The sequence below is a fragment of the Patescibacteria group bacterium genome (assembly GCA_020148045.1).
GTDB lineage: Bacteria > Patescibacteriota > Minisyncoccia > Minisyncoccales > GWA2-38-27 > JAHCRG01.
In genome coordinates this window covers 1-113,935 of record JAHCRG010000004.1, presented here as the reverse complement: position 1 = coordinate 113,935, position 113,935 = coordinate 1, and the positions used below count along the sequence as shown (strand labels likewise).

General features: G+C 34.2%; 121 protein-coding genes, 5 tRNA genes, 1 other RNA gene and 1 pseudogene (1 of these 128 cut by a window edge). 16 read left to right on the top strand and 112 right to left on the bottom strand.

All coding sequences use genetic code 11. The features are described from left to right. Both uppS and KJA13_01200 read right to left on the bottom strand, forming a co-directional pair. Window positions 1-498 carry the 5' portion of a di-trans,poly-cis-decaprenylcistransferase gene (uppS, locus tag KJA13_01205; protein ID MBZ9577640.1) on the bottom strand. Its footprint begins 204 nt before the window's first position, so only the first 498 of its 702 coding nucleotides appear in the window; the start codon lies at window positions 496-498; the stop codon falls past the left edge of the window. Between the two features lie 211 nt (window positions 499-709). Next, window positions 710-1,636, bottom strand: coding sequence for an NAD(P)-binding protein (locus KJA13_01200; GenBank protein ID MBZ9577639.1), 927 nt, complete (start codon window positions 1,634-1,636; stop codon window positions 710-712). Window positions 1,637-1,781: 145 nt separating this feature from the next. Here KJA13_01200 and rpmA point away from each other — a divergent pair, with 145 nt between their 5' ends. Beyond that, a complete protein-coding gene (rpmA, locus tag KJA13_01195; GenBank protein MBZ9577638.1) occupies window positions 1,782-2,066 on the top strand; it encodes a 50S ribosomal protein L27 in 285 nt (94 codons plus the stop codon). Here the strand turns inward: rpmA and KJA13_01190 are convergent. The 15 genes from KJA13_01190 to KJA13_01120 all read right to left on the bottom strand — a co-directional run bounded on the left by KJA13_01190 (window position 2,063) and on the right by KJA13_01120 (window position 14,658). Next, on the bottom strand, window positions 2,063-3,691 hold the full coding sequence (locus KJA13_01190; GenBank protein MBZ9577637.1) for a CTP synthase: 1,629 nt from the start codon (window positions 3,689-3,691) through the stop codon (window positions 2,063-2,065). The genes rpmA and KJA13_01190 overlap by 4 nt on opposite strands. Beyond that, window positions 3,691-4,140 (bottom strand): 50S ribosomal protein L9, encoded by a 450-nt coding sequence (gene rplI, locus KJA13_01185; GenBank protein MBZ9577636.1) that lies wholly within the window; start codon window positions 4,138-4,140, stop codon window positions 3,691-3,693. The genes KJA13_01190 and rplI overlap by 1 nt, the downstream gene beginning before the upstream one ends. A gap of 11 nt (window positions 4,141-4,151) precedes the next feature. Beyond that, window positions 4,152-5,351, bottom strand: a complete 1,200-nt coding sequence (locus tag KJA13_01180; GenBank protein ID MBZ9577635.1) for a S41 family peptidase — start codon at window positions 5,349-5,351, stop codon at window positions 4,152-4,154. 179 nt (window positions 5,352-5,530) lie between these two features. Continuing rightward, window positions 5,531-6,802 carry a hypothetical protein gene (locus tag KJA13_01175; protein ID MBZ9577634.1) on the bottom strand — a complete coding sequence of 424 codons (1,272 nt, stop codon included), beginning with the start codon at window positions 6,800-6,802 and terminating at the stop codon, window positions 5,531-5,533. Window positions 6,803-7,055: 253 nt separating this feature from the next. After that, a tRNA-Ala gene (locus KJA13_01170) sits at window positions 7,056-7,128 on the bottom strand. Between the two features lie 37 nt (window positions 7,129-7,165). Continuing rightward, the gene (locus KJA13_01165) at window positions 7,166-7,918 is read right to left on the bottom strand and encodes a 1-acyl-sn-glycerol-3-phosphate acyltransferase (GenBank protein MBZ9577633.1); all 753 of its coding nucleotides are present in this window, start codon (window positions 7,916-7,918) and stop codon (window positions 7,166-7,168) included. A gap of 140 nt (window positions 7,919-8,058) precedes the next feature. Further along, window positions 8,059-8,493 (bottom strand): NUDIX domain-containing protein, encoded by a 435-nt coding sequence (locus tag KJA13_01160; protein MBZ9577632.1) that lies wholly within the window; start codon window positions 8,491-8,493, stop codon window positions 8,059-8,061. A gap of 28 nt (window positions 8,494-8,521) precedes the next feature. Beyond that, entirely contained in the window at window positions 8,522-8,950 is a 429-nt protein-coding gene (locus KJA13_01155) for an HIT family protein (GenBank protein ID MBZ9577631.1), read from the bottom strand. A gap of 122 nt (window positions 8,951-9,072) precedes the next feature. Then, on the bottom strand, window positions 9,073-9,711 hold the full coding sequence (locus tag KJA13_01150) for a hypothetical protein (protein MBZ9577630.1): 639 nt from the start codon (window positions 9,709-9,711) through the stop codon (window positions 9,073-9,075). 38 nt (window positions 9,712-9,749) lie between these two features. Next, window positions 9,750-10,322, bottom strand: a complete 573-nt coding sequence (gene cyaB, locus KJA13_01145; protein MBZ9577629.1) for a class IV adenylate cyclase — start codon at window positions 10,320-10,322, stop codon at window positions 9,750-9,752. Window positions 10,323-10,340: 18 nt separating this feature from the next. Continuing rightward, a complete protein-coding gene (locus KJA13_01140; GenBank protein ID MBZ9577628.1) occupies window positions 10,341-11,102 on the bottom strand; it encodes an alpha/beta fold hydrolase in 762 nt (253 codons plus the stop codon). A gap of 47 nt (window positions 11,103-11,149) precedes the next feature. Then, a tRNA-Lys gene (locus KJA13_01135) sits at window positions 11,150-11,220 on the bottom strand. Window positions 11,221-11,225: 5 nt separating this feature from the next. Next, complete coding sequence (gene dnaJ, locus KJA13_01130; protein ID MBZ9577627.1) at window positions 11,226-12,314, bottom strand: molecular chaperone DnaJ; 1,089 nt, start codon at window positions 12,312-12,314, stop codon at window positions 11,226-11,228. Window positions 12,315-12,317: 3 nt separating this feature from the next. After that, window positions 12,318-14,210: a molecular chaperone DnaK gene (gene dnaK, locus KJA13_01125; GenBank protein ID MBZ9577626.1), complete on the bottom strand. Its 1,893-nt coding sequence runs from the start codon at window positions 14,208-14,210 to the stop codon at window positions 12,318-12,320. Between the two features lies 1 nt (window position 14,211). Then, the gene (locus KJA13_01120; protein ID MBZ9577625.1) at window positions 14,212-14,658 is read right to left on the bottom strand and encodes a nucleotide exchange factor GrpE; all 447 of its coding nucleotides are present in this window, start codon (window positions 14,656-14,658) and stop codon (window positions 14,212-14,214) included. Window positions 14,659-14,739: 81 nt separating this feature from the next. On the opposite strand from KJA13_01120, the gene KJA13_01115 reads away from it, so the two are divergent. Further along, a complete protein-coding gene (locus tag KJA13_01115; protein MBZ9577624.1) occupies window positions 14,740-16,218 on the top strand; it encodes a glycosyltransferase family 39 protein in 1,479 nt (492 codons plus the stop codon). Window positions 16,219-16,246: 28 nt separating this feature from the next. Here the strand turns inward: KJA13_01115 and KJA13_01110 are convergent, their stop codons facing one another. The 13 genes from KJA13_01110 to KJA13_01050 form a co-directional block, all read right to left on the bottom strand. Beyond that, window positions 16,247-17,098 (bottom strand): FtsQ-type POTRA domain-containing protein, encoded by an 852-nt coding sequence (locus KJA13_01110; protein MBZ9577623.1) that lies wholly within the window; start codon window positions 17,096-17,098, stop codon window positions 16,247-16,249. A 295-nt stretch (window positions 17,099-17,393) separates the two neighbouring features. Continuing rightward, window positions 17,394-18,446, bottom strand: a complete 1,053-nt coding sequence (locus KJA13_01105; GenBank protein ID MBZ9577622.1) for a peptidoglycan bridge formation glycyltransferase FemA/FemB family protein — start codon at window positions 18,444-18,446, stop codon at window positions 17,394-17,396. Window positions 18,447-18,448: 2 nt separating this feature from the next. After that, entirely contained in the window at window positions 18,449-19,654 is a 1,206-nt protein-coding gene (locus tag KJA13_01100) for a hypothetical protein (protein ID MBZ9577621.1), read from the bottom strand. A 75-nt stretch (window positions 19,655-19,729) separates the two neighbouring features. Further along, window positions 19,730-20,770, bottom strand: coding sequence for a hypothetical protein (locus KJA13_01095; protein MBZ9577620.1), 1,041 nt, complete (start codon window positions 20,768-20,770; stop codon window positions 19,730-19,732). 10 nt (window positions 20,771-20,780) lie between these two features. Further along, on the bottom strand, window positions 20,781-21,083 hold the full coding sequence (locus tag KJA13_01090; protein MBZ9577619.1) for a hypothetical protein: 303 nt from the start codon (window positions 21,081-21,083) through the stop codon (window positions 20,781-20,783). A gap of 183 nt (window positions 21,084-21,266) precedes the next feature. Continuing rightward, a complete protein-coding gene (locus KJA13_01085; protein ID MBZ9577618.1) occupies window positions 21,267-22,544 on the bottom strand; it encodes an aminotransferase class I/II-fold pyridoxal phosphate-dependent enzyme in 1,278 nt (425 codons plus the stop codon). Window positions 22,545-22,668: 124 nt separating this feature from the next. After that, window positions 22,669-24,216, bottom strand: a complete 1,548-nt coding sequence (locus KJA13_01080) for a hypothetical protein (protein ID MBZ9577617.1) — start codon at window positions 24,214-24,216, stop codon at window positions 22,669-22,671. Beyond that, complete coding sequence (locus tag KJA13_01075; protein ID MBZ9577616.1) at window positions 24,213-24,944, bottom strand: alpha/beta hydrolase; 732 nt, start codon at window positions 24,942-24,944, stop codon at window positions 24,213-24,215. The genes KJA13_01080 and KJA13_01075 overlap by 4 nt, the downstream gene beginning before the upstream one ends. Further along, entirely contained in the window at window positions 24,945-26,207 is a 1,263-nt protein-coding gene (serS, locus tag KJA13_01070) for a serine--tRNA ligase (protein ID MBZ9577615.1), read from the bottom strand. A 16-nt stretch (window positions 26,208-26,223) separates the two neighbouring features. After that, window positions 26,224-27,681 carry a lysine--tRNA ligase gene (gene lysS, locus KJA13_01065; GenBank protein MBZ9577614.1) on the bottom strand — a complete coding sequence of 486 codons (1,458 nt, stop codon included), beginning with the start codon at window positions 27,679-27,681 and terminating at the stop codon, window positions 26,224-26,226. Window positions 27,682-27,830: 149 nt separating this feature from the next. After that, on the bottom strand, window positions 27,831-28,946 hold the full coding sequence (gene murG / locus KJA13_01060) for an undecaprenyldiphospho-muramoylpentapeptide beta-N-acetylglucosaminyltransferase (GenBank protein MBZ9577613.1): 1,116 nt from the start codon (window positions 28,944-28,946) through the stop codon (window positions 27,831-27,833). A gap of 15 nt (window positions 28,947-28,961) precedes the next feature. Beyond that, window positions 28,962-30,083, bottom strand: coding sequence for an FtsW/RodA/SpoVE family cell cycle protein (locus KJA13_01055; protein MBZ9577612.1), 1,122 nt, complete (start codon window positions 30,081-30,083; stop codon window positions 28,962-28,964). Beyond that, the gene (locus tag KJA13_01050; GenBank protein ID MBZ9577611.1) at window positions 30,080-31,348 is read right to left on the bottom strand and encodes a UDP-N-acetylmuramoyl-L-alanine--D-glutamate ligase; all 1,269 of its coding nucleotides are present in this window, start codon (window positions 31,346-31,348) and stop codon (window positions 30,080-30,082) included. The genes KJA13_01055 and KJA13_01050 overlap by 4 nt, the downstream gene beginning before the upstream one ends. A 180-nt stretch (window positions 31,349-31,528) precedes the next feature. On the opposite strand from KJA13_01050, the gene KJA13_01045 reads away from it, so the two are divergent. Further along, window positions 31,529-32,173, top strand: coding sequence for a hypothetical protein (locus KJA13_01045; GenBank protein MBZ9577610.1), 645 nt, complete (start codon window positions 31,529-31,531; stop codon window positions 32,171-32,173). A gap of 35 nt (window positions 32,174-32,208) precedes the next feature. Here KJA13_01045 and KJA13_01040 read toward each other — a convergent pair whose 3' ends face one another. The 4 genes from KJA13_01040 to aspS form a co-directional block, all read right to left on the bottom strand. Continuing rightward, window positions 32,209-32,934, bottom strand: a complete 726-nt coding sequence (locus tag KJA13_01040) for a hypothetical protein (protein MBZ9577609.1) — start codon at window positions 32,932-32,934, stop codon at window positions 32,209-32,211. A 257-nt stretch (window positions 32,935-33,191) separates the two neighbouring features. Next, complete coding sequence (locus tag KJA13_01035; protein ID MBZ9577608.1) at window positions 33,192-34,250, bottom strand: hypothetical protein; 1,059 nt, start codon at window positions 34,248-34,250, stop codon at window positions 33,192-33,194. Continuing rightward, a complete protein-coding gene (locus tag KJA13_01030; GenBank protein ID MBZ9577607.1) occupies window positions 34,250-35,227 on the bottom strand; it encodes a D-alanyl-D-alanine carboxypeptidase in 978 nt (325 codons plus the stop codon). Before KJA13_01030 ends, KJA13_01035 begins: the two co-directional genes overlap by 1 nt. Next, window positions 35,224-36,624: an aspartate--tRNA ligase gene (aspS, locus tag KJA13_01025; GenBank protein ID MBZ9577606.1), complete on the bottom strand. Its 1,401-nt coding sequence runs from the start codon at window positions 36,622-36,624 to the stop codon at window positions 35,224-35,226. Before aspS ends, KJA13_01030 begins: the two co-directional genes overlap by 4 nt. 317 nt (window positions 36,625-36,941) lie before the next feature. On the opposite strand from aspS, the gene KJA13_01020 reads away from it, so the two are divergent. The 4 genes from KJA13_01020 (at window position 36,942) to csrA (ending at window position 39,271) form a co-directional block, all read left to right on the top strand. Next, the gene (locus tag KJA13_01020) at window positions 36,942-37,925 is read left to right on the top strand and encodes a hypothetical protein (protein ID MBZ9577605.1); all 984 of its coding nucleotides are present in this window, start codon (window positions 36,942-36,944) and stop codon (window positions 37,923-37,925) included. A gap of 218 nt (window positions 37,926-38,143) precedes the next feature. Continuing rightward, the gene (locus KJA13_01015) at window positions 38,144-38,425 is read left to right on the top strand and encodes a hypothetical protein (GenBank protein MBZ9577604.1); all 282 of its coding nucleotides are present in this window, start codon (window positions 38,144-38,146) and stop codon (window positions 38,423-38,425) included. 107 nt (window positions 38,426-38,532) lie between these two features. Continuing rightward, the gene (locus tag KJA13_01010; protein ID MBZ9577603.1) at window positions 38,533-38,913 is read left to right on the top strand and encodes a hypothetical protein; all 381 of its coding nucleotides are present in this window, start codon (window positions 38,533-38,535) and stop codon (window positions 38,911-38,913) included. Between the two features lie 160 nt (window positions 38,914-39,073). Next, a complete protein-coding gene (gene csrA / locus KJA13_01005) occupies window positions 39,074-39,271 on the top strand; it encodes a carbon storage regulator CsrA (protein ID MBZ9577602.1) in 198 nt (65 codons plus the stop codon). A 60-nt stretch (window positions 39,272-39,331) separates the two neighbouring features. On the opposite strand, the gene KJA13_01000 is transcribed toward csrA, so the two are convergent. The 3 genes from KJA13_01000 to thpR all read right to left on the bottom strand — a co-directional run bounded on the left by KJA13_01000 (window position 39,332) and on the right by thpR (window position 41,370). Beyond that, window positions 39,332-39,472, bottom strand: a complete 141-nt coding sequence (locus KJA13_01000; protein ID MBZ9577601.1) for a hypothetical protein — start codon at window positions 39,470-39,472, stop codon at window positions 39,332-39,334. A 66-nt stretch (window positions 39,473-39,538) separates the two neighbouring features. Next, the gene (locus KJA13_00995) at window positions 39,539-40,819 is read right to left on the bottom strand and encodes a UDP-N-acetylmuramate--L-alanine ligase (protein MBZ9577600.1); all 1,281 of its coding nucleotides are present in this window, start codon (window positions 40,817-40,819) and stop codon (window positions 39,539-39,541) included. Beyond that, entirely contained in the window at window positions 40,816-41,370 is a 555-nt protein-coding gene (thpR, locus tag KJA13_00990) for an RNA 2',3'-cyclic phosphodiesterase (protein ID MBZ9577599.1), read from the bottom strand. Before thpR ends, KJA13_00995 begins: the two co-directional genes overlap by 4 nt. Before the next feature lie 43 nt (window positions 41,371-41,413). Here thpR and KJA13_00985 point away from each other — a divergent pair, with 43 nt between their 5' ends. Genes KJA13_00985 through fmt form a run of 3 tightly spaced genes read left to right on the top strand, consistent with a single transcriptional unit; the run spans window position 41,414 to window position 43,267 of the window. Further along, the gene (locus KJA13_00985) at window positions 41,414-41,692 is read left to right on the top strand and encodes a hypothetical protein (GenBank protein ID MBZ9577598.1); all 279 of its coding nucleotides are present in this window, start codon (window positions 41,414-41,416) and stop codon (window positions 41,690-41,692) included. Next, window positions 41,689-42,357, top strand: a complete 669-nt coding sequence (locus KJA13_00980; GenBank protein ID MBZ9577597.1) for a hypothetical protein — start codon at window positions 41,689-41,691, stop codon at window positions 42,355-42,357. Before KJA13_00985 ends, KJA13_00980 begins: the two co-directional genes overlap by 4 nt. A gap of 7 nt (window positions 42,358-42,364) precedes the next feature. Beyond that, window positions 42,365-43,267 (top strand): methionyl-tRNA formyltransferase, encoded by a 903-nt coding sequence (gene fmt, locus KJA13_00975; protein MBZ9577596.1) that lies wholly within the window; start codon window positions 42,365-42,367, stop codon window positions 43,265-43,267. Between the two features lie 30 nt (window positions 43,268-43,297). On the opposite strand, the gene KJA13_00970 is transcribed toward fmt, so the two are convergent. After that, complete coding sequence (locus KJA13_00970; GenBank protein MBZ9577595.1) at window positions 43,298-44,134, bottom strand: UDP-3-O-acyl-N-acetylglucosamine deacetylase; 837 nt, start codon at window positions 44,132-44,134, stop codon at window positions 43,298-43,300. A gap of 182 nt (window positions 44,135-44,316) precedes the next feature. On the opposite strand from KJA13_00970, the gene KJA13_00965 reads away from it, so the two are divergent. Next, on the top strand, window positions 44,317-44,601 hold the full coding sequence (locus KJA13_00965) for a hypothetical protein (protein ID MBZ9577594.1): 285 nt from the start codon (window positions 44,317-44,319) through the stop codon (window positions 44,599-44,601). Here the strand turns inward: KJA13_00965 and KJA13_00960 are convergent. From KJA13_00960 to KJA13_00940, 5 genes are all read right to left on the bottom strand, one after another. Then, complete coding sequence (locus KJA13_00960; GenBank protein ID MBZ9577593.1) at window positions 44,584-45,060, bottom strand: hypothetical protein; 477 nt, start codon at window positions 45,058-45,060, stop codon at window positions 44,584-44,586. The two genes, KJA13_00965 and KJA13_00960, sit on opposite strands and share 18 nt — an antisense overlap. Before the next feature lie 56 nt (window positions 45,061-45,116). Then, window positions 45,117-45,434: a YbjQ family protein gene (locus KJA13_00955; GenBank protein ID MBZ9577592.1), complete on the bottom strand. Its 318-nt coding sequence runs from the start codon at window positions 45,432-45,434 to the stop codon at window positions 45,117-45,119. Continuing rightward, entirely contained in the window at window positions 45,431-45,628 is a 198-nt protein-coding gene (locus KJA13_00950; protein ID MBZ9577591.1) for a hypothetical protein, read from the bottom strand. The genes KJA13_00955 and KJA13_00950 overlap by 4 nt, the downstream gene beginning before the upstream one ends. A 115-nt stretch (window positions 45,629-45,743) precedes the next feature. Next, a complete protein-coding gene (locus tag KJA13_00945) occupies window positions 45,744-46,049 on the bottom strand; it encodes a nucleoside triphosphate pyrophosphohydrolase (GenBank protein ID MBZ9577590.1) in 306 nt (101 codons plus the stop codon). A 195-nt stretch (window positions 46,050-46,244) separates the two neighbouring features. Beyond that, window positions 46,245-46,403: a hypothetical protein gene (locus tag KJA13_00940; GenBank protein ID MBZ9577589.1), complete on the bottom strand. Its 159-nt coding sequence runs from the start codon at window positions 46,401-46,403 to the stop codon at window positions 46,245-46,247. Window positions 46,404-46,638: 235 nt separating this feature from the next. Here KJA13_00940 and KJA13_00935 point away from each other — a divergent pair, with 235 nt between their 5' ends. The 3 genes from KJA13_00935 (at window position 46,639) to KJA13_00925 (ending at window position 49,556) form a co-directional block, all read left to right on the top strand. Then, complete coding sequence (locus tag KJA13_00935; GenBank protein ID MBZ9577588.1) at window positions 46,639-47,364, top strand: histidine phosphatase family protein; 726 nt, start codon at window positions 46,639-46,641, stop codon at window positions 47,362-47,364. A gap of 96 nt (window positions 47,365-47,460) precedes the next feature. Beyond that, a complete protein-coding gene (locus KJA13_00930; protein ID MBZ9577587.1) occupies window positions 47,461-48,456 on the top strand; it encodes a phosphotransferase in 996 nt (331 codons plus the stop codon). A 26-nt stretch (window positions 48,457-48,482) separates the two neighbouring features. Then, window positions 48,483-49,556, top strand: coding sequence for a phosphotransferase (locus KJA13_00925; GenBank protein MBZ9577586.1), 1,074 nt, complete (start codon window positions 48,483-48,485; stop codon window positions 49,554-49,556). Between the two features lie 69 nt (window positions 49,557-49,625). Here the strand turns inward: KJA13_00925 and KJA13_00920 are convergent, their stop codons facing one another. From KJA13_00920 to KJA13_00870, 11 genes and pseudogenes are all read right to left on the bottom strand, one after another. Further along, window positions 49,626-50,219: a hypothetical protein gene (locus tag KJA13_00920; protein MBZ9577585.1), complete on the bottom strand. Its 594-nt coding sequence runs from the start codon at window positions 50,217-50,219 to the stop codon at window positions 49,626-49,628. A gap of 7 nt (window positions 50,220-50,226) precedes the next feature. Then, a tRNA-Gln gene (locus KJA13_00915) sits at window positions 50,227-50,297 on the bottom strand. Between the two features lie 3 nt (window positions 50,298-50,300). Beyond that, the gene (locus KJA13_00910; protein MBZ9577584.1) at window positions 50,301-51,209 is read right to left on the bottom strand and encodes an ABC transporter permease; all 909 of its coding nucleotides are present in this window, start codon (window positions 51,207-51,209) and stop codon (window positions 50,301-50,303) included. Between the two features lie 4 nt (window positions 51,210-51,213). After that, window positions 51,214-51,909, bottom strand: coding sequence for an ATP-binding cassette domain-containing protein (locus KJA13_00905; protein ID MBZ9577583.1), 696 nt, complete (start codon window positions 51,907-51,909; stop codon window positions 51,214-51,216). Beyond that, window positions 51,909-52,965: pseudogene (prfB, locus tag KJA13_00900) on the bottom strand (peptide chain release factor 2). Before prfB ends, KJA13_00905 begins: the two are co-directional and overlap by 1 nt. 104 nt (window positions 52,966-53,069) lie before the next feature. Further along, window positions 53,070-53,234: a hypothetical protein gene (locus KJA13_00895; GenBank protein ID MBZ9577582.1), complete on the bottom strand. Its 165-nt coding sequence runs from the start codon at window positions 53,232-53,234 to the stop codon at window positions 53,070-53,072. A gap of 306 nt (window positions 53,235-53,540) precedes the next feature. After that, window positions 53,541-53,612 (bottom strand) — tRNA-Thr (locus KJA13_00890). 7 nt (window positions 53,613-53,619) lie between these two features. Then, window positions 53,620-53,690, bottom strand: a tRNA-Gly gene (locus KJA13_00885). Then, window positions 53,681-54,076 (bottom strand): hypothetical protein, encoded by a 396-nt coding sequence (locus KJA13_00880; protein ID MBZ9577581.1) that lies wholly within the window; start codon window positions 54,074-54,076, stop codon window positions 53,681-53,683. The genes KJA13_00885 and KJA13_00880 overlap by 10 nt, the downstream gene beginning before the upstream one ends. Before the next feature lie 210 nt (window positions 54,077-54,286). Further along, window positions 54,287-55,921 carry a murein biosynthesis integral membrane protein MurJ gene (gene murJ, locus KJA13_00875; protein ID MBZ9577580.1) on the bottom strand — a complete coding sequence of 545 codons (1,635 nt, stop codon included), beginning with the start codon at window positions 55,919-55,921 and terminating at the stop codon, window positions 54,287-54,289. Beyond that, a complete protein-coding gene (locus tag KJA13_00870) occupies window positions 55,914-56,561 on the bottom strand; it encodes a coenzyme F420-0:L-glutamate ligase (GenBank protein MBZ9577579.1) in 648 nt (215 codons plus the stop codon). The genes murJ and KJA13_00870 overlap by 8 nt, the downstream gene beginning before the upstream one ends. 91 nt (window positions 56,562-56,652) lie before the next feature. On the opposite strand from KJA13_00870, the gene rnpB reads away from it, so the two are divergent. Both rnpB and KJA13_00860 read left to right on the top strand, forming a co-directional pair. After that, window positions 56,653-56,936: RNase P RNA component class A (gene rnpB / locus KJA13_00865), an RNA gene on the top strand. A gap of 150 nt (window positions 56,937-57,086) precedes the next feature. Beyond that, the gene (locus KJA13_00860) at window positions 57,087-57,578 is read left to right on the top strand and encodes a hypothetical protein (protein ID MBZ9577578.1); all 492 of its coding nucleotides are present in this window, start codon (window positions 57,087-57,089) and stop codon (window positions 57,576-57,578) included. A gap of 122 nt (window positions 57,579-57,700) precedes the next feature. Here KJA13_00860 and KJA13_00855 read toward each other — a convergent pair whose 3' ends face one another. The 58 genes from KJA13_00855 to KJA13_00570 all read right to left on the bottom strand — a co-directional run. Then, window positions 57,701-58,144, bottom strand: a complete 444-nt coding sequence (locus KJA13_00855) for a ribonuclease HI family protein (GenBank protein ID MBZ9577577.1) — start codon at window positions 58,142-58,144, stop codon at window positions 57,701-57,703. A gap of 2 nt (window positions 58,145-58,146) precedes the next feature. After that, on the bottom strand, window positions 58,147-59,334 hold the full coding sequence (locus KJA13_00850) for a DHH family phosphoesterase (protein MBZ9577576.1): 1,188 nt from the start codon (window positions 59,332-59,334) through the stop codon (window positions 58,147-58,149). Next, the gene (locus KJA13_00845; GenBank protein MBZ9577575.1) at window positions 59,331-60,497 is read right to left on the bottom strand and encodes a phosphoglycerate kinase; all 1,167 of its coding nucleotides are present in this window, start codon (window positions 60,495-60,497) and stop codon (window positions 59,331-59,333) included. The genes KJA13_00850 and KJA13_00845 overlap by 4 nt, the downstream gene beginning before the upstream one ends. Next, window positions 60,475-62,094, bottom strand: coding sequence for a type IV secretion system DNA-binding domain-containing protein (locus tag KJA13_00840; GenBank protein MBZ9577574.1), 1,620 nt, complete (start codon window positions 62,092-62,094; stop codon window positions 60,475-60,477). Before KJA13_00840 ends, KJA13_00845 begins: the two co-directional genes overlap by 23 nt. Window positions 62,095-62,102: 8 nt before the next feature. After that, the gene (locus tag KJA13_00835; GenBank protein MBZ9577573.1) at window positions 62,103-63,419 is read right to left on the bottom strand and encodes a hypothetical protein; all 1,317 of its coding nucleotides are present in this window, start codon (window positions 63,417-63,419) and stop codon (window positions 62,103-62,105) included. Window positions 63,420-63,438: 19 nt separating this feature from the next. Continuing rightward, window positions 63,439-64,437: a hypothetical protein gene (locus KJA13_00830; GenBank protein ID MBZ9577572.1), complete on the bottom strand. Its 999-nt coding sequence runs from the start codon at window positions 64,435-64,437 to the stop codon at window positions 63,439-63,441. A 168-nt stretch (window positions 64,438-64,605) separates the two neighbouring features. Then, window positions 64,606-65,676 (bottom strand): hypothetical protein, encoded by a 1,071-nt coding sequence (locus KJA13_00825; protein ID MBZ9577571.1) that lies wholly within the window; start codon window positions 65,674-65,676, stop codon window positions 64,606-64,608. A 131-nt stretch (window positions 65,677-65,807) separates the two neighbouring features. Continuing rightward, window positions 65,808-66,719: a protein translocase subunit SecF gene (gene secF, locus KJA13_00820; protein MBZ9577570.1), complete on the bottom strand. Its 912-nt coding sequence runs from the start codon at window positions 66,717-66,719 to the stop codon at window positions 65,808-65,810. A gap of 1 nt (window position 66,720) precedes the next feature. Then, complete coding sequence (gene secD, locus KJA13_00815) at window positions 66,721-68,115, bottom strand: protein translocase subunit SecD (GenBank protein ID MBZ9577569.1); 1,395 nt, start codon at window positions 68,113-68,115, stop codon at window positions 66,721-66,723. 105 nt (window positions 68,116-68,220) lie between these two features. Further along, on the bottom strand, window positions 68,221-68,727 hold the full coding sequence (locus KJA13_00810; GenBank protein ID MBZ9577568.1) for a hypothetical protein: 507 nt from the start codon (window positions 68,725-68,727) through the stop codon (window positions 68,221-68,223). Window positions 68,728-68,819: 92 nt separating this feature from the next. Further along, entirely contained in the window at window positions 68,820-69,413 is a 594-nt protein-coding gene (locus KJA13_00805) for a DUF1614 domain-containing protein (protein ID MBZ9577567.1), read from the bottom strand. 55 nt (window positions 69,414-69,468) lie between these two features. Then, entirely contained in the window at window positions 69,469-71,919 is a 2,451-nt protein-coding gene (locus KJA13_00800; protein ID MBZ9577566.1) for a preprotein translocase subunit SecA, read from the bottom strand. Window positions 71,920-72,022: 103 nt separating this feature from the next. Beyond that, a complete protein-coding gene (gene raiA, locus KJA13_00795) occupies window positions 72,023-72,475 on the bottom strand; it encodes a ribosome-associated translation inhibitor RaiA (GenBank protein ID MBZ9577565.1) in 453 nt (150 codons plus the stop codon). A 224-nt stretch (window positions 72,476-72,699) separates the two neighbouring features. Beyond that, window positions 72,700-73,566 carry a UDP-N-acetylmuramate dehydrogenase gene (gene murB, locus KJA13_00790; protein MBZ9577564.1) on the bottom strand — a complete coding sequence of 289 codons (867 nt, stop codon included), beginning with the start codon at window positions 73,564-73,566 and terminating at the stop codon, window positions 72,700-72,702. A 247-nt stretch (window positions 73,567-73,813) separates the two neighbouring features. Beyond that, window positions 73,814-74,758 carry a flippase-like domain-containing protein gene (locus KJA13_00785; protein ID MBZ9577563.1) on the bottom strand — a complete coding sequence of 315 codons (945 nt, stop codon included), beginning with the start codon at window positions 74,756-74,758 and terminating at the stop codon, window positions 73,814-73,816. A 54-nt stretch (window positions 74,759-74,812) separates the two neighbouring features. Then, window positions 74,813-75,787 carry a glycosyltransferase family 2 protein gene (locus KJA13_00780; protein MBZ9577562.1) on the bottom strand — a complete coding sequence of 325 codons (975 nt, stop codon included), beginning with the start codon at window positions 75,785-75,787 and terminating at the stop codon, window positions 74,813-74,815. A gap of 36 nt (window positions 75,788-75,823) precedes the next feature. Then, window positions 75,824-77,098 (bottom strand): glycosyltransferase family 39 protein, encoded by a 1,275-nt coding sequence (locus KJA13_00775; protein MBZ9577561.1) that lies wholly within the window; start codon window positions 77,096-77,098, stop codon window positions 75,824-75,826. Window positions 77,099-77,116: 18 nt separating this feature from the next. Further along, on the bottom strand, window positions 77,117-77,944 hold the full coding sequence (locus KJA13_00770; protein ID MBZ9577560.1) for a UDP-glucose/GDP-mannose dehydrogenase family protein: 828 nt from the start codon (window positions 77,942-77,944) through the stop codon (window positions 77,117-77,119). Continuing rightward, window positions 77,941-78,846, bottom strand: coding sequence for an SDR family oxidoreductase (locus KJA13_00765; protein ID MBZ9577559.1), 906 nt, complete (start codon window positions 78,844-78,846; stop codon window positions 77,941-77,943). The genes KJA13_00770 and KJA13_00765 overlap by 4 nt, the downstream gene beginning before the upstream one ends. A gap of 80 nt (window positions 78,847-78,926) precedes the next feature. Further along, complete coding sequence (locus KJA13_00760) at window positions 78,927-79,601, bottom strand: hypothetical protein (GenBank protein MBZ9577558.1); 675 nt, start codon at window positions 79,599-79,601, stop codon at window positions 78,927-78,929. 32 nt (window positions 79,602-79,633) lie between these two features. Next, window positions 79,634-81,502: a polysaccharide biosynthesis protein gene (locus KJA13_00755; GenBank protein ID MBZ9577557.1), complete on the bottom strand. Its 1,869-nt coding sequence runs from the start codon at window positions 81,500-81,502 to the stop codon at window positions 79,634-79,636. A gap of 4 nt (window positions 81,503-81,506) precedes the next feature. Then, a complete protein-coding gene (locus KJA13_00750) occupies window positions 81,507-82,616 on the bottom strand; it encodes a DegT/DnrJ/EryC1/StrS family aminotransferase (protein MBZ9577556.1) in 1,110 nt (369 codons plus the stop codon). A 16-nt stretch (window positions 82,617-82,632) separates the two neighbouring features. After that, on the bottom strand, window positions 82,633-83,118 hold the full coding sequence (locus tag KJA13_00745) for a hypothetical protein (GenBank protein MBZ9577555.1): 486 nt from the start codon (window positions 83,116-83,118) through the stop codon (window positions 82,633-82,635). Further along, a complete protein-coding gene (locus tag KJA13_00740; GenBank protein ID MBZ9577554.1) occupies window positions 83,090-83,857 on the bottom strand; it encodes a transketolase in 768 nt (255 codons plus the stop codon). Before KJA13_00740 ends, KJA13_00745 begins: the two co-directional genes overlap by 29 nt. Continuing rightward, window positions 83,854-84,447, bottom strand: coding sequence for a sugar transferase (locus KJA13_00735; protein MBZ9577553.1), 594 nt, complete (start codon window positions 84,445-84,447; stop codon window positions 83,854-83,856). Before KJA13_00735 ends, KJA13_00740 begins: the two co-directional genes overlap by 4 nt. Window positions 84,448-84,528: 81 nt before the next feature. Then, a complete protein-coding gene (locus KJA13_00730; GenBank protein MBZ9577552.1) occupies window positions 84,529-85,314 on the bottom strand; it encodes a class I SAM-dependent methyltransferase in 786 nt (261 codons plus the stop codon). Next, window positions 85,315-86,310, bottom strand: a complete 996-nt coding sequence (locus KJA13_00725) for a glycosyltransferase family 2 protein (protein MBZ9577551.1) — start codon at window positions 86,308-86,310, stop codon at window positions 85,315-85,317. Then, a complete protein-coding gene (locus KJA13_00720) occupies window positions 86,303-87,604 on the bottom strand; it encodes a hypothetical protein (GenBank protein ID MBZ9577550.1) in 1,302 nt (433 codons plus the stop codon). Before KJA13_00720 ends, KJA13_00725 begins: the two co-directional genes overlap by 8 nt. Beyond that, window positions 87,601-88,596: a glycosyltransferase family 4 protein gene (locus tag KJA13_00715; GenBank protein ID MBZ9577549.1), complete on the bottom strand. Its 996-nt coding sequence runs from the start codon at window positions 88,594-88,596 to the stop codon at window positions 87,601-87,603. The genes KJA13_00720 and KJA13_00715 overlap by 4 nt, the downstream gene beginning before the upstream one ends. Before the next feature lie 13 nt (window positions 88,597-88,609). Further along, a complete protein-coding gene (locus KJA13_00710; protein ID MBZ9577548.1) occupies window positions 88,610-89,389 on the bottom strand; it encodes a class I SAM-dependent methyltransferase in 780 nt (259 codons plus the stop codon). Window positions 89,390-89,399: 10 nt separating this feature from the next. After that, window positions 89,400-90,539 (bottom strand): glycosyltransferase, encoded by a 1,140-nt coding sequence (locus KJA13_00705; GenBank protein ID MBZ9577547.1) that lies wholly within the window; start codon window positions 90,537-90,539, stop codon window positions 89,400-89,402. 5 nt (window positions 90,540-90,544) lie between these two features. Further along, window positions 90,545-91,495, bottom strand: a complete 951-nt coding sequence (locus KJA13_00700; protein ID MBZ9577546.1) for a class I SAM-dependent methyltransferase — start codon at window positions 91,493-91,495, stop codon at window positions 90,545-90,547. Window position 91,496: 1 nt separating this feature from the next. Next, window positions 91,497-92,876 carry a hypothetical protein gene (locus KJA13_00695; GenBank protein MBZ9577545.1) on the bottom strand — a complete coding sequence of 460 codons (1,380 nt, stop codon included), beginning with the start codon at window positions 92,874-92,876 and terminating at the stop codon, window positions 91,497-91,499. A 12-nt stretch (window positions 92,877-92,888) separates the two neighbouring features. Beyond that, window positions 92,889-94,124 (bottom strand): hypothetical protein, encoded by a 1,236-nt coding sequence (locus KJA13_00690; protein ID MBZ9577544.1) that lies wholly within the window; start codon window positions 94,122-94,124, stop codon window positions 92,889-92,891. A 7-nt stretch (window positions 94,125-94,131) separates the two neighbouring features. Next, a complete protein-coding gene (locus tag KJA13_00685; GenBank protein MBZ9577543.1) occupies window positions 94,132-94,725 on the bottom strand; it encodes a hypothetical protein in 594 nt (197 codons plus the stop codon). A 3-nt stretch (window positions 94,726-94,728) separates the two neighbouring features. Next, window positions 94,729-95,595, bottom strand: coding sequence for a glycosyltransferase family 2 protein (locus KJA13_00680; protein ID MBZ9577542.1), 867 nt, complete (start codon window positions 95,593-95,595; stop codon window positions 94,729-94,731). Next, window positions 95,592-96,611 (bottom strand): radical SAM protein, encoded by a 1,020-nt coding sequence (locus KJA13_00675; GenBank protein ID MBZ9577541.1) that lies wholly within the window; start codon window positions 96,609-96,611, stop codon window positions 95,592-95,594. The genes KJA13_00680 and KJA13_00675 overlap by 4 nt, the downstream gene beginning before the upstream one ends. Before the next feature lie 22 nt (window positions 96,612-96,633). Continuing rightward, entirely contained in the window at window positions 96,634-97,092 is a 459-nt protein-coding gene (locus KJA13_00670) for a YhcH/YjgK/YiaL family protein (protein ID MBZ9577540.1), read from the bottom strand. A gap of 7 nt (window positions 97,093-97,099) precedes the next feature. Continuing rightward, window positions 97,100-97,840, bottom strand: coding sequence for a 2,4-dihydroxyhept-2-ene-1,7-dioic acid aldolase (locus KJA13_00665; protein ID MBZ9577539.1), 741 nt, complete (start codon window positions 97,838-97,840; stop codon window positions 97,100-97,102). Then, on the bottom strand, window positions 97,830-98,531 hold the full coding sequence (locus KJA13_00660; GenBank protein ID MBZ9577538.1) for an acylneuraminate cytidylyltransferase family protein: 702 nt from the start codon (window positions 98,529-98,531) through the stop codon (window positions 97,830-97,832). Before KJA13_00660 ends, KJA13_00665 begins: the two co-directional genes overlap by 11 nt. Then, window positions 98,524-99,591, bottom strand: a complete 1,068-nt coding sequence (locus KJA13_00655) for an iron-containing alcohol dehydrogenase (GenBank protein MBZ9577537.1) — start codon at window positions 99,589-99,591, stop codon at window positions 98,524-98,526. Before KJA13_00655 ends, KJA13_00660 begins: the two co-directional genes overlap by 8 nt. Continuing rightward, window positions 99,588-100,328: an SDR family oxidoreductase gene (locus KJA13_00650; GenBank protein MBZ9577536.1), complete on the bottom strand. Its 741-nt coding sequence runs from the start codon at window positions 100,326-100,328 to the stop codon at window positions 99,588-99,590. Before KJA13_00650 ends, KJA13_00655 begins: the two co-directional genes overlap by 4 nt. Next, window positions 100,321-101,136 carry a hydroxyacid dehydrogenase gene (locus tag KJA13_00645; protein ID MBZ9577535.1) on the bottom strand — a complete coding sequence of 272 codons (816 nt, stop codon included), beginning with the start codon at window positions 101,134-101,136 and terminating at the stop codon, window positions 100,321-100,323. Before KJA13_00645 ends, KJA13_00650 begins: the two co-directional genes overlap by 8 nt. Further along, window positions 101,133-101,717: an SIS domain-containing protein gene (locus KJA13_00640; protein ID MBZ9577534.1), complete on the bottom strand. Its 585-nt coding sequence runs from the start codon at window positions 101,715-101,717 to the stop codon at window positions 101,133-101,135. The genes KJA13_00645 and KJA13_00640 overlap by 4 nt, the downstream gene beginning before the upstream one ends. Before the next feature lie 84 nt (window positions 101,718-101,801). Continuing rightward, complete coding sequence (locus tag KJA13_00635) at window positions 101,802-102,806, bottom strand: hypothetical protein (protein MBZ9577533.1); 1,005 nt, start codon at window positions 102,804-102,806, stop codon at window positions 101,802-101,804. Then, window positions 102,803-104,080, bottom strand: a complete 1,278-nt coding sequence (locus tag KJA13_00630; protein ID MBZ9577532.1) for a hypothetical protein — start codon at window positions 104,078-104,080, stop codon at window positions 102,803-102,805. Before KJA13_00630 ends, KJA13_00635 begins: the two co-directional genes overlap by 4 nt. A 32-nt stretch (window positions 104,081-104,112) precedes the next feature. Next, a complete protein-coding gene (locus KJA13_00625; GenBank protein MBZ9577531.1) occupies window positions 104,113-105,360 on the bottom strand; it encodes an ABC transporter ATP-binding protein in 1,248 nt (415 codons plus the stop codon). A gap of 53 nt (window positions 105,361-105,413) precedes the next feature. Beyond that, on the bottom strand, window positions 105,414-106,232 hold the full coding sequence (locus tag KJA13_00620) for an ABC transporter permease (protein MBZ9577530.1): 819 nt from the start codon (window positions 106,230-106,232) through the stop codon (window positions 105,414-105,416). A gap of 13 nt (window positions 106,233-106,245) precedes the next feature. Continuing rightward, entirely contained in the window at window positions 106,246-106,656 is a 411-nt protein-coding gene (locus tag KJA13_00615) for a glycosyltransferase (protein MBZ9577529.1), read from the bottom strand. Further along, the gene (locus KJA13_00610) at window positions 106,653-106,910 is read right to left on the bottom strand and encodes a glycosyltransferase (GenBank protein MBZ9577528.1); all 258 of its coding nucleotides are present in this window, start codon (window positions 106,908-106,910) and stop codon (window positions 106,653-106,655) included. The genes KJA13_00615 and KJA13_00610 overlap by 4 nt, the downstream gene beginning before the upstream one ends. Beyond that, window positions 106,897-107,979, bottom strand: a complete 1,083-nt coding sequence (locus KJA13_00605) for an N-acetylneuraminate synthase family protein (protein MBZ9577527.1) — start codon at window positions 107,977-107,979, stop codon at window positions 106,897-106,899. The genes KJA13_00610 and KJA13_00605 overlap by 14 nt, the downstream gene beginning before the upstream one ends. A gap of 8 nt (window positions 107,980-107,987) precedes the next feature. Continuing rightward, window positions 107,988-108,851 carry an SDR family oxidoreductase gene (locus KJA13_00600; protein MBZ9577526.1) on the bottom strand — a complete coding sequence of 288 codons (864 nt, stop codon included), beginning with the start codon at window positions 108,849-108,851 and terminating at the stop codon, window positions 107,988-107,990. A 10-nt stretch (window positions 108,852-108,861) separates the two neighbouring features. After that, on the bottom strand, window positions 108,862-109,614 hold the full coding sequence (locus KJA13_00595; protein MBZ9577525.1) for a glycosyltransferase family protein: 753 nt from the start codon (window positions 109,612-109,614) through the stop codon (window positions 108,862-108,864). Next, window positions 109,611-110,588, bottom strand: a complete 978-nt coding sequence (pseB, locus tag KJA13_00590; protein ID MBZ9577524.1) for a UDP-N-acetylglucosamine 4,6-dehydratase (inverting) — start codon at window positions 110,586-110,588, stop codon at window positions 109,611-109,613. The genes KJA13_00595 and pseB overlap by 4 nt, the downstream gene beginning before the upstream one ends. 24 nt (window positions 110,589-110,612) lie before the next feature. Next, window positions 110,613-110,861 carry a helix-turn-helix domain-containing protein gene (locus KJA13_00585; GenBank protein ID MBZ9577523.1) on the bottom strand — a complete coding sequence of 83 codons (249 nt, stop codon included), beginning with the start codon at window positions 110,859-110,861 and terminating at the stop codon, window positions 110,613-110,615. A gap of 63 nt (window positions 110,862-110,924) precedes the next feature. After that, complete coding sequence (locus KJA13_00580) at window positions 110,925-111,662, bottom strand: nucleotidyltransferase family protein (GenBank protein MBZ9577522.1); 738 nt, start codon at window positions 111,660-111,662, stop codon at window positions 110,925-110,927. A gap of 301 nt (window positions 111,663-111,963) precedes the next feature. After that, window positions 111,964-113,688 carry a peptidoglycan-binding protein gene (locus KJA13_00575; GenBank protein MBZ9577521.1) on the bottom strand — a complete coding sequence of 575 codons (1,725 nt, stop codon included), beginning with the start codon at window positions 113,686-113,688 and terminating at the stop codon, window positions 111,964-111,966. Between the two features lie 53 nt (window positions 113,689-113,741). Continuing rightward, a partial coding sequence (locus KJA13_00570) for a tetratricopeptide repeat protein (protein MBZ9577520.1) occupies window positions 113,742-113,935 on the bottom strand: 194 nt, incomplete at its 5' end.

The following is a 113,935-nucleotide window of genomic DNA, read 5'->3' as shown; positions in this document are numbered from 1 at the left end:
ATCGATTAAATCTTCGGTAATTTTACTGGCAAGAACTTTCTTTTCTATAATGTTTTTAACAGCTTGAACAATTTCTGGTCTCCCCCCATAAGAAATAGCTAAATTCAAAATCCCCTCTTTGTTGTTTTGAGTTAATCCTTCTGCTTTTTTTATTCTCTGTTGAAGGAATCGAGGCAACCTTTCTTTCTGGCCAATTACTTGTAATTTTATCTTTTTTTGATGCAACTCTTTTACATTCTTTCTATTCAAAGCTTCGCCGAGAAGTTTCATTAAATAACTTATTTCTTTTTTAGACCTATTCCAATTTTCAGTAGAAAAAGTATAAAGAGTTAAAATTTTTACCCCTCGCTTTCTGCACCACTCCCCTATCTTATTGACCCTATCTAATCCTCTGCGGTGACCTTCAAAAGAAGGTAGGCCTCTTTTTTTGGCCCACCTCCGGTTTCCGTCAATAATGATTCCTAAATGAGTAGGTATTTTAAATATTTGTTTTTTCATTAATAAATATTGACATTGTTTATTATTTTTTATTATTATAAAATAGAACTAGATCGTTTTCAAGCTAAAACTTCGTAAATGTCTTCACACTACGCATTTACGCGTAGAAAGGAAGGGAATTCTACTAGAAGTCCTCTCGCCATTTCCTCCAAAAACTTCTCCTGCAAAGAGCGAAAACTTCTACCCTTCCTTTTTTTATGCATACGAATATTTACAATAGAAAGTCAGATTCCATTCTGGCTTTTTTTGGAAGAAGCCAAGGAGTTCTGTATCCCAAAAAATAAACTAATTTAACTGCTGTTTTAGAAAAAATGATTTTGGGGATAAAGAATCTTCTCATTGCTCTTTTGTATTTTAGAAAATCAGGAAAAGTTTTTAAAAGAATTTCAGCTCCAGTCAGCCCCCAAATCACTCCCCCACCTGACCAAGGTTTAGTTAAACCAGTAGCGTCTCCACAAAGAGTTATTAAAAGACTTGATGGCATTATAAGACCCTGAGGAACTATTTTTGATTTCGCTCTTTCAAGAATAATATTTTTTTTCTTCAAAAATTCATCAAAAATTAGCTTAGCTTCTTTTGGTTTGGCAAGAATTCCGTATTCTATCTCTTTACCTCTGGGAATTTTCCAAATAAAACCATTTTTGCAAGGCCAGGTTTCTACATAATTTATAGAATAAGGTCTTCTTATAAACCCCAATATTCCTAATCGATATGTAGGCTCCGGAAGATTCAAACTTTTCCTCATAAAGGAATTAGCTCCATCGCAGCCAATTATTTTATCAAATCCTTCAGGCAAGGAAGAAACATTATGATCTAAAATAATTTTAGCTCCTGATTTTTGAGCTAAATCAGCTACTAATTTATCTAATTCAAAATGGCTTATTACAAAAAAATTTTTAGAAAATTCTACTTTTACCGTTTTTTTAGAAAAATGCAGAATAACATGACTTATTCTGTTTTGTATCAGCTTATGACTCTCAGGTATAAATTCTAAAATTCTTTTAGAAAAAAGGCCTGAACAAACTTCATTTCCAACCTTTCCTTTTTTCTCAAAAACAGTAACATCATGCCCTTTTCCAGAAAGTTTCCAAGCTAAATAGAGACCCGAAATCCCTGCTCCAATAATTGCTACTTGCATATTTTAGAAATTAGAAATTAGAAATTTTTTATTATATATCCTGCGGCAAAAGATAGTAAAGAAACTAAAATAACAGTAATAAATAATATAATATCTGCCTGATAATGCTTGATAAGTTTGAGAAATTTTGCTAACATAAACAAATATGGCTAAGACAAAAGCAAAAGGAGCAACAAAATTAGGAAGAGATTCCAGACCAAAGTATCTTGGGGTTAAACTTTTTGAAGGACAAAAAGCTAAGGCGGGAATGATAATTGTTCGTCAACGGGGAACAAAGTTTTGCCCTGGAAAAAATGTCAGAAAAGGGGCTGATGACACCCTTTATGCGAAAAAAGCAGGAGTTGTTAAGTTTAAAACAAAACGAATCAGACGTTTTGATAGTTCTCAACGAACAGCCAAAGTTGTAAACGTGGAACAAAAAGAAACTTAACTCCTTTTTATGCTCGCTCTGACAAATTCTCTAAAAAGCGGATGAGGCCTTAAGGGTCTTGATTTAAATTCCGGGTGAAACTGACTGGCTACAAAAAAAGGATGATTTTTAACTTCAATAATCTCTACTAAATCTTTTTCAGGATTGATTCCTGCCATTATTAATCCATTTTCTTCCAAAACCTTTCTATAATCATTGTTTAGCTCATAGCGATGGCGATGACGTTCAGATATCATTTGGGTCTTGTAGGCCTTAAAGCTAATGGTATCTGGCGTTATTTTACAGTTATAAGCTCCTAATCTCATTGTTCCTCCATATTTTTTTTCTTTCAAAAGAGCTTTTTGTTCAGGCATAACGTCAATTACACTATCAACGCCCGTCCTCGTTGCGAATTCGGTTGAATTTGCTTTTTTTAAACCACAAACATTTCGAGCAAATTCAATTACTGATAATTGCATTCCTAAACAAAGTCCCAAAAAAGGGATTTTATTTTTTCTGCAGAATTCAATTGCTTTTATCTTGCCTTCTATTCCCCTATCTCCAAATCCACCGGGAACAATTATGCCATCGTATTTCTTTAATTCTTTCAGTTGGTTAGGATTTTTCTCGTATTCTCCTGCTGACAACCAGAAGATTTTGGGCCTTCTTTTAAAAAAATAAGCAGCATGCTTTACTGCTTCAATTACTGAGATATAAGAATCCATCAAAGTGAACCTACCCGTCTCAAAATATTTCCCAACTATACCAATCTTAACTGTTTTTGAGGCATTCTTTATTGTTTTGACCAACGCCTCCCAATCTTTCAGGTCTTTTTTTCTTCTCGGCGCCAATCCCAATTTTTTTAAAATTTGATTGCCTAAATTTTCTTTTTCAAAATTAAGAGGGACTTCATAGATTGTTTCAATGTCTGGAGCAGAGATAACATCTTGAGGAGCAACGTTACAGAAAATTGATATTTTTCTTTTTCTGATTTCATCCAAGGGAACTGTCGAACGGGCCAGAATTATATTTGGTTGAATACCGGCTGAATTTAAGGTTCTAACAGCATACTGGGTTGGTTTAGTTTTCATTTCGCCGATTTTCTCGGGAATGGGTAAATAACTAACCAAAATAAAAAGCACATCTTTAGAATGGCTTAGTTTGAGCATTCTGGCTGCTTCTAAAAAAAGCATGTTTTGATATTCCCCTACTGTCCCCCCGATTTCAATTAATATAAAATTAGCTTTAGTTTTTTCCCCCACTCGTTTAATTCTTGAAATTACTTCATTAGGAATATCAGGAACTACTTCTACGCATCTGCCGCCATACCCTAAATTCCTTTCCCGATTTATTACTGCCTGATAAACCCTGCCCGTAGTCATATAATTATCTGTATAGATGTCTTCGTCCAAAAATCTTTCGTAATTTCCTACATCTTGGTCGCACTCAATCCCATCATCGGTTACAAAAACCTCTCCATGCTCAATGGGATTCATAGTTCCGGCATCAACATTAATATAAGGGTCAATTTTAATCGCCGTTACTTTAAATCCTTTGCTTTTTAAAATTCTTCCAATTGAAGATACTGCTATCCCCTTTCCAATGCCAGACATTACGCCACCGGCAACAAAGATAAACTTAGCCATTATCGTTTTTCTTCTGTAATAATTACTCTTATCTCCGACTCTAAATTGTGTTCAAATTTAACTTTTATTGGAAATTCACCAAGCTCTCCAAGAGGTTCAGCCAAATCAATTTGGCTTTTTTTAACTTCAAATCCTAATTCTTTTAACTTTTCAGAAATTTTTTGGGTGGGTATTCTCTCAAATAATTGTCCGTCTTCACCAACTTTAATCGGGATTATTACCTCTACTCCATCAATCTCCGAAGCTAATTTTTGAATTTCCCTTAACTCTTCTCCAGCCCTCTTTTCCTCAATTTCTTTTTGTTCTTCTAACCATTTTAAAGCTTCTTTTGTTGCCATTTTAGCTAAACCCTTGGGAATTAAAAAATTCCTGGCATAGCCATCTTTAATGTCCTTGATTTCATATTTCTTTCCTATGTTTTCTACATCTTGAAGAAGAATTATTCGCATATTACTTTATTCTACTCTATTTCTCCAATTATCTCAAGAGCTTTCCCAAGTTGAGGATCCCGCTCCTCTTGATAGTCCTCTTCTGTCATCTCTACTTTAATATCTGGTTCTAAGCCTTTATTGGTAATAAGATTGCCCTTAGGTGTTAACCAGTTTGCTACTGTAATTTTTAAACTAGAGCCATCTCTTAGTTCTTCTAATTTCTGGACCGAACCTTTTCCAAAAGAGGCTTCCCCGATTATTTTTATACCCCGATTATCCCGAAGAGCCGAAGCTAAAATCTCAGAGGCAGAAGCAGATCCCTGATTGATTAAAATCACCACTGGATAATCTGAAAACTTGGAATTGCCCTTAGCCTTGTAAACCTCTTGCTCTTTTTCGGTGCCAAAATCTTCAATAACCACAACTTGGCCCTTTTCTAAAAACCAGCCAGCAATATCTTGAGCTCTTTCCAAATAACCTCCGGGATTACTTCTCAAATCTAAAATTATCTTTTCAGCTGGGCTTTTTAAGATTTCAGCTGCCATTTCTCTAAAATCACGGTCAGATTTTCCAGAGAAATGATAGAGTTTAATATAGGCAATCTCTTCTTCCTCCCCGTCAGCTTCGCCTGCTGAGGCGAGTAACTCCCATTTCAAAGAAGGAACTTTAATAACTGCTCTTTTGATGATAATTTCCTCTGAGGTTTCCCATTCATCCCGAAAGATAGTTAAGGTTACCTCTGTTCCTTTTGGCCCCCGAATTAGAGTTACTGCTTCCTCAATAGTAATATCCATAGTTAAAGTATCATCTATTTTTATAATTCTATCACCTGGCCGAAGGCCGGCCTTTTGAGCTGGCGTTCCTTCCAAAGGAGCAATAACCTGAAGTTGCCCTTCTCTTATACCGATTTCCATGCCCACTCCCTCAAAACTGCCGCTTACATCCTCTAAAAATGTTTTAGTATCTTCAGGATTAAAAAAGACAGTATAAGGGTCTCCTAAAGATTTTACCATTCCAGAGATCGCTCCATAAATTAACTCTTGAATATTAATATCTTCCGGGTTAACATATTCTTCCTGAATTTTATGCCAGGCCTCCCAGAAAAGAGAAAAATCAAGGTCTTCTGGAGGGCAGATTGGACAAATAACTGTGTTCTTTCCAACCAAAAATCCGGCACCAAAAACAGCAAAAACAATTACAACCAAAAGAATTTTCTTAAATAATGACATATTATCTTTTTATATTTTTATATATGTAAGACCCTTAGGTCTTTTATAGCAAAAATTTGTTCCAAGCGCAACAAAAAAAAAGAGATTGGGGGAACCAATCTCTTTTTTTGTGGACTTCGTGAGATTCAGTTGGAACCAAATTATCCAAGAATTAAAGATGTTTCAAGGGTTAAAAGTAGCTATTTTACTTTCCTAATTATTCCATTATTAGCATCTACTTCCACTAAATCTCCGTCTTTAAAAGCTTTTGTAGCATTCTTTACACCTACTATACAGGGTATATGTAGTTCTCTAGAAACAATAGCGGCATGTGAAGTAATACCACCCTGTTCTGTTACTATTGCAGCTGATTTCTTCATGGCCACAATCATTTGCGGATTAGTAGAAAAAGAAACTAAAACATCTCCTTTTTTCACTTTGTGTAAATGTCCTTCTCCCATCACTATTCTAACGGTTCCTTTAGCTTTCCCAAGAAAAGCTGCATTACCCTTTAACTCTTTAATTCCTTCTAATCTTTTTTCTTCTCTTTCTAGTTTACTAATCTTCTCTTTTGCTTCATCACCAGTAAGGACAAACTCTTTATCTTTGTCTAAATAATAAACACAAAGATCTTTTCTTTGACTATATAGCTTTTCTACTTCCTCTTTCTTATACTCATATGGCAATATATATCTAAAGGCTATAAGAGGAACCTTCCATCTTTTTGCTAGTTCTTTTTGGATTAATTCACAAGCATAAAAGCCGTGAAAAAGAACTTCTTTGCGGTACTCTTTATAATATGTCTGATCTCTTACTATAAAGAATCTTTTTCTTATTAATTTATTTAACTTTAGTTCTTCTTCTACTTTTTCCTGATCTTTTTTTATCACATTTAACTCGTTCTTCTTTTTTTGATATATATCTTCTAGGTTCTTTTTTATTATCAATTCTTTTAGTTCTTTTCTAAAGTCTTCAGAAATTAAAGCAGGGCCAACATAACCAAAATTAATCCAACAGAAATTCCTTGTATGTTGATTAATTTCTTTTTTTATTTCAGGAGAATTTAGGCTTAAATTATTCTTTAATATCTTTACAGCTATTCTTAAAAAGTCTAAGCTTTCTTTTCTGAAATAAGAAGATCTAATAGGGTTTGATAATAATCTAGAAACTTGAACAGATGTTTGATCTATTTTCTTTTTCTTAACTTTCTTCTCAATTTCTTTCATTAATCCCTCCGTAGTATAATTATTAGACCCGTATTCTGTTAAGCTTAAAAGTTGACCCCACTTATCTATATAAAGCATTTCTTTATTAATTCTTTTAAAATATTTTATAAGTTGCTTTTCACTAATTTTTGAAAGGTTCTGTCTTTCAATTAATTCAGCTGTTTTAGTTATTTTCCTTCCATATTCATCTACTTTCCTAGTCATGTTGTTATAAAACTTATCTCTCAGAAATAAAATATAAGCCATCTTACCAAGTTTATGAAAAGCTTCTTGATTAACAAAATATTCTATTCCTTTTTCAGAAAAGATTAGTAATATAGGTTTCAAATTCTTACCAAAAATAGGCCTTATCAACGTACCCCAAGGCTTAGCAAATACATAGAAAGGAAATAAATTAGCCTGTCTTTCTTTATAAATAAATTCCCACTTCATATATTTATTCTACAAAAAAATTTGCCCTTATGGCAATAATGTATAACCTGTCTAGTATACTAACCTGTGGACCCAGCGAGATTCGAACTCGCGACCTCCTCGATGCCATCGAGGCGCGCTACCAACTGCGCCATGGGCCCGAAGGATGAAGAGTAGTATTTTTTTTCAATACAAATACTACTCTTCTTCATCTGCTAATTTCAAAAGATGAGCTGCAACTTGTTGAGTAATTTCTTCTTTACTTACTTTTTCAAACCTTACAATCTGTCCTATTTTTATAGTTATCTTTTTCCAAAATCTTGGAAATGGGAATTTATTTCTCTTTCCTTCAATCCAGATTGTATTTGGGAAAAATTCATCGCTCCCTTCTACCCAAATAAAAAGAACTGGAGCATCTGTTTTTCTAATCAATAAACCAATTCCTTCCTGCAGAATTGCAATTTGTTTATTGCCTGTTCTGCTATATAATTTTTCTCTTTTGAATGTCCTTCCTCCTTCTGGAAAAATAACAACAAGTCCTCCCGAATTAACAGTATTTTTTACCTTAATAAAAGTTTGCTTGGCTTTTTCTGAATTTTTTCTATCAACCCAAATTATTCGAGTGCTTGCCCATTGCCAATACCATTTTTTGTAATTTCTTACCTCAGCAATATTCCAAGGAGAAAGCTTAAACGGATGAGTTATATATTGGCCAAAAAATAAAGCTGAGACTAATAACGGTTCTAACAAAGAAGGATGATTAGAAACTACAATTAGTCCATGTTTAAATAATTCTAGGTTTCGGTGATATTTTGGAAAACGATCCCAGTTCAAAACTCTAATTACTCTAATTATTCTTAAAAAAAGTACCAATACTCCAAGAAGAGTACCTATTGTATATACTGCTAATACAATAAGAATTTTGTCTTTTCTGCTGTCTATCTTTTTCATTTCTATTCCTTTCAAAATTTCTTCAAAATTTCAAAGAGCAAAACTAACTATCTATTATATTACCCCATTTCCCAAAATTTTTCAATAGAAAAAATCCCGAGCAAAGCTCGGGATTTTTGGACGTCAAAGGTTTAGAAATGTTAAAACTTGTTTTCTTTATTAATAAAATTTTTTATCATCTTCTCACTTGGGAAAAACATAGGACGTGGTAAATTATCTAATTCAAACCATTGCCATTCAGTGATATCTGGCTCCATAACCCTAGCTTCCCCCTCAAAATCATCACAAACAAAACCAATCGTAACAAAGTGAGCATCTTCTACCACATCATTTGTTACGCTTATTAATTTCAGCTTCCCCTTATTTATTTTTATGCCTGTTTCCTCATATGTTTCTCTCCACGCACAATTCAGTATATCTTCTCTGAAATCAAGCTTTCCTCCTGGCAATGTCCAGGTTCCCTCTCCATGAAGCAAACTATCAGCCTTTTCAGGATCCTCGTTTCTCTTCCCAAGCAAAACCTTATTGTCTTTAAGAATTATCACGCCAGTCCCGGCTGTTGGCTTTTTATTTATATTATTCATATTTTATTCTTAACAGTGATTATATATTATTTTTAATTTCTTCTTTAATCTGATTAAGAGTTTCCTGAGAAACATGTTCGCGTTTTTGAATTAAAGGATCTGGATGAAAATTATCTATCCATTCTATACCAGCAAAGTTTCGAGGTTTTCTATAACGAGGGATAATGTGAAAATGAGTATGTTTATCAAAAAACATTATCAGAAGATGATGTATAACATCATATTGGAAACTTTTCTTCAAAGCTTTCTCAATATCGCGAACCACTTTGGCATATTCTTTCATTTCTTCATCCGTAATCTCAGAAAAAGATGCCATATGACGTTTAGTAATAGCAACGCAACTACCCAATTTAAGCTGTTCTTTTCTTACCAAAAGCTTCCAATGTTTATATTCCTTAATTAGATTATTCTTTTCATCAAATTTTTCCCATATACTACAACAAGCCATAATAGAAATAAAATTTATAATATAAACTCCTCAAACGCCTCTCCCACACCTAAAAATATGAGTTTCATATACTCCATTCTACCCTTACTACCAAAAGTTTCAACTTTAAAAAAACAAAAGTATCAAACTTTTGGATTACTTCTTAATTTTCCAAATACAATCAAGACGTCATCATCTATTGCCCTAACTGTATAGGCTTTATTAAATAACTCCCCTGAATGTCTTATATTAGGTCCATCATTTGGGTCGTGAATCCAAACATTGTTCTTATCTATATTGATAATTGTAACAAAATGACCCTCAAACGGTCCTTTTTTATTATGAAGAATATTCCAATCCACACAAGGAACAATAATGTAACCTTTCTTAAGATATTCTTTAAAATCCTTCATCGAACTTTTCCGAACTTCAAAAGCTCTTTGTTTTTTTGCTCTTTTGCGGAAATGCTCTACTGTATCAAGATCAATGTTTTTAATTACTGTATTATAATCTTTGCCAAAAGCTCTTTTAAAACAAGTTATTATCTCCTCTCGCTTTATAGGAATATCTTTACTAGAATAAGCTTTGGCCTTCAATCCAAAATTTTTTAAAACTACTACAGCTTGAGCCGGGAAAGCCCATTTTCCTCTTTTGCGACGCATCTTTTTATTAATCTGGGCAAAGCTGAATTTCTTATCAGGAAAAAAATAACGTAAAGCCATTAACATATTGGCTTGCATACATTGACCATTTGGATTTTTAACAAAAGGGATTTTAAGCATATTTTAATTCTATCAAAAAATCGCCCCTTTGGCGATTTTTATTGTTCCTCGTATTTTACTTCTTCTGGAAATAGTAATTGAAATGGATAACCCATATAGCTTTTTATCTTCCCACATCCCATGTCTTTAAGGAAAGCTACCATTTCTTCGGTGATTTTCTTAGGGTCAACTTTCTCCTCTTTACCAATGTATTCAATTTCCACAAAATCTCCGAGTCCCTTTACCGAATCCATAGCAATTTCATAATTTTTATATATCCAAGTTTTCCTTAACTTATCAACTTTTACAATAGATTTAAAGTTAAGAGCTTCTAATATTTTTTTAATTTGAGCTAAATCTTCCGTTTTTGTTTCGTGTTCATCACAATAGTGCCCTTTACCATCTTCAACAAAATACCAATTCTTATAGTTTATGAAATACTGACCGTCCGAATCTCTTAACCTTAGCCATTCTTTTACTGGGCGAACCCCGATGAAATTACGATGAGCCGGAGAAAAATACTCATCTATTTGATGTTTTTCTGACCGAAAATCAGCATTCTTTTCTAAGAACTCTATTAGTGGTTTGCTATTTTCAATTTTTACTTGAATTTCAATCTCTATGTTATTCATAAATTTAAAAATTATCACCTATTCCGAGTTTTTAATAACAAAACTAGAAATTAAATTTAACATCTTTTCGAAATCCTCGGAATTAGAATATCTATGGTCTGCTCCCTCAATAATTTCTAACTTACAATCCTGAATTAAATTTGCCGTCTTTCTACTTTGTTCAATCGGAACAGATTCGTCTTTATCTCCATGCACGATTAAAGTTGGTATTTTGATTTTTCTGGCAGCTTCATATCCATTATTACTTTCAAAATCCTCAAAGAAAGTATAATTCAATTTAAGTTTTCTACCATCTCCACTTATATAGTAGGTATATCCTTTTTCTCTCCATTCTTTCAGTTGTTTTTCTGCTTTAGTTGCCATTTCTTTTTCTTTATAATTTGAAACGGGAGATTTCAGGGCGAGAACGAACAAATCCTTCGTTTTTGACGCTGCCATTATACTACTTATGCCGCCAAAACTGGAACCAATAAGTCCAATTTTTGAATAACCTTGTTTTTTCAAAAAAGAGATCGCATTCAGAACGTCGTCAACAGCTTCTGAAATTGTTATGTCTTCAAATTTTCCTTCACTTTCTCCGTGACCAAAAAAGTCAAAGCGAAAAGTTGATATTTGATGATTATTCAACATCTCCTCTAGCTTCTTATATGTTCGGCTATCTTTGCTGGTGCTAAATCCATGACAAAGGATTATAATTGGTTTTTCTTTATCTAATGTCGGGTTTGATAATATCCCGCAAAGATTATTTCCTTTCGAATTTTTAAAATATACTTTTCCCATATATCCTACTATAGCAAAAAATCGCCCTTTTGGCGATTTTTTATATGTACCCCCAGAAGGAATCGAACCCTCGTCAGCGGCTTAAAAGGCCGTTGCTTTACCACTAAGCTATGGGGGCGTAAATTACAAACCTTGTTCTTTTAGTTTCTTTAATAATTCTTTTTGGGTTTTTGTCAAGCGTTTTGGTGTTTTGACAATCAATTGAACATACAAGTTTCCTCTGCCGTATCCTGAAAAGCGAGGAATGCCTTTTCCAGAAATCCGCAGGATCTTGCCCGACTCTGAACCTGAAGGAATTTTAAGCAAAATTTTAGTTCCTTCTAAGGTTGCTACTTCAATTTCATCACCTAAAGTTGCTTGAGAAAAAGAAATTGGCTGGGAAATAAGTAAATCATCTCCCTTTCTTCGAAAAACCGGGTGTTCTTTTACTAAAATTCTCAGATATAAATCTCCTGGTTTTCCTCCTTTTTTTCCGGCCTCTCCTTTTCCGGCAACTTTAATTATTTGATTTGAATCAACTCCAGCCGGAATAAAAATCTTAATATCTTCCTCTCCTTTAATCCTCCCTTCTCCTTTACAAACATTACAAGGTTTTTCTGGTCTCTGGCCTTCGCCACCGCATTCAGGACAAACAGTCCAACGAGTAAATGAACCTAAAAAAGTTCTTTTTACTTGCTGAACCTCTCCTGTTCCCCGACAAAAAAAACATTCATTCAAAGAGGTGCCGGGTTCAGCTCCTTTGCCCTGACAACGAGAACACAAAATCTGCTTGTATAAAGTAATCTCTTTGGTTGAACCTTTTAAAGTTTCTTCTAAAGGAATCTCAATGTCAATTTTAATGTCTTTGCCTTTTTTGTAGTCCTTTCTTTGTGCTCGCCGGCCTCCGAAACCAAAAAAATCCTCAAACATCTCGCCTAAATCTTCAAAATCAAATTCTAAATCAGGGCCTTGTCCCGGAGATTTTCCCCAAGCCCAGGTAAAATTAAACCCTGGGCCTGGCCCTCCGCCTTCAAAAACTTGACCAAATCTATCATACTGCGATTTCTTTTCCTTATTAGACAAAATCTGATATGCTTCGTTTATCTCTTTAAATTTTTTCTCATCTCCGCCTTTATGAGGGTGATGTTTATGAGCTAATTTATGAAAAGCTCTTTTAATTTCTTCCGACGAAGCATCACGTGAAATGCCTAAGATTTTGTAGTAATCCTTCATAGTTTATTTTTTTTCTTTAAATTCTCCTTCTTCAGCGTCTTTTCCTTTGTCTCCTTCCTTTGGCTTTTCTTTCTTTTGCGCTTCTTGAGCTACTTTATAAACCTCGGCTCCTGCCTTCTGAATTGTCTGAGAAAGTTCTGTGGTTTTATTTTTTATCTCCTCTATATTATCACTATCTTTGACTTTTTTCAACGCCTCTACCTTCTCTTCTATTTCCTTTTTCAAGCCCTTGTCTATCTTATCTCCAGCATCTCTAACTGTTTTCTCCCAAGTATAAATTAAACTATCGGCAAGATTCCGGGCTTCAATTAGTTCTTTCTTTTTCTTATCTTCCTCTGTATGAAGCTCTGCTTCTTTTTTCATCTTTTCAATTTCTTCTTTTGACATTCCTATTGAACCCTCAATCCTAATTGACTGCTCCTTATTAGTTGCCTTATCTTTAGCTGAAACATTTAAAATTCCATTACTATCAATATCAAAGCTAACTTCAATTTGGGGAACTCCTCTTGGAGATGGAGGAATCCCATCTAACATAAATCTTCCCAGGGTTTTGTTATCTTGCGCCATTGGTCTTTCTCCTTGTAAAACATGAACTTCCACAGAAGTTTGACTGTCAGCTGCTGTTGAGAAAATCTGGGTTTTAGCAGTCGGGTAAATAGTATTTTTAGGAATTAAAATAGTATTAACTCCTCCCAAGGTTTCAATTCCCAAAGAAAGAGGAGTAGCGTCTAACAAAAGAATTTCTTTTGTCTCTTTTCCCAAATCTGCCCCTTCAATAGCAGCTCCAACTGCTACTACTTCATCAGGATTAATTGATTTATTAGCTTCTTTACCAAAAAGTTTTTTAATTGCTTCTTGAATAGCTGGCATTCTTGTCTGGCCGCCAACCAAAACTATCTCTTCAATATCTTTTGGCTCAAGCTTGGCTCCCTTCAAAGTTTCTTTAACCAAATCAATTGATTTGTTAACATATTCCTTTACCAAATTCTCAAGCTGGGCCCGAGAAAGTTTTAAATAAAGATGCTTTGGACCCGAAGAATCTGAAGTAACAAAGGGAAGATTAATTTCCGTTTCTAAAGTTGTTGATAATTCAATTTTTGCTTTTTCGGCTACTTCTTTAATCCTCTGCAAAGCCAATTGGTCTTTTGATAAGTCAATTCCCTGGTCTTTTTTAAACTCATCAATTATCCAATTCATTACTTTCTGGTCAAAATCATCTCCGCCCAAATGAGTATCTCCTCCTACGCCAATTACTTCAACAGTATCAGGGTCTTTGCGAACGTCTAAAGTTGAAACGTCAAAAGTTCCTCCGCCAAAGTCATAAACTAAAATTTGCTGTCCTTTTGTTTTAGTTAGGCCATAAGATAAGGCAGCAGCTGTTGGCTCGTTAATTACTAATTTAACATTCAAGCCAGCAATCTCTCCAGCAACCTTTGTTGCTTTTCTCTGAGAATCATCAAAATAAGCAGGACAAGTGATTACAGCATCAGTAATCTTTTCCCCTATCTTTTCCTCAACATCCTGCTTTAACTTCTGTAAAATCATTGCTGAAATTTCAGCTGGCTTGTGCCATTTATCTCCCATCTTTACTTCCACTCCCCCATCATTTGATTCTCTAATTTCATACGGCAAAAGCTTCTTGTCTTTTTGAACTTCTGAGTCAGAAAATCTCCGACCAACTAATCTTTTAATGGAAAAGACAGTATTTTTTGGGTTGGTAATTTGCTGACGCCTGGCTGTAATCCCAATTAATCTTTCTCCGTTTTTAGTCAAAGCAACAACCGAGGGAGTAGTTCTTCCCCCTTCTTTATTCTCAATAATCTTTGGCTCACCGCTTTCCATTATAGCGGTAGCTGAAAAAGTTGTACCTAAATCAATACCTAAAATTTTTGGCATATTATTTTGCTATTTTTACTTTGGCGGGGCGGAGGACCCGGCCGTGAAGAGTATAACCTTTTTTGATTTCTTCAATAACAATTCCTGGTTCTGAGCCCGGTTTTTTAATCTCTCCAACTGCCTCTTGGAAACTTGGGTCAAATTTCTCTCCCAAACATTTTATTTCTTCAACTCTTTCTTTCTTTAAAAAATCCAAAATCTGAGTTTTTGTCTTTAAAAAACCTTGAACCCAGAGATTTCCTTTAAGTTCTCGGGGGAGTTTTTTCTCAGCAATATATATATTATCTAAAATTGGCAAAATTTTCAATATCAATTCCTGATTAGCAAATTTCACAAACTCACCCACTCTTTCTGCTTCCTCTTTCTTATAATTCAAAAAAGCTGCCCTTTCCCTTTTCCAATTTTCTAAACATTCTTCTAATTGTTTTTTTAACTTCTCTCCCTTCATTTTATAAGATTATTATAGAAAATTAGACCCAAAAGTCAAGAACCAATTCCTCACTTTTTTAAAATATGGTAAAATGGTTTAATGTGGATAAAAGAGAGGAAAACTATAATAATTTTGTTGGGTATTTTAGTAATTGCTGGGTTTTTTAGGTTGTGGCAGTTGGACTCAATTCCACCAGGGCTTTATCCTGATGAAGCAATAAATGGGAATGAAGCCTTGGATATTCTCCAACAAGGAAAATTCAAAATATTCTATCCTGAAAACAATGGCCGAGAAGGCCTTTTTATTTGGTTAATATCCCTTTCTTTCTTAATCTTTGGACCAAGCATCTGGGCAATAAAAATTGTCCCAGCAACCTTTGGAATCCTAACTGTATTAGGAATATACTTGTTAGCTAAAGAAATGTTCTCTCGTAATATTGCTTTGCTATCTTCTTTCTTCTCAGCTATTTCTTTTTGGCATATTAATTTCTCAAGAATTGGTTTTAGAGCAATCTTAGTTCCTTTTGTTTTGGTCTTTGGCTTTTATTTTCTATTTAGGGGATTCCGGCAAAAAAAGATTTTATTCTTTGTAATTTCTGGTATCTTTTTCGGTCTCGGTTTCTACACCTATATTTCCTATAGATTTGTTGTCTTGCTACTAGCCCTAATTTTAATCTTCAGGTGGCTTCCAGAAAAATCAAAGGTCAAAAGCAGAAAACCCTTTCTACTTTCTGCTTTCTACTTTCTACTCTCCATCTTTGTCGTTGCCCTTCCAATAGGCATCTATTTTCTTCTAAATCCTGGTGATTTCTTTGGTCGGGCAGCTGGAGTATCAATTCTTACTGCAGAAAGACCTTTTTATGAATTAGGAAAATCAATAATTCTTCATCTTCAAATGTTTATTTTTTACGGAGATGTGAATTGGCGTCATAACTTTGCCGGTTCTCCTCAACTTCTCTGGCCTATTGGCATATTTTTCCTAATTGGCCTTATTTATTCTCTTTATAGTTGGATTAAGGATTCTAAGTTTTTCCCTTTTTGCTTCTTAATCTCTTGGGGAGCTATAATGCTTTTGCCAGGATTTCTATCTTCAGAAAGTATTCCCCATGCTCTTCGGGTTATTGGAGTAATCCCAGTAGCATATATCTTCGCAGCCCTGGGAGCTCTCTGGTTATTCAAGAAAACAAAGAAGTTTTTCAAAACAAAAAATCAACTTATTGCCCTTTATCTATGCATATTTATTCTTTTCTTAAGTATTGCTTATGCCCAGTTTGATAAATATTTTTGCCAATGGGCTGAAAAAACTGAAGTAGAAGCTGCCTTTTCCAAGAACTATGTTGAAATTGGAAATTATCTAAACTCTCTACCAGATGATGTTCAAAAGTATGTAATTGTAAATCAATCAGGAGTGCCTGTCCCCTATCCAGACGGTATTCCAATGCCCAGCCAGACCTCAATGTTTATTGAAAGAACAAAGTTTGGCAAAATTAGGGCTACCTATATATTGCCAGAAGAAATAAATAAGATTAAAATAGATGAAAAGACAGTAATTATCCCACTTCATAATGTCCAACCGTAAAACCAATATCATTGCTGTTTTTCTTTTACTACTGCAAATAAGTTTCAGGATAAATATAAATTTTTTCAAACCTTAGATCAATGTATTCAATATTTCTCCTTTTTTCAGGAGGAATTCTTTCTTTTAAAAGAATACTAAGTTCAGTCAATTGCCATTCTAAATCTCTTTCCGGGTTAAAATAAATCTCCCAGCCCTCTGAAGTTTTAGCATTTATTCTCTTTTTAGATATCGTTAAAATCCCTTCAATTGGAATCTTTAAATCATCTTTTAATTTAGAATTAATTTTTAAAATCTGGTCTAATTGCTCCTTTCCAATAATTTCTTTCCCTAACTTTAAATCTACAACTAATGTGGATTTTTTTATTTTTAGTATTTGTGGGTCTATCACAGAAACCTTTTCAAAAATTATTCCCTCTTTGTCAATGAAAAAGTAATCTTCTTGCCCGCCCAAATTTTGTTCCTCAAAACTTGGGTGGGTAAAACAAAAAACAGCCACTGGTTTCCTTTCTTCAATCTGAGCTAATAAACTACTTGGAAATTCTCTATCTAAATCTACTTTCGCAATCTGAGGAAATTTTTCTAAAAGCATTTTATTTATCTCCTTCAAATTGGCCAGAAAAATACTTTTTGTATTAAAAAAAATTATCCTTTTATCAACTTGCCCAGCGATATTGTTTCTAAGCTCTTCAAATGATACTTTTATATTTCCTGAAATTTTAATTTCTTTTATCTGAAAAACAGAAGAAAAGATAAAAAGATAGGTTAAACCTGATAAGATAATAAAAAATAAGAGACCTAGCCAAAAAAACTTATTCTTAAAGACATTAAAAACAGACCTTTTCTTTCTAGTCCGATATGATTTTTTGTATTTATATTTCATGGATCTTCAAAAATATTGACAAATTTAAATTAATATGCTACATTAAAAATAGTGTGAATCCGCAGTTAGGATTTAGGACTTCTTAGATCATTTTAATAACTTTATTAAGGAGAGTTATTATGAGCCGTACGCCGATAGGAAACTATTATCCAGTTATTGGCATATTAGCCATTTTGGCCTTAGCCGCAGCATTTATACTTATGCTAAAAGGCTACTAAGAAGAAAAGGCCAAACACACTGGAAAAGAATTAAAGCCTTGGTTAGTTGTTAAGCTAAGGCTTTTTTATTTAAAGAACTATAGCCTGCGCTTGATTTTCCTTATTTTTTCAAATGGACGCGTTATTAAAGCATACACCTTTGAAAGAGGCAAATCCTGAGTTTGAACATAATCCTTTCTATAGCCTCCGAAACCCTTCTTAAACAGGCTTAAACCGGCCCAGGGATGGTTTTTATTATCATCAGGGGCAATACCCCAGAAATTATATCTCTGGCATTCTCGTTTTTTAGCTTCTTTTATCGCCTCCCATTGCAAAAGATATGAAACTGGAATTTTATTGTACTTTGATAAAGAAGCTCCATGATGATAAAACCCGATATTTTGCCAAAAAAGAATAATAGCTGAAGAAACAACTTCATTCTTGTATTTTCCTAAAAAGATCAAAATCTGATCATCTGGCAAAAAAGAGGAAAATTGATTCTGAATATATTTTAAAGAAAAAGGCACAAACTTATGGCGTATTGCTGTGGAGTAATAAATTTCATTAAACTTTTTCAAGTCCTCAATATTTTGCGTCTTTACTATTTCAATGTCTGCATTTTTTTGAGCCTGACGAATTAAATAACGAGCGGTCTTCCTCATATTCATCAAAAGTTCTTGTTCTGACGGCTTAATATCTAATTCCCATGTTGCTTCGGGATGAATATGAATAGGAGCTGGCATAAATCCTAAGTGTTCAAAAAAATCACTATTTTGTTTGCTTTTTTCCCAAATCGAAGCAATTCTAATAAAATGCGCTTTTTCCTGTTTAGCAATTTCTTTCAATTTATTAGTTAAAGTTTCTAAAATTCCTAATTTTTGAATTTCAATTTTTGGTTCTGTGACTGGCCCGTGAGGGACAAACAAAAACGTTCCTCTTTTAGCTTTTACTTTTATAACCAAAGCAACACCAATTAATTGTTCGCTGTTCATTGTTCGCTGTTCATTATCATATATTCCCAATCGCCAAATCTTATTACCTTCTCTCTTCTGAAATTCTCCCCAATTCCAAGAATCTAAAAAAGTTTTCTCTTTACATCTTAATAAAAAACTTTCCCAATTTTCTTTATTATTTATTTCTTTTAAATTCATAATTATTCGGGTTCCAAGGCCCCTTTTGTATAATAATTCCAGGAATTCCACAACATAAAGCCTTTAAAATCTTCTCCTAATGCATCATAAACAGCTTTAATCTGAGCCTTTACCATTTCAGCGTCATAAGTAGCTCCTAAATCAAAATCCTGGAGCCAAGGACGCAATTGAACATTTGTTTCTTGTGATTGTTTGTAAAACATCAACTTCCTCAAAGCACCTTCCATAGAATATTTTACCACTTCATAAGGATATTCAGCTGGATTTTGATAGCCTATAAAGCCATCTGCATAATGAGAGGGATAAACCATTGGACAGACATAATCAGAATATTCAAATGCATCTTCAATTATTTGCCCTATGCCTAAATCATTATAGCTAACAGTAGAAAGACCAAAAAGGTCAATTGAGATTTTTGCATCAGGAAGTTCTTGACGAAGATGTTTAAAAAATTCTCTAATAATTAGACGTTTTGGAAGCTTCCCGTCCCAAAATGGAAAACTCATATCTTTTAAATCACCATCTGAGGGGAAACGGACATAATCAAAATTTAATTCATCAAAGCCATGATTAACAGCATCTTTTGCAATAGCAATATTATAATCCCAAGATTCTTTCGCAGCAGGATCAATCCAAGCCAATCTCATATCATCGAGCCACAAAGAAGCAAGAGATAAAATAGATGAATCTGGGGAAGACAATTTTGCTTTACTATGAACTGCTAAATCTGGTCTTGCCCTTGCCAAGACAGGGTCTTGAAAAACAGTAATCCTGGCAATTACATAAATTTCTTCTTTATGTAGCTCCTGAATCAACGACTCAATATTCTTAATCCTTATTTGTTCAGCCCCATATTTCTCCACTTCTGCTACATCTGTATCATAACCTACATAGCCGGAAAAATCTTTAATATCAATTACCACAGCATTAATTTCCGTGGTTTTTGCAATATCAATTAGATAATCAATCATTTTCTTTTTACTGGCTGACCAACTAGTTAAATAGATAGCTTTTATTATCTCAATATCAATCCCAGAATCTGTCTCGGGCTCTGAAGAAATCCCTGGGTTTTGAGAAACAACTTCTTCTTCAACAATCTCTGTCTCAAAACCTGAAGGATTAAAAACAGAAGAAAAAATCAAAACCATCCCAGCTGTTAGGATCACAAAAACCAAAAAAAATGCAATATAAAATTCAGTAACTCTCATATTTTATTTCATTCTACCAAAAAATCGCCCAGATGGCGATTTTTTCTTTCAATTAAAATCTATTTATGATTTGAATTATTCTGGTGGCATCCCTGGCGGAGGGGTCATATACTTATCAAAGCAAGTTTTAATCTGGTCTCCGATTAGAGGAGTTGGCATAAAATTCCCCGAACGAATTTTATCCACAACCTCTGGCCCAACACTTGAGTTTAAACATTCCAGAAGTTCAGGGGTAGCCATCTCTAACCCTTTTCTTATCTCACCCGCCCCCTCTCTTATTTTTTGAATTTCTTCTTGAGGCATCAAATCATATTGAAGAGCAAAGTCAAGACAAGTTTCCTGATTAGCAGAATTATTACAAAAGGCGTCACACTCTATTTTTGATTTGCAGTCACCCGGACCTGTGCCCCCGGTCCTTCGCAATATTTTTGCTTCTTCCTCGGTTATCAGCCCTGCTTTCAGAATAAATGAAACGCATTCTTCTGTGTGGCTCTCATCAGCACAATAGGTTTCGCACTCTTCTTTTGATTTGCAGTCGCCAGGACTCTCTCCTTTTGCCATCAAGGGCATTACTTTTTCTGCTTGAGCTGCTTCCTCCGCAGAAATTAAACCCGCCCTTCTTGTAAACTGAATGCATTCTTTTGTATGGGCTGGCTTTGAGCAATAAGCATCACAATTTTTTTTAGTTCCGCAGTTTCCCGGCAATGGAATTCCAGCCAGCAAAGCCTTTCTCACCAGCCTCGCTTCTTCCGCCTCGGATGGAGGTATAATTCCGGCTTTCTCGGCAAAAGTTATACACTCTTCTATTAGACTCGGCTCTTCGCAATAGGCCTTGCATTGAGTCGGGCTTGAACATCCGCCGGGCGGCACCGCCCCTTCAGCCAAGGCCTTTATTATTTTTTTAGCTTCGGCTAATTCTTCTGGTGACAACAAGTTGTGGGCTTCAGCAAAAGATACACACTCTTCAATGTTTTCCCATTTGTCACAATAGGTCTTGCATTCAGCTTCATTCTGGCAATTCCCCAATTCCTTAATCGGATAAGTAATTTGAGCAAAAACAAAAACCCCTACTAACAATCCGAGAATAAAGATAATTAATAAAAATATTTTTCGCATAAATTAATATTTACTCAAAAGGATTTATTTTTAATCCTTCAAAAGGATTGGTTTTGGCCTTAAAGGGATTGGTTTGGGGAATTTTTCCTGCCGGGTTTTGAATCATTTCATAAATTTTTTCACCAAAAGTTTTTGCCTCTTCTTTTTCCTCTTCTTTTTTCTCTTCCTTTTCCTCTTCCTTTTCCTCTTCTTTTGCCAAAGGCTCAATGGTAATTTCAGGATATTTCAGTTTTTGAAAAAAATAAAAAGCACCCACAGCCAATAAGGCCAGAATCACAATAATTAATAATATCTTTTTATTACCTGCCATCATATTTATTATATCACCTTATTTTAGTATATCAAATTAAGTTTTCCACAACACAATCCTCTTTTATTTTACCAAATATTTCCCGAAAGTTCTAATCCTACTCTGGGTTAAACAAAAATCCCGCTTAAAAATAGCGGAATTTTTCGGAGGCTACATGGGACAGGGCTCGAACTCCTAATAAGTTGTTTAGTATCTCTTCAAAAAATCTGTTATTTTCTGGGCGTGTTTCTGAGAAATGTTAATGTGGGTGGGTAGATTTAAGGTTTGCTTGGCTAATTTTTCTGCTTTAGGACAACTACCTATTTTATACTTTACCTTATTTAACTTTGTATCGGCAGGAGCAATTGGAGTTGTGTACCAATCCCCTATTAAAATGTTTCTCTGCCAGGCCTTTTCAATTATTTTATGAGCTGCCGGATGTTTTATGGTAAAACGCAAAAAACTATGTTTTCTTCCTCCAAAATCTAAGGATTTTGAAGACAAGGTCTTTGGCACTTCAAAAGAACTAATTTTTAATTCATTATAATAAAAAGCAGCCAGCTTCCGACGATGATCGTGAAATTTCTCTAATTTTTTAAATTGATTTAAGGCAAGCAAAGCCAAAGCATTGGGCATTCTTTTTGGAAAATAAGAAGGTTTTTTGCCTCGTTTTTCTTTCCAATGGACAGCTTTTGATAAAATACGAAACCACTGGCATAAAATTAAAATAATCTTCCCCAATAAAATTTTATAAGTCGGTAAAATTAAAAAATTCATTAAAATTGGGTGTAAGAGTTGTTGGAAAATCCAAAAACGGGAAGGATAACCAGTTTCCTCTTGAAATTCTTTAATTCCTTTAGCTAAATTATCATCATTGGTTACTACCATACCGCCATAAACAGAAGAAATTACCTTATCCCGGGAAAAGCTGAAAAAGGCAGCTTTGCCAAAAGTTCCAATTTTTTGGTTATAATGCTCAGCTCCTAAAGAATGAGCGCAATCTTCAATTAAGATTAAATTATTTTGTTTTGCGAGCTCTAAAATCTTAACCATTTCAGCTGGCAGACCAAAAGTATGTTGAACCATCAGCACTTTACTCTTTGGAGTGATTTTTCTTTTTAAATCTTCTATATCAATATTAAAATTATCTTCGTCACAATCAACATAAACTGGTTCTAATCCTGACCAAATAACTGGATTTACAGCAGCATTGCAAGTAAATGCTTGAAGCAAAACTTCACTTCTCGGCTCCAAATCAAGCACTTTCAAAATAGCCATTAAAGAAGTTCTTCCACTATTAAAAGCAAAAGCATATTTCACGCCTAAGTATTGTTTAAATTGATTCTCCAGCTCTTCAATCGCTTTACCTTTTTTCCACTTCCAGCATTGAAAAACCAATTTCAAAGCCAACCAAATATCATCTTTTTCAGTATTCGGCGACAAAGATATGGAAATTGGCTTAAAGTATTGACAAATTTTAAACATTATGATATAATCTAATTATAGAAAACGGAGGATCCCTTCCTAATATCACCATGGCCCCCACACCTTACTCTCGCTTCTATGGGGCCGCAGGCGTCAGATTTTAAAGAAATTTGACGCTTTTTTATTACAATAAATCAACGACTTCCTTTGGCACCCTGCCCTCTAAAAGAATTACATCCCCATCTTTGCAAAATTCCTTTAATTTAACAACAATATTTTTTGGATTTTCAATTAATAAGATGTTTTTATTTTCTTGTTTTATTTCTTTAAACCTCTCTTTAGTTGTAATTATTGCCAAATCGCAAACTTCACCAATTTTTCTGCCAATTCTTTTATGGGCTTGTTTTGATGCTTTTCCTAATTCAATCAAACAGGGCATAACAATTACTTTTTTGCCAGGATAAATTTTCAAATAATTTAAATCACCAATTACGCCAACTGGATTCGCAGAATAAGAAGCATCAAGAACGACCAAGCCATTTTTTTTCAAAAACTTCATTGCTCCTTGTCCTGGTTTAATTTTTAGGCAAGCTCTTGAAATCTCTTCTAAAGTCATTCCTAGTTCTTTGGCGCAACAAGCAGCTAATAAAATATTTCCTATATTTTGTCTCCCTAATAAATTTACTCTGAAATTAGCAAAATCACCATCCTTGGAGCGAGCTCTAAATAAAATAAATTCTCTTTCAACCTGAATATCCTCTGCCCAAATATCATAGTTTGTTATTTTCTTTAAAGAAATATTAGTTTTCCCGTAAAGTTCTGAGCAATATTTATTATTGCCATTAAAAATTGCCATTCCATTTGAAGGCAAATTCTCAATCAATTCATATTTTGTTTTAATAATATTTTCTTGAGAACCAAAAAGGGCTAAATGCTGTTCATTTATACCGGTTAAAATGCCAATTTTTGGTTTGGCAATATCGCACAATAACTTAATCCCTCCTCTGCCATAAGCTCCCATTTCTACAATAAAAACTTTGTGTTCAGGTTTCAGTTCATTTAAAATACATCTAGAAATCCCGATTTCTGAATTCTGATGTTCCTTGGTTTTTAGAACATTAAACCTTTTAGAAAGGACCGTTGCTAAAAATTCTTTAGTTGATGTTTTCCCATAACTTCCAGTAATACCAATAACTAAAAGATTGCTGAATTGCTCTCTTTTTTTCTTAGCTTTTTCAATAATCCGGTTCCTCAACAAAACAGTAAGGGGTTGAAAAGTAAGAACAAGTAAAGAAAAAATTAAAGGGGTTAATATATCAAAAATCAAAATCCCGAAAGAAAACCAAAAAATAGTTTCAGTATTTAGAAATATAAAAAGAAGAAAAATAAGCTCCAAAAAAACAGCAGAAGAAATCAAGACAACTGTTTTTTTAGTTAAAACAGGTCTCTTTAATCTCTTTTGGAAAATATCTAAAAGGGCTTTCAGAGATTCCAATAAGTATAGAATAAAAAGCAAATAAAAAAATAATACACCACTAAAAGGAAAAATAATGATTAGAAAAAGTTTTGCAAAGTTTAATTTACTAAAAACAAGCTTTCTCCCTTTTGCTGTTTGGAAATGGTCTAAAAAACGCCTAACACGGTACTCTTTTATTTGCCAAAGGTAAATATAAAATAAGGCAATCTTGCTTTTGCTGACAAACCAAGAAATAAGAAAAAGATAAAAAATCATAGATTTTTAATTATTGTTTTGGATAATTCTTCTGGGTTTTTTAAATTAAGATCGTGATTAACATTGGAAATGATTTCTAATTTTGAATCTTTAATTTTTTTATTAATTAAATGAGCATCTTTTATTGGTGTAATATTATCTTTTTCTCCCCAAATGATTGTTGTTGAAACTTGAACTTGAGACAGAATATCTGAAAGATCTTGCTTTATTATTTTCAAATAGATTTCTTTCATTAAACCATTAACAGACGGGTAATCGCTTTTAACAATGAATCTATAAAAAGCTCGCCTTAATAAAGAAGAAGACAAAAAACAAGATGGGAAAATTTTAGAAAGGATATAGAGAAATCTTTTTTTAGGCGTCTTTCTTCTAAAACAGGCAGCGTTTACTAAAAACAATTTTTCTATTTTTTCTGGAAATTTCAAACTATATTTTACTGCCAAAGCACCTCCAAAAGAATGACCTAAAAGGTAAAATCTTTCTAAATTTAAAAACTCTACCAGTTCTTGCAGAAACTCACAATACTCATCCAAGCCCCAAGCTATTGAAGGTTTCTGGCTTCTTCCAAAACCAGGCAAATCAGGAATAATGACTTTTATTCCTTTTTGAGCTAATAACTCCCCTACTCTTTGCCAGTTATCACTTCTTGAACCCCAGCCATGTAAAATTAAGAGAGGTTTTCCCTCTCCTAAAGTTTTGTAATTAATTTTTAACCCCTTTATTGTCATTTATTTTATGACCTTAAATCCTACATATTTTTGAAGAACCTCAGGCACTCTTATACTTCCATCTTTTTGCTGGTAATTCTCAATAATAGCAATTAATGTTCTTCCTATTGCAAAAGCAGTGCCATTTAAAGTATGAACAAACTTCAATTTATTATTTTTATCCCGATATCTAATATTTAATCTCCTGGCCTGAAAGTCAGTGCAACTTGAGGTGGAGTGTGTTTCTCGATAACGATTTTGGGAGGGAATCCAAACTTCAATATCATAAGTAGCGGCTGATGGTCTTGCCAAGTCTCCTGTGCAAATTTGTAGGACTCGGTAAGGAATTTTTAAAAGCTGTATTAGTTTTTCTTCTATTTCTAAAAGAAATTTATATTCTTTTATTGAATTCTCAGGTTTACAAAAACTGAACATCTCCATTTTATCAAATTGATGAACTCTCAATATTCCCTTGGTATCTTTTCCATAGGAACCAGCTTCTCTGCGAAAACAAGAAGAAAAAGCAAGATATCTTTTTGGAAGATTTTTTTCTTCAAAAATTTCATCTGCATGCATCGTCCCAATTGGTTGTTCAGCAGTACCTGCTAAAAATAAATCGTCTTTGGGAAGATAATATGCTTCTTCTATATCAGCTTGCTCTAAATATCCCATTCCTCTTATCTTCTCTGATTTCATCATTACTGGAGGAACAACTGGAATAAAACCTTTTTTTATTAAGTTTTCAAAAGTAAAATTTATCAAAGCAAATTCAAGTAAAGCTGCTTCATTTTTTAAATAACCAAAGCGAGTTCCAGATACTTTTGCTGCCCTTTTTACATCAATCAGATCATACTTTTCAGCAATTTCTAAATAATCTTTGGGCTTAAAATTGAATTTTGTTTTCTTCCCCACTTTCCGTATCACAACATTATCCTTTTCGTCTTTACCAACTGGCACATCATCTAAAGGTATATTTGGAACTTGATACATCAATATCTCAAACTCTTTATCAATCTTTTTCAAACTCTCTTTTAATTTATCGCCCTTTTTATCTATTTTCTGCATTTCTGAAATAATCTTTTGCTTTTCTTTTTTATCTTTTGCTTTACTAATTTCTTTGCTGGCTTTGTTTTTTTGGGCAAAGATTTTTTCTAACTCTGTTTGGATTCCTCTTTTTTCTTTGTCAATCTTTAAAAGCCGGCCAACATCAATCTTAACCTGTTTATTTTTACAGGCCTCTTTAACTTTTTCTGGATTTTCTCTGATAAACTTAATATCTAGCATATATTTTGGAGCTGAATTATTTTGGACGCATCGTAGGAAACAAAATTACTTCTCTAAGGGCATGGGAATCTGTTAGCAAAGCTGTAAGACGGTCAATTCCCATCCCAAAACCAGCAGCTGGAGGCATACCATACTCTAATGCCTCAATAAAGTCCTCATCCATTCTCTGGGCTTCTTCAAAACCAGCTTTAAAAATCTTTTCCTGCTCTTCAAATCTTTTCTTTTGTTCTGTAGAATCATTAAGCTCAGAAAAAGCATTAATCAATTCAATATCAGCTATTACTAATTGAAAATTTGCAGTTTTTGTAGGATTTTTATGAAGCGACTTTGCCAAAGGAAAAGCGCCTGCAGGATGGTGAATTACAAAACAGGGCTGCCAGATTTTAGAACGACAGATTTTTTTATAAATATCATCAGCAATCTCGGCCTTCCCTCCTTTTGGTTCAATTCCTAATTTTTTAGCTTCTTTTTTAAGAGCTTGAAGATGAATCTCATCCAAATTAATTTTAGTATACTTTTTGATAAGCTGGTCAAACTCAACTCTGGGCCAAGGCGGTTTAAAATCTATTTCCTTTCCTTCATATTTAATCTTTAAGCTGCCAAACAAATTCTTAATCAAAGTAGAAAACATTTTCTCGGTAAATTTCATCAATTCCTTGTAATCAGTATATGCCCAGTAAAACTCCAGCATTGTGAAGTCGGGATTATGGGCTTTATCTATTCCCTCGTTTCTAAAACATTTTCCGATTTCATAGACCTTTTCAAATCCACCGATTAAAAGCCGTTTTAAATAAAGTTCAGGAGAAATTCTTAGATATAAATCAAGATCTAAAGCATTTAGATAAGTTTTAAATGGTCTGGCTTTTGCTCCCCCATAAATTGGTTGTAAAATCGGAGTTTCCACCTGCAGAAATCCTTGTTTTTCTAAAAATTCCCTTATCTCTTTAATAATCTTTGAACGAAGTTTAAATTTCTCTTTAACTTTTTTATTAAAAACTAAGTCCAAATATCTTTTACGATATCTTTCTTCAACATCTTTTAAACCATGCCATTTTTCTGGCAGAGGCAAAAGGGATTTAGCTAAAATCTTATAATCAGCTGCCTCAAGCGTCTTTTCGCCTTTTTTTGTTTTAAATAAAGTTCCTCTGACTTCAATAAAATCTCCGATATCAAAATTATTCAAGAAAAACTCATAATTTTTTTCTCCTAATCTATCTTTTTTAAATAATATTTGAATCTTGCCAGAGCCATCTTCAATATGACAAAAAACAAGACCGCCGTGCTCCCTTAAAGAAATAATCCTGCCTGCTAAAACTATTTCTTTTTTCGCTCGGGAAAGCTTACCAAATTCCTCAAGCGCCTGCTCGCAAGTATGGCTCTTTTTGGTCTTCCCGGGATAAGCCAAAACCCCAGCACTTTCAATCGCCTTAAGTTTTTTTATCCTATTTTTCCGAATCTCATCAATCGTCGCCATTACTTTATTTTACCCAATATTATTTTTCAAGTCAAAAGAAAACTACCAAGAACCGCTCTCGGTAGTTATTCTCTATTTTCTTAATTCAAGATTTTATGTTTATACAATAACGAATCAAGGTTCTGACGAAGTCAGGTTCTTATTATTGCTTACTGACTTAAATAGGTTACGATATACTCGGCGATTATTCTGGTCGCTTCTGGTCGGGAAAATTCTTTTGCTCTTTCTGCCATTTCTTTTAATTTTTGAGGTTGAGAAAATAAATATTTTATTCTTTCTAAAACAAAATGCGGTGTGAAATTTGCCTCTTCTATTATCAAGGTAGCACCATTTTCGGCAAAAGTATAAGCATTTTTTACTTGGTGATTTTGAGCTGACTCTGGTAAGGGAACTAAAATGCTTGGCCTTTCCACAGCGGCAATCTCAAAAATAGTTCCCGCTCCTGCCCTGCTAATAATTAAATCAGCTGCCTGATAGGCGTGAGACAGTTCCTCTTCATTCAAAAAGGGAAAAGGATGATAATATTTTTTTAACTCCTTAGTTATCACAATTTCTGCTTCCTTTCTTACCTGCTCAAAGTTTCTCCTGCCTGTTTGATGAATTATTTCATAATCTTTTAAAACATTAGGCAAGATTGACAATATTTTATTATTTATTCTTTGAGCACCCTGAGAACCACCCAAAATTAGAATTACTGGTTTTTCTCCCGTTAATTTCAATAATTTTTTAGCTTCTTTTTTAGAACCATCTAAAATCTCTTTTCTTACAGGATTGCCAACTGAAAGCATTTTCTTGGCTGGAAAGTATTCTGTCTTCTGGATAGGAAAAGAGATAAAAATCTCTAAAGCAAACTTGCTTACTATTCTGTTAGCCAAACCGGGTGAAATATCTGATTCATGTAAAAAGATTGGAACCATCAAAATCCGACCAGAAATAGAAGTAGCTATTGATCCATACCCTCCTTTACTGAAAATAACATCTGGGGAAATGACAAAAATGTGATAAAAAGCCTGAAGAAATCCAATCGGAAATTTAAAGATATCAATAATATTCTTGAAAGAAAAATATCTTCTAATTTTTCCAGCTAAAATTCTCTTTACTTCAATTTCTTCTTTGGAAAGAAGATTGGCCGCAAATTTATCTTTTGGACCAACATAATAAAATTCAAAACCTCCGTGAGGATATTTTTCTCTTATTTCCCTGACAATAGCAATTATTGGAAAAATATGACCAGCAGTTCCTCCGCCGGTAAATAAAATTTTCATATTTATATTATTCTATCATTTTCTTCTCGCTTTTGAAATATTAAGCAGTATCCCTATACCTATCAATTCAGCAACCAGATGGGAACCGCCGTAACTAATAAAAGGCAAAGGGATACCGGTTAATGGCAAAATGCCAATCATCGCCCCTATATTAATAAAGGCCTGAATGCAAATCCAAGAACTTATGCCTATAGCAAAAAGTTGAGAAAATTTATCCGGAGATCTTTTGGAAATCCTAAATCCTCGCCAAAACAAAACTAAAAAAAGAAAAATCAAAATTAAAGAGCCGATAAAACCTGTTTCTTCGGCAAATATGGCAAAGATTGAATCTGACATTGTTTGGGGAATGAATCCAAATTGTTGACTAGACATCCCCAGACCCAATCCTAAAATTCCTCCTGAGCCAATAGCAATCAAAGCTTGTTTTATTTGATAGCCCATTCCCATTGGGTCTTTTACTAATCCTAAAAGAACCCGGAATCTCATCATCCTGTAAGGAGCAATTTTTACCAAAGCTAAAAAGCCCCCTAAGCTGATTAAAATTATCAAAATACTATGCCATAAAGGAGTGCTTGCTGAAAAATACATTAAGGCGGCAACTAAAATGATTATCCCTAAGGTGCTAATATCCGATTGCTTGGTTAAAAGAATAGTAATAATTCCTACAATTATAAGAAAAGGAATTAGAGTAAATTTCAGCTCTTTTTTAGTTTTTTTAAATGATTTCTTTTTAGTTCGACTGGCCAGCCAAGCAGAAAGATAAAAAATAAAAGTAAGCTTTAAAAACTCAGAAGGCTGAAAAGAAACAAAGCCCAAATTCATCCAGCGAGGCGCTCCACCAGCAACAATACCCAATCCCGGGATAAAAACCAAAACCATAAAGATTAGATTTATTAGAATAAAGAGCCAGGCCCATTTCTTTAAAATTGATAATTTTATCTTAAAAGCAATAAATCCTAATACAATTCCAAGAGCTAATCCATAAATCATTTGATGAAAAAGATAATAAGTTGTGCGACCAAATTTTTCCTGAGAAAAAGTAGCGGAAACACTAGCCAAAACTAAAATCCCCAAAATTACTAAAATGGCCACCACAATGGCTAAGATATAATCAAAATGATGTTTTTTTATTTTCATTTGTCATTGGAAATTAGGATTTTGACATTCTTTTTATATTGTTCTCCTCTGTCAAATTCATTTTTGAACAAATTAAAACTCGCTGCTCCCGGAGAAAGCAAAACAATATCACCTTTTTGAGCTAAACTTACCGCTTTTTTTACTGCTCCTCTCATTGATTTAACAAGGTAAATTTTATCAAATTTTTCCAATCCTTTTTTAATTTTCTTAGAAGCTGTACCTGGTAATAAAATTAAAGCATTTACGTTCCTTTTAATTTCCTTTGCTAAATTTTTATAATTCAAATTTTTATCCAAACCACCAGCAATAAGAATAATTCCTGAATTAGGAAATCTCTGTTTAAAAGTTCTAATTGCTAATATTACCGATTGAGGGGTGGTGGCGGTGGTATCGTTAATATATTTCACTCCTTTTTTTGTAGCAATTAGTTCTTGCCTGTTAGGAACACCTTTAAAGTTAGAAAGAACTTTTTTAATATCTTTTTTAGGAATTTTGAATAGTTTAGCAACAGCAATAGCAGCTGAAATATTGGAATTCCTGAAAAATAAAACTTTAGAATGAGCTTCTTTAGATAATTTCCTCGTCTCAGGATTATTATAATTTAAAACCAAAATATCATTTTTCTTTTGATATTTAAAAATTGACTTTTTAGCTGCAACATACTTCCTAAAATTCTTATACCTATTCAAATGGTCTGGGAAAATAGTAGTAATAACAGCAACTTTTGGGCTCTTTTTCAAATCCTCAAGCCCAAAACTGGAAAGCTCTAAAACAACTTTGCTCTTTTTGGTTATCTTTGACAAAATCTCCAGGGGTGAAACTCCGATATTGCCTGCTAAAATTGTATTCGGATATTTTTTCTTTAGAAGCAGATATATAAGGGTAGCAACAGTTGATTTCCCCTTGGTACCAGTAACTCCAATAATTGGAGCCGGACATAAATCAAAAAATATACTGACATCATTCTTTATAGGGATTTTATGTTTTTTGGCAATTTTAAGATAAAAGGAATCTCTTAGTACGCCAGGATTTTTAATAACCAAATTAGTATTAATAAAATCCTCTTGTCTATGTTTACCAAGAATATATTTTATGGGCAATCCTTTAAGTTTCTGAATAGATTCTTTTAATTCTTTTTTTGTCTTTAAATCTGTCACTAAAACCTCTGTTCCTTGCTGACAAAAAAATTTAGCTACTCCTACTCCTCCACCAAGCAATCCCAATCCCATCACAGTCACCTTTTTATTTTTAAATATTTTTTTCATAAAAATTAAAACAGGGCATCCACTCTATCCCAGCCACGGAATCGAAAGGACCTATCATTAATCAATGATATCAAAATTTTTAAGCTAAATCAAAAAATATTTGACAAATTTTAAAATAAGTTTTAAGGTTTTAGTAGTAATTAGCTCTTTAAAACTTACAATACTGTTAGGAGATATAGAATGAAAAATCTTAAAAAATTAAAGATGATTAAAGGCTTTAGAGCCTGGATAAGATTAAAAGGTATGAAAAGACACAAAAAGAGGTTGGAATCACTTTGGGAGCAATTAATCGATAATATAAGAGAATTTCTGAAGAGAGATGACCTTAACTTCAATGATTTTTATGAAATACTTGATTCTATTGGAACCCTGTTTAAGGAAATAGAAGCAGAACCAATAGAAGATGAGTTTTGGCAAAGGTGTTTTGGGCTGGCTACCATAGATGACCTGGTAGATGTAATTAAATACCAAGGAGAATACAGCATAGAGAAAGCCTGGCAAGTAATTGAAAAAATAATCCAGGAAGGGCATATTAGAAAAGACGAAGCCGAAGAAGCCCTAATGAGAATTATGAGGGAAAAAGTAAACGAATCATCAAGAATAAAAGCCTTGCAACTCTTTAAAGCAATGGAACCCTCTTCGGAAAAAATAGATGAGCTTCGTAAACTACCGTTCATTTATTCCTCACCTCCCCTACAGAGAGAAATAGAAGAAATGTTTAAAAAAACAAAAAAGGGAGAAAAGGGAAAATCTCGGAAAAAAATTATCCAAGCAATCCTGAAAACAATTAAAGAAATCAACAAATTAAAAAAGGGGCAAAAGTAAAATAAAATTTGTCCCTTTTTGTTTTGCTCAATCTCCTATAGACCAAAGGTATATTTTAAGCTAATTCCTGCAAGCCAAACCTCACTGCCGTTTCTTTCATAATATCCGCCTATGCTCCATCCTCCTTTATCTTCTGTTTCATAAAAAAGGTAGGATACATCAAAGCGTTGACCCCAACCACTGTCAATATCTCTTTTTCCAATGGCCTTGGCATAATTTTTTCCTCCCACAACATCAACACCTTTAAAATCTTCTGTGAAAAGCTTGTACTCCTGGAAAGCACATTGAAATTTCCAATGGTCCTTTCGAACCGAGATACCAATAGCCGGACTTGTTTTTCTAAGATTTACTTCAAATACAGGAACGTTATCCCACCAATCTAATGTGGTCTCAGCAACTACTTTGTCTATGGTGAAATCATCGCCACTCCCAAGGCAGGTAAAGCTATAAAAGACTGGCAACCCAAACTCCCAATCACTGGCAGTTGTCAATTTTGGTTCAAGACCGAATCCTAAGTCCCAAAAATAGCCATCATTATCCCTATCAGTCCTCATGCTACCACCTGGCGGCTGATATCCTAGTTCCCAGTTTTCGGGGAGAGCCTGTGACACTTTTGAGTAAGAACGATTAAAGTCATTGATAATATTCAGGTTTAATCCAGGTCTTAAGTTCTCACTTGTAGTGAAATTCTCCAGAGAGGTGCAGGACTGAAGTCCAAAAAGTGAAAGAACTGCCAAAATACTAATGCTAATGCGTCTCATTATTCTATCTCCTTTCTAAAAAAATTCTTCATTCATTCGAACATTTCCTATATACATTTATACATTAACTCAAACTCAACTCCTTTCTCTTTGTTCTCTCCTTATTTAGTTGGAGAAGGGCTTTCTCTTTATTAAGCTATAAAAAGAGCTATCGAAAATCAGATCTTTGCCTAAAATTAGACAAACCTCCTATCTGATTCTGATAAGTAAATATAATAAATATCAAAAAGTTTGTCAAGATCTTGTTAACAACATAGTTAACCTAATAATCTTATTGCAACACCAATTATTGCCATTACAACGCCTATTACCCAGAAACGCATTGTGATTTTGTAATGAGGCCAGCCCTTTGCTTCAAAATGATGATGAATAGGAGCTGCCAGAAAAACTTTTTTCTGACAAAACTTCTTGGAAAGAAGCTGAAGAATTACAGAACCAGATTCAATAACTAACAAAAAGCCAATTACTGGCAGAACCAAAACAGAGTCAGTTAAAAAAGCAACTACTGTTAAAGTACAGCAAAGGCCTAACATTCCGGTCTCTCCCATATAGAATCTGGCAGGCGGAATATTAAACCATAAAAAAGCTAAAATTGCTCCGGCAACCACGGCACAAAAAGCAGCTAAATCAATCTGACCATTAAATAAAGCAATTCCTCCAAAGGCAGCGAAAATTACAGCAAAAGCTCCTCCAGCCAAACCGTCTAAACCATCAATTACTCCCCCGCTGTAAGTTGCCAGCATCACTAAAACAAAAAGAGGAATATACCATATTCCTATAAAAAAGTCACCGTTCCCAGGAATATGGATAGTACTATATCCCAATTTATAATAAAACCAGTAAGCACCAATTAAGCCAATCAGAACAACTAAAATTAATCGGTATTTCAACCTTAAGCCGCCTCCAATATACTTACCTTTCTTTAACACTTGAAGAACATCATCTGTAAGTCCTACAAAAGAAGCTGCAATCAAAGCAAAAAGAGGCAGCCAGGTTTGGGACCTACTTAAGAAATTCAGCTTTTTAAACCACCAGATATCTGTTTTGGCCAGCAAGAAAAAAAGAACAGCTAAAACTAAAACACTTATCCAGATAAGCAGTCCTCCAAATCTTGGAACATGAACTTCTTTTTCAGAATGAAATTTCTTAAAGAAAAAAAGCTCTTTATTGTCTATTGATTTTCTTCTAATTTCTTTCCTCCAAAGTTTGTGTTTATATAAAAAATGAGTAAGAATCGGGGTTAACCAAAAAGCTAAAATAAAAGCAGCTGCTCCCAAAGTAAAAATTTTAATAACATTGATGGTAATTTCAGGCATTATTGCATTATTGGATTAATTAATTTCCGCATTTCGGCAAAACGGTCTTTGGCGCCTAAAACAATATTAATATAATATTTATTACTATTAGGATTATCTAAAACTAAAAGTAGACAGCCGCCGGCTTCAACGCCCCAGCCGGTTTTTCCTCCGATTATCTCTGGAATTTCTCCTAAAAGCTCATTAGTATTTTGAGGAATAAAATGATGAACAGAACCATCTGGTTTCAGAACCTCATAAGACTGTCTAAGCGTAATCCCAAAAATCTGAGGATAATTTTCTAATATAAACTTTGAGAATTTAACAAGGTCTCTGGCAGTAGAAAGATTCATTGGCTCTCCCAAATCATCCGGCTCAAGACCAGTTGGATTAACAAAATAAGTTTTTTCAAGCCCTAAATTTTCAGCATAAAGATTCATTAAATCAACAAACCCCTCTTGTCCAATTAGCTGGGATAAGGCAAAAGCAGCATCATTGCTTGACTCAATCAACATAATATAAAGCAGAGCTTCAACTGATAAATTCTCCCCTACTTCTAAATCACCATATTTAGAGCTGCCTTCTTGCTCAACTGCCTCTTTGGTTATCGTGATAATTTGGGAAGGACTGTAGGTTTCATCAAGGTCAAAAACTATTAAAGCTGTCATTAGTTTAGTTAGAGAAGCGACAGCTAGGGGTTTTTGAGAGTTTTTTTCAAATAAAATTTTTTCCTTGTCATTACTGCCAACTTCAACTGAAATCACAGCTCTCGCTTCAATTTCTAAATTTTCTAAACGTTCTTCCTGCAGCTTTTCCAATTCCAATCTCTTTATTTTCTTTTCCAGAATTTTTTGATTTATCGCTGCAGTCAATATTTCTGGATTTTTAACTATTTCTTGCTGAAACCAAAAATCTTCTAAATTTTCTGCCAAAATATTTATCCCCCACCAAAAAGGCAAACTCACTAATAATGAAATTAAAAAAATCTTTTTTCTCATTTCCTTTTTTTTATTATCTTAATTCCTAATTCTTTTAATTGCTCTTCAGTCACTTCTGAAGGGGCGTCCATCATTAAATCACGACTATCGCCGGTTTTGGGAAAAGCAATAACTTCTCTGATATTTGGCTCTCCAAACAAAACAGCTAAAAATCTATCAAGTCCCGGAGCAATCCCTCCATGAGGCGGGACTCCATATTCAAAAGCTCTTAACATATGACCAAATTTCTCTTTGATTTCCTTTTTCTTGTAGCCAATTATCTCAAATACTGCTTCAAGCGCCTCGGGCTTATGATTCCTTATACTACCGCCTCCTAATTCCCAACCATTGGCTACAATATCATATTGAGTAGTTAAAATATTCTTTATATTTCTTTTATTGAGCAAGTCCTCCATAAATTCCGGTTTTGGAGCTGAAAAAGGATTGTGGGTAAAAGTCCAGCCACCTTTTTTATCTTTCTCAAAAAATGGAAAATCAATTATCCAGCAAAAAGCTAAAAGGTCAGGATTATTTTTATCTTTCCGTAAATCCGGCCGATCGGTGCCATGCTTTTCTATTGCTTTTTGATAAGTAATTTTTGGAAAAGGAATTTTTTGGATTTTCTTTTCAGGATATAATTTTTTAATAAGCTCAATAAACAATCTCTCTGTCAAACTCATTACATCTTCCCGTTCTATAAAAGACATTTCTATATCTAATTGAGTATGCTCAGCTTGACGGTCAGCTCGAGGGTCTTCGTCGCGGAGGCAACGGGCAATCTGAAAATATTTTTCAATGCCCGCGACTTGCAACAGCTGTTTATACTGTTGGGGCGCTTGAGGCAAGGCATAAAACCTTCCTGGTTGCAGCCGGGAAGGAACTATAAAGTCCCTGGCACCTTCAGGAGTTGACTTGGTTAAAATCGGAGTTTCCACTTCAATAAAGCCTTCTTTCTGAAGAAAATCTCGCATAAACTGAATAACTTTTTGGCGCTCCTTTAAATTCTTTTTCATCCTTTCCCTTCTCAAATCCAAATAACGGTATTTCATTCTTTTTTCCTCATTTATTTCATAGCCATTTCCCTCAATAGAAAAAGGCAAAGTTTTTGCCTTAGATAAAATCTCCAAATTATCTACTAAAACTTCTATCTTCCCGGTCTCAATTTTGGGATTTACCATTTTTGGAGGTCTTTTTGAAACCTTTCCCATCACCTCTATCACCCATTCCGGCCGAACCTCCTTTACTAATTTATAGATCTTTTCGTTTTGGGGCGTAAAGACCAATTGCAAAATCCCACTTCTATCCCGAAGGTCAATAAAAATAATCTTCCCATGCGACCTTATGGAATCCACCCATCCAGAAACCTTAACGCTCTTGCTAAGATATTTAGTTGTCTCTGTATTAAGAACTCTGTCCATTAAATCCATTATATACAACTTTTCCATATTTGAAAACACCTTAAATAGAAAATAAAAAAACCAGCAAGAGCTCTTGACAAGTTTCTATAAAGTTGGTAAAATATTACATCGTAAATATATGGTCTTTGATAACTAAATATCAAACCGGTCGCTTCGAGAAAGGAGATGCTGATGGAAAAATGTTGTAGTTAATCAAACGGACTGATTCTGACCCAACGGATTGGAAAAACTATTTAAGTATTGTTAGCTGCGGGCGGTCCGCGGTGAAAATGAGGTATGAGAACAGAAAGTTAACCAATTTAACAGGAGAAACAAAAATGAAACGTTTACTAACAATTTGTGCAGTAGTGGGAATAATTTTGGTAGCCAGTGGCGTAACACAGGCTGTAACTTGGAATGTCCCGGGCGACTTTAACACGATTCAGGATGCTATCGATTCGCCCAACGTTTTAGATGGTCATACCATTCTCGTTGGTCCCGGCAACCACGCTGGAGCAACAGTTACAAAAGCCGTTGAAATCAAGGGTGAAGGCGGTGCTGTGATAAACAGCGGGCCTACGTATTCCCGCTTTATAACTGGGTTCTTATTCTGGGGCGGTGCCGGCAATGGTGCGACAATCAGCCACTTGTCATTTGTGACAGTGGGTCTACCTATTTACAGCCGGGGTACCGATGATGTTACTGTCGACCATTGTACTATGTCAAGCGCCGTGCAGGCCATAACCAACTGGAACGGCAGTAGATGGGATATCAGTCACAACGTCATCAACGGATTGCGAACCTCAAGCGGTGGAGGGCTCGGAATTTTTATCGGCACTCGGGACTTTGAGGGAGCAACAGCAAATAACAATCTCGTGGCCCACAACAAGGTTACAGGGCAGGTTGTAGTTCCCCCGGACGAAATTTACAGATACAGCCAGCTACCGCCGTATCCGGAGGCCGGCTACACCGTGGCGGGCATCTGCTTGATGTCTGACCGTCGCTCCGGCCGCCCCGCCGGACCAATCATTGGAAACAGCATCCTGAAGAACAAGGTTGCCATATCCAGCAACAATCCTCGTAACCACCCTGCTGAAGGCATTGCGCTGTCGGACCTTGGACTCGATCAAGATCCACCCGTGGCTGACATCACAAATAACAAGGTTGGATTCAACGACGTCCGCGGCGTGATAGGGACAGCAATCTCTTTGTACCCGGACGACAGAGTGGTGGAGGAGGGCAACAATACAATCTCTCGAAATCTGGGCGATGATGCGAATAACCGCGGCCACGGAGTCCATCCGAAAGTGCTCTTTGAATAATGCTGGCCACCGGCAAACCCGACTTAGATGAGCTCACAGGAGTTTGTTCCAAAAGGGTGGAAATAATTTCCACCCTTCTTTTATCTCCTAAAAAGGCAGAAATAATTATTAATATTCTGCCTTTTTTATTTGGGGTTGACACGAAGTTTTAATTTTACTAAAATGGGGAAATTGTTGCTCTTTAACAAAATATTAATATCAATTTTGGAGGAATCACTATGGCTAGTTCAAAATTTAATAGTAATGGAGGAGAAAAGTTTTTTGGAGCAGTAACTAAAAATTGCAAAGTTGTTGTAGGAAGCAGCAAAAAAGCCGTAAGAGAAGAAATCGCTCAGCGAGGAGTAGCAAAAAATAATATTGCTATGTTTGAATGCCAGCCTAATGAAAGAAAAATAAAGAAAAAATTACTTCATAAGCCAAGATTTAAGTTAATGGCACGCCACCATGTAGCTTTGGAGAATGCCTGTCTTATTTTTTTGGGGGATAGAATGGGAACTTGACAAAAATTTATAGATATGATAGAACCTAATATAGTAATTTTTTAACAATGAAATAAGGGTTAAAACGAAAGGAACTGGAAATGAAAGGAAAAATGTTTATTGGTGTAATGGTTGTTTTGATTAGCGGGATGCTGGTCTTCGGAGGATGTGAGAGCGGCGGACAGACCGGGGCTCTACTTGGTTCTCTTGCTGGAGCTGGTATTGGCCAAATAGCCGGTGGTGATACCAAATCGACGTTGATCGGTGCTGCTGTTGGTGGTACCACTGGTTACATAATTGGCACTGAGCAAGATAAGCGACAAGCTCGGGCCGAAGTGGGAAGGCTCCGTCAGGAAATGAGCATCGTTCCGGTCAACATTAGAAACAGCAATGATTCTATTTCGCAGGTGCTGATGAAAAAAGACGGTATTGGTTATAGAGGCCCGAACGGTGAGTTTTACGACCATCTGCCAACCGAGGCGGAACTCAAGCCAATTTACGGCTTCTAACCCTCCCTTCAAAAACAACCGAAAAGCAAGGCGCGAAAGACAAACATCCTTCGCGCTATTTTTTTTGAAAAAGCTTGACAAATATTTATAACCTTGCTATATTTAAAGCAGTGTTTAGTATTAACAATTAAATTGGAGTAATCTGAAAAGGAGTCAAAAAATGTTGGTGTTATCGAGACAAAGGGATGAATCAATTATGATTGGCGAAGGCGATGACGTTGTTGAGGTTATGATAGTTGATGTTCGGGGCGATAAGGTTCGTTTAGGAATCACTGCCCCAAAGAAGATTCCTGTGCATCGAAGAGAAATATACGACGCCATTCAACGGGAAAAAGAGCCAAGCCCAAAAAAAACGTGAAGAAGCAAAGCAAGAAAAGTGCGATAGTTTAACTACCGCACTCTTTTTTTATATCAAACTTTACATTGTTGGTCCTCCCGGCGCTGCTGGTGGTGGAGTAGGACCTCCCCCTTCTTTCTTCTTAAAAATCTTATCTTTTAGAAGATAAATTATTATTCCTACCACCACAATTGCTATAATTATCCAAATAAGTGTACTCATAATTCTTATTAACTTAATTAATATTTTTTATACTCGACCTTACCTTCTATCTCTATTTTCTCTTTTTCATTTTACTATGTCAAGCTGGCCTGTGGAAAACCCCTCTGCGAACTTGTAGATATCTCCTGCGCCCATAATTATTACTACTTCTCTACCTCTTAAATTCCTTCTCAAATAGTTTTTAATTCTTTCTTTTGGTAAATATATTGCTTGGGCTTTTTTAATTTCCTTAATTAACTTTCTTGAGTTTATTTTTTTCTTTATTTTCTTCCTTTCCCTTCCAGCTACATCATAAATATCAGTAATTATTAGTTTGTCTATTGACGCCTCAGAAAACACTCTAATAAAATCATTAAATAAATAAAAAGTTCTTTGATATTGATGGGGCTGGAAAATACACCAAATTTTTTTACTCGGAAATTTCTCCCGGGCTGCCTCCAAAGTAGCTTTAATTTCAGTTGGATGGTGAGCATAATCACTAATAATTGTGAACTTTTTATTGCCAATTTCTCCTCTTTTTATCTCAAAACGCCGCCAAGCACCTTTATACCCTGATAATGCTTTAAATGAAATTTTATCTGGAATTTTCAAAGCCCGAGCCACTGCCAAAGCGGCTAAAGCATTATAAATATTATGCTCACCAGGAACTTTTAAAATCTTGCTTATTTTTTTTGCTTCTTTTTGTTTTATGCTATAATTTCGAGCCTTAAATTGTAATTTTAAGATGTTTCTATCGTCTCTGTTGGCAATTAAAATTCCATCTTTTGGTAAATGCTCAATATATTCTCTGTAGGTGTGCAAAATATGCCCCAAGCCCTTGTAATAATCTAAATGCTCTCTCTCAATATTATTTAAAACAATAATTTTGGGCCAATAATTCAAAAAAGAAGCTTGCCATTCATCTGCCTCAATAACTAGATATTTATCCTTGCCCATTCTAAAATTACTTCCATTAAATTCTCTTAATTTAGTGCCAACAATTACTGTTGGATCAAATCCTGCTTTCATTAAAATCAAAGCAATCATTGCACAGGTTGTGCTTTTGCCGTGAGTGCCAGAAACAGCAATGGTAAAATACTTTTTTGTTAATTCGCCCAAGGCCTCAGGATAGCTTTTGTATTTTTTGGTTTTCTTTTTTAGTTTTATTGCTGGACTATAAATTACTAAATCTACATCTTTTGGTACCTGCCTGCCAGCAGGCAGGAGCTTAACTCCTTTTTGCTCCAAAAATTCTGTAATTTCTGAAGAAACTAAATCAGAGCCAGAAACTTTATGACCCTTTGCCAAATAATACTGGGCAAGAGCACTTACTCCGATGCCGCCAATACCGATAAAATGCACTTTCATGTTTTACCTAAATTATGTGATTCTAAAACCGTATACTCTGCTCCTGTTCTTTTTAATACGCTTTCCATTACCTCAATTGAACCCACTGGAAAACTCAAATTTATTTCTTCTTCAACCACTGGTCTTTCTTCAGGTTCAATTCTCTGCCATTCCCATTTTCTAATTCTTCCTAAAGTAATGTGAGGAGAAAATTCTCTATTCTCTGAAGTTGCTAAGGATTTGTCTAAATCATTTTTTAAAGAAATAAATTCCTCTGACTTCTCCCCTACTGCCCAAATCATCCGAGGCGGCTTCTTATCAGTGGGACCATAGCAAACTTTGGTTAAATTAATATTAAAAGAAGTATGCCTTGATGCCACTTCTTTTGTTATTCTACAAATTTCCAAAAGCTCCTCATCTGTTAGATAACCCAAGAAAACTAAAGTAATATGGATATCTTTGGGCTTTATCCATCTAATCGGTAGTTCCGGCCATTTCGTTTGATATTCTGCCAGTTTTTTTCTTACCTCTTCTGGCAAGTTTATAGCAATGAAAATTCTCCGCCTTTTCATATTTTCAATTGAATTTTATCATAAAAAACGCTAAAATTAAAGTATGAAATTTGCTATTAAAAATACCGGAGAAAATACAATAAACTTAATGAGAAAGATTGGTTATCTTTTTCAGAAAGAAAATCAATTTGTTAGACCTTTGGGAAGAAGCGGCTATCCAAGATTTCATTTGTATATTGAAGAAAATAATGACGAACTAATTCTTAATTTGCATCTTGATCAGAAAAAACCTGTATATAAGGGAAGTCCAGCCCATGCTGGAGAATATGAAGGAAAAGTAGTAGAAACAGAAGCTCAAAGAATAAAACAAATATTAAGATGACTAATAAAAAAATCGCTAAAATATTTTATGAAATAGAAAAACTTTTAGATATAAAAGGGGTTGCTTTTAAACCACGTGCTTATCATAAAGCAGCCCGAGCTTTAGAAAATTTAAAACAGGATATTTCTGGAATCTATAAAGAAAAAGGAAGAAAAGGACTTGAAGAAATTCAAGGCATAGGCAAGAGCATTGCCAAAAAGATTGAAGAATATATTAAAAAAGGGCAAATCAAATATTATAAAGAGCTGACAGAAGAAACAGCTATTCGCCAGATTGTTACTTTTTACTTTCAGACTAAAGGATTAACCTTGGGTGAAATTAAAAAAGATGCTAAAAAGAAAAAAATAATTTATTCCAGATTTACCAAGCCAGCAAAACAGCTCTTAGAATTAGCCGGTTCGGTAAAAAGCGCCAAAGAGGCAATTAACAAGGTTGCAAAATGGGCAAAATCAAGAGATTTGGACTATGCCATAGAGACCGTATTTAAAAAATGGCTGGAGTTAGATAGATTAAAGCCGAAAGAGGTTGTAAAAAAGCCATTTTTTCAAGGGGAGCCAATGGTCTGGAGCCAGACAAAAAGAAAATGGTATGTGATTGATGAATATGGCGAATGGTTAGAATTCGCCGGAAAAGAATCTGATATTGAATGGCGAACGATAAAGTAAGTGAACAATGAACAAAGAACAAAGAACAACAAAACCTAAAATTGTTTTCTTGGGAACACCGGGATTCGGAGCAATTATTTTAGAAGGACTTGTGAAAAATAATTACAAGCCCTGTTTGATTATTACAGCTCCAGATAAACCAGTTGGCAGAAAGCAAACTCTTACTCCAACCCCTGTGAAAAAAATTGCTAAAAAATATAATATCCCTGTAGTTCACCAACCTGAAGAAGTAAAAAAAATAAAGCCAGATTTAATCATTGTAGCAGCCTATGGCCAGATTCTACCAAAAGAAACTTTAGAAATGCCAAAATATGGTTGTCTAAATGTTCATCCCTCTTTGCTGCCAAAATATAGAGGAGCTTCCCCAATACAGACAACCATTCTAAACGGTGATAAAGAAACGGGGGTAACAATAATTTTAATGGATGAAAAAATGGACCACGGCCCAATAATAGCTCAAACTAAATACAAAATACCAGATGATATAAATCATAAAGAGCTAGATAGCACACTTGCAAAACAAGGAGCTAAGTTCCTTGTAAAAACTCTGCCCAAATGGATAAATGGCGAGATTGAAGCAAAAGCTCAAGACGAACCTAAAGCAACTTATACCAAAGTTCTAAAAAAAGAGGATGGAAAAATTGACTGGTCAAAATCAGCCGGCGAAATTGAGAAACAGATTAGGGCCTTTTATCCCTGGCCAGGAAGCTTTACATTTTGGAAAAAGGATAACAAGATTCTTAGGGCGAAAATTTTAGAAGCTGATGTTTCAGAATCAGAAGATCCTAAAAAACTTTGCCTCAAATGCGGGAAAGATTATTTAGTAATTAAAAAACTTCAGCCAGAGGGTAAAAAACCAATGAGCGCTGAAGAATTCAAAAGAGGTTATCATTACTTTAATCCTATATAAAAAAGAGGGTGTCTGAAAAACACCCTTTTATTATTCAAGCTGATAAAGCAATTCATTTGCTTGAAGCACTGCCTCAATATCAGCCTTGTGGCCGGAGCAAACCGAAGTAACATTAGCAGATAACAGACCATCATTTCGGCAAAGCAAACTCAATGTTCCAAGCAAATCAGCTGCCCGATGTTTTATAAACTGCCTTAAGGTTGTTAACCCTTTCCCTCTTTCCTGAACCCATATGGCAGTTTTATGATGAGGCCATCCAAAAAATGGGGGTACCTTTAAAAGATAATACAAAATTGGAGGCCAGCCCTGATTATAGACAGCGCATAATTGTTCAAGTTCTTTATCATCTGGAAAAGAAAAATACTCTGTCCAAGCACCCATACCTGAATAGTTACAGGTTACTTCTATTTTAAGCTCTTTTTTAGTGTTTGGACGGATTTCTGTAAAAGCTATTTGATTGTTTCTTGGTTTAGGATAAGTCCAGCGAACTGGTTTCCTTAGAGTGTACCAATTAATTTCTTTGGAAGTATCTTCTTCACAATACGGCTTTATTGCTTGCCAGAACTCCAATGAACGTCCATAATATGGTGGCCAAGAACTAGATCTAATAGAAAGCCCACAAAGTCCAAACCAGTGTAAAACACCTATGTGTTCAAAAATCTGCAGTTTTTTACCTTGAAAATAAAGCCTTGTTCCCCATGCTTTGTCATCAACAATTGAAGGATTTATTGAGATAAAAAATAACCTATTACTTTGCCACACCCAGCCATATCTTGAATTTAATGGAGAAAATGTAAGCTTAGCTTTTAATCCCCATAAATTAGGGCCTTTAATAGTCACCTCTTTGGTTAATCTAATCGGATTCATCTTTATATCCTTTCCTAAATAATCTTTCCATATTTTAAAAGAACGTTCTAATCTAACAGATTATACAATATTTCTAATTATGTCAACAAAAAAAGTCCTTAAGGGTTTGCCTTAAGGACTCCGTATTAGGGGCTATTACAGCCCACTTGGGTACAAAGAACAATAAATTGAGAAAAGAGAGTATGAAAGTTAGAAAACAACGAGTTTCCCAGAAGGAAGGCGCCTTAGGCACTAAAGTAAAACTTAACAACAGGATGTTAGTTTCGTCTTACCTTATTTCTCCCCTTCTGCCCCAGAAGGAAGACGCCTTAGGCACTAAAGTAAAACTTAACAACAGGATGTTAGTTTCATCTTACCTTGTTTCTCCCCTTCTGCCATCAGGGACTCTCTTTTCCCGACGTAATTTGGAATTTTTTATCTTAACATATCTAAAAAAAATTATCAATAGCTTAACCAAATGTTGTTGATATCCAGTCGCCGAGATAATGGGTTATAACTATAACTACCAATGCGATAAACAAATGCTCTGCGATTGCTTTCTGGGGCTTTATATTTTGCTCTTTAGCAAGGTAAAAACTAAGAATACTTAGGACAAATAATCCCCAAATTACACTTACTAAAATCGCTATTGGAAACTCAAAAAGCAAAATTGGAATAATAAATGTTAAGGCGAAAATTAACTTAGATAAAAAAGTAGAAATTGTTGATTCCCATATCTCTTTTGAGGAATGCTCGCTTTCTGACTCTTCAGAGATGTGAATACCTAAAGCATCTGAAAGGCTATCGGCTATTGCTATTATTAATATCCCCCCTATAACCACAAGCCTTGAGTGAGTACCTGAATGTAGTCCAACCATTAAACCAAGCGTAGTAATTATTCCAGAAGTTAAGCCAAAACTTAAACCAGTTTTAAATGATTTTTTAATCTTTAGCATATATTCTATTTTACCAAAAATGAGATACTTTTTTTACTAACTAAAACCTACTTAACTAATCTTACTGCTGTTCCGTAAACCAAAAGTTCAGCTGCTCCGCTCATAACTTGAGAGGTAGTAAATCGGACACAAACAATTGCATCTGCTTCTAATTTTTCTGCCTCCACAACCATTCTTTCAACTGCTGATTTTCTTGCCTCATCTAATGCTTCCGTGTATTCTTTAATTTCTCCACCTACTATATTTCTTAAACCAGCCAAAATATCTTTACCAATATGTTTGGCTCTGATGGTATTACCCCGAACTAAACCTAAAGTTTCTTTGATTTCTTTTCCCGGAATTTTATCTGAAGTTGTAAGTATCATAATTTTTTTTCTTTTATTCTTTCTCTAATAAGAGATATTAGAATAATAATTACTCCCAATATTATTGCAATAATCCCCCACCTTACTATAAATGGAATTTCCGTGTTTTCAAAAAACTTATACAATCCAAACCCAATTAAGATAAAAATTCCGATAAAAAAAACTATTAACCCTAAAACATTTAACGGTTTCATTTTTCCATTATAGCATACTTAATTTAAAAGAAAAAAGCCCAATAAGGTAAAACTAATTGGCATATTGATTGTATCGGGGGCAGAAAAAATATCCAGTTTGCGGCTTTGGAAATTACTACTTTGTTTCATCAAGAATTATCCTGTCTTTGAATCCGCCTCTTCTCTCAGCTTTCTTTTTTCTTAAAGATTCTAATTTTTCTTTATCAATTTTCTTAAAGTCGCAAATAGCATAAATAATCTCCAAGATGTCAGCTAATTCTTCTTCGCTGCTCTCTTTTAAAAATTCATTGGCCTCCTCTTGGAGTTTTTCTTTTAGCTTTTGCCAATACTCCTCATCCCCAGCAATATGAGTTATTGGAACATCCCCTTTCTGTTTTATAATTTCAGGGATTTTGTCTCTGACAAGTTTATTGTATTTCATATTTTATCCTTTCCAATTTTAATTGTTCTATTTGGAAAATGCTACTTAGAGTATACGCTTATTATTCAAATCCGTCAAACTTGAAAAATAAAAATCGCCTAGCGCTGGGCTTTTTTGATTACTTAAAAATTAAAAATCAAACCGATGCCGATTTCGGCTCAAAAACAGTAATCTAATTAAATCTTTGATAAAAAATTATGCTTTTTTGCTAGCAATCTGTTGAACAGCAAGCAAAACAACTGAGGCACCTAAAGCTATTAAAACCCAGGCGAGCTCACTTTTTCCAATCCAAAACAATTCATTTATTACTACTATGACTGAAATAATAAGAGCAATCCAAGAAAGAGCTTTCATAATTTTATTAAAATTAGATAAAACAGCGACCTTTATAATTTTATTATATCAAAAAATCACCTCTTTGGCGATAAAAAACTACCTAGCGATGGGGATTTTTAGCCCTGTTTTGGGGGAATTTCAAGGATAGATTAAAACGCCTGTTAAAAGCTTGACATTTTTTATACAAAATGATATAATACAAATATAGTTTAGAACATTTTTAAAACTGAAAAATGAATGAAAGGGTAGAACCATGGAAAAGACTGTTCTGTTTGTGAGGCATCCATCTGTCAGATGGACCGATGGGCTCTTAAGAAAAGCGGAACAAGAAGAAAAAGACATAGAAACTTATGTCCCAATTGACAAACAAGGAATGGAAATGGTTAAACTTCTCTTGGTTTATTTGAAAGCGAATCTTCCTCGAATCTTGAAAAGAAGACCTTTCAAAATCCATACCAGTCCACTCAAGAGAGCGAAGGATATGGCGAGGATTATAAGTAAAGGCCTTGCCGAACATCTTTCGGTGTTAGAATATTTTACTGAAGTTCCCTGGATAAACAAAAAAGCCGAAGCACTGGCAATCGTTGAAGAAGCAAGACAAAAAAGGATTCATCCGGTAAAGCTTTGGTTGAACAAAGAAGAGCTCTGCTCTAAAATCCTACAAAAGCTGAATAACCATCTTCTGCTAATTGAACAAGGATTGAAATACTTTGAAGAATCCACAACTCCAGTAAATATTGTATTTTCTCACCGTCTTACTATTACCTTAACACTCTGGCTTATCCAGCAGAAAAACAAAAGAAGAAAAAATCTGACTATTATTAAAGATGACCTTTCTGATATTACTACTCTCACAGGAAAATTAGCCTATACCTCAATAAGTCAGATTGAGCTGAGTGCGAAGGGTTGGGATATTGTCTCAATTGGCCAAGTTCCTCATTTGGAAAAAGAGCCTAAATTAATAGGGGGTTCATTCTAAAATACTTAGAACCCCCTTTTAAAATTCTTTAAAAATTTGTATTATATAATAAAAGTAAATTAGGGACCAGGACTTTTTAGTATTCTTATTTTTAAAATGCCTAAATTAGGATCACAAAACCATATTAAACCCTCAAGAGAAAATTTAGCCAAAATTTTGGCTAATTATGGTATTTTAGAATTTGATTTTAAAGTTGATCCGAGTGGAGTAGAAAATACAACATTTATAATTACCACTAAAGAGAAAAAATATGCAATGCGTGTATATCGCCAAAGAAGAAGAACTGAAGATGAAATTCGTTTAGAGGTTGAATATATAAATTTCTTGATAGCAAATAAAATTCCTGTGCCTAAAATTATTTGTACTGTTGATAATTATTTTATCTCGCATACAAAAATAAAAGATAAAACATGGCGCAGTATCTTAATGGAATTTATAGAAGGCAATCATCCTTCCTATTATTCACCAAGTTTATTAAAAGAACTTTCTTATTTACAAGCAAGAATGCATAAATTAGCAACGTGTTTTGAATCCAAATTATCGCCTGTTCTAAAGCTTTGTGACACAAATAAAAAAGTGAAGGATTTTCTCTTTACTGATCTCCTTTCTGTTAATAGTATTGATGTATCAAAAATCAAAAATAAGGAAGTCAAAGATTTTATTCTAAGGGCAAAAAGTTTTACTCTTGATATTAGTGAGTTACCAATAGCAATTGTCCAAAAAGACATACATGCACCAAATATTTTAGTAAAAGATAATAAGGTATCAGGGATATTGGACTTTGATGATTTATTTCACGGCCCTATTGTTACTGGTTTAGCTTTTGCTCTTTGGGATATATTCGTAAAAAATAAAAATGTAAATGATTTGTATGGCTATATTCAGAACTATAATTCCATAAGAAAACTTTTGCCTCAAGAAATTAATAAACTGAGGGGGTTTTTGTTGCTCCGGAATTACATAATGGGTGTTGTTGAATTCTTGATTGGTGGTGAAAGTTCTCAAGGTACTTTCATGATGAAAATTGATGAATATTTTGATATGGAAAAAGAGATCCAAAAACTTACGGTAGAAAATTCGCTTTCAGCATAAATTTTTAGAGAATATAATGTAAAATTATGGAAAGGCTTAATAAACAAAATATACTTCCCTATCTTGAAAAAGATGTATTCCCCCACCTTGATTTTGTCAGCAAGGGGAAATTGGAGGGATTCAAAGATGCCGGAGGTGGATTAGTCTCTGAAGTATTGCGTTTAGTTGTTGACGGGACACCTTTTTATATAAAACAGGCAGTTCCAGGAAGTAAAAAATATTTAATAGTTTTAGACATAGAAATCCCTATAGATTTTGACCACATTTTCAGTGACGAAAGGCAAATCTATGAAGCTAAAGCATTGCGAATTTTTGAAAAAGTTATCGGCTATGGTATTGCCCCTCATATCTATTACCATGATGTGAGAAATATGGTTTTAGTCCTTTCTGAAGTTCTGACTCCCAAAGCAAATTTATTTGAGAATGTAATTGATAAAGAAATAAATTTAGACGCTTCTAAAAAACTGGCTGAGATTGCTGCTGAATTGGTTAATAACACTTATGGAAAAGTTAAACCATTGCGTTCTACGGCCGGAGACAAGAAAACAAAATTTATCAAATTGAAATATCAGTGTCTTGAAGTTTACTCCAAGCTTGATTCCCGATCAAAAAAATTGGTTAAAGAGGCACAGACAGAACTTGTAAAAGAAAGCATGAAAATTAATAAAGTATTAGTTCACGGCGATTATCATCCTCGTAATATTTTAGTTGAGGGTCCAAAAGTTGGAACTTGCGATTTAGAAGAAGCTCATCTTGGAGACCCTGCATTTGATATAGGCATACTTTTAGGCTCATACCTTTTAAGAATCGAGTATCATAAAAACATCAGAAATGCTGGAATAAAAGCTGTTTTAGCGATGATTAAGACCTTCATGGATAAAATCAACGTTCCTGAAAATAAAAATAAACTTGAGAATAGAATCAAAAAACATATGGGTGGTTTAATGCTCTGCAGAGTAGATGGTTTTTCCGGTGCCTGGACAAAGTGGTTTAAAAAAGAATCCGCTAAAAAATCTATGAGAAAAAATGCAACCCAACTTATTTTAGATGATTCTACTCCTTTACCTAAATTAATCAAAAAATTATATCCTCCAAATTAACCCGAGTAGACCAAAGAAACAAAAAAACCCGTGAAGGGCTTTTTTATTTAACTCTATTTTGGGGAAATTTCAAGAGGAGATTAAAAGGCCTGAGAATTTTTTTAGGGAAAAGTTAAGATAGATTACAGCAGCAATCAATCCAGCTGCTCCAAACAAGATATCTTCTAAAAAATCAACCTTTATTTCTTGTTTTGCGTCAAAAAACAGTTTTGTGCCAAACAGTTGATCAATGTTATACTGCAATATTTCCCAAAGAAAAAGAGCAACAAACAAAACAGCAAAAAGGTAAAGCAATAAGTTTCTTTTTTTAACTTCTTCCCCGCTTATCTTCATAACAGGCAGCCAGAGCAATGAGAAAATTATTAAAGCAAAGAAAGCTACAGCAAAATGAAGAAACCTATCGTATTGGAAGCCCAGGTCATGGAGAATTAAACTAGCAGGAGCACTTAAAAGAACTATGAAAAAAGCAAAATACTCAATCTTTTTCATCCATTCAACCTTAACAGTTTTTTTAATTTTTGCATCAAAGTAATAAAAAAAACGAGGCAGAAGAATTAGCAAAGGTATAACAAAGCCGTAAGGAATAATAACAATGCCTCTACCTTTTGTAAAAAGCTCAATTAAAGCAGTAGCAATTGAAATGGCTAAAGAAGCAATAATCATAAAAAAGCTCCGGGGTTTGGATTCGAACCAAAGTTACATGGTCCAGGGCCATGTGTCCTACCGCTAGACGACCCCGGAATGTTAGATTCTAAGGTATTTCCTGACGGCGATCAAGCTGGAGAGAATGCCCAGGCCGATGCCGGTGGCGAGTTGGATTAAGATTAGAGTCCAGAAATTGCTGAGGAATAAGCTGAAAATGCTTATTTCAGGCGCAATTACCCTGATTTTTGAGTCAAGACCATAACAAATGCCAAAAGTTATTATAAGGGTAATTAGAGTGGCAATAAATCCAACGATTGCTCCTTGGATTAAAAATGGTCCTCTAACAAACCAGTTTGAAGCGCCAACCAACCTCATAATTGAAATCTCCTCGCTTGAATTATAAATTGCTATTCTGATGGTGTTGAAAGCAACTAAGATAGCGATTGCTCCAAAAATTATGCTAAAGAAAATTCCTACTTTATTAATACCAGAAGTTACTGAAAAGACCTTCTCAATTACTGGCTTTCTTTGGTGATAATCAACCTTGTCAATTAAATTTCTAAAAGGACCTGTTTCTAAAAAATTGGTAACTTGCTCGTATTGAGAGACCTGCCAGGCCTTAATATTTAAAGAAGCCAAAAAGGGATTGTAGCCAACCTCTGTTAATGACTCCATTAAAACCGGGTCGTCTCTGTGCTTTTCAATAAATTTCTCAAGGGCTTGTTCTCTGGAAACATATTCAATATCTTTGACCTCAGGAATTCTAGAAATCTCTGATTTAACTTCCCAAATATCCTCTGGTAAAACATCTTCTCCAAAATAGACGGAAATGTCAACCTTTTCCTGCAAACCAGAAATTAAAATCTTGGAAGCTGGGTTTAAAAGAAAAAGCAAGGTTGCCAGAGAAATAACCATTACCATAATTAATATAGTTGCTATACTCAAACCAATGTTCCGTGAAAAACCCTTCCAACCGGTTTTAATTATTCTCTTAAATGATGTTAACATAATTTTACAAAATGAAGCGGCCGCGCTCTTCGTCCCTAACTACTTTTCCCTGATCTAAGGTAATTACTCGTTTCCCCAGAGAATTGATTACCCCTTTATCATGGGTAGATAAAACAACAGTGGTTCCAAGCTCATAGATTTTTACCAAAAGCCGGATTATATCAAAGGTATGATAGGGATCAAGATTACCGGTCGGCTCATCAGCTAAAATAACATCTGGACGATGAATAAGGGCTCTGGCAATAGCTACTCTTTGCTTCTCGCCTCCAGAAAGTTCGTTGGGAAAATTATCAGCCCTGTCTATCAACCCGACGAGCTCTAAAACTTGAGGCACGTCTCTTTGAATCTCTTTCTCGGCCGCTCCCATTACCTCCATTACATAAGCGATATTTTCATAAGTTGTTTTTGAAGGAAATAATTTATAGTCCTGAAAAACCGTGCCAATCCTCTGTCTTAATTGGGGAAGCTGAGGTTTTTTTATTTCATGGATATCCTGGCCGTCAAAAAAAATCTGGCCCTGAGTTGGTTTTTCTTCAGCTAAAATCAGTTTAAGTAAGGTTGTCTTACCGGCTCCTGATTTTCCAACAATAGAAACAAATTCTTTTCCGTCTATTTTAAAAGAAACATTATCCAAAGCAACTGTTGGATTATTGCCAGAACGAGAAGGATAAGTTTTTGTGATGTTTTGTATTGATAACATTATATTTTCAACTCAGCTTCAATGAATTGATCCAGATTTCCATCTAAAACCTCTTCTACATTTGAATTCTCCACGCCGGTTCTAAGGTCTTTAACTAACTTATAAGGATGTAGGACATAGGACCTGATTTGGTTTCCCCAGCCGGCAGAGACCGCCTTGCCTTTAATTTCTTTCAATTCTTCCTTGCGTTCTTTTTCTTTTAACTGATAAAGTTTAGCATAGAGAATTTTCATTGCTTCTGCTCTGTTTAGACCCTGCAATCTTTCTGATTGTGAAGAAACAGCAATTCCTGTAGGAATATGGGTAATCCTTACAGCTGATTCTTTTTTATTTACATATTGCCCACCCGGACCTGAAGCTCTAAATGTATCTAATCTTAAATCTTCGTCTTTTATTTTAATTTCTCCTTGTTCTTTTTTCCCTATTTCAGGCAAAACCTCAATCAAAGCGAAAGAAGTATGACGGAGTTTTTTAGCAGAGAAAGGAGATTGTCGAACTAATCGATGAACGCCTGTTTCTTTTTTCAAAAACCCATAAGCATAATTCCCTCTAATTTCCAGAGTTGCTGATTTGGTTCCAATTCTTCCTTCCGGTCCCCCTGCTTCACCAAAGGACTGATGGATAATTTTTACCTGAAATCCTTTTCTTTCGCAATACCGCTCAAACATTCTGATAAGCATTGTTGTCCAATCCTGGGCATCTATTCCACCAGCTCCAGCAAAGAGCTCTAAAATAGCATTATTTCTGTCGTATTTCCCAGAGAGAAAAACTTTAATTTCTTCTTTTTTTATTTCTTCTGCTAAATTCTGACTCTCCCCTTGTTGAATTTTCTTTTCAAGATTTCTTATTCTCTCAATTTCTTCTTTTAAATTAGCAATCTCCTGATTAATTTCAATAGCTTTCTCTTTATTTTTCCAAAAATCAGGCTTCTGGGCTTCTTTTTCAAGTTCTTTTAATCTTTTCTCCTTATTTTCAATGTCAAAGCCCGTCCATCAAATGATGGAGTCGCTTCTCTAATTCTTCAATTTTAACCTCAGATTTTTCCATATTACCAATCCATCAAATGATGGTATTATTTACTCTAATTTACCACACTTCCCCAAAAAAATCAAAAAAACAGCCCTATTGAACTTTGCTGGTCCAAGAGAGCTTTTTGAAAATTAATCGTGCTTTGTCTTAAAAATAATCAGTATTTGTCCGGGGACAAAAGCGGTACCGACTGCTGCAAGTAGCGCAACAAGCAAACATCTTCCAACCTCATTTCCCGTAGCAGCAACACCAACAGCTGAAAAGAGAAGGATCATCCCAAATATAAGTCTATACATAACAATCTCCTTTCTTGAATTTTTATATTGTTTCTTATCTAAACGCGAAGATTCCTATAGCAACTCCCATCGGAAGCGTTATCAGAAGCAATATCTTTGAAGAACCAGGAAGTGCAAAATGAAGGACTCAAAAGATCAAACTGTATACCACTATTCCAACAAGCCACCTTGTCCATCTTTTTTTTGTTTTTTCTAACATTCTGTCTCTCCTTATATTTTTCAATCATTTCTTTCTTTATTCTTTTGTAAAACTACAATACTTGCATTATACACCTATCCTCTAAATTTGTCAATGAAAATAAAAAGAGCCAGAGGTCGGATTCGGACCGACGACCTGAGCTTTACGAAAGCCCTGCTCTTCCACTGAGCTACTCTGGCATAATTGAGCGGGATACCGGGATTGAACCGGCGCTTCAACCTTGGGAAGGTTACGTACTACCACTATACTAATCCCGCTTCCAAATACTTTTGAATTTCTCCCACCAGGTTTTTTCTTCCTCTTTAACTTCTTCTTTTTCTCCCTCTTTTTCTTTAGTAATAACCACTACCTCCGTACCAGAAGGCTTTAAACCAAGTTGTTCTAGAGCTGCTCTTTCCAAAGATTCCTTACTTCCTGCCTGAGAAATGTTTTCTTTTAACTCTTGGTTTTTTTGTTCTAAAACCTCAATTTCTCCTTTTAAACTTGTGATTCTTGTAGTAAGTTGAGCTCTCCGCTGGTTAGTCTTCAAATTTGTAACAATTAAAAATCCTATAACCAGCAAAAATAACACTCCAAACAATATTGAAAAAAATATATTTTTCCAAGAACTTAGCTTTTTCTTTTTTCTAAACTTTGCTATCATAGATTAATGTCACTTAAACCTAAAACAATTTTTAAAATAATCTGGATTACCTTAATTTCTCTGGTTGTTTTAAGTATGGTTTTTCTTGCCTTAGCTCCTCTGTTCCGTTAACTTCTTTATCCTAACAAATTTTTTCAATATTTTCAATTTATTAAACGAGGACGGGTCTCGTTGCAACGAAACCCGTCCTCGTTGATATTTTGGAATACTCTAAGAAAACTTTTTCAAAATTGAAAATCTAATTGTCTTAATCTCTGGTGATTTCAAAAGGAGAGCGGCTAAGAAATAAACGAGAATTCCAGCCAAGCCGGATATCGCAGCTTGTGAGAAAATCCCCCAGAAGGTTTGCATATCAACAAATTCAGCTACAGTTTGACGAACAAAATAACAAGCAAAACCCAATAAAACACCTGAAGCTAAAATCTTAACGCAAGATTCAAATATCTCTTTTATTCTAAAATCCCCTATTTTCTTATACAGAAGCATCAAAAGCAAACTTATCTGAAATATTCCTGAAACAGCTAAAGCTAAAGGAAGGCCAATAACTGAATTCTCTTTGATTCCCTGAAGGTCAAGAAAAGTTATTAAAAACCTTTGAAAAGCATTTTCAAACCCTAAAACCCAGACAAAGAAATAACATAAAACAATATTTAATCCTACTGTAAATAAAGTTACTAAGGCAGGTATTTTAGTATTTTGAAAAGCATAAAAAGTTTTAGAAATTAAAAGCACGAGTCCATAAGCAAAAATAACAAAACTAAAAATGCCCAAACAGGCAGCAGTAAGTTGAGTATCAGCCCAGCCGAATTTCCCTGTTCCTAAAATTACTCTAACAATCTGAGCTCTTAAAATAAATATCAAAATACTAACAGGTACAATTAAAAAAAGAATCTGTCTGAAAACAGAAGAAAACCCTTGAATAAGTTTTTCTTTATCTTTCTTAGAAAAATATAATGCTAAAAATGGAAAAGCAGCAGTAGAAAAAGAAATAGCAATAAGGGTTATTGGAAGCTTCTGAAGATTATTTGCTAAGTTAAACACCGCAATGCTTCCCGCTGCCAAAGTAGAGCCAATAGCAGTAATTACTATTAAATTAATCTGGCCCGCAGCCAAGCCAATAGCTCTAGGAATAGTTAATTTTACAGCCCTAAGAAAACCGGGTTCAGAAAAGTTTAAAACTTTTTTAGGCCTGAATCCAACTTTCAAAAGAATAGGAATCTGAACAAAAAGATGAAGAAAAGCTCCAAATACAACTCCCCAGGCAAGCCCTTTTAATCCCATCAAAGGAACAAAAAACATAATTCCGAAAATAATTCCAAGATTATACATAATAGGGGCTAAAGAAGTAACAAGAAATCTTTTAAACACGCGCAGAATACCGGAAATAATATTGCTTATCCCAAGAAGAATCGGGCTTAAAAACATAATTCGGGTTAGCAAAACAGCTGACTCTTTTTTATCTCCAATAAATCCAGGAACAATTATAGAAAGAATTTGAGGGACAAAAATAATTAAAACAGCAGCTATTACAATTAAAGAAATAAAAAAGAGGTTTACAAGATTAGAAAAGAATCTCCATGCTTGCTCATGGGAACGAACTAAATACTCACTAAAAATAGGTATTATAGCAGCTGAAATAGCTCCCATGATAAGAACCGTAGAAATAAAATCGGGTATTCTAAAAGCAGCATAATAAATATCAAGTTCATCTCCTGCTCCAAAACTGCCGGCTAAAAGGCGGTCTCTAAAAAGACCTAAAAGACCGCTAATCAAAGACGCTGCTGCCAAAATCCCAGCAGCAGAAGCAATCGTCTTTGTTTTAGAATTAAAAATGTGATTATACATATCTCCGCAAAATTACAATTGGGGTTTGTTGATTAGATTGGCCAGCCGGGTTGTCTTTTAAGATTTCTAAGATTAATTTTTCTTTGCCTTTTAAATCTTGGCTTTTCCCCAAAAGATTTCTACCCAAATCATTTACATCCGCTACGGCAAATGGAAAGCCAAATTTATTTCTTAGTTGGTCGCAAAGCTTATCACAATCTCTTGGCCCTAATATTCCTATTTTAGCATATTGAGGAAATGCCTCGCCATAAAAACCATCTATTTGATTAATCTGATTGCCAGCTACTCGATAAAAAGTTCCAGAAATTCCAAAAATTTTAGCCACACCGCTGCAGAAACAAGCAAATAAAATTCTTGGCAGACCTGCTAAATTAATAGCTACCTGCATTTTCAAAGGATTTCCTACTGAAAAACCATAGGGTGTCTTTTTGGCAAATTTTGAAAGAAACCTTGCCCAAAACCCAACTTTAACATCTGATTTCTGAACTACTCTGCCCTGAATAATTGAAACAATTTTTTGGCATAAAACAATGATATCGTTCTTTTCAGCAACAGGCAGAACATATTTAGAAATAATACTATATAAATTATCCGATGTTGTAATAAAGTGCGTCTTTATTGGATATCTATTATACTCCATAGTTTAATCTTACTATTTTTCCCTTGATTTTTCAACTTATAATAAACTTGCACTTGACAAAGGGGCTTGGGTTTGGTAAAATATAAGTGTCTTAGCAAGATGAGTGATCGCTCTCCCGCTTAGCGGGAGGGAGGAAAGTCCGGACACCCATTTCAAAAGCAGTAGTTCCTAATAAGGCTACCGTCTACCGTAGGTAGATAGAGGTGCGAACAGAGACGAGTCCCCGCCCCAGGCGGGGGGTGAAACGGCTAAATCCTTGCTGGGTGCAAGAACAAACCAAAAAATCGGGAATTTGACTCAATTTTTTGGAAAAAGTAGTTCGCTTAGATAGATGGTCACATAAAACAGAATTCGGCTTACAATCTTGCTAAGACAACAAAAAGGAGGACGCAATTCATTGGCGATTGCCTCCTTTTTGTTTAGAGAAAAACCCGAAAACCTTGACATATTTAAATTATGGGTATATAATATAGGTGTTGTTTAAAAAGTGAAAACTAACAGTGCTGAAAGGGAACAAAAATGAAAATGTCTGAAATCAATGAACAGAATTGTGAAGTAGCAGCTTGGGCAAACGAACTTCGGGCAGTTGTTATTGCTCAAAAAATGCCACACCGGGCGGCCAAAATTGCTAAAGTAGTGCCACACCGGGCGGCCGAAATTGCTAAAGCAATGCCAGACCGGGCGGTCGAAATTGCTAAAGCAATGCCAGACCGGGCGGTCGAAATTGCTCAAACAGTGCCAGACCAAACGGTCAAAATTGCTGAAGCAGTGCCAGGCTATGCGACCAAAATTGCTCAAGCAATGTCAGGCTATGCGGCCGAAATTGCTCAAGCAATGCCAGACCGGGCGGTCGAAATTGCTCAAGTAATGCCAGGCTATGCGGCCAAAATTGCTCAAGTAATGCCAGACCGGGCGGTCGAAATTGCTAAAGCAGTGCCAAGCCAAGCGGCCCAAATTGCTCAAGCAGTGCCAAACCGAGCAGCCGAAATTGCTAAAGCGTTCAGAATAGAAGATTAATTTTTTGTTCTGAATGCTTAGAGTCCCTCTATTCAAAGGGACTTTTTTATACCTTATATTCGAAACTAAGCCTGGTTTAGTTAACGAAAAACTAAACCAGGCTTAACTTAGCCGAGCTAAGTTTAAATTAAGGACTGGGTTTTGGATTTGGCGTCTAAGGCTTCATTTACTAATCTATCCGCCTCTTTATTTTTATCCCGGGAAATTAGTTTAAATTTTACTTTCTTAAAATCAAATTTTAAATTCCAAACTTCTAAAAATAAGGGTTGAATCTTTTCATTTAAAATTTTATATTGGTTATTTAATTGTTTTACCAAGAGTTCAGAATCAGACCTTATTTCAACTTCTGAATTTTTGGCTAATTTTTTGCCGAATAAAGCTTTAAATTTTTTTAAAGCGAAGATCACAGCTTTGTATTCTGCTTCGTTATTAGTAAAACGCTCTCCTAAATATTCAGAATATTGTTTTATACTCTGACTTTTCTCATTGCAAAACACCACCCCGATTGCTGCCGGACCCGGATTGCCCCTGGAACCTCCATCTGCATATATAATTATTTTCTTCATAATTAATCAAGGTATTCTATTAAGCATTCTTTGAATTCTTCTAAGTCCTCATTTTTAATTTTAAATCCCGATGCTTGGGGATGTCCTCCATAGGTTATAAGGTTTTTTGAACAATTTTTCATTGCTTCTACTGTATTAAATCCAGCAGGCGCCCTTATGCTGCCTTGGCTTTCTGTCTTATCTTTTTTATATAAAAATACTGGTCTTTGATATTTCTGAGAAATTATTGCTGCCACTACTCCCAATAAAATTAATTCCCAATCAGGACTTCCCTCAAAAATAATTGCTTCTGCTTCTCTGCCTAAAACTTTCTCTTCAACCTCGGCTGTTATTTCTTTTATTCTTTTTCTTTTTTGAACGTTGTTTTCCAATAACTTGCTGGCTAATTTCTCTGCTTCTTTTTTACTGGAAGCGGTTAAAAGGCGGAAAGCAGCTGGCAATCTATTCTCAATATTTCGAATATTCAAAAGAGAATTAACTTTATAAACTTGCTGAAGCAAAGTTAAAGATTTAAATGGTTCTAACTCAAATAATGCCTGAATTCCCGGCCGCCAGCTCGTTTTTAAGAAACTTAACCCTTCTCTAATCATTTCTTCGTTTTCGTCAATTCTCGGCATCATATCAGCAATGGTCGCCATAGCTGTCAATTCTAAAAAATTTTTTCTTAAATTCTCCGTCATTCCTTCTTTCAAAAGAAGCTTAGCTAACCTAAAAATAATTCCAACTGTAGCAAATTGTTTGAAGGGATATTTATCTCCTTTTTGTTTTGGGTCAACAACAATAGAAGCTTCAGGAACTTTATCCAATATTTCGTGATGCTCGATAATTATTACTTCAAATCCCAGTTTTTTGGCTATTTTCACTTCTTTGAAATTTCCAATGCCGCAGTCTAAAACTAACAATAAACCCCTCACCGCTTTTCCTGGAAAAGTGGTGAGGGGTAAAGCAGGAACTTTTTTTGATAGATATTTGAGGGCTTTTTCATTTATCCCATAACCTTCTTTTTCCCGGTCAGGAAAATAAATTGCAGTAATCTCGCCCCCCAAATTCTTAATAGATTCTTTTAAAATAATTACTGAAGTTACTCCATCTAAATCAGCATCGCCATAAATAATTATTTTTTCTTTTGATTTTATTGCTTTTAAAATCCGGTTAGCTGTCTTCTTTAGATTTTTGATTTCAGTTTTCATTTCTCTAAAATCTTTAAACCCGGAAGTTCTTCTCCAGAAAGAAACTCTAACATTGCTCCCCCGCCTGTGGAAATATGGTCAAATTTTTCTCGCAAACCAAATTTAGATAAAGCAGAAATAGTCTCTCCGCCCCCGACAATTTTAAAGGCCTGATGATTCTTAGCAATTTTCTCGGCAATCACTTTCGTTCCTTTCTCAAATAATGGTTCTTCAAAACGTCCTAAAGGACCTGACCAAATAATCATTTTTGCCTTTTCAATTATTTTAGAAAATACTTCAATGGTTTCCGGCCCAATATCAAAGAGTTTTTCGTCTTTTCTTACTCTTCCAGGTCCTGTTTCCCGAACATAAAATTTGCCGGTTTCATCTGGCGAGGCAACAGCATCAATAGGGAGATGAAGTTTAGTGGAAGTTAAATTAAACTTGGTAATTTCTTTTGCTACTTCTTCTGACGGCCAGGGTCTTCCAACACAAATTCCTTTTATTATCAAAATAGCATTGGCTATCTTCCCTCCAATAAGTAAATGGTCGGCTTTTTCTAAAAATTGTTTAATCACTTTAATTTTGCTTGAAATTTTAACCCCACCAATAATTGCTACCAAGGGCCGCCAGGGTTCTTCCAAAACCCTAGAAAGAATTTTAACCTCTTTTTCAAGTAAAAGCCCGGCTCCTGAAGGTAAATATTTGGGCACTCCGACAATTGAAGCATGGGCTCGGTGGGAGACGCCAAAAGCATCATTGATGTAAACATCGGCTAATTTAGCAAGCTCCTTAGAGAAACTTCGGTCATTTTCTTTCTCTTCTTTATGGAACCTTAAATTTTCCAAAAGCAAAATTTCCCCTTCTTTCATCTTCTCTGCCTGTTTCTCAATTTCTTTTCCAATACAGTCCGGGGCTTTTGTTATTGAGAGGTCTAAATATTCTGCCAATTTCTCTTGAACTTGGTTTAATCTCAAAGTTTCTACTACCTTTCCTTCTGGCTCACCTAAATGACTCATCAAAATTACTTTGGCTTTATTTTTAATCAAATATTCAATGGTAGGGATGGTCTGTTTAATTCGAAAATCATCCCCAATATCCCCTTTTTTATTTAAAGGAATATTAAAATCACACCTTACTAAAACTCGTTTATTTTTGACATCAAGGTTTTTGAGAGTTCTCATTTTTTTCCAAGGACTCCTCTAAGGTTTTTCTTAATTCTGTTAAATTAACTGGTTTTCGTTTTCTTTTTAAGGGCTCGGGTCTTTTTTTTGGCCTTCCAAAAGAAACCGGCTCTTCTTTTACTGCTTTTTCTAAGGAAATTGACGGGGCTGATTCTTTTGAGCCGCCACTTTCTCTTACTTTTTTTAAACAGGCCTTACAATACACCGGTCTCCTGCCATCTGGCGGGAAGACCACTTTTGTAGGCTTGCCGCATAACGAACAGGTGGCATCATAAAGAACAGGAGCTTTGGGAGCTTGAGCTGAGACAGCCGGCATCTCCAAAAACCCCGCCCATTTGGTAATTTTTTCTTCAACCTCTCCCCGAAGAGTTCCGTATCTTTCCCGAGAAACTTTTATAATCTTTTCTTTGTTGGAAACCTCGGCTCTTGGAAACGGAGCTAAGGTTTCAGCGGAAAAAGGTCTTCCCGCTACCCCATCAATCATTAATTTTAAATAAACGTTATATTTTGCCAAATTAACAATATCTCCGGCAGTAAAATCCGGGATAAATTCTTTTTCTAAATATTCGGCATCTTCTGCCCCGACTCGGAAAGAAATTAAAGTCCCGACATTACCAAAAACAGCATCTCTAACCGTCTCATCCATTTGGGCAATGTATTGATGAGCCAAAATTAAAGCTAATCTATATTTTCTTGCTTCAGAGAGAATATTAACAAATGATTCGGTGGCAAAGTTTTGAAATTCATCTACATATAAAAAGAAATCTCTTCTTTTCTCTTCGGGCATATCCACTCGGGACATAGCAGCCAACTGTATTTTTGTAATTAAAAGAGCTCCCAATAACATTGAATTATCCTCCCCTATTCTTCCTTTTGATAAATTTAAAATTAAAATTTTTCCTTTATCCATCACTTCCCGCATATTAATAGCCGAGCCAATCTGACCAATAATATTTCTAATCAGGGGAGCTGAAATGAATTGACCAACTTTGTTTTGAATAGCTGCTGTAGCTTCCACTTCATATCTTTGAGTATAACGGGCAAATTCATTAACCCAAAATGACTTAACCATTGGATCAGTAATTTTCTCTACCACTTTTTTCCGAAAATCTGAGTCAGACATCATCCTATTAATCCCAAGCAGGGTTGAACCCGGATATTCAAGAAGAGCCAAAATAGAATTATTTAAGATGTATTCCATTCTGGCAGACCAGACATCAGGCCAGATTTTCTTAAACACGCCCATCAATCCACCAGCTACTAAATGCCGATGCTCTAAGTCAACTCTTTCCATAACATTAAAGGCAATGGGATATTCTAAATCAGCAGGATTAACATAAATAACATCATTAATCCGATCTGAAGGAACAAAATCCAATAATTCTTCAGCTGCCTCTCCATGAGGGTCAACAAAACCCACTCCCCGGCCTTGCTGGATATCCTGAATAGCCATATTTTGAAGCATAGCCGTCTTTCCCATCCCGGTTTTACCAACAACATAAACATGCCTCCGTCTATCATCGGGTTTAATGCCAAATTTCTTTCGGATATTACGGAAAGTTGTTTCAGCGAAAAGATTAATTTCGTTATTAATCATATTGATATCTATTCTGTAGGTAGTCCTGGAGGTGCCTCTCCTTTCTTTGCTTCAATGCGTTCAACAAAAGGAGCTCGAGCAACTCTTCGGCCAGGAAAGTGAAATATAGTAGCCATCTCTTCGGTATTTAAGATAAAAGATGAAGGCCAACGACCCTTTCGTGGAAACAAAGGAGGAAATCTTAATTTATATTTTCTAAATAGAGATCTTTTTCTCAAATATAATCTCCGATTTAAAACAAGATTTAGGGGCAAAAACCAGCTTTTATGAATTTTAGTTAGAGTTTTCCCCCAAGGCACTAAAGCATTAAGATTTTGAGTAAAAAAAGCAGAGAAAAAGGCAAGAACGAGCCGAAGCTTTGGTTTAAAGAAAACGTCTCTTTTGCCAAGATAAATAAACCGGGCACTGGCCTTAAAGCCGCGTTTTGTCATTTTTTGCTCTACTCCACTAATTATTTCTCTTTCTCCAGGAGTAAGTTTCATTTCTGGCGGAATGAGTTCTTTTTCCTCTTTGGGTAGGCCTCCGGGTGGTTCTCCGGTAACTAAAATATCAGCAACTTCCATAATCATTGGTTTTCTTACTGGAACCTTTTTTGTTCTTCTGGCAAGCTCATCTCTTATCTTTTCTCCTTCTTTTACCCAGGGAAGTTCTTCATCAGTAACTGGACTAGCTGTAATCTGAACCCAAAGCTGCTCTCCCGGTTTTATTTTTGCCATTGCCTCAAGAAGACTAGCCAAGGGGTCAATTCTTTTTTCCTCTAAGGGCTCGCGTTCTGTTTCAAATTTGAGATAGGTTTTAATTGGATAGGGATTTTCTTTCAAAAGTTTGTAATCAGAACCCCAAAGGTCCCAATCCTTATTTGGAATATCTTGAGGGACATATTTTGTATAATCGTCAGCTATGGAAATCTCAGCTTCAGGATATTGAGAATAAATAGCTGATTCAACTGGGTCCCGACTTTTCTCCGGAATTCTGATAAAAAAGTGGGGCTCTCCGCCAATCGAGGCAATTTCAAATGAATAAGTAAGTATTATTTTCCCCTCAATCCATCTCTCCCACCAAGAACCAGGAGCGTCATAAAGAATCTGCCATAATCCATCTACAACTGTCTCCATAGCCCTGATTGGCTTTAAAACCTCTTTGGGAATCTTTATCTCAAGCAAAATATATTTTGTCTTTTTTAAATAAATATCTGTTTTCCGCCAACGCCAGAGAAAACAAAAAGGCCACCATAAAATAAAAGGTAATGGCAGCCACCACCAGCTTCTTAAAATTTCCCAGACTGGGGAAAGTATTGGAATTAAAATTTTTAATGAATCAAACATTAAAAAATTGAGAAACTTCCTAAGCTTCTCTTACCTTGTACCTTCCTTGAGAGTCCCTGACAAAACAATCGTTATTCTGTAAATTAAGAGAAACTGTATTTTCTTTTACAAAACGTTGTTCTAAAACCCTTTCCAAAACCTCTTTTTTTGATAAAGGTTTTTTTGACTCTTTTAAGATTTTTGAAATTATATCCTTAACTACTCCGGGGGTATATCCCCATTCTGTTAAAGCATAAAGGCCCCTTCCAACTAAAACAAATCTCGGGTCCTTAATTAGTTCATTATGAACAGTAGCTATGTGAATTCCCTTTTGACAAGGAAAAGGTAATTTCTCTATAAGAGTAGCAACTTGGGCAAAATGCAAAGGTTTCTCTTCCCTCTTAAAAACCAAATAGGCCCTGTCTTTTACTCCACGAGGATTAATCTCCAACCAATCTTTTAGACCATATTGCTCTTCAGGATTTTTTTGAATTTGCTTTGAAATGCCAATATATGAAAGAAAAATATCCTTATTTAGCTTCTGATTTTTTAAAAGCTCATTCAAAGAAAAAGTTCTCTTTTCTTTTTTAAATCTATTTATAGTTAATTCTACCACTTTCTTGGCCTGATTTACAGACTCTTTCTTAATTGCCCAAAAAGAATAAAAATCATTGTCTTCTGGAAATCTATTAAAATCATCTCCATTAGATAATAAAAAGAAAATATGGCTTTGGAACTTGTTTCCGCCCAAAACCTGGAGTAAATCATCTTCTTTTTTCAAGCCCCCAAAAGAGGTAAGAATATCTTCAAAATATTTAAAAAGTTTTTGATTCTCCTTAATTCTCGGTTTTATTTTAGAAATCCCATCATCTTCAATTTGACGAATTCTTTCTCTGGTACGGCCATAGCTTTCTCCAATAGCTTCTAATGTTTCTCTTTGCCCTGTTTGCAAACCAAAACGCCTCTCAATAACACCGGTTGTTCTTTGAGGCAAACCTTTTAATAAATCTGCGCAAATTTTTTGATAATTGAAATTCATAATATTTATATGGTTAATTGTTTATTCTCTTATTTAAACATTTTTAAAAATCCCTGTCAAGACCAAAATGCTGGGGATAAAGGAAAATAAAAAAAAGAAGAGTAAAGGAATAAACCCTTCTTTTTTCGCCACTTCTCCCCTCGCATTTGAATGCGAATTGAGAAAGCTTTAGGATTTCTTCATTTTGAATCGAATTTCCCGGCAACGATGAAGCCCAAACCGATACCATGGACACGGACTGCGAGGTGTCGAGAAACAGAAACCTTGCTTGCAATTTTCAGCCCGCTTTGGATAAAAAGTCCGTGGATGAACACCAATCCGAATAATCTCTTTGATTTTTTTAAGAGAAATCTTTGTAGCCGGTACCTGAGTTGCAGTAAGACTCCCGTTAAGAAGCATCTGCCCAGTGACCTGGAAAAACCATTCTTCGGCACCCTCTACTTTCCCTTCAGAAGCAAGTAGTTTCCAATTGGTTGTTACAACCTTACCCTTTGCTTGTTGTTCAATAAGCCGAATCATCTGGGCAACGTCATAAAGAACTAGATTGGACCGTCCATTAGTAAAAACCTGAATATTCCCGGAGGGCTGTCTCTGAATTACAATGTCTGCATTTCCGCCATGGGTAGAACGAGCGAATTTATTCATCTGGGGATTATCAGAAACAATGGTTACCATTTTGAGCATCCGTCCATTAGGGCCTGGGATTTCTTCAATTTTGGCTTTCTCATCAAATTCTGCCTTAGTTGTGGTAAAAAACTGAAGTTGCTCGCGATATTTTGCCCCAAGCGCTGTCACTGCCCATTCTATTGCCGTTTGTGGGTGACCTGGATGTTGCAGATGAAGAAGCTTGATAATGGAGGCTAAATCAAAAGGATAGCTCCCTATTTTAAGATCGCTATTGATTGTAAATCTCAAAATTTTCTCAAGCACTAAATCATCATCTATACCAAGGGCTTTAGCTACAAGAGTAGCAGCACACTCATTCTTTCTGCGTTTGCCATTGACAGATGGATGCTCGTCAAAACGTCCACCCCCAATACCAATAAGGAGAATACCTTCTTGTTCATAATCTCGGGCTGAACGGCCATCAGGAGTTCTACCACCAGTACTCAAATATTTAACTTTTGCAGTGCTGATCCCGGGAAATTTCTCCCCTCCGAACATCCGGAGCAACCAAATTGCAACAATCTCGTCTAAATGAGGATTTTCATGTGTCATAATCGTATGGAATGTTTCCATTTGATACCTCCTTTCTTTCCTTTTATGTAGTTTACAATGATCAAAATCTGAACTGCTTACACTATACGCCTATTCTTCCAATTTGTCAACCCTTCACCTTTAGAAAACCTTAAGGTGAATGGTCAAGCTTTTTATTCTCTCCTGTGGCGCCATAAAGCCTGCGAGTCTCGCAGGCTATACCAGGCTACCAAAATTGGGCCGGCGAGGAAGATTGAGGAATAGGTGCCAGCTAAAATTCCGAAAATTAGAGCTAAGGCAAAGTATTTTAAAGTTTCCCCGCCCAAAAAGAAGACAGCTCCAGCTACAAATAAAGTTGTCAGAGAAGTATTAATCTGTCGGCTTAAGGTTTGATTTAAGCTTATATCAACAGTTTCTTTAAATGCCTCCCCTCTTTTCAAAAGATTTTCTCTTATTCTGTCAAAGACAACTACTGTATTGTTAATGGAATATCCTAAAACAGCAAGAAGAGCAGTGATAACTGGAATAGAAATCTCAATGCTATAAAATTTTCCTAAAACCGCGAAAATCCCTAAGGGAATTAAAATATCATGGAAAAGAGCAACGACACTGGCTATTCCATACTGCCAAGACCGCAAAGGCCTCTGAACTTTTCTAAAAGCTAAAGCAATATATACAATCATTGACAATAAGGCTACAACTATAACAATTTTGGTTTTTTGCTTTAACTCTTGACCAATTGTGGGCCCAATTGATTCAAATCGTATCTCCTCTAACTCTCTCTCATCTTGAAGTCTCTCTAAAATCTGCTGATGAATTTCTTCATCAATCTCTTTCATCCTTAGAATAACTCCTTTTTCTCCAGTTGGTTGAACATAAATAGTTCCTAAATCAAATTCATTTAATTTTTCTAATATTTCTTGATTTGACGGTCTTGTTTCTTGATAGTCAATTTCTAAAATGCTTCCGCCGGTAAAATCAATCCCGGGCTTTAAACCGAAAACAACCAAAGCGAAAATACTGGCTATGATTAGAGCTCCGGAGAAAATGAAATATATTTTGCGATGTTTTGTAAATTGAATCATATTACTTCCAAAGAAACCTTATGTCTTCAAATCTAGTATTAGCAAATAATCTTAATAAAGTCCTCGTTATAAATATTGCAGAAAACATGCTTAGTAAAATTCCAATGCTTAAAGTTAAAGCAAATCCTTTAATAAAGCTTGTTCCTAAACCAAACAGGATCAAAGCAACGATTAAGGTAGTTAAATTCCCATCCCGAATTGAAGGCCAGCTTCTTCTAAAGCCCTCTTCTAAAGCAATAGTAAAGCTTTTCTCTTCCTTTAATTCTTCTCTCATTCTTGAAAAAATTAAAATATTGGCATCAACAGCCATTCCAATTGATAAAATAAATCCGCCAATTCCAGCCAAAGTTAAAGTTACTGGAATTAACTTAAACAAACTTAAAATCAAAGCAATATAAATTCCTAAAGCCAAAGAAGCTAAAAATCCAGGAAATCTATAGAAAATTATTAAAAATATAATAATAGCTAAAAAGCCGAACATACCTGCTTTTAAACTCTTTTCTAAAGAAATAGCCCCTAAAGTTGGCCCAACTGTTTGCTGGGAAATCAGTTTTATCGGCACTGGAAGAGCACCAGCATTAAGGTTTCTGACTAACTCTTTAGCCTCCTCCACAGTAAAATCTCCTGTAATCTGGGCTCTGCCACCGGAAATTGCTTCCTGGACAACTGGAGTGGAAATTGGAATTCCATCAATAAAAATAGCCAATATCTTTCCAACGTTTTGGGAAGTCAGTTGTTCAAAAATCTCTGCGCCTTCATCATTAAACTGAAGAGAGATTAAAGGTACGCCTGTCTGTTGATTAAATCCTAAATCAGCTCTTTCTAAATATTTTCCAGTCAGAGTGGTTGATATAAAATAAGGGTCTTCTAAAGCTAATTCCCAATTCTCTATTTTTTGAGCTTCTTCATAAGTTAATCCCTCAAGTTCTTTCTGCTTATCAAGAATTATCTGGGTTTCTTCTTCTGTTCTCTGCTCTCTAAATTCTAAAAACGGGGTCTGACCAATCATTTTAATTGCTTCAGCCGGTTCTTTTATTCCAGCTAATTCAGCAACTAATCTATGCTGACCAGCTGTCTCCTGCGTCTGAACTACTGGTTCGGTAACACCAAAAAGATTAACCCTCCTCTCAATAATATCTCTTAGACCTTGCATAGCAGAAGAATAATCTTCTTTCTCAATATTGGATAAGTCGGCCTCGTATAAAAGATGAGTTCCTCCCTGCAAATCCAAACCCAATTTAAAAGGAATTTCCCAAAAATGAGGAATATTTAATTTAAGTTTCCCATTAAGAAAATTAATACCTTGATTTAGGTATTTTGGATAACTTAAATTCCCAGCCAAAAAAGCCAGAATTAAAATAAAAAGCAAAATTAAATAAACTCGTTTCTTTCTCATTTTATTTAATATAACTACTATACCACATTTCCCCCAAAATAAAAAAGACCCAAAATATCTTTGGGTCTCCAGAACTAAATAGAATGAGTTATGGACTCTTGCGTCTCAGCGATGAACTGTTCCAGCGACTATACCCGAAGCTATAGCCCATAAAAGCACGCTTCCCGCTATCGCACCGAAATCAAATTCACAACGAAGCTTTATAGCTGAACCGTTAATTATTGACTTAACCCAGACCTTTCTCTGGCCACCGCGGCTTAAGGGTTTTCCGTGATCCACTTCTGCGACAAAGACTTCCTCGCCTTCTTTTACGCAATAATACACCTTTCCATCTGCCTGGATATGTACTTTATTTTCTTTGTCACTGAATTCCTTTTTGAAGTTTTCAGGAGGCATAAAAGATGCGGTCCCGCTGATAATTACTTTTGGGAACGGGATATATTCACCATCTCTATCATTGATTATCTTATACTTCTCTGGTAACCAAATCTCTTTGGTCACCTCATAAGGCCTAAAAAGCAAGGCAAAAAATCCAGCAGCGATAATAAATAAAGCCCACCATATTCTAACAGTCCAGAACTTAACCAATCTTCTCTTTTTTTCTTTTTTCATTTTCTTATCCTTCCCTTTAAAGTTTTAAATGTGCGGCTTTAGTTACTTTACGATTTTCTATATTAACAAATATCTTTAGAGATGTCAAGTTTTTAGGTAAGAAGAGCGGAGATGATGCCGATTAAGAATATGCCGTCAAAGACGCCAGCTCCACCAATTGAAAGTAATCCAGGGCCTAATTTTCTGGCTTTATGCAAGTTTAAAATATCAGCTCCGATTAAAGTTCCTAAAACGCCTGAGATAAAAGCGCAAGGAGCTGCAAATTCAGGAGCTAAGATTATTGCAAAAAGAACAGCAAATAATGGAGGGATAAAAGCTGAAATTGCAATTCCCCTGCCGGGAACAGGCCTGGAAAAAAACTTTGAAACTAAAATCATTAAAAGAGTGGCTATTAAAACCGGCTCTAAAGGAACTTTATTCAGAAAATAAAAAGAAAGAATAATTGGAATAACAGCTCCTCCCAAATTAATAGCAATGCCAGAAACCCTTAGTTTCGGTGTCTTGAATAAGCCAAAAAAAGAGGGCTCTGAAACATAAACCATTTTTCTTTTAGTTAAGGGAATATTTATGCTAGAACAAACAAGCATTAAAAGAAGAACTAAAATAGTTGTCTCTGGAGATAAACCCAGTTTTTCAAAGCCAAGCGTCACAACATGAAAAAACACCAATAAAAACAATATTGGCAAAAATAGAATAAAAAGAAGAAAAATTAAACAACCAACGGGAAAGAAAAACATTGTTTTAGCCGAATTTTGGCCAGCAGCATTTTTTATATTTCATCGGTTTGCCAGTTTTAGGATTGATTTTACCGCAGGGACAGGGGTCGTTTCTGCCGATTTTGCCCGCCGAAGTCCGCCCTGGGCGGGCAAAGACGGCTCTTTCTTTTTGGGTTTGAACTTTCAACTCAGCTTTAAAAACTGCGTTGGCAATGGTTAAATCAATTGATTGAAGCAATCTCCGGAACATCCTATGGCCTTCGCTTTTATACTCAACCAAAGGATCTTGCTGGCCATAAGCTCTAAGCCGGACAGAATCTCTTAAATGGCCCATATTCTCTAAATGCTCTACCCAAAGAGTATCAAGAACCTTTAAACAAACGGCTTTCTCCAGCTGACGCATATTTTCCTCACCCACTTCCTTTTCGCGCTTTTCATAATCTTTCTCTGAAAAACCTGCTTTTTTAACTATTTCTAAAATCTGCTGCCTCAAATTCCCAGCTCCAGCTTTTTCCAAAAGTTCTCTTCTCTTTTTGTAAAACACTTCTCTGTGTTTATTCATCACGTCATCATATTCTAAAATATGCTTCCTCGCATCGAAATTCATTCCCTCAACTTTTGACTGGGCAGACTCAATAGCTTTTGAAATCATTTTAGCTTCAATTGGCTGGTCTTCGGGAACTTTCAAAGTTTCCATCAGCCCTTTTATTCTCTCCCCACCAAAAATTCTCATTAAGTCATCTTCCAAAGAAACAAAAAATTGAGAAGAGCCGGGATCACCCTGCCTGCCTGACCTTCCCCGCAGCTGATTGTCAATTCTCCTTGCCTCATGCCTTTCGGTTCCAATAATATGAAGCCCTCCCTGTTCAATAACTTTTTTCTGTTCTTCCAGGCCAGGTGGGTTTCCTCCCAAAATTATATCCACTCCCCTACCTGCCATATTAGTAGCTATGGTTACTGCCCCCATTTTTCCTGCCTGGGCAATTATCTCTCCTTCTTTTTCATGGTGTTTGGCATTTAAAATTTGATGGGGAATGCCTTCCCTTTCCAACAATTTCCCTAAATATTCATTTTTCTCAATAGAAACCGTTCCTACTAAAACCGGCTGTCCCCCCTGATGTTTCTCTTTAATTTCTTTTACCACTGCCTCAAATTTTCCATTTAAGGTTTTGTAAATTCTATCGGGCAAACCCTTTCTTATTAAAGGTTTGTTGGTTGGAACAATTATTACCTCCAAACCATAAACTTTATCAAGCTCTTCAGCTGAAGTGACAGCTGTACCAGTCATTCCAGCTAATTTCTGATACATCCGAAAATAATTCTGAAAAGTAATAGTAGCAAAAGTTCTTGACTCTGGCTGAACCTTAACTCCCTCTTTTGCCTCAACTGCCTGATGAAGACCGCCCGACCATCTTCTGCCCGGCATTAAACGACCAGTAAATTCATCAACAATAATAATTTGACCATCTTTTACTACATAATCTTTATCTCTTTTAAATAAGGTTTTTGCCTTCAGAGCAGCCTCTAACTGATGGGTTGTCGCAATATCATTTTCAGCCCAGGGGTCAGAACCTAATGACTGAACAATCTTATTTTGGCCTGCTTCAGTAAAAGTGGCTGCTTTTATTTTTTCATCAATGGTATAATCTTCATTTTCTTTCAGACGCTCTGCTATTCTGGCAAATTGATAATATCTTTCAGTTGACTCCTCAGCCGGTGCGGAAATAATTAAGGGGGTTCTTGCTTCATCAATTAAAATTGAATCTACCTCATCAACAATGGCGTAATGAAAATCCCTCTGGCTTTGGTCTTTTAAATCATAGACCATGTTATCTCTCAAATAATCAAAGCCAAACTCATTATTAGTGCCATAAGTAATATCAGTTAAATAGGCCTCTTTTCTTGAAGCCGGTCTTAGAAAATCTTCAATAACTTTAAAACTACCAAGCTTATCTCTGATTTTATCTTTTTCTTTAAATTCAGAATCATATAAAAAAGCCGCATCATGCGTTATGCAGCCAACAGTAAGTCCCAATAAATCGTAAATCTGTCCCATCCAGACCGTATCTCTTCTGGCTAAATAATCATTAACTGTTACCAGATGAGCTCCTCTCTCTTTAAGAGCATTTAAATATAGAGGCAAGGTAGCAGCTAAAGTTTTCCCCTCACCAGTTTTCATCTCAGCGATTTTGCCTTGATGTAAGACAATCCCGCCAATCAGCTGAACATCAAAGTGTCTTTGACTAAGAGTCCTTTTACTGGCTTCCCTAACCAAAGCAAATGCTTCAGGTAATAAATCGTTTAAACTTTCTCCTTTTTTTAATCTTTCTTTAAATTCGTTGGTTTTTTCTTTTAATTTCTGAGCAGAAAACTTCTCAAATTCCGGTTCAAGAGAATTGATTTTTTTAATTGTTGGCTCAAGTTTTTTGAGATACTTTTCATTCGCATCCCCAAAAATTTTAGCAATAATTGACATGGTTTAATATTCCTATCATAGCGTATTTCACTTAAAATTAAAAGCGGCCCCACGAGAACCGTTTTGAAAATTGATTAAAAATTAGAAATTGAAAATTTATATTCTATATTCCTTCTTCTCTTGTTCTCCCGCCCTTTCTTTTTTTGAATCTTGCGAAAGGAGATAAGCGAAGTAGTTTTTTGAAAACTCTGGCTTTTCTTTTAGTGACTGCCTCCGCTTTCCCTTTGTATTGTTTTAATTCTCGCTGAAGTTCGTCTTTGACTTCAGTAATGGCTAATTTTAAGTCATCTCTTTCTGATTCTGCTCTGATGCTTTTTCCAGGAAAGCGCATTTGGGCTTCAGCTCTAAAAATATCTCCTTTCTGATGATGACGAGTTGTTCTTCCAATCTCTACCCAAACCTCAACTCGGGGTTTCCCTTTGGTGAAAAAACCATTATAGTAATTTTTGCTTTGGAAAACTTCAGCAAATTTTTCTAAACTGCCGATTTTTTCTTCAATATAATCTCTTAGCTCCCGATTCAATTCTAAATTTGTTGCTTTTATAACAATCTTCATCTCAAAAAACCAAGCACTCAAGAGATTGAGTGCTTGGTCAGAAAAAGTTCTTATTTCTTCTTCTTCTTTTTCTTCTTGGCTCTTTTTCTCTTAGCCATTTCTTTAGACTCAATAAAACTTATTGAGAAAATTATATTAAAAAATTAGGTGCAAATAGTCGACCCTATCTGCGAAAAGTTAAAAAGCTTTCTCTTCTTTTATTTTCTCGTTCTCAAAGAACTTTGTCAATACTTTATTATCTGCACTTCCTCTTCTAGTTTAATCCCAAGCTTGTTTTTTACTTTTTGTTTAATAATTTTGATTAACTTTAAAACATCTTTGGCTTTAGCTTTTCCAGTATTAATAATAAAGCCAGCATGCTTTTTAGATACTTCAGCTCCGCCTACCTTTGTTCCTTTGAGACCACATTTCTCAATCAGATAAGCTGATGGCGGTCCTCCTGTTTTATTAACAAAAACAGAGCCAGCTGAAGAAAACCTCAAGGGATGATTTTTTTTCCGATAATTCAAATGTTCTTTAATTGCCTTTTGAATTTCTTTTTTATCCCCTTTTTTTAATTTTAAAGTCGCGGAGAGAATTATTAAGTTTTTATTCTTTTTAAAAATACTCTTTTTAGCTGAAAAAAGACATTGTTTTTTTAGTAAGTTCTTAATCTTTAAGTTTTTGGTATCCAAAACTTCTACACTTTTTACTATATCTGACATTTTGACATCAAATGCCTGGGCATTGCCATAAACAGCGCCCCCAACTGTTCCTGGAATTCCAGCAGCCCATTCCATGCCAGTTAATGATTTTTTATCACTTAATTTCACTATTTCTTCTAATTTCACTCCTGCTTCTGTATAGAGATTACAATTTTCAATTCTCAATTTACAATTTTCAATTTTTATAATTAAACCATTGTATCCTTTGTCCGAAGCTAAAACATTGCTTCCCCCGCCTAAAATGAAAAAGGGCAAATTAAGCTCTTTTGCTTTTTTGACTGCTTTAACTAAATCCTCTTTATTTCTGGTAATACAAAAATACTTGGCCGGTCCTCCAATTTTAAAAGTAGTGTGTTTAGCTAAAGAAATGTTTTCCTTTATATCCATCACTTTTTAAAGGGCCGGGAGTGTTTACCCCTAACTAAGTCTTTAGTGGGTGTCTATCTCCCGACCCAATTTTATTATATCAATTTGGATAAAAAAAGCAAAAAGCAAAAACCCACGTAAAACGCGGGCTTTTGCCGACTCAGATGGGGTTCCCAAAAAGGAGAACACCCACTAATCTAATATTAGCAAATTAAAGAGCATCTGTCAACCCCGTAAAAGAATTTCAACTTTGTTTTCCATTAGCATCTCAATTATACTTTATTTTCTTAAATATGTTTGAAAGATAAAATCCCCCGGCTAAAAATAAATCGCCAAGGATAGCCCAAACTCGAGCTAATAGAGAAATTAGAATGGCTACATTTAAAGAAAAATAAAATTGCAAAAATAAAACTAAGACACCCTCTCTTACTCCTAAGCCGCTGGGAGCAAAGAAAACTACAAGTCCCAAAACCATAGCTAAAACATAAACTCCAATTATGCTAAATAAGTTCTGAATAGATAAATAAGTTATGGAATTAATTAAACAAAAAAAACCAAAACCTGTCCAAAAATCAGCAAAAGCATAATATAAAATTATTTTAATTCTATTGAGCCAACTTAAATCAAAATCTAAATCAATCGGTTCTTTTTTTATTTTATTAAAAAATAACCTAACCAAATATTGAAATACCCGAGGGTGTATTACTATCAATCCGCCGAGGATGACCAAAATCCCAATTAAATAAAAGATAAAGAAATCAATGCTATAAACAAAGAAAAAACCAATTAAAAATAGGGAGAGAACAAAGCTAGCAATAATGGAGAAGATAATGGCAAAAATGACGCTTAAATATAAATTTTTTTTTGATATATTTTTGTTACGGGATAGATAGATCATTCCAACTACTGAAAAAACTTTGCCCGGTAGATATTTTCCGAGTTGAGAATAGGCAACAATTCTTATTGCTTCTAGGTAACCTAAATCGTTATCGGCTTGTAAAAAATTAACGATTTTCTTCCAAACTAAACCGCGACTTATAAAACCAGCTCCTAAACAAATAAAAGAAAACGCCAAATAAAAATAGCTCAAAGAAAATTGGTGTTCTTTAATCTGTTCCCAATTCAAAAAAAGATTTCTTCCTAAAAAATAAAAAATTAAAGCAACAATAAAAAAACTAATAATTTTACTAATGATGTTCTTTTTATTTATCATACTCCGTAGAAAAATTTCAAACATAAAAAAAAATAACTTTAACGTCTTCTTTTCTTATTTCAAATTTTTATTATATTCCATATCAAACCACATCGCAAAAAATAAGAATTGGAGGCCGGTAATTATTAAAAACATTACAGCTAAGGTAGTGGTTCTTGGTACAAAACCCTGAATAATCCAAATATATACTAACCGAATAGAAAGCGGAATACTTGTTATTAAAAGTAAAAAAGCTAGAATATAAAAGAAAACTAAAGGGTGGAAATCATTAATTACATATTTGCGCCACAATCTTTTAAAAAATCCTCTAATTAACAACCAGGGAATAGTTGGTATAATTTTCCATAATTTAATGCCTGATTTCTCTCCTTGCCTATAAATAGGCCTGATAGGAACATCTCTAACTTTAAAGTTATGGATATTTAGTTTTATTAACAAATCATTTGGCGCGCCGTATTTCTTATAAATTGACTTAAGGTCAAGTGTTTTCAGAGCTGTTAAAGAAATAGCTGTATAGCCAGATTGAGAATCAGTAATATGCCAATAGCCTGAAGCGATTTTAGTCAACAAAGATAAACAGGCATTACCAAGATATCTGTAATGAGGAATCATATCCCAAGATTTTCCTCTGAATAACCGGTTGCCCTTACAATAATCTACCTCCCCTAAACCCACTGGCTTTACCAAGTTTATCATATCTTTTGGATCCATCTGGGCGTCTCCGTTCACGACCACTGTTACATCAACTCTCAACTCAAGAGCTCTTTGATAGCCAGTAGAGATAGCTCCTCCCACTCCCTGATTTTTCTGATGACAAATTAAAATTATCCGAGAATCAGTTTGTTGAAATCTTCTTATAATATCAACCGTTTTGTCCTTACTACAATCATCAACCACAATAATATGGTCAACAAACATGGGCAGAGTAGACAAAACCTTACCAATTAGTTTTTCCTCATTGTAAACCGGAATCACAACTGCTAATTTTATTTCTTTATGTTTTTGATTTTTATTGGTTATATGCAACATTTTTCATTTAACCCATTTATTCATAAATTTTATCGTTCATCTCACGGGTATTTTTTTAAATAAATGGGTTACCACAAGATTTACTGAGATTGCTAAAAAAATAATTACTACTCCCATAGCCGGTATCATATACCGCATGATAGAATGAGCAAGAAAAGCTACTCCCCAAAAGCAAAATACTATACTTAAAAGAAAAATTACACTTCTAATCTTATCTTTATATTTTTTAACCGCATATATCACCCCTGCAAGACCAGGGACAAGATAAAAAAGCTGAACTGCTAATATCCTCTTTTCAAACCACATTTGAGAAGTAGCATACCAGGCCCTGACTATTTTCAATCCTAATAGTTTAAAGACCGGAACAGGATTGTTTGTTAATTCTTCTATAAAAAAGTTAAACATATCAGAAGCAGTATTTAATTCCGCTACCTTTATCTGTTTCATTAACGTTAAAACGTCACCCGGAACAGATGGCCATCCCTCACCCGCTGTGTTTCTTAAAGCAAAAGTAAGACCATTATTAAGGGTACTATATCCTCTTGCGTCAAGAAAAACCAGACGTCCAGTTTCAGATAGAATCTGAGCTTCCCAGGGAAAAATAATTAATATACTACCAATTAAAAGAAATATAGCCAAGGCAAACTGTGTTTTCCTTTGGCTTCCTTTTAACAAAAGAAAAATCATTAAACCAAAAAGAATAGGTAGAAAAAAACCGCTTGGCCGGATTAAAACAGCGAAACCCAAAATAGCTCCTGTTAGGAAAATGAATCCGAAGTGTCTTTTTTTAAGGGCGAGGATATAGAACCAGATTCCAGCATATAGAAAAAGAATAAAAGGAATTTCAGTATGAGGATTCTTTGTAAACCATAGGTTAAAAGGATAAGTTATCCACAAAAATGAAGATAACAAGGCGATTTTTTTCTTAAAAATTGATTCTACAATAAGAAAGAAAAAACAAGCAGCAAGAGCTATCATAAAAACATTGAATATAATAATCAATAAAACCTTGTCAATCCTCAGCAACCGAGATAAGCTAAAAATCACTGCTAAAATAATCGGGTAGCCGGGCGGAGCACAAATCTCCTGATTTTCACCAAAGTAAATACCTTCTTCTTGAAGAATGCTGTCAGCAAAAGGACCATAACAGCCAAGATAATCAGTGCCGGGAACATGATGCCCAACTGGTCCTATATTTTTGAAAAAAATCAAAAAAATTGATGAAAATAAAAGAGAAGCAATAAAAATAGAAACCAATAACAATCTTTTTTTATTATAAATTCTAAATAATACAGCTGAAATTGAATTCATAATATTGCATTTTTTACATCAACCATTTAAGGGCTTGGCCGAATCATCTATCCCCTGTTCTTTCATCAACTGATTGTTAATCTCTTCAACTGTTTTGTGAAGCCTAAAATCGAGTCCCTGTTCATTAGCAAGCTGAATTAAAGCTCTGATATCTTTTGGAATACACTTGCCCCCATACCCAAAATATCCTTTATGGTGAACATCCAAGTGGCTGGGTCCTACCATTTTATCAGCCGCGGCACATTCTCTGACTATCTCATAATCTATGCCAAGCTTTTTACATAATTTATAGATTTGGTTAGCAAAAACTACTTTGGTTGAAAACCAGGTATTACTGAAATATTTTACCATTTCGGCCTCCGTAGCCGGTATTATTTTTTTAAAAGAAGCTGGCGGCAGAATTTGCAAAATATCTTCTGCTATGTCGCGGCTCTTCTTAGTATAACCTAAAATCTGCCTATCTGGATGCTCCATGTCCTGCTTGGCAGTAGTTTCAGTTAAAAACTCGGGATTAAATAAAAATTTATGCTGAGGGTATTTTTCTTGAAGCTTTTCTGTGGTGCCCGGGAGAATTGTTGATTTAATTACTATAATCTTTTCTCCCTTAATATTCTGGCAGGCTTTTTCGACAGAAGACAAATCAAATCCTTTTTCTTTGTTAAAAGGCGTGGGAACACAAATGAAAATAATGTCTGCCTGATTGACTTCTTCAAGAGAGCCGATATCTTTACCTTCGTCATATAGAAAAGGGTTCATTCCTTTTTTTTCAAAGTAACTCCTTAAAGCTCCACCAACCATTCCAACACCGCACACGCCAAGTTTATATTTTTCTCCTATATTTCTCATAAATCCTTGAACCAATTTTGAGTCCTCTTTAAACCTTCTTTAAAGGAAATCTTTGGTTCCCAACTCAAAAGATTTTTAGCTAAAGTAATATCTGCTTTGGTATGACGCGGATCACCCGGTCTCGGGGGTAAATATTTTACTTCTCCGCCGATTACTTTTGCCAAATAATTTATGGAGTGAGATTCCTCGCTGCTAATATTAATCACTTCTCCCCCTTTTGTCTCCTCACTTTGAGCTGCTTTAATATTCGCATCAGTTACATCATCAACATAACAGAATCCTCTAGTTTGTTCTCCATCCCCGAATATGGTTAAGGGTTTGCCTTGAATCTTTTGGTTTAAAAACTTTCCTATTACTAAACCGTAATCGGAATCAAAATCAATTCTTGGCCCGTATACATTAAAATATCGCAAAGAAACTATTGGGATTTTGTAAAGTTTAGTAAATAAATCGGCAAATTGTTCCCCACTTAATTTCTGAAGCGCATAGGGACTAAGCGGATTAGGTTTCATATCTTCTCTAAAAGGGAGAGTTTTCTGGTCGCCGTAAATGGCAGATGAAGAGGCAAAAATAACTCTTTTTACTTTAGCATCAGCGGCTGCTTTGAAAACATTAATTGATCCTAAAATATTCGATTTTGCAGTCCCAACTGGATCTTCTACCGACACAGGCACTCTGGGGATAGCAGCTAAATGGAAAACGAAATCCACGCCCTGAAATAAAGGTTTAATTTTATTAAAATCACATATGTCTAAATTATGGAAATCTGCCTCGGGATTCAAATTTTCTTTTTTCCCGGTGGATAAATTATCAATCACCACTACTTTGTGACCATCTCTTATTAGCCTATCTACCAGATGGCTTCCTATAAATCCTGCTCCACCGGTTATTAAAACTTCCATAAATCTATTAAACCTTAATTTTAATGAAAAATCAAGAGCAATTTAGTCGCTCTTGATTTCAGCTTATGGCTTATGAAATCCTACAATCTCTTTTTGTTTTCCTCACGCCATTCTTTCCCGAAAGCAAAAAATAATCCCAAGAAAATCCCCAAAAGTCCGCCGCAAATCAAATTAAAAGGAAGATTTGGTTTTTTCTCAGAAACAATGGTTGGCTCCTTTATTATTTCGGTTGGCTGAAGGGTATTAATCTGTCTTTGAACATTAAAAGCTTTAACCCCAAGTACCGCTGTCTCTTTGTTTCTATTGGTCAAAATTTTAATTTTTTCTTGTAATTCTTTAAGGGATTTTTCAAAATTTTCTTTCTTAGTCTCAATTATTTGATTATGTTCTTTCAAAACTAAATTATTTATGTTTTCTAATGTTTTTTTGGCTTCTTCTTGATTTTTTGATATCCGTTCAATTTTAATTAAAGAGCCCTCTGTCCATGCCTTTAACTTCGGAGAATTCTCATAAAAACCATTATTAATCTTTCCTATTATAGTTTTGGGATGTTTTATTAAAACCTGTTCACCTAATTCATTGCTATAACTTCCGATTTCTAAATAAGTTGCAACATTATATGTTTCAGGTAATAAAAAAGTCAGGACTCCAGTTATTATCAGGCCTGCTAAAAGAAAAACTAAAATCAAGTTTTTTCTCTTTATAATCACCCGAATATAATCTATTAAATTAATTTCATTATCTTCTTGGTTCATATATTTTTATTATAAAGTCTGTAAAAATAATGTCAATTATAGTTTGGCTTGTAGGAAAGGATAAGTTCTTTTAAAATATTTATTATCTCTTTTCGGCCAGATTTTTTTACTGCCTCTTTTAATTTTTCTAAGTTTTCTTCGATTTTTCTCTTATCTATTGGAGAAAGTTTTGCCATAAAAATCTTTTGGTGCTGAGTAGCTATCGTTCCTTCCTCCGCAGTTAGAACTTCTTCAAAAAGCTTTTCCCCTGGCCTGACCCCTGTAAAAACGATGGGGATATCTTTGTCTGGCTCAAAACCGTAAAGGCGAATCATTTCTTTTGCCAAATCCAAAATCTTAATTGGCTCTCCCATATCTAAAACAAATACTTCGCCTCCCTTTCCTATTCCAGCTGCCTGCATTACCAAAAGACAGGCCTCCGAAATAGTCATAAAATACCTTTTCATATCAGGATGAGTAACTTCAACTGGTCCACTCTTTTTTATTTGTTCTCTAAAAATAGGAATAACACTTCCCCTACTATCTAAAACATTGCCAAAACGAACAGAAATAAATTTAGTGGAGTTTTTCTGGTTTAGAGTTTGGCAAATTATTTCTCCTGCTCTTTTGGTCGCTCCCATCACCGAACTTGGGTTCACTGCTTTGTCGGTAGAAATAAATACAAATTTTTCTATGTTATGTTTTAATGATGCACTGGCAACAATTTCTGTCCCAAAAATGTTGTTCTTTAGCGCTTCATCGGGCTGTTTTTCCATTAAAGGAACATGTTTGTAAGCAGCTGCATGAAAAACAATTCCCGATTGGAGCATAGCAAAGACCCCATCAATTTTTGCTTTGTCTCTGATATCGGCTATTTGAGAAATAATTTTTAAGTAAGGGAACCCGCTCTTAAGCTCTTCTGATATATTGAAGATACCTGTTTCGTCTTGATCTAAAAGTAAAAGTAGCGAGGGTTTGAATTTAGCTACCTGCTTTGAAAGTTCAGAACCGATTGAACCAGCAGCTCCAGTAATTAAAACATTTTTGTTTTTAATAAGGTTTTCAATTGCTTTCACATTCAATTTAACAGGTTCTCTACCCAGCAGGTCCTCAACCTGAATTTCCCGAAGGTCCCTTATTGAAACCTCTTCATTGATTATTTCAGTTATTGAAGGAATAACTTTAATATTTTTAAGACCTGACTTTCTACTTGATTCAACTGCTTTCTTGATAGTCTGAGATCCAGCTGAAGGTAAAGCAACAATCATTTGTTCAATTTGTTTTTCTTGAATAACTCTTGGAATATCATTAATTTTTCCTAAAACTTTTATTCCATGAATTATTATCCCTTGTTTTGTTGAATTATCATCCACAAATCCAATCGGTAAATAAGAACTATTTTTTGACGCTAAAATGCTCCTTAAAATTTGTTCTCCGGCATCACCAGCCCCTACAATTAAAGTTCTTTCTTTTTTGCTCTCTACTCTCTTACCCTTGAATAACTCTAAATAAATTCTTTTAGCAAGACGAATTCCGCCGCAGAAAATAAATATCAAAAAATAACCAATTATTAGAGTTGAACGAGGAAAACCTTGAAAAATTGGCTGGTCTCTTAAAATAAAAAGAGAAGCTCCTAAAAATAAAAAGCTTAATGTTATAGCTTTTGCCAAAGATATTAATTCATTAGTACTTACATAACTCCAGGAAAAAGAGTAAAGTTTCAAAAAATAAAAAATCGGCAAACAAAAAACCAAGGTCAAAACAATCATTCCCGGTAAAACTCCCTCAAAATACTGACCCGGTATTTCTCCGTCAAACCTTAAAAGAAAAGCCAAAAAAATCGAGCAGATTATAAAGAAAATATCAGCAACAAGAAAAAATAATAGTCGAGTTTTGGTTGTTCTTTTTAAAAATGAAAGCATTTAATTAGTTCCTGCAAAAATTTCTAATAGAATTTATTGTATATTTAATTTGCTCTTCTGTTAATTCCGGATACATTGGAAGCGAAATGACTTCTTTTGCGAGCTTTTCTGCATAGGGAAGCTTAAAATGAGAAAGACCGAGACCTTTTTGCCAATGATTGGGGATCGGGTCTTTAATCAAAGTTTCCACTCCTTTTTCTTTTAAGTATTCAAATAATTCATCTCTTTTTTCAACCTTTAAAATATAATTCTGATAGACGTCGAAATGTTTAGAATCTGAATCAGGGCTTGGTGGAAGTTTTACTCCCGGAATATTTGATAATCCCTCACTATAAATTTTAGCAATCTTTCTTCTTCTTTTTACCCATTCCAGTAGGTATTCAAATTTAACATTTAATATCACTGCTTGCAAGTTATCTAACCTGGAATTCCATCCGTAGCAAATTATTTCTGTTTTTGTCTTTTGACCGTGGTCCCTTAAAACCCGAATTTTCTCAGCAATTTCTAAATCATTAGTGGTTACTGCTCCCCCGTCTCCAAAACAACCCAGAACTTTTGCTGGATAAAAACTGAAGCAACCAGTTAGACCAAAAGAGCCCGCTTTCTTTCCATTAAAGGTTGCTCCTAAAGATTGGGCAGCATCCTCAATTACAATTAAATTATGTTTTTGAGCAAGAGCCATCAATTTTTCCATATCACAAACCCTGCCATTTAGATGAACTGGGATTACTGCTTTGGTTTTAGAAGTAATTGCCTCTTCCACTTTTTCCATATCCATCAAAAAATCCTCCCCTACTTCAACTAAAATAGGAGTGGCTCCAGATTGAACTATTGCTGCAATAGAAGCAATAAAACTATGGGAAACAGTAATAACCTCGTCCCCTTTCCCTATTCCGGCGGCTTTTAAAGATAAAAACAAAGCATCTGTTCCGCTGTTTAAACCAACAGCGTATTTTACACCAACGAAATCAGCTAAATCTTTCTCAAACTTTTCTACATCTTTACGCAAAATCAAATCCCCTCGTTGGAGAACGTCTTGGATAGCTGCATTTATCTCTTCTTTTAGATTCTGATATTGTAATTTATATCCCACAAAGGGAACTTTATATTCCATAATTCAACAAGACCCTTTAAAGCCTTATGTAAGCTGGCCCTTCTTTTTTATAAGATTCTGAAAAAGCTTTTTCTGTCTCCTCCACGCTTTTTGGAACATAAACTTTCATATTGGGCAAAATTTCCATAATCTTAATATCTTCATCAAAATCAGGATTATGAGTAAAGCCAAGAAATTTATAATACTGAAATCCACCCACTCCAATTATCTTTACATCAAGATTATGATAGCAAACATCATTCCTTATTTGCTCATAGGGTCTCATTGTGCAAAAAGGGATAATCCCGTAAACATAAGGCTTCTTACCCATTAAAGCCAAGCCGGCAGCAATCCCAATATAGCTTTGTTCTATTATTCCGCAATTAATATATCTGCCTGGAAATTTTTTCTCAAAATCTTCAAACAAACTAAAACCGGTGTCATCATTAAGAAGCATGATTCTCTTATCCTTTTCTGCTAATTTTATTAATTCTTCAACGAAGATCTTTCTTAGCTCTTTCATAAAGTTCTTGAGTTAAATTATAATAATGCCACTCCATTTTATTTTCAGCAAATGAAATCCCCTTGCCTTTAATAGTATGGCAAATAATTATATGGGGTTTTCTTTCTACAGGCGGAATTTTTTCAAAAGCTTCTAATAAATCTTCGAAATTATGACCGTCTGCTTCAGAAACCACCCAGCCAAACGCCTCCCATTTATCTTTTAACGGCTCTAATTTTATTACTTCTTCTGTTTTACCAAATGCTTGCCACCAATTTCTATCTACAATCACCACCAAATTATCCAATTTATGATGAGCCGCAAATAAAGCGCTTTCCCAAGTGGTTCCGCAATCCATCTCGCCATCTGACATTAAGCAATAAACCTTTCCTTTGTTTTTATCCCGCTTCATTGCCAAAGTCATCCCGCAAGCCACAGGCAGCCCGTGTCCTAAACTTCCTGTGCTGAATTCTACCCCTGGCACTGTATGATGAACCAGCCCCCAGTATTCATGTCCTTTTTCATAATATTTTTCATACAATTCATCCCAATCAATAATTCCTTTTTCGGCTAAAACAGTATATAAAGCAGCAGCAGCATGACCCTTACTCAAAATGAATTTATCTTCTGGTTTCATTACTTTAAAGTAAAGAGCCACTATAATTTCAATACAAGACATACAGGAACCCAAATGACAAGCTTTGTGTTTATAAAGAAGATCTATTACTTTCCTTCTAATTTTTTTGGCTATTTCTTTCATTGAAATATTTTCAGTATTGTTTTAAAAATTATTTTAAAATCAAGCCAAGCCGATTGTTTTTCAACATATTCTATTTGTAGACGAATTTTTTCCGGCCTTATTTTTTCCATATAGGTTTTTTCCGGGTCAGGGCTTCCTTTTAGAATTTCTCCTTCGTGAAAATTCCACAAAGAGGCCAAATCAGTCATACCAGACCGAACAGACAAAATAATCTTTTTCTCTTCATTTGACATCATTTTAACATAAAATGGAACTTCTGGTCTGGGACCAACAAAGCTCATTTCTCCTTTTAAAACATTGATCAATTGAGGCAGTTCATCTAATTGAAATTTTTTAAGAAATTTGCCAATTTTGGTTAAACGAGGATCGTCTTCTGCAGTTGAAGGACCCCCTAACTTCTCAGCATCAGGAACCATTGTTCGAAATTTAAATATTTTAAATGGTTTTCCGTGTTTTCCGACTCTTGTGCCCCGAAAAAAAACAGGAGTCCCTGAATTAGTTTTTATTAAAACAGCAAGCAATCCCATTAACGGAGCTGTTATTATTATTCCCAAAAAAGAAAATATAATATCAAATAACCGCTTAATCATATATTTTTAATTTACCTCTTTTTTAGTTTAATTTCAAGTAAAAACAGAGGTCGGGCCTCTGTTAGTTATTTTGGTCTTGGTTTATTTTCTTGGTTCGGAAAAAATAAAAACTATTTTAAAGGAGTATCTTCGCAAAAATGGAAAAAGAAACAGTAAAAAGTGGTCTATTTTCTCAAGTAATTTTAGTAAAATTTTACCTCCGGGCAAATTTAAAAATGGAAAGGCAAGCCAGGAAACAAAATGGAAAAAATGTGTTTCTATTCTATTAAAATATTTTTCAGCTTGTCTTAAATCTTGAGTTTGAAAAATATGGGCAGCAGCCCATTCTGTCCGTTTATCAGTGATTTTATTAATTCTTCTCTTTAAATTAGTTAAAGGATTATGCCCTAAGGTTTCAATCCCAATTAAAAACCCTCCCGGTCTCAAAACCCTTGATATTTCTGGAAGAGCTTTTTTAAAATCCAAAGAAGAAAGAGTGCCGCCGTCAAAAATTATATCAAATGAATTGTCTGAAAAGTCTAAATTTTCACAGTCCATCATTAAAAATTCGGTTTTATTATCTATTCCCTCTTTCTTCGCTCTTTCTTTGGCAATTTGAAGCGAATATTTAGAAAGGTCAATCCCAACAACTTCAGCCCCATATTCAACCAGCCAAATAGAATGAATTCCATTCCCGCAGCCATAGTCTAAAATTTTTTTATTTTTACATTTGTCCCTTGAAAGCCCTTGCAAAAACTTATAGCTTTCTAACATAAAAGGGCTAAATCTTTCAAAATCAAGCATTTGGTTTTCTTCCTGAAAATTCCTTAACTGCTCTTTTGTTTTTTTGTCATAATATTCAATTTCTTTTTGTTTTCTCGGTTCCATCTATTTTTTGAATAATTTAATAAATCCTAAAATTGAACCTAAACCATATCCAATATGCCGAGTAGTAAAAACTAACGGCAAAGCAAAAAAATAGCTAATTTCTCTCTTCACTATAGCACTTTTAATAGAAAAATAAACAGCAGTTATGATATATAAACAAGTTATACCTAGAAAAATCCAAAAGAAAATAGAAAGGAAGATCCCAAGCAATCCTGTTACCACTAAACTTAAAACAAAAACTAAAGGGATATAGTGCCTTAAACTCAAAGGCATTTTTACAAACCTTAAAAGATAAACCGACCAAACTCCGTCCTTTAAATTATGGACAAAGAAACTCCAAAGTGTAGCTTTTGGATAATAGTAACTTTTAATGTCTGGGGCCAAAAGAATTTTACCCCCTGTTCTTTTTAGACGCAAATTAAACTCCATATCTTGAGATCTCACTAAGTTCTCATTAAAAAATCCTATTTTGTCAAAAACTTTTTTTCTATAACATCCCCCAAAAACTGTATCTACCAATCTCGGCTTTTCTGACCCAATTCTAAAATACGACGCACCGGCCCCAAATGGATGAGATAAGGAAAAAGCGATAGCTTTGGCTATAATTTTATTTTCTTTTGGAATGGTTTTTATTATTCCACCAACATTATCTACCCTATACTTTTCTAAATATTTTAGGCATTTTGAAATATAATCTCTAGAATAAATAGCATGAGCATCCATTCTGATAATAACTTCTCCCTTTGATTTTTTAACCCCAATATTTAAACCAGCAGGGGTAAATTTAGTTGGGTTATTTAAAAGTTTAACATAAGGGAAACGTTTAGAATAATTTTCAATAATCTCTTTAGTTTTATCTTCTGACATTCCATCAATAATTAAAACCTCCTGTTTATCTTTTGGGAAATCCTGGGCAATTATAGAATCCAAACATTTGCTTATGAATTTTTCTTCATTTCGGCAAGGAATAATAACGGAGACTAAGATGTTACTCATTGTATTTTTCTCTGTTAATACTAAGAACAGCCATAGTAATGCCGGCAAACATCCAATAAACTTCCGCAGACTTTACTACCATAAAAGGATCTGAGGCTAGCCCGCAAAAAAGCATAGATATTGTAGCAACAAAAAGCCCTGACGACATCCCTACTAAAAAACCTTCTCCGCTCTTTAAAAATGCTTTGAAGCTTTTTCTTAAAATATTAAAAATTAGCCAAAAAAACACAAAAAGACCTGTAATCCCCACCCAAGTAAAATAAAGCAAATATTGATTGTGGCCCTCTCTAATATACCCTTTCCCAAACCCAAAAAATGGCAATAATAAGTTTTTCTCTTCCATTATCTTTTTAAAAGTCGGAGCAATTGCTGAATCTATTCTTGATCTTCTAATCTCACTTAAAACAATCCCCGTGGAAGAAAACATTCTTATTATTCTATCCGAACCTGAAAAAGGATTAGGAATAACTAGAAAAATTCCAGCAAAAAAAAGAAGAATTAGGACAATTAGCAAAAACTGCTTGCAGTTTCTTTTTTTAAAAAATAATAAGAAGAGGAGGCTTAAAAAAGTAGCCAAAAGAAGACCCAAAAAAGATGTCCTAGAGCCGGAAGAAAAAACACCATAGCCGGGAGCTATAACTCCAAAAAACAAAAATACCTTCTTCAATTTTGAAATTTTTAATTTTGAAAAGTAATAAAGAAAAATATTAAGAAAAAAGATAAAAAGCAAAAGAAAAAACATTCCCCTGGGAAGAACCCCCGCTTCACAAAGAGCCGACGCCCCATAATTATCTCCCGGCGGATTAAGATGTGAAAAAAAATAGTAAAGATCTCCCGTTACTTTATTTGTAAGATTCTGATAAAGAATGTATAAGACATTAGCTCCCCCCAGAAACATCAAAATCTTTATCAAAGATTCTGCAACTTTTATTTTCTTTAAATGATAAAAAAAATAAAAATATAAAAAGAAATACTGAATTCCTTTAAAGAAATAAAAAAAGCCATTGGAGAAATTAAGCTTTCCCAAGAGAATACTAAGAACGGTGCTAAAAAACCCTATGCCAACCCAAATTAAAATAGGAAATAATAAAGGAGGTTTTTTTACTTTTTCTTTTCTTGAAATTAAAAAACTGGCTATCCAAATTACCCCTAAAATCACCATCAAAAAATCTTCCACTCTCAGCTCAATAGTTTTATCTCCTCCAAATGTCCCAGCCGGAAAACTAGGGCTTAAACCAATAGCCAAAACTAAAAGAATTAAAGGTAAAAGTTCAAGTAAGTTTCTTTTCGTCATAATATTTTTTTAATTAATTCCATCCATTCTTGTTCAAATTTTTCTAAATTAAATTCTTTAGCGAAATTGTAGCCATCTTTCCCCATTTTTTTTCTTATCTCGGGATGGTTTAATAAATACCTCACTTTTTCTCCTAAATTTTGACGGTTTTTACAAATTATCTGCTTGCCCCCTTCTAACAATTCCTTCATTCCGCCTAATCCCGATCCTATTACCGGCGTTTTACACAACATTGCTTCGTGAGCAGTTCTGCACCAACCTTCCTTAAATTTAGACATTGTTATTACTATAGAAGATGCCTTAAGAAGCCGAAGATAATCTTTATATTCTATATTTAAATTCACTGTTGGTATTTTAACCCTCCTTTCTCCCGAAGTAATCAGATAAACATCTAAATCTTTTAATGCTTTAAAAACCTCTATTGCTCCCTTTTCCTTTTGGCAGTTTCCGATATAAACTATTGGTTTTCCCTCAAGATTAAATCTTTTTTTAAACTCCAAAGCTTCTTGGTAGCTGACATTAAAATCAGCTAAATTAAAAGGATTATATATTTTATAAACATTAGAATATCCTCTATCTAAAAAGTGCTTTTTCCAATATTCAGAAACTGTTACAATTGTATCTGTTTTTTTTAAACTGTAATAAAAAAAAGTTTCAATTAAAAAAAAGAAGGGTTTTAAAATCAAAGAAAATACAGAATTATCAATATGGTGAATTATAGCCAACTTCTTGCCCTTAATTCTGCTTAGAGACGAAGCAAGGGCTAAATCTGAAAAAGAAGATATTATCCACAAATCTTTCTTGCCTTTTAACTTTATAAAATTTAAAAGCCACTCAAAGGGTTTTAAATATCTCCATTTAAGATATCTTGCTTCTAAGTTTTCAACTTCTATATCAAACTCTTCGGAAAGAACCTTTCTTACTTCTTCTCCATAAAGACTTCCTCCATATTTTTTTGAAGAAACCTGAACCCAATATATTTTTTTCCTCATATTTTAAGCAAAATTAAGGTTTTTGAAAATAAATTCCCATCTCGTTAATACTAATTAAATTTACTTCCAGATCTCTTTCTCCTAGAAATTCGTCCACCGCTTTTTTGCATCCTTCCCAAAAACCATAATCGTCTATAATAATATAGCCCCCAGGAATTACATTATCGTACAAATTCTCCAGACAACACTTAGTAGACTCATACCAATCACTGTCTAACCGAAGAATGGCAATAGGACCAATCTCTTTTTTGGCCTCCGGTAAGGTCTCTTGAAACCACCCCTTTCTAACTACTACATTTTTTCTATCTATTTTTAATATAGAAAAAAATATCTTTTCTACGTCATCCAGGGAGCAAGAACACAGGTTTGTCGGCACCAATCTCCCAGAATCTCTGTTTGAGGTGTACTCCTTAGCTGGAACTCCATCTTTATCGACTCCATCTTTTTTGGATGGCTCTGGCATCCCCTGAAAAGAATCAAATAACCAAACCTTCCGGTTAGATTTTGCCCTATCAACAACAAACCCCATAATCGCGGCACAACCACCTTTCCATACTCCACATTCAACAAATGCTCCTTTCACTTTTGATTTTTCAACTAATTCGGCAAGGAAATAAACATTAGCTAATCTAGAATAGTCAACCATTGTATAAGGATAAACTTTCTCAATTAAGACGAGCTTTTTAAAATTCAAATAATCCTTAAAAGGAATTTCTCTTATAAATTTAAATATTTTGTAAGCTTTTAATGTCGTCTTGCTTTTTTTAGCTAAATTCTTAATTAGTTCTATCATAATTTATTTTTTATTTCGTTAAAAATTCCCATTTTTTGATAATTTTATCAATATTAAAATCTTTTACTCTTTTTTGCGATTTTAATGCCAGATTGTTTGCTAAGTTTTTATCATTTAACATTTCAATTATTGCTTTACTTAATATTTCCTCGTTTTTTGTCGGAATTAGAATGCCGTATTCGGCCCGTTCAATATCCTCTGTCTGGCTTTCTATATTAGTATCCGGCGCTAAAATTTCTCTCGGTCCCGACTTGCAGTCTGTAGATATCACTGGAAGCCCACAAGTCATCGCCTCTAAAATTACGGTCGGCAATCCCTCCCAATGAGAAGATAGAATAAAAAGGTTCGACTTTGATAAAAATTTAAATGGGTTTTTCTGCCAACCTAAAATATAAACATCATTTTCCAAACCTAACTGTTGAATCAATTTTTTAAAATAAGATTTTAATTTACCTTCTCCTAAAATCACAAGCTTCAAATCCCCTATTTCTCTTTTAATCTCTTTAAACGCTTTAATTAAATGCCACTGACCTTTTTGCTCCCCCAATCTTCCTATATTAATTAAAACTGGATGATTGAAAATCTTCTGATGCTCTGGTTTTAAGAGTTCTTTTGAAAGCTTCCGGATATTATCTACATCAATTGGATTGTGGATTACTTTTATTTTTTCTTCTTGAACCCCAAAATTTCTTATAAAGTCATTTTTTATCCCTTTGGAAACAGCAATAATTTTTGCAGATCTATTAAATAACAATCTTACTAAAATTTTATACACTCTCCCCCAAAAAGTCTTATAACCTTCCGATAAAAAATTATCGCCTCTAATTATTGCTTTTCTGCCAATCAGAGCATTAAAAATATTAGGGGCATTCCCAAAGCTTATTATATAACTTGGTTTTTCTTTTTTAATTATTCTTTTAAAACGGAAAAAACCTGAAAAAAGATAATAAACCTTAGGAAAAAACTTCTTAGAAAACGGAATATTTAAAGAAACTAACTTGCCCTTATAAGGATAAGAAACTTTCTCTTCAAATAAAACAATAATTCTCTGGATATTCTCAGGAAAATTTAAAGTTAATTCGGAAACTACTCTTTCACCTCCTCCTTTAGCCAAGGTTTGAACCAAAAAAAGGATTTTTTTATCTTTCATTTTCTTCATTTTTTAAATTCAATTAATATAGTTCCATTTTCGTGTTTTGTCAATTTACTAAAAAACCATAAAAAAATAGCTGGGATTCCACCAATAAGATAGTCTTTTAGACTACCACCAAGGTGGACTAATTTTACCATCACCGACTTTTTGTTATTACCTTTTGATAACTCAGCGGTTTTATTTACTAATCCTGTTCTAAATTTTTCATTAATTACCGACATTAGATAACCGAACTGGTCTATATGCTCAACATAAGACATTCTAAAATTAATTTTTTTAAATAAATTTGAAATGGCTTCTCGATTCCACCTGGTTAAATGATGGGGAGGGAAATCCAAATGAGCTGAGTTGACCAGTAGTCTTTCTCTTTCCGGAGTACTCAAAATAATTTTGCCGCCTGGTTTCAGTATCTTCTTGGCATTTTGAATAAATTTTAAAGGATTATCTAAGTGTTCAATGACCTCAAAAAAAGTAATGATATCAAATTGAGGAATATCTTGCTTTTGAAAGAAATCATCAAAAGACATCGCATAGACATTTTTCAAATTAAAGTTTTTTTTGGCTATCTCGATGAAATTTTTATCAAAATCTACTCCCCACACCTCACAACCTCTCTTCTGAAGTTCAGCGATAAATTCACTTATGCCGCAACCAAGGTCTAAAACTTTTATATTTGGTGGAAGATTTTTATATAATTTCAGAAATTTCTTATGATAATCTCTATAAATTTTATACCTCAAAATGCCCCTAGCAGTGAAACCATCTTGTTTCTCGTACCAGTCGACTCCCGGATTTTTAAATGGCGTCCAAAATTGAATTTTACATAATTCACACTCAAATAGGGAAAACTTACCAGATTTACTCCGGTAATCTTTAACAAATTTAAATAGTTTTCCTTCTTGGCAAATTGGACAAATTTTAGGTGGTTGTTGAAATGGCATATTTAGTTGCATTTTATTCTTCAAAGTATTTATTTTTAGATTTATTAAACTTTTTGATCAATGATTGAACCACTAAGGGATAATCTATATTTTTTTTCAAAATACTCCCCTCATACATTGATTCTTTTAATGAAAACAAAAAGGCTTTAATCTTTTCTGGATTTACTCTTGTTTCTAATGCAAATTTGATCGCTTTATCTAAATTAAAAATATTATCAACATCTATAGTTATTCCTTTGCCTTTTAGATTCCAATTTCCCAAAACAATTACTGGTTTTGAATAATGAAGAGCTTCAAATCCAACTGTAGAATTAATAATAACAATAGCTTTTGATTTCTCTATAACCAAATGAGAATTGATTCTTGGATTCAAAAGAACAATACTGTTTTCTTTATTTAACCTTCTTTTATCTCTAACCGAAATAAGACTACCTGGATGTTCTTTAACATAAAGTTTATATCCAAAAGGTATCATTTTCGCTATATATAAAGCAAGTGACGCTTGATCGTAAAATTGAGGATTTCTGATGGTAATTTGTGAATCATCTGGAACATGTAAAGGGAAATAAATAAATTTTTCATCCTTTAAGTAATCCTGATAAAGAAAAACTGAAAAAAGTTTGTTAAAATTATCAATAATATACCATTTAAATTTTGTTCGAAGAGCAATTCTTAAATTTCTGAATTCACGATTTTTGACATAACCTAAAAATATCCTAAAAAATTCAATCAATGTTCTTTTTTTGAAAAAAAAGTATCGGAAAATACTTTTCTGACTGACAAAATCTTCTATATGTTTTTCAATTTCTCTCTTTTGGTTATCAGTTACTTCATCCCATGGAATATTTTTATATTCAGTTAAAGTATTCATCTCATCTGAATGTAGTAACATTTTATCAGGGAAAAAACTTTCTCCAAAATAAATAACTGGAATTCCTCTTTTTCGGGCAATCATATGCAGTACTCGTCTATGAATTTCTCCTCCTTGATTTTGAATCACACATTTTGGCTGTAGATTCATTAGTAATTTTTCCAATACCTCAAAACATATGATGGCCTTTTTTATAAGATAATTATCTTTCTCACCGCAATAGCATTTTTCAGTAAAAATAAAATTGTTTAAACTCGGAATGTTATATTTTTTCTCTATTTGGCTTGCCTTTTCTTCAATATTTTTGATTTTATTTAGTATCCTAATCAAATTGTTTAAATATAAACAATAAATTTGTTGATTTTTCAATTGCCTATATTCTTCGTAACAGCCTGTTAATACACAGCTTTGATAACCTTTTTTGTGAAATTCCTGCGCTAAATTATAATAAAAATTCTTTCTTCCTTGATACGAAGCGCCGACAATAAGAAAATCAATTTTTTGATATTTTATTTCTCTCATTGAAAATAGTCTTTATCTTCTATTCATAATAATCTCTTCTACTTTTTCTAAGAATAATCTAGCCAAATCAACTTTACCGTGATTTCCCCAGCAGATTCGATTTGTAACCGGGTCTTCTGGATTTGCGTTGGGTATAGAATTAAAATCAAATTCTTCGGCTGAAGAGATATATTTTACGCTTGAATTTTTCAAGGGGCTATGTTTGTCTTTATACTTTGGGATATGCGTACCCTCAATAGCCACCACTTTCTTACCGAGAATCATAGGTTCAAATATGGTTGAACAGTGGTCACTGCAAACAATAATATCTGCCCATTTTACCACTCTTGATCTATCACACTCCGAGCCGACGATTTTAACATTATTAAAGGTAGAGAACATTCTGAAATCAGTAATTGTGTCGCTTTTTCTGGGATGTTTTTTAATAATCATTGCCACATCGGGATTGTTAGACAAATTAATAATTATTTTTTCCATCTCTAACCAAGCATTTGTTGACGTATAATAACCTATAACGCCTGACTGGAGGAAAGCAATTTTAAATTTTCTATCATTTAAGAAAGATAGGGTATGACTATTAATACTATGAAGGTAATTTACGTAGGGAAAACTGGAAGACATATCGCCAAGAATGATTCTATCAGCCGAGATGGTTTTTATGTCTAAGTCGCTGCAAACAAAAACATAATAATTTTTATAATTATGACATTTGGGCTCTGAAAATGCTTGATGTAAGCCCCCCGCCGCTCCATGGGGAAAGATACAAGATGGTATTCCCATTTCAAAAGCCGCTTTTCTAAATACTTCGGGAACATAATCTGGCATAGGCTGAGAAGCATCTGTTAATAAAGCATCTGGATTTACTTCTTTTAATATTTTTTTTGTTATTTTTCTTTTTCTAAGTTCTTTATATTGTCTAAGCAAATATAAAAATGCCAATGGTACTAAAAATTTAAATAATTTTTTTCTTGATTTAAAAATCTCATCAGCAATAGAAAATTTTTCTTTATAGGAAAATTTTTTTAGGATAATCCCAATTATATCGTAATCGCATAAATCTTTTATTTTAAAGCCATGTTTTTTGAAAAGATGTTTTTGAAACTGATTTTGGATTTCATTAACAAAAAAAGGGGGCAAACTGCCTGTAAAAATAAAAGTTTGTTTAAATTTATCTTTTCCAGCGATAGCCAAAGCAACCACTCGCTCAAAATCAGCTTCTGCTCTTACCAAATATAAAAGTTTATACATTTCGATGTTAAATATAATTAGAAAAAAGAGTTTTTATATCATTCCATGATTTAATATAGATTATCAGGGGATGATTTTTTTTACTGTCTTGCTTACTACCAAGTTGCTTATTATCAAAAAGAAACACAGGAATTTTTAGTTTCCCTGCGAAATAAATAGCGATATTAAGATCATCTTCAATAATAAAACAAATTCTTTTTCGTAATCTTCTTATAAATTCTTTTTTCTTTTCCCCCTCCTGAAAAATTAATTTGTCGTATATTATTTTATTTTTTTTAAGCCAATATTGTGTATCTCTCTTTACCGGTTCAAAGGTAGGCCTGGTAGTTACTATCCATATTTTTTTATCTGATTTTTTTATTTCTTTAAGTGTATTTATCGCACCTTTTCTTACCGGAAGGTTGCGTTTTACTCCACAAGTTCTGTAATTATATTTTAACTTTTCATATTTCTCTTTTGTAAGAATAGACTTTAAACTATTAACATCTTTTTTATAAATTCCAGTGTGTTTATTTACCCATTCTAAAAAAGTTTTAGGATAGAAGTTTAAACAACCATCTAGATCGCAAAATATAATTGATTTCATATTTATTGTTTTCATTATTTATTTTTTTGTTTTCTTTCTATATGGCAAAAATATACCAATAATTAATCCGCAAAATACAAATGCCACCACTTTTATCAAATCCTTCATTTTTCCATGCTTACAGCAACGGAGAACGATATATATGTGTGTTTGCATCAGTTGCCGAATACTCCTTATTTTGCACTTTAAGGATGAATCAGCGCTATGTTTTTTTAGAAACCAAAAGATATTTCTAATGCGGTAATAATTATAAACAAAACCAAGCCTTGTGGTCGTCCCGCCCACCAAGTGGGCGAAGCTAACCGTAGGAACGAAAGCCGTTTTATAGTCGGCTTTTCTGAGCCGAATAATAAAATCTAAGTCCTCAAAAAACCTAAACAGAACTTCGTCCAATAAACCAATTTTTTTAAAAACCTCTTTTTTAACAACAAAACCACTTGTTGGTGTATTCATATCTACTCCAAACTTTCTATGATTTTCTCCTCCCCAAATTCTTTTGCCATCAAAATTAAAAACTTTAGACCCTACTAAACCTACTTTATTATCTTTATTAAAAGTTTTTACTACTTCTTCCAAATAATTCACAGAAAAATCTTTCGTATCATTATTGACAATAAATACATATTCGGCATTATTTTTTAAAGCTTCGCGTATTCCCAGATTTAATCCCTTGCAATACCCCAAATATTTTCCATTTTTAATAAGCGTTACATATGGAAATGTTTTTTTTAACATTTTTGGGGAATTATCTATTGAACCATCATCCACAACAAGAATATGATAGTTGGGATATGTTAATTGTCTTAACGACCGAAGACATTGTGATGTTAATGAGAATGCATTACGATTTCTCATAACGATAAAAACCAAGGGATAATCTTTCATTGTTTTTCTTTTTTTAGTTTAAATTCAATGTGATTTCCCAAACAACTCTTACAAAAAGATGGATATTTTCCTTTCGTTATATTACGTTGCAAATCGTTATTTTTCTTTAGGAAAATATCTTTTTTAAACGGGGTTTTCTTCAAGTTTCCAAAAGATATGCCTCTATCTATTTTATAACAGCAAGGAGCTAAATTTCCATCAACCTCTACAAGAACAGCTTGGTTAACCATACGACATGGCTGTGTAACAGGTTTGAACCATCCCGTTGATATTATCTTGACACCTTTAATTTTAATCTGTTTTTTCCGTTCTAAAAATTCTTTCTTCTCCTTAGAAGATAGACACAACACCGGATAACCAAAGTCGCTAAAAAGTCCGCAGGTTATCAACTTAGCGCCAATATCAGTTAATTTTTTAATTGTCTGATGAAAAGTATTGATATTTCCTTTACTTATGAGAATACCAAACTTAATCTTATCTGAATATTTATCAACTAAATATTTAATATTCTTGATTAGAAGCTCCACATCAGTAGATGGTCTTAATTTAGCAACTTCTTGGGGATCCAACGAGTCTACAGATATACTAAAATCGCTTAATCCTCTTTGAAATAATTCATCATAGATAATAGGATTATGAACCAAAGCATTTGTTGTAAACGTAATTCGCTTAAATTTACCACTCTTACGTGCATATTCAACCATTTCGGGTAAAGCAGGATTAATTGTTGGTTCTCCCATACCATGCAGTGTTAAATTATCAGCGCGTGGCAACTGATTTATATATATTTTAAAATCATCTAATGACATCTGTTTATTTTTACTAGGATAATCATGCGTAGTACGGTAGCAACCTTTACATTTTAGATTACAATAAGTTGTGGTTTCAATTAATACTAACTTAAAGGGAAGCCTTTTCCCTAAGTTGGTTCTTCTCAAATAATCACACATTTGGATATAGAAAACCTTAAATGGATCAGGGATAATTTTTTTTATCGTTTTTGGAATAAAATTCATATCTTATTTTTTTATTATATTTTTAAGGAGTTGTTTTAAAGATTAATTTCATAATCGGTTTGTCTAATTTTTGGTAAACGCAGCTGGGTTTATGGGGTTCGCCCGGGAAAAAGACAACAAAATTACTTTCTTTAGCAATAATCTCTGAGATATCACCAGAGGCAGTAAAAAGCTGAAAATCTTCTCGGTCTTTTTTATCTTCAATCTCTTCTTTTAAATTCTCTTTATTTGTAATTTGTATTTTTTCCACACCTTTGACTATAATTTGAACATCGGTGTATATTTTATGGGTTTCAAAGTTTCTTTCTTCTGCAAGTTTTGGGAAATAACGAAGCGCTTTAACAAAAAGATTTCTTCCTTTTATTTCAATTTCACTTTCTGATAAATCTAAAAGATTTTTGTCTTTAATAAAATCAACAATAAGGTCAAGGTTGGGTATTGATTTATATTTACTTAGATTATTTATGGTATCAAATATCATATTGTATTTAATTGTTTTTAAATGCCAATTCTAAACCCCTTAAAAAGAATAACATATCTGTTGATACAGCTATAATTTTATAACCTTCTTTTTTCTTATTTAGTACTTCTTGAGGGTCAGGTTCAATAACATGATAGCCTGCTCGAATCTGGTATTTGATTCCTGCTTGCTTTACAATTTTAAGTGCTTCAATAACTTCTTTGCATTTAAAATCTCCGGGTTTACCTAAAGAGGCGGATAAATCATATGGTCCTATAAAGTAACCAAAGACACCTTTAACAGAAAATATTTCATTAATTTGCTTTACTGCATCAATATGTTCAATTTGTATTATGATTTTTGTTTTTGGTTCTTTATCCTTTATATATTTTTGTAAACCAGATGGGTTATAATTCTGGGCACGGGATAATCCCACACCTCGTTTACCTCGAGATGGATAAAAACATGCATCCTTTGCTTTTTTAACATCATCGGCTGAGTTTACCATGGGGACTATAATACCGTCAGCCCCGGCATCCAGAACTCGTTTAATTAAGGTAGGATTATTTTCTGATAAACGAACAAAAGCTTCTACATTGGAAAGCTGTATTATTCGTATCATATCTTCTACCTGGTTAATTGAAATAGGGTTGTGTTCTATATCTATAGCAAGCCAGTCAAAATACCCGCTTTTAGCCATAACTTCTGTAATTGCGTTATTTGGCCGAGTTAACCAGCCCCCAACATATACTTCATTATTATTTCCCATAATATTTACTTTTATTTTTTAAAAAATTAAAGAGAGCCTCAGCCAGAACAAAATCCTCTTCTTCATCAATCTCTACATTTTCTAATTTAGATATCTCAACGAAAATTGGATTTTTACCTACTCGGTCTTTGCGTTTTAAAAAATTTTCAATTGAATTTATGTAAAAGCAAGAGTTATCTTCGTATAAGGGAGGCATATCTTGTGATGGAACCATTATATTTGGGTCGTGATTAATAGGATGTTTGTTATGGTTATAAAATCTTGTCTGGTATCTGGTAACTCCTATTACAGAATCAGCCCCCTTGTTCAGTCCCTCAAAATAAGTTTTGATTGCCTTATCAAAGGTACTTGCTTTTAAAAGTGGGGTAACAGCATGGGTTTGTAAAAAATGTTTTGTTTTAGCAAATTTTATGTCATGTTCTATTAGTGGTGTCATCGGAACCTTATCGCCCAATAAATGTTGAGGTCTTTTTATTATAACCACTCTTGGGAAATTCTTTTTTATAAGAGAAATTATCTTTTGACTATCTGTATTTACTATAATTTCATAAACAAATTTAGTTGATTCTAAGCTCTCCAATACATGAAAAAAAAGCGGTTTCCCCCCTAAGAGTTTTATATTTTTTTCAGGTATACGTTCACTATGACCCTTCATTGGTAATAAGGCAGTGACTTTATATTTCTCAGTCATAATTTTTTACAAAATCATTAAAGGTTTCTATAATTTCTTTTTCTTTTATGTCGTTAAATTTAAATTGTTTGCCAATATCTTGAGAGAGAATCATGGTTAAATCCTTGCCAACTCTTTTTTTATCACGTTTTAAATGATATATAATATCTCCTATACTAATTTTTGAGATATCAAAGCGAGGATAATATTTCTCTAAAATTTCTTCAAATTCATCATATTTTTCTTTTGTCATTAGGCCTCTTTTTAAAGACAAAAGATTGGCAAATCCCATTCCCACAATTACGGCTTGTCCATGAGAAACAGCAAAATTACTTGCTGATTCTAAGGCATGTCCGAAACAGTGGCCATAATTTAACAAGTTTCTTCTACCCAAATCAAGTTCATCTCCTTCAAAGTACGATTTTTTTATAAACAAAGTAGATTTTATTATCTTTTTTAAGATATTTGATTTTTTGAGGTCGGAAGTAGCCAAAAATTTTCTCAATAATTGATATCTTTTATTATCAGCCATAAGGTGAAATTTAATAATTTCACCTACCCCACTATAAAAATAATCATCTTTTAAGGTGCTGAGAAAATTAATATCTATATATATTTTATCCGGGGGATAAAAAGTTCCGATTAAATTTTTACTTTCATCGAAATTTATTGAGGTCTTTGAACCAATACAACTATCTGCCTGAGCTAAAAGGGTAGTTGGAAAAAATACCCATTTCACGCCTCGATAAATCGTTGAAGCAATAAATCCGCTAATATCTTGAAGCACCCCTCCCCCAAATGTTACTAAGGTATCTTTTTTTCTAAATTCATTATTAATTAACGCTCGGTAAATTTTAGCTAGCGAATGAAAAGATTTAGAATCTTCAGTAGCCGGTATAATAACTAAATTATTTTTACCAATAAAAGGCTCAAGTTGCTTTTGGTAAATCTTATAAACACTATCATCAATTAAATATAAATATTTTTGATGAATATTATCTGTTTTTAATAAATCTTTCTGCTCCAATACCTTGTCTGTAAGTTCCATTGTATAATTTTTTATCTTAGATTTTATTATCATTGTACTGTGAAACCTCCGTCGGCAATTATTGTTTGCCCGGTGATATAGGTATTTAAATCCGAGCAAAGAAATAAAGCAACGTTGGCTATATCATCAACTTTAGCAAGTTGCTGCAAAGGAATGGTTTTTCTCATTTTAGCTATTCCGGCTTTACCTAATACGGATTTAGTAAGTTTTGTTAAAGTAAATCCTGGACACAAGGCATTTACTAAAATATTGTATTTTGCTAAATCTAAACTCGTTGCCCTGGTTAACCCTATTAAACCTGATTTGCTGGCAGAATAAGCATTCCGCGTTTCTTTTGATACCACCCCAAAAATTGAACTAATGTTAAGTATCTTACCATTTTTTTTCTTTTTCATAATTTTTGCCGCTGTTTTTATTAGAATCATGGGACCAGTTAAATTTACTTGAAGAACTTTGTACCAGTTTTCTTCCGCTATTTCGTCTATGGGCTGATTAATACAAATTCCGGCATTATTAATTAATATATCAATATTATTAAAACCTTTTATATAATCTAAAAATTTATTCAAACTTTCGGGATCCAAGAAATCTAACTGGTGATAATTAAATCTTGTTTTTTTGGTTATTCTTTTGGGTGGATTAATTTCTAAACCTGTTGCAATAATATTGCATCCCAACTCCCATAAAGAATTAGCGATACATTCACCAATTCCCTGGGTTGCTCCGGTTATTAAAGCTGTTTTATTTCTGAAATTTATTTTTTTATTCATACTTTTTAATAATTTCTAATATATCTCTAAACCCCTCTTTGACAAACTCAATGGTTTGACTGGCGCTGTGAGGGGTCATAAAAAATTTTGATTGACCAAAAACTTTAAGTTTTCCATTATAGGGTTCTTGCCAAAAAACATCAAAACCTGCTCTAAGGTTGGAATTTTGCATCTTCTGGTAAAGCGCTTCTTCATCTACAATAATTCCTCTTGAAGTATTTATTAAAATAGCATCGTTTTTCATCCAAGAAAGTTTCTCAGCATCTATAAAATTTTCATTTTCTTTTGACAAAGGAATATGCAAAGTAATAATATCTGCTGATTCAATTAAAGGTTTTAATGCTTCTGATTTATTCTCTTTAATATCGTAGGTTTTAACACTCATAAATAATTCCATTTTTTTTGCTATTCTTTGTCCTATATTTCCTAAACCTATTATTAAAAGATTCTTTTTTCTGAAAAAATTCCTGGTTTTTTTAACCCATTGGTCAATGTCTCCGGTTACTGGACAATAATACATTTGGAATATTAGAAAAACAGTGAAATTAGCTGTCGATTCATACAGGATTTCTTTTGCTTTCTCGCTCGGAAAAAAAACCTGAGGAATACCCTTTTTTAGCAATTCATCGGGGATATTTTCACGGCCAACTCCAAAACGATAAACAGCTTTTACGTTTGATGCTTTTGAGAAATCAACTGGCTTAGCTCCCAAAACAAGAATATCAGCTTGGGAAACATCCTCGGTTAAATCTAATTTCTTTTTTTCTTCAAGACAATCAAAAGCTTTGGTATTAAAATAAATTTTCATAAAATCCTCTTTTTCTTTTTGTTTAAAGCTAAACCCAAATAGGAAGTAATCATATGGCCCAGAAAACTATGTATATCTTCTACTGGACCATACTGGCCTTTTTCGGTTCGGACATGAACAACATAATCACAGATTTTTGCTAATCTCCCCCCATCAAATCCCACCAGACCAATAGTTATTCCACCCATTTTTTTAGCAAGCCTTACGGATTTTATAATATTGAGAGAGTTTCCACTGGCAGAAATCGCTATTAATACATCTCCCTTTCGGAATAAATTTTTAATTTGAGTAGTAAATATTTTCTCGTATCCTTTATCATTACAAATAGCAGTTATTAAAGGGATGCTGTCAACAAGGCTAACTGCTTTAATTAAAGGTTTACCTTTTAATAAAATCCCGTGTGAAATATCAGTAGCAAGGTGAGAAGCGGTAGCGGCACTCCCGCCATTACCAATTAAAAATAGTGTTCTCTCTTGTTTATTTTTTTCTAAAATAATTTTGGTAATTTTTTCAATGGTGTTGTAATCCAGATTTGCTAATAAATGGAAAACATATTTAGAGTACTCTCTAAAATACTCCATAGGTTGAGGATGTTTTTTATATATTTTTTTAATATTTCTTTTAGGCATAATGCTTATATATTTTAATAGTTTATTATTCAATTTTTACTTTTTTACAGCCGCGATCCTTAAATAAGAACTTAATTTATTAAGCTGAAGAAAATCTTGAAGATTTTCCCAAGCGTCTTTACTTCGATGCTTAAACATATATTTTAAAAATTCTGGCATATCAATATTGGAATTACTCTTAAAAGTATTAGCCACTATTTCTACGTCTAATTTACCAGGGGAACTTATATCAAGAATTCTGAATCCTTCATTGGTTAAAAGTTGATGAATGGCTTCAACAGAAAGGAGATTTAAACGATCTGGGGGCACAAGCCTCTGTGAATTTTTACCTAGTATTTGATATTCAAAGCCACTAATAGTATTAACAGTTAAAAGAAATAATCCTCCTTTACGACAAATTCTGCTTACTTTTTTAATAAAAGAAACTGGGTCAAATTCTCTATCTAAAACCTCAAAAGCGGTGAAAACATCAACTTTATTTTTTAAATTACTGAAATTATTAACTACTTTAATATTCTTAGTTGAGAAATTACGCTCTAAAACTAAAGGATTTATAAAAATAATTTTCTCAAATTTTGTATAGAAATTTTTATCAGGAAGAAATAAACTAAAATATTTTGGCTCGTAATCAGCGACTACTCTAGCTTCAGGTTTGTAATCTTTTATTAAATCCATAAACCATACATATAAAGGAAACAATTGATAGCGACGACGGGCAGATATAGAAGCCCTCATTATTTTCTTTCCCCAAAATTTCACTGCCTGAGAATTCTTGTAAAATTTTCTTATAGTTCTTGTATTTGGTCTTGGAGAGACAAATAAGCTATCACATAAATTACAACGTTGATACTCAAATCCAAACTTAGTAAACACTGACTTAAAATTATGTTTACCACATCCTGGACAACCCACAGCCACAAATTTCTTTTTGTCGGGAAACAATACCAAAAGATCTTTCTTGAGTGCTTTTCTCCATTGTTCATACAAAGCCTGCGGCTTTATTTCTGATTCATGAAAATGATTTAAAAAGATATTTTTCATATAGGACGCGTATCTATATTCTGGGGTAAGGCCTTTGCTTTATAGACACGGATTTTATTATTTTTAAAATATGCTTTCTCAAGAATATTCAAAATAAACGACTGGGTTCTTAAAGCTGCAAGGGTAGCATTAAAACTGAAAGGATTATGCCCTTCAAGAACTTCAAGAGCTGCTTTTAGAACAGAATAATATTTACAACCCGGTTTTTTAGGGATTTCTAAAATTTTCATTTCAGAATTTTCTCCGGTTGAGACAAATAACGTACAAGAAGAAAGATCAAAATAAACTCGTCCCTCACTACCCACTATCACTATTCTTCTCTGGTTTTTATTATTTAAAACATACTTTCCCACCGATACCATTACCTGTACACCTTTTGATGTTGAAAACTCAATTTCAGCATAGGTTTCCCCGAGGTATTTATCTGACAAGCCAAATTTTCTTTTTGCCATATCAACATATTCTTTACATTTAGCAATTCTCATATTTCCTTTTTTAAACGATCCAATATTCCCTATATAATCCTCAAGGGCAAAAAGAGGAGATAGGGCGTGAATGCCCAAATCCTGAATCATTCCTCCTCCTTTTCTACGATCGCATAGAAAAGCCCCCCTATGATCTAATCTTCCTACATTACCTTCGCCTTCAAGAACATCCACCAAAATAAACTTAGGTGTGCCGATAAATTCTTTTATTCTTCCAGATAACTCATCTACATTGTTGACAAAAGAATACAATCCTTTATGTATTTTTAATAACCCTTCTTTTTTGAAATAAAAACTATCTTTTTTAACCATGCCAGCTAAAATAAGCAAGGGAATTGATTTCATCATTAGATAGTATTCTAATAACCCAATTTTGTCAGGGTGCCGGTTTATTAGATTTCGCATAACCTCAAATTGAGATCTGTTTAGGCAATAAGGCTTCTCTATCATCACTTTAAAGCCATTTTTTACCAAATCATATGCGTCTGGTGTATGAAGCTCGTTAATATGACTCAAAATAACAACCGGGTTCTGATTTTTAAAGTCAGAAAGTAAAGAACTAAGTTTTTCAGACCTTTTTCTTATTCTGTGTTCAACCTTTCGAAAAGATTTAGTTTTTTTTAAATCAGCTGGTGATTCTTTGCTGACAGTAGTCAATAGTTCAAACGATCCTTCTTTTTTCATAATATCTAAAGATGGAGATAAAATATTTTTATAATGCTCTCCAGTACCAACAATGATGATTTTTTTTCTTCCTTCTATTAAATTATTATTTTTTTGAATATTCATGATGTAATATTTTCCATAGATGTATAATATAATTAATTCTCAACCTTCCAATCTGTTTTTAAAACTAAGGGGCCGGCTGCCGGGGAAGGAAGTTGTCCTGAACCTAAAAAATTACTCATTTCAATGTCTAGTTTTCTGGCACCGGGAATCTCATCCAAACTAATTTGTCCTGAACGCTTAATATATAAATCTAAAAAATAAGTTGAAGGAGTTAAGGCAAGGGAATTAATATGACAGACGAAAAATCCTCGTTTCCCAATATTCTTGCTCTCAAGCCGAAGCCCTGACAGCTTATTATTTGTTTCAAAAAGAGGAGTGCCCCGAACGGTTTTGGCATATAACGTTACAAACACTTCGGTATTATTTGGAAGTCCATAATTTTCGTATTCCATAAGAATGTCCATTGGTTCTCCACAGGGTATGCAATTTCTTATTTTGCCATCTTTGTTGCGAAATTTCAAATCAACAATCCGGAGTTCTCCATTTCCCTTTCGAGAACTAAAATCTCTTAAATTTCGTCTATCTGTTTTATAACTAAAAAGGTAATGATCAATGGCTTTTTTTGTTTCGCCTTCAAAAATCTTCTTTCCTTCATCTAAAACAATGGCTCTAGTGCATAAGTTTTCAATCGCTGCCATATTATGGCTTATAAACAGAATGGTCCTGCCGCTTTGAGCTACTTTATTCATTTTTCCCAAACATTTCTTTTGAAAAGCAGTGTCTCCAACAGCTAATACTTCATCCACCAAAAGTATCTCGGGTTCTAAATGAGCAGCAATTGCAAAAGCTAATCTTACATACATTCCGCTGGAGTATCTTTTCACCGGAGTCTCTAAGAATTTCTCGAGTTCGGCAAAATTAACGATTTCATCAAATTTGGAATTAATCTCTTTTTTTGTCATTCCTAAAAGAGCACCGTTAAAATAAATATTTTCTTTGCCAGTCAATTCCGGATGGAAACCGGTTCCAACCTCTAGGAGACTGCTGACTCGGCCTTTGATTACTGCTTCTCCTTTGGTAGGAGGCGTAATCTGAGATAAGATTTTCAAAAGAGTGGTTTTACCAGCTCCGTTTCTGCCAATAATCCCCAGAACCTCGCCTTCTTCCACTGAAAAACTGATATCTTTCAAAGCCCAAAAATTTTCTCTTAATTCTCTATTTCCTCTAAGCCAAAGGACAGGTTTTTTTGTAAAGCTTACCATCTCATCTCTAAGCGAGCGATAAGAAAATAAATTATGCCCCAGACGATAACTTTTTGACAAATTGTTTACTTCAATAATAGACATTGATGCTAATATACTAATTAATGCTAATCATACCAATATTGGCGTCGCTAAATAATATCGGCAAAATATCTTTCTGATTTTTTAAAATATAATATTCCAAAAACAAATAATAAAGTTGACATCAGAACAGAAGAAGCAAGAAGGGCCCAGTTTGTTGCCCCTACCCCCAACAAACCTGCCCGCATTGTCTCAACAACACCGCTCATTGGATTCAAATACCACAGCCACTGATATCTACCCAAAACACTGGTTGGATAAATAACCGGGGTAACAAAAACTAAAAGTTGAATAAAAAATGGCAAAGCGTAACGAACATCACGGTATTTTACGTTGAGAACTGAAAAAGCTAAGCCAAGACCAGAAAAAGAGAGAAAAGTAATTAAAAGGCAGGGAATAATTAGCAGAATGCCGACAAAAGTAGGTATGAAATGGTAATAAAACATTAAACCAACAAAAATCAGGGCAGCAAAAAAGAAATCAACTAAATGAACGATTGTACTTGAAATCGGCATAATCAGATGAGGAAAATATATTTTTTGGATAATTTTTTGATTACTGACTAAGCTGCTACTAGCGCTATTCAAAGAATTAGAAAAATAATTCCAAAAAAGGAGACCGGCATAAACAAAAATAGGATAAGGAATTTCTCCGCTGGAAATACCAGCTACTCGGCCAAAAAATATACTAAATATTACCATTGTTAAAAAAGGCTGTAAGACTGCCCAGCCAATCCCAATAATCGTTTGTTTATAGCGCACTTTGATATCTTTCCAAGCCAAAAAATAAAAAAGTTCTCGATACTTCCAGAGTTCTTTCCAATCTATATTTATAAACCCTCTGATGGGTTTTATTCTCGTTTCATTCATTTTAATAAGTGATCTATTTCCGTAAAAATAAAATTACTTTCATCGTTGCTTTTAAAATCTTATAATTCGTCTTAAGGCGGTTGAAATAAAAATGCGCTCTGTCCACCTGCGGTCTAACATTAATCGGAACAAATTCAATTCTGAATCCCCTATGTAAAGCTTCTATCATTAATTGAGTTCCCATAGAACCCAAGGTATCAAAATGACCAATACCCTCATAAACTTTAGAAGTATAAGCTTTTAGTCCACATAATGGATCCTTAATTCCAAACCGGAAATTTGTATATAAGGCGAAAATTTTCTCGCTAAGAGGAAAAGCATGTTGTCGTTGTCCAATTACGATATCAGCCTTCCCGGTAATAATTGGCTCGGTTAATCTTTTAATATCCTCTGGTTGATGCTGCCCATCAGCATCAAAGGTCACATAACAGATGCTTTTCTTTTTAACGCCTCCCGAAATCCATCTTCAATTGAGGCGTCGTACCCTTGATTTTTTTTATGGTGTATAACGATAGCCCCAACTTTTTTTGCCTTTAAGCTGGTATCATCATAAGATCCGTCATCAACCACAATAATTTCATTGGCATAGGGCTTAGTTTCTTTTATTACCCTCTCAACGGTTTTGGATTCGTTAAAAGCGGGGATAACAACGACTATTTTTTGGTTAAACAACATCATCAAGAGTGATTGGCTCTCCGGCCAAAATTTTATGTTTAGCAACTTTATCCAATATTTCATTTATTTGAGGCGGCCGTAATCCTGTAGCTGGGCGTAAAAATTCAACACTATCCCGAGAAATCTTTTGGCTCTTTTCAATCTTTTTCCTTGCATAAATACCTCGACGCATTATAAATGCCGTTTCTTTCTCTGACGGCATAATTCTTTTCATTCCATTGCCCAAGGCTTTTTCTAATGCTCTAATTCCTTCTACCATTTTTCTAAATCCCTCTATGTCCATTGCAAAAGGATGATCCTGACCCTTGCGAGTACGGTCGTCAGTAAAATGTTTTTCAATAACTCTTGCGCCCAAAGCTACAGCACCCAGGGGAACAGTAGTGCCAGAAAGCGGATCGTCGCCACCCCCTTCTTTACCGATTGTATGATCCGAATAACCAACCTCAACTCTGAATTTTTCTTTAATAGCAACCATTGCCCGAATATTGGCATCTGCCATTGGTGATGGATAATTAGTTACGCATTGCAATAATACAATCTGGTTATTCCCGCTATCGCGAATAACCGAGACCGCATTTCCAATCTCCTCCAAGGTTGCCGTTCCGCAAGACAAAATAATGGGCTTGCCGAGACGCGCCACATATTCTAAAAATTCCAAATTATCAATCTCCCCAGATCCAATTTTATAGGCAGGAACACCGATCTTTTCTAATAGGTTAACCGCTTCAATGTCATAGGGACTTGAAAAAAAATCAATGCCAATCTTGCGACAATAATCCGATAATTCTTTTAACCATTTTCTGGGAAATTCTGCTTGGCGATAAACTTCAAACACGCCACTATCCCATTTTGATTGATAAGAAACCTGAAAATTTTGGAATCCTTTTTCTGAAAGCATCTTCGGGGCTAAAAAGTTTTGTATTTTATAAGCATCGGCTCCGACCTCTTTAGCGAGCTTGGCTAAATATTTTGCGCGTCTAAGATCTCCGTCAAAATTAGATCCTATCTCGGCAATAATATACACAGAGTTTTCGGCACCGATATTTTTGTTACCAATTTTAATATCTAGCATAATCACTTCTATAATAAATGTGACTTTTTTAATATTTTTTCTATCTCTGATTCAAGAGTCGGCATTTCCAAACCTAATTTCGTTTGCGCATAATCGGCGTTAAGCCACATTTGTTTTGGTCGTAGAGCATTGCTTTGATTATCGTCCCTGGTTACAAATCTTGCTTTTCCTCTATAATTTCCAAGTTTTTTTATAACTAATTTTCCTATGTCTGCCTTAGATAAAATATTTTTACTAGCAAGATGCAATATTTTCTCCTGGGGGCTAATCTCAATAAGATTATTAATGAATTCAGCTATCGTCCAACTGCTTAAAGGATTTATCATTATATCATTAAAAAGTTGAATATTTTTATTAGCTTTAATTGAATTAACCAACCATTCAAAAAAATTAAGACCACGAGAGCCTTTTGGATGAATACCGATTAAATTCAAACGAAGAACCAAACCAAGATTGTATTCTAATATAACTTGTTCGCCTAAAAATTTTGTAAGGTTATAAAAATTTCGGGGATAAGGTAAGTCGGTTTCTTTATAATTTCCTTCTTCTCCCGAAAATACTGAAGCAGTGGAGATATAAATTAATTTAGCTCCAATAGTTTCTGCCAGATCTCTAATATTTTTGGTACCTTGAGCATTTACGTTATAACATAAAAATCTATCCTTTTCACAAGAGTCAACATTAGTAACTGCTGCGGTATGAATAATCCAGTCAAAATTTTCTTTCCGGAATACACAGTCCTTAACCGCGTCGGTATCGCTAATATCCATGTCAATATCGTAAATATCGTGACCTTCCTTTTTTAAAATTTGCTCTAAGGTTGAACCAAGAAGGCCACTCATCCCGGTTATTAGTATTTTTTGCTTCTTCATGATTGTTTCTTTATTTAAATGGCTTTTGCTGACGATTAGCATTTATCTGAGCAATCTCGGGATGTTTATCTAAAAAGGCAATGATCTTAGATGTATCAATAATTTTACCTGGTTTATAGAAAATTTGGTAAATTTTCTCCATTAAACTAAAATCTTCTGGATAATCAACGGTCAAACGGTAATTCCTGGAATATTCTGGCGGGGCTTCTACCGCAGGTCCAATTTTAAACTCCTTCTTTTTATTTTCCCAAATATAGGGAGCTACGTGTTCCCTTTCATAAGACCGGGTAGCATTATGATGTGCCTTTTTTAATGCTTCAAAAGAAAATACTCTAACATCAAGCCCTCGGGGAAAATCACTCTTATCCTGCTCCTCTTGAAAAAAATTACTAATATAATCGTATTTCCCACTTAAAAGTTTTTTAACGCACATGTCAATAACGACGGGGTCAATTAAAGGAAGATCACTGCTTCCTCTAAAAACAATATTGATGTCAAATTTCTTTGCCGCTTGATAATAACGATCCAAAACATCTTCTGAAGATCCACGATATAAGAGCCAACCTTCTTTTTGGGCTAACTTCTCTATGGCATTATCCTCAGAATTGATTGTGGTTGCCACAATCACACTATCTAATGTTTTTGCGGCTTTTATTCGTTCAACTACGTGCCATAACATTGGTTTTCCCGCTATCTTCATTAAAACCTTACCGGGTAATCTCGTTGAAGCCATTCTTGCTTGAATAATTGCCGCTATCTTCATTTTTCTAAATCTCTTAAAATTTTTCTCATTTGTTCTTTGGTAATCCATTTATCGTTAGTAGCACTCGTATACTCAAATCCATCGGAAAGATGTTTTCTTTCTTTAAAATTATCCCTATTCCAAAAAGGATATTCGGGTTCAATTACAAAATATTTATCAAATTCTCTGGAGTGTTTTGCCTCTTCCTTTGTTAAAAGGATCTCGTGTAGTTTTTCTCCAGGTCGGATACCTATTATTTTTTTCTTAACCCCGGGCGCTATAACGTCAGCCAAATCCACAATTCTCATACTGGAAATTTTAGGGATAAATACCTCTCCACCCTTCATAAACTTAATACATTTAATAACAAAACGAACGCCATCTTCCAAAGTAATCCAGAATCTTGTCATTCTTTCATCTGTAATTGTAATTTCTCCTTTCTTTTTTTGTTCATTAAATAAAAGAATCACGCTTCCGCTGCTAGCAAGAACATTTCCATAGCGAGCGCAGCTAAACATAATTTGCTTGGAGCCAGCATAGCTATTTCCTTGAATAAAAAGCTTTTCCGCTGCCATTTTAGTTGCTCCATATAAATTAACCGGATAAACTGCTTTATCTGTACTAATTGTCATTACTTTTTCAACTGAATTATCAATTGCTGCGTCAATAACATTTATTGCACCTTCCATATTGGTCTTCACTGCTTCAATAGGATTATATTCACATATGGGCACGTGTTTCAAAGCAGCGGCATGAACAATAATATCAACCCCATTCATTGCCCTATAAAGACGAACCCTATCTCGGACATCCCCAATAAAAAACCTCAAACGGGAATCATTAAATTTCCTTTTCATTTCTACTTCAGCCAATTCCCGATTGTCATAAATACGGACACTTTTTGGATTGTGTTCTTTTAAAATAATCTCGGCAAATTTCTGACCAAAAGAACCTGTGCCCCCGGTAACTAAAATTGTTTTGTTATCAATGCTCATATTTCATTTATAAAAAAACCAGAATTACCACTTTTCAAGAGTTTTCCTAGTTTTATCTCTGGCTTTTTTATAAACTTTATAAACCTTTGATTCAACTTTTGGAGAAACTAAGCTCAAAATTTCGCTGCCCCAAATTCTATACGTTCCGCCTACCTTATAGGCCTTAATTACACCTCGTTTCAATAAACGTTTCATAGTGCTTTTGCTTACTTTCAAAAAATCCTGAGTTTCTTTAGTTGTATAAATTTTGTCTGGTTTTATTTCCTTTTCCATGTTTCTACTTTTTATGATAAATCCCTCAAGAAGGCATGCCAAGAGGGGTCAAAAAGGATCACTTCATTTCCATTCCCGGAGAGCTTTTTCGTATCTTTCCCAAGTCCCGCAATCCGTCCACTTATCGTGGAATTTAAATCCTGCTAATTTCTTTTCTTTTGCTAACTTTGGAAATAAATCAGTTTCAATCATTGAGAATTGAGGACCGGAATGATAATTAAAAATTTCGGGAGATAGTAAATAAAGACCGGAGTTAATATAGTTTGCTTGCCCTTCTAAGTTTCTTTTAGAAATTTGGGAGGGTGAAGGTTTTTCTAAAAACTCTTCTACTCTTCCATTTTTTGAAATAACAACTCCGTAGTGTTGAGGGTCGGGTACTTTTACTAAAGCTATTGTTGCTGGCGTTTTTAATCTCTGGTGAAATTTGTTCATCTCAATCAAATCTATCTTCTTTAATTCGTCCCCATTAGTTAGAAAAAAGGGCTTGTTTGAAATCCAATCTTTTAAAAAACAAAGCCCCCCTAAAGTCCCAAGGGGCTTTGATTCTTGGACTAATTTAATTTTGTTTTTTGAATAGTATCTTTTCTGCCACCAATCAAAATCTTCTCGAAAATCCTTATTTATTAAAACAGCTATCTCTTTTATTCCCTGAGAATAAAATAAATTAATTAAATAATTAATAATCGGCTTTCTTTTTACTGGAAGCAAGGGCTTGGGAATTTCTTTAGTTACCGGATAAAGCCGAGTTCCTTTCCCTCCAGCGAGGATTATTGCTTTGTAATTAGATAAACACTGATTCATACCAATTGAGCTGATTTATACGGATTTTTAGTAGTGTGGATAAATCGTTTAACGATTAATCCTTTGGGTGAGAATATTACCAAAAATCCTAATTTATACTTTGAATTTTTAAGATAACCCCAAAATTGTTTTTTTTGAAAAAATTAAATTCTCCTTATTAATACTACTACTAATAATAATAAGAAGAAGAAGAAGAGGAGGAGGAGGAGGAGGAGGAGGAGGAGGAGGAAATACTCCTCTTTTATAATAATAAACCCCTCAAGAAGGTGTGTCAAGAGGGGTCAATAGGGTTTACTGGGGATTACCTGTGAATAAGTCCGTTGGCGGCTTCCCGACTCAAGGGTCCGAAATAACCTGTTCCTTTTTCTAAACTAAGGGGAGCTAAAATTTCTGGAGCATATTCTTCTTGAAAACGGATGACGGCTGCTTTAGTTAAAGAAAGGAAGTTTCCGGTAACTAAACCTTCGGGGTAAATCTCGGCCCCTTGATTTTTTAAAAATTGCTGGAGACAGCGAACTTCTGAATTTGCCATCATCCCATAATAAAGATTACTATCAAATTTTTGGCAGGAAACCGTAGTTTTTCCCAAAATAGCAGCTATTTGACTTCGGACTTTAGCGATTTCTGATTTTAGATAAGCAATCCGAGCTAAAAGCTGTTTAATTAGTTCTGTTTCTTTATCTTCCTCTGTTCTTCCATTAGAAATTGTTGCCTTCCAATTAAACAAATAAGCGGGCTCTATTCCGTCAAAACCGGAGAATTTGTTTTGAAGGGAAGGGATAATGGTTAAAGAAGTATATTTTGTATTGAAGTCTTCAAGAATAATTTCACCTTTTTGGTTCTCATCTAAAGATAAAAAGTTAATTGAACATCCGTTTGAATCCTGACAAACAAGGTAAGGAAGTTTAAAGTTATTTCCTTCTCCTCCTTTAAACTCAAAAGTTAAAGTATCCTTTCCCCCAAAAATTTTTTGCCAATTGCCTGCCCAATTTTTAGTAGTATGACTTATCAATAAACTGCTTTCTGAAGTAAGGGGTAAGAAATTGCTCTCGGGAACTATTCGGATGTTTTTCAGGTTTTCGTTTTTATAACAATATTTTTCTCCCAAAGAGCAATCGTTGACTAAAACAGCTATTGTCCAATCTGTGAAAATCTGAGAAAAATCTTTCTTAAAACCATCTTTCTCCAAAGCATAGTTAATACTTTCAATTCCAACTTTCGAAGAATGTAAAGAATCAGTCAAAATCTTAACTCCGTAATGGTCAACTAAATACTGGATAAAAACATTTAGAGCTCCGTAATCTGCCGAAACGCCTTGCCATTCGGTAATAGAATCAGAAGGGTTTTTCAAAAATTCATTAACCCTGTTCTGCAGATTACTCCTTTGATATTCTGAATCATAGCCGCAAAAAGTCGGAGCGTATTCTGCCCTGGCTTCATTAAGCCAAGTTTCTTCTTCAACCCATTGAATCTTCTCTTTTTGATTAAAGGCAATCAAATGTAAAAACTCATGAGCAAGAAAACTTTTGATTACATCATTCGTAATGTAACTGGCATTTAGATAAACCATCTCTCTCTGGTTTGATCTTGGATTTTGAAAACGGGAGTATTCATCGCCGTTATTAAAATAACCTCCATCATTTTCTTTCATTAAATGAAACAAAACCGTAACTCTGTTATCATTATCAATTCCCGGCTTCCATTCTGAACCAAATTCAGAAGTTAGGGTAGGATAAATTTTTTCATCAAACTCTTCGGCTAACTCGTGCAACTTAATGCTTATTCTGTTTTTGTCTTTAGATGTAAGTTTTCCCCACCAAGATTTATCAACATATAAATACGAGGAATCACTAATTCTAAGAAGTTGCGCTTCAATTTCTTCTCTATTATAAAGGTCGTAAGACGAATCAATATAAAAATTATCCTCATCCCCTACTTTTGCCGCCTCTACTAATAAAACGGCTCCAAATAATAAAAGGAGGGTCAAAATTAAACAAATTTTAATTTTAAAATTATCCTTTGTCATTATTTTATATTAGCAGATTTTAAACATTTTTCAAATATTATTAAATTGAAAACTCAGAGATTTTCAAAAAAAGGAGTGTACTCCTGAAACTTTCTGTCAAGTTCCACTGCTTTAAAGAAGAATTCTTTAGCTTTCTGATAATCTTTTAATTCTAAATAACTAACTGCCAGATTAAAAAAAGCGTCAGCGTCAGGCCCTAAATTAGTTAAATATTGCTGACACATCTCAACAACTTTTTGATAATCTT

What these genes read in the sequence shown, in the direction of transcription:
- murJ (MBZ9577580.1), bottom strand. Translation starts at nt 55,921, where the DNA reads ATGTATAATCACATTTTTAATTCTAAAACAAAGACGATTGCTTCTGCT.
- KJA13_01000 (MBZ9577601.1), bottom strand. Translation starts at nt 39,472, where the DNA reads ATGAGTACACTTATTTGGATAATTATAGCAATTGTGGTGGTAGGAATA.
- fmt (MBZ9577596.1), top strand. Translation starts at nt 42,365, where the DNA reads ATGAACAAAGAACAAAGAACAACAAAACCTAAAATTGTTTTCTTGGGA.
- murB (MBZ9577564.1), bottom strand. Translation starts at nt 73,566, where the DNA reads ATGGATATAAAGGAAAACATTTCTTTAGCTAAACACACTACTTTTAAA.
- dnaK (MBZ9577626.1), bottom strand. Translation starts at nt 14,210, where the DNA reads ATGCCAAAAATTTTAGGTATTGATTTAGGTACAACTTTTTCAGCTACC.
- KJA13_00950 (MBZ9577591.1), bottom strand. Translation starts at nt 45,628, where the DNA reads ATGAAACCGTTAAATGTTTTAGGGTTAATAGTTTTTTTTATCGGAATT.
- KJA13_00700 (MBZ9577546.1), bottom strand. Translation starts at nt 91,495, where the DNA reads ATGCAACTAAATATGCCATTTCAACAACCACCTAAAATTTGTCCAATT.
- KJA13_00675 (MBZ9577541.1), bottom strand. Translation starts at nt 96,611, where the DNA reads ATGAATTTTATTCCAAAAACGATAAAAAAAATTATCCCTGATCCATTT.
- KJA13_00855 (MBZ9577577.1), bottom strand. Translation starts at nt 58,144, where the DNA reads ATGAAGAAAATAATTATATATGCAGATGGAGGTTCCAGGGGCAATCCG.
- KJA13_00970 (MBZ9577595.1), bottom strand. Translation starts at nt 44,134, where the DNA reads ATGAATCCGATTAGATTAACCAAAGAGGTGACTATTAAAGGCCCTAAT.
- KJA13_00655 (MBZ9577537.1), bottom strand. Translation starts at nt 99,591, where the DNA reads ATGATAATAAAATCTAAGATAAAAAATTATACAATGGAACTTACAGAC.
- KJA13_01115 (MBZ9577624.1), top strand. Translation starts at nt 14,740, where the DNA reads ATGTGGATAAAAGAGAGGAAAACTATAATAATTTTGTTGGGTATTTTA.
- KJA13_01150 (MBZ9577630.1), bottom strand. Translation starts at nt 9,711, where the DNA reads ATGCTTAAAATCCCTTTTGTTAAAAATCCAAATGGTCAATGTATGCAA.
- KJA13_01100 (MBZ9577621.1), bottom strand. Translation starts at nt 19,654, where the DNA reads ATGAGAGTTACTGAATTTTATATTGCATTTTTTTTGGTTTTTGTGATC.
- KJA13_00985 (MBZ9577598.1), top strand. Translation starts at nt 41,414, where the DNA reads ATGAAATTTGCTATTAAAAATACCGGAGAAAATACAATAAACTTAATG.
- KJA13_00965 (MBZ9577594.1), top strand. Translation starts at nt 44,317, where the DNA reads ATGAAAGTTAGAAAACAACGAGTTTCCCAGAAGGAAGGCGCCTTAGGC.
- KJA13_01090 (MBZ9577619.1), bottom strand. Translation starts at nt 21,083, where the DNA reads ATGATGGCAGGTAATAAAAAGATATTATTAATTATTGTGATTCTGGCC.
- KJA13_01010 (MBZ9577603.1), top strand. Translation starts at nt 38,533, where the DNA reads ATGGTTGTTTTGATTAGCGGGATGCTGGTCTTCGGAGGATGTGAGAGC.
- KJA13_01155 (MBZ9577631.1), bottom strand. Translation starts at nt 8,950, where the DNA reads ATGGCTTGTTGTAGTATATGGGAAAAATTTGATGAAAAGAATAATCTA.
- pseB (MBZ9577524.1), bottom strand. Translation starts at nt 110,588, where the DNA reads ATGAGCATTGATAACAAAACAATTTTAGTTACCGGGGGCACAGGTTCT.
- KJA13_00630 (MBZ9577532.1), bottom strand. Translation starts at nt 104,080, where the DNA reads ATGAATATTCAAAAAAATAATAATTTAATAGAAGGAAGAAAAAAAATC.
- KJA13_00780 (MBZ9577562.1), bottom strand. Translation starts at nt 75,787, where the DNA reads ATGTTGCATATAACCAATAAAAATCAAAAACATAAAGAAATAAAATTA.
- KJA13_00840 (MBZ9577574.1), bottom strand. Translation starts at nt 62,094, where the DNA reads ATGATTAATAACGAAATTAATCTTTTCGCTGAAACAACTTTCCGTAAT.
- KJA13_00830 (MBZ9577572.1), bottom strand. Translation starts at nt 64,437, where the DNA reads ATGAATTTCAATTATCAAAAAATTTGCGCAGATTTATTAAAAGGTTTG.
- KJA13_00650 (MBZ9577536.1), bottom strand. Translation starts at nt 100,328, where the DNA reads ATGAATAAAAAAATAAATTTCAGAAATAAAACAGCTTTAATAACCGGA.
- thpR (MBZ9577599.1), bottom strand. Translation starts at nt 41,370, where the DNA reads ATGAAAAGGCGGAGAATTTTCATTGCTATAAACTTGCCAGAAGAGGTA.
- KJA13_00620 (MBZ9577530.1), bottom strand. Translation starts at nt 106,232, where the DNA reads ATGAATGAAACGAGAATAAAACCCATCAGAGGGTTTATAAATATAGAT.
- KJA13_00600 (MBZ9577526.1), bottom strand. Translation starts at nt 108,851, where the DNA reads ATGAAGAAGCAAAAAATACTAATAACCGGGATGAGTGGCCTTCTTGGT.
- serS (MBZ9577615.1), bottom strand. Translation starts at nt 26,207, where the DNA reads ATGCTAGATATTAAGTTTATCAGAGAAAATCCAGAAAAAGTTAAAGAG.
- KJA13_01055 (MBZ9577612.1), bottom strand. Translation starts at nt 30,083, where the DNA reads ATGAAAATAAAAAAACATCATTTTGATTATATCTTAGCCATTGTGGTG.
- KJA13_00930 (MBZ9577587.1), top strand. Translation starts at nt 47,461, where the DNA reads ATGCCTAAATTAGGATCACAAAACCATATTAAACCCTCAAGAGAAAAT.
- raiA (MBZ9577565.1), bottom strand. Translation starts at nt 72,475, where the DNA reads ATGAAGATTGTTATAAAAGCAACAAATTTAGAATTGAATCGGGAGCTA.
- KJA13_00660 (MBZ9577538.1), bottom strand. Translation starts at nt 98,531, where the DNA reads ATGACTGAGAAATATAAAGTCACTGCCTTATTACCAATGAAGGGTCAT.
- rpmA (MBZ9577638.1), top strand. Translation starts at nt 1,782, where the DNA reads ATGGCTAAGACAAAAGCAAAAGGAGCAACAAAATTAGGAAGAGATTCC.
- aspS (MBZ9577606.1), bottom strand. Translation starts at nt 36,624, where the DNA reads ATGGACAGAGTTCTTAATACAGAGACAACTAAATATCTTAGCAAGAGC.
- KJA13_01040 (MBZ9577609.1), bottom strand. Translation starts at nt 32,934, where the DNA reads ATGAGACGCATTAGCATTAGTATTTTGGCAGTTCTTTCACTTTTTGGA.
- KJA13_00740 (MBZ9577554.1), bottom strand. Translation starts at nt 83,857, where the DNA reads ATGAAAGAAATAGCCAAAAAAATTAGAAGGAAAGTAATAGATCTTCTT.
- KJA13_01035 (MBZ9577608.1), bottom strand. Translation starts at nt 34,250, where the DNA reads ATGCCTGAAATTACCATCAATGTTATTAAAATTTTTACTTTGGGAGCA.
- KJA13_00765 (MBZ9577559.1), bottom strand. Translation starts at nt 78,846, where the DNA reads ATGGAAGTTTTAATAACCGGTGGAGCAGGATTTATAGGAAGCCATCTG.
- KJA13_00640 (MBZ9577534.1), bottom strand. Translation starts at nt 101,717, where the DNA reads ATGGAGTATTTTAGAGAGTACTCTAAATATGTTTTCCATTTATTAGCA.
- KJA13_00645 (MBZ9577535.1), bottom strand. Translation starts at nt 101,136, where the DNA reads ATGAAAATTTATTTTAATACCAAAGCTTTTGATTGTCTTGAAGAAAAA.
- KJA13_00955 (MBZ9577592.1), bottom strand. Translation starts at nt 45,434, where the DNA reads ATGATACTTACAACTTCAGATAAAATTCCGGGAAAAGAAATCAAAGAA.
- KJA13_00665 (MBZ9577539.1), bottom strand. Translation starts at nt 97,840, where the DNA reads ATGGGAAATAATAATGAAGTATATGTTGGGGGCTGGTTAACTCGGCCA.
- KJA13_00910 (MBZ9577584.1), bottom strand. Translation starts at nt 51,209, where the DNA reads ATGTTAACATCATTTAAGAGAATAATTAAAACCGGTTGGAAGGGTTTT.
- KJA13_01105 (MBZ9577622.1), bottom strand. Translation starts at nt 18,446, where the DNA reads ATGAATTTAAAAGAAATAAATAATAAAGAAAATTGGGAAAGTTTTTTA.
- KJA13_00730 (MBZ9577552.1), bottom strand. Translation starts at nt 85,314, where the DNA reads ATGGAACCGAGAAAACAAAAAGAAATTGAATATTATGACAAAAAAACA.
- KJA13_00800 (MBZ9577566.1), bottom strand. Translation starts at nt 71,919, where the DNA reads ATGTCAATTATTGCTAAAATTTTTGGGGATGCGAATGAAAAGTATCTC.
- KJA13_00760 (MBZ9577558.1), bottom strand. Translation starts at nt 79,601, where the DNA reads ATGAACCAAGAAGATAATGAAATTAATTTAATAGATTATATTCGGGTG.
- KJA13_00735 (MBZ9577553.1), bottom strand. Translation starts at nt 84,447, where the DNA reads ATGATTAAGCGGTTATTTGATATTATATTTTCTTTTTTGGGAATAATA.
- KJA13_01190 (MBZ9577637.1), bottom strand. Translation starts at nt 3,691, where the DNA reads ATGGCTAAGTTTATCTTTGTTGCCGGTGGCGTAATGTCTGGCATTGGA.
- KJA13_00690 (MBZ9577544.1), bottom strand. Translation starts at nt 94,124, where the DNA reads ATGTATAAACTTTTATATTTGGTAAGAGCAGAAGCTGATTTTGAGCGA.
- KJA13_00850 (MBZ9577576.1), bottom strand. Translation starts at nt 59,334, where the DNA reads ATGAAAACTGAAATCAAAAATCTAAAGAAGACAGCTAACCGGATTTTA.
- KJA13_00920 (MBZ9577585.1), bottom strand. Translation starts at nt 50,219, where the DNA reads ATGATTATTGCTTCTTTAGCCATTTCAATTGCTACTGCTTTAATTGAG.
- KJA13_00940 (MBZ9577589.1), bottom strand. Translation starts at nt 46,403, where the DNA reads ATGAAAGCTCTTTCTTGGATTGCTCTTATTATTTCAGTCATAGTAGTA.
- KJA13_01180 (MBZ9577635.1), bottom strand. Translation starts at nt 5,351, where the DNA reads ATGTCATTATTTAAGAAAATTCTTTTGGTTGTAATTGTTTTTGCTGTT.
- KJA13_01045 (MBZ9577610.1), top strand. Translation starts at nt 31,529, where the DNA reads ATGAAAAATCTTAAAAAATTAAAGATGATTAAAGGCTTTAGAGCCTGG.
- lysS (MBZ9577614.1), bottom strand. Translation starts at nt 27,681, where the DNA reads ATGGCGACGATTGATGAGATTCGGAAAAATAGGATAAAAAAACTTAAG.
- KJA13_00860 (MBZ9577578.1), top strand. Translation starts at nt 57,087, where the DNA reads ATGTCTGAAATCAATGAACAGAATTGTGAAGTAGCAGCTTGGGCAAAC.
- KJA13_01140 (MBZ9577628.1), bottom strand. Translation starts at nt 11,102, where the DNA reads ATGGGAAAAGTATATTTTAAAAATTCGAAAGGAAATAATCTTTGCGGG.
- murG (MBZ9577613.1), bottom strand. Translation starts at nt 28,946, where the DNA reads ATGAAAATTTTATTTACCGGCGGAGGAACTGCTGGTCATATTTTTCCA.
- KJA13_00945 (MBZ9577590.1), bottom strand. Translation starts at nt 46,049, where the DNA reads ATGAAATACAATAAACTTGTCAGAGACAAAATCCCTGAAATTATAAAA.
- KJA13_00605 (MBZ9577527.1), bottom strand. Translation starts at nt 107,979, where the DNA reads ATGCTAGATATTAAAATTGGTAACAAAAATATCGGTGCCGAAAACTCT.
- KJA13_01050 (MBZ9577611.1), bottom strand. Translation starts at nt 31,348, where the DNA reads ATGAAAAAAATATTTAAAAATAAAAAGGTGACTGTGATGGGATTGGGA.
- KJA13_00895 (MBZ9577582.1), bottom strand. Translation starts at nt 53,234, where the DNA reads ATGTATAGACTTATATTTGGGATGATCCTTCTCTTTTCAGCTGTTGGT.
- KJA13_00725 (MBZ9577551.1), bottom strand. Translation starts at nt 86,310, where the DNA reads ATGAGTAACATCTTAGTCTCCGTTATTATTCCTTGCCGAAATGAAGAA.
- secF (MBZ9577570.1), bottom strand. Translation starts at nt 66,719, where the DNA reads ATGATTCAATTTACAAAACATCGCAAAATATATTTCATTTTCTCCGGA.
- KJA13_01175 (MBZ9577634.1), bottom strand. Translation starts at nt 6,802, where the DNA reads ATGGCTTATATTTTATTTCTGAGAGATAAGTTTTATAACAACATGACT.
- KJA13_01075 (MBZ9577616.1), bottom strand. Translation starts at nt 24,944, where the DNA reads ATGACAATAAAGGGGTTAAAAATTAATTACAAAACTTTAGGAGAGGGA.
- KJA13_00680 (MBZ9577542.1), bottom strand. Translation starts at nt 95,595, where the DNA reads ATGAAAGATTATCCCTTGGTTTTTATCGTTATGAGAAATCGTAATGCA.
- KJA13_01095 (MBZ9577620.1), bottom strand. Translation starts at nt 20,770, where the DNA reads ATGCGAAAAATATTTTTATTAATTATCTTTATTCTCGGATTGTTAGTA.
- KJA13_00670 (MBZ9577540.1), bottom strand. Translation starts at nt 97,092, where the DNA reads ATGATATTTGATACCATAAATAATCTAAGTAAATATAAATCAATACCC.
- KJA13_00980 (MBZ9577597.1), top strand. Translation starts at nt 41,689, where the DNA reads ATGACTAATAAAAAAATCGCTAAAATATTTTATGAAATAGAAAAACTT.
- KJA13_01085 (MBZ9577618.1), bottom strand. Translation starts at nt 22,544, where the DNA reads ATGTTTAAAATTTGTCAATACTTTAAGCCAATTTCCATATCTTTGTCG.
- csrA (MBZ9577602.1), top strand. Translation starts at nt 39,074, where the DNA reads ATGTTGGTGTTATCGAGACAAAGGGATGAATCAATTATGATTGGCGAA.
- KJA13_00755 (MBZ9577557.1), bottom strand. Translation starts at nt 81,502, where the DNA reads ATGCTTTCATTTTTAAAAAGAACAACCAAAACTCGACTATTATTTTTT.
- KJA13_00720 (MBZ9577550.1), bottom strand. Translation starts at nt 87,604, where the DNA reads ATGACGAAAAGAAACTTACTTGAACTTTTACCTTTAATTCTTTTAGTT.
- KJA13_00880 (MBZ9577581.1), bottom strand. Translation starts at nt 54,076, where the DNA reads ATGATAGCAAAGTTTAGAAAAAAGAAAAAGCTAAGTTCTTGGAAAAAT.
- KJA13_00925 (MBZ9577586.1), top strand. Translation starts at nt 48,483, where the DNA reads ATGGAAAGGCTTAATAAACAAAATATACTTCCCTATCTTGAAAAAGAT.
- KJA13_00715 (MBZ9577549.1), bottom strand. Translation starts at nt 88,596, where the DNA reads ATGAGGAAAAAAATATATTGGGTTCAGGTTTCTTCAAAAAAATATGGA.
- KJA13_01015 (MBZ9577604.1), top strand. Translation starts at nt 38,144, where the DNA reads ATGGCTAGTTCAAAATTTAATAGTAATGGAGGAGAAAAGTTTTTTGGA.
- secD (MBZ9577569.1), bottom strand. Translation starts at nt 68,115, where the DNA reads ATGAGAAAGAAACGAGTTTATTTAATTTTGCTTTTTATTTTAATTCTG.
- KJA13_01030 (MBZ9577607.1), bottom strand. Translation starts at nt 35,227, where the DNA reads ATGAGAAAAAAGATTTTTTTAATTTCATTATTAGTGAGTTTGCCTTTT.
- KJA13_00835 (MBZ9577573.1), bottom strand. Translation starts at nt 63,419, where the DNA reads ATGTTTGATTCATTAAAAATTTTAATTCCAATACTTTCCCCAGTCTGG.
- KJA13_00705 (MBZ9577547.1), bottom strand. Translation starts at nt 90,539, where the DNA reads ATGAAAGATAAAAAAATCCTTTTTTTGGTTCAAACCTTGGCTAAAGGA.
- KJA13_00635 (MBZ9577533.1), bottom strand. Translation starts at nt 102,806, where the DNA reads ATGAAAAATATCTTTTTAAATCATTTTCATGAATCAGAAATAAAGCCG.
- KJA13_00995 (MBZ9577600.1), bottom strand. Translation starts at nt 40,819, where the DNA reads ATGAAAGTGCATTTTATCGGTATTGGCGGCATCGGAGTAAGTGCTCTT.
- KJA13_00685 (MBZ9577543.1), bottom strand. Translation starts at nt 94,725, where the DNA reads ATGAAAACAATAAATATGAAATCAATTATATTTTGCGATCTAGATGGT.
- KJA13_01120 (MBZ9577625.1), bottom strand. Translation starts at nt 14,658, where the DNA reads ATGAAGGGAGAGAAGTTAAAAAAACAATTAGAAGAATGTTTAGAAAAT.
- KJA13_00775 (MBZ9577561.1), bottom strand. Translation starts at nt 77,098, where the DNA reads ATGAATTCAATTTCAGCTGTATTATTTAGAATTTATAATAAAAAAAGA.
- KJA13_00905 (MBZ9577583.1), bottom strand. Translation starts at nt 51,909, where the DNA reads ATGTTATCAATACAAAACATCACAAAAACTTATCCTTCTCGTTCTGGC.
- KJA13_00580 (MBZ9577522.1), bottom strand. Translation starts at nt 111,662, where the DNA reads ATGAATCAGTGTTTATCTAATTACAAAGCAATAATCCTCGCTGGAGGG.
- KJA13_00575 (MBZ9577521.1), bottom strand. Translation starts at nt 113,688, where the DNA reads ATGACAAAGGATAATTTTAAAATTAAAATTTGTTTAATTTTGACCCTC.
- KJA13_00750 (MBZ9577556.1), bottom strand. Translation starts at nt 82,616, where the DNA reads ATGGAATATAAAGTTCCCTTTGTGGGATATAAATTACAATATCAGAAT.
- KJA13_00710 (MBZ9577548.1), bottom strand. Translation starts at nt 89,389, where the DNA reads ATGATAGAACTAATTAAGAATTTAGCTAAAAAAAGCAAGACGACATTA.
- KJA13_00870 (MBZ9577579.1), bottom strand. Translation starts at nt 56,561, where the DNA reads ATGGAGTATAATAGATATCCAATAAAGACGCACTTTATTACAACATCG.
- KJA13_00770 (MBZ9577560.1), bottom strand. Translation starts at nt 77,944, where the DNA reads ATGAGAAATATAGGAGAAAAATATAAACTTGGCGTGTGCGGTGTTGGA.
- KJA13_00745 (MBZ9577555.1), bottom strand. Translation starts at nt 83,118, where the DNA reads ATGAAAGAGCTAAGAAAGATCTTCGTTGAAGAATTAATAAAATTAGCA.
- KJA13_01110 (MBZ9577623.1), bottom strand. Translation starts at nt 17,098, where the DNA reads ATGAAATATAAATACAAAAAATCATATCGGACTAGAAAGAAAAGGTCT.
- cyaB (MBZ9577629.1), bottom strand. Translation starts at nt 10,322, where the DNA reads ATGAATAACATAGAGATTGAAATTCAAGTAAAAATTGAAAATAGCAAA.
- rplI (MBZ9577636.1), bottom strand. Translation starts at nt 4,140, where the DNA reads ATGCGAATAATTCTTCTTCAAGATGTAGAAAACATAGGAAAGAAATAT.
- KJA13_00810 (MBZ9577568.1), bottom strand. Translation starts at nt 68,727, where the DNA reads ATGAAAAAAGAAAAAAAGAGAAGATTGGTTAAGTTCTGGACTGTTAGA.
- KJA13_00825 (MBZ9577571.1), bottom strand. Translation starts at nt 65,676, where the DNA reads ATGGAAACATTCCATACGATTATGACACATGAAAATCCTCATTTAGAC.
- KJA13_00585 (MBZ9577523.1), bottom strand. Translation starts at nt 110,861, where the DNA reads ATGGAAAAGGAAATAAAACCAGACAAAATTTATACAACTAAAGAAACT.
- KJA13_00695 (MBZ9577545.1), bottom strand. Translation starts at nt 92,876, where the DNA reads ATGAGAGAAATAAAATATCAAAAAATTGATTTTCTTATTGTCGGCGCT.
- KJA13_01020 (MBZ9577605.1), top strand. Translation starts at nt 36,942, where the DNA reads ATGAAACGTTTACTAACAATTTGTGCAGTAGTGGGAATAATTTTGGTA.
- KJA13_00595 (MBZ9577525.1), bottom strand. Translation starts at nt 109,614, where the DNA reads ATGAAGATAGCGGCAATTATTCAAGCAAGAATGGCTTCAACGAGATTA.
- KJA13_01165 (MBZ9577633.1), bottom strand. Translation starts at nt 7,918, where the DNA reads ATGAAAAAGATAGACAGCAGAAAAGACAAAATTCTTATTGTATTAGCA.
- KJA13_00785 (MBZ9577563.1), bottom strand. Translation starts at nt 74,758, where the DNA reads ATGATAAATAAAAAGAACATCATTAGTAAAATTATTAGTTTTTTTATT.
- KJA13_00935 (MBZ9577588.1), top strand. Translation starts at nt 46,639, where the DNA reads ATGGAAAAGACTGTTCTGTTTGTGAGGCATCCATCTGTCAGATGGACC.
- KJA13_00610 (MBZ9577528.1), bottom strand. Translation starts at nt 106,910, where the DNA reads ATGATGTTGTTTAACCAAAAAATAGTCGTTGTTATCCCCGCTTTTAAC.
- dnaJ (MBZ9577627.1), bottom strand. Translation starts at nt 12,314, where the DNA reads ATGAAGGATTACTACAAAATCTTAGGCATTTCACGTGATGCTTCGTCG.
- KJA13_00845 (MBZ9577575.1), bottom strand. Translation starts at nt 60,497, where the DNA reads ATGAGAACTCTCAAAAACCTTGATGTCAAAAATAAACGAGTTTTAGTA.
- KJA13_01200 (MBZ9577639.1), bottom strand. Translation starts at nt 1,636, where the DNA reads ATGCAAGTAGCAATTATTGGAGCAGGGATTTCGGGTCTCTATTTAGCT.
- KJA13_01080 (MBZ9577617.1), bottom strand. Translation starts at nt 24,216, where the DNA reads ATGATTTTTTATCTTTTTCTTATTTCTTGGTTTGTCAGCAAAAGCAAG.